We start from the raw sequence: 115,343 nt of genomic DNA on the forward strand, positions 1-115,343 counted from the left end.
CCATTTTTGCCGCGGTAGTAGGTGCCAACTCCAGTCGCACTACGCGCTCCTTACGCAGGCACCTACTACCGCAAAACCATACAACCAACTACAAGAACAGACAATCTATAAGACAGCATACAAGGGTTGGGGATGAGGGAGACTCAGATTCGGACAATGTCATTGAATACGTTTGTAGGAATTCATTGGCGTTCGTTGATGTATTCGTTGGACTCATCTTGCAAATAATTTTTTTGCTAATGTCATCGTTCGCAGGTCGGGTGTGGCCCGACAGCCACTTACCTTTTTTGCTTCGCCAAAAAAGGTAAGCCAAAAAAGGCGACCGTAGACTCGCCCTGCGGGTGCTTACGCTACGTTTCAGCATAATTTGTGCATCACAAAAAATGGGAAAGTGTTGAAACTCGCTACGCTCAGACAACAACACTTTCTTATCCATTTTCTGTGAAGCACAAATTACATCGTCTCAAACGGGGATAGGTCAAAATCAACAACAAAGTCAAAAGCAACGGCCTTCAACTGTTATTAGAAAAACGTATGACCGTAGTGACTGATTGTTTGCTGTTGTCGTTGTTTTTGATCTTCAACTACTTCTGACACTGCCAATTGTCCAGGACAGAAAATGGATAAAGAAAGCTTTGTTGTGTGAGCGTAGCGAGTTTCGAAGCTTTTCCATTTTTTGTCCTGCATAATTGGGAACCCGAAGGGAGGTTGATGGGGTTTCGCAAAGCATACTTTGCGCCACCAATCTCTAAGCTGCTTGTAAGCAGCGCAGTGGGCGGGGCAGCGTGGTCGCCTTTCTTTGCTTACTTTCTTTGGCGAAGCAAAGAAAGTGATTCGTTGGACTATGGTCCAACCTGTCGTGCCACACCCGACCTGTGAACGACAAGCACGCAAAAAAGTAAATCAGAAATCTAAAAATTCAGTGATTTATTTGTCGAAACTGGCGACGCGAAATCCACTCAACAAAAATCCCGACTAACAGCAACAAAATCCCCCAGCAAGTGACTCATATCCACTAAACGTTTGGCAACCAAATGATGCACCTTGCCATCGGTTTGCCAGATACCATAGACACCTAATAATTTAGCATTCAACACTTCATGTCGAAACTGATCGACTAAGGCTGGCCAGACGATCACATTCACTGGGCCAGTTTCATCTTCTATCGTGATAAACAACACGCCTTTAGCGGTACCGGGTCTCTGTCTGACCGTGACTAGGCCACAGCCGCGTGCGAATTGTTTGTTCTGAAACGTATGCAATACCTCCGCAGGGAGAAAGCGCTGCTTTAAAAGTCGTGGTCTGAGTAAGGCAATTGGATGCCGTTGCAAAGTTAAACCCGTGCTGTGATAGTCGCGCAGAATTTCTTGTGCTTCGCTAGGTGTACTCAGTTGTGCTGGCGCCTCTACCAGCGTTGTGGGCTTGAGCAAATCTTTGTCCGGAACGGCTGCTACGGCTTGCCATAGCGCCTGATGGCGATGGCCACTGAGTGCTGCCAAGGCATTGCCATCGGCTAGCGCTTCGAGATCGGTGCGACTTAATTGTGCCCGGCGTGCCAAATCCTGAATGTCGTTAAAGATCGCTTGCTGCCTAGCCTGACTAATACGTTCTGCCGCAGCTTGTGACATGCCGCGCAATAAGGACATGCCTAAACGCACCGCGGGGTGTTGCCCTGTGTTGCTGTGCGAGGGTAGGTCTTCTAATTTTGCATCCCAATCGCTATGCATGACATCGATTGGTCGAATCACAATCTGATGCCGTTTAGCATCCTGTACTAACTGCGATGGGGTATAAAATCCCATAGGCTGAGAATTGAGCAGTGCACATAAAAACACGGCGGGTTGGTGGCATTTAATCCAGCAACTGGCGTACGTTAATAAAGCAAAACTGGCGGCATGGCTTTCTGGAAAACCATATTCGCCAAAGCCTAGCATTTGATCAAATACTGCTTGCGCAAATGCTTCTTCATAACCATTCTTGACCATGGTATCGACGATGCGGCTTTGATAGTGACTGAGCCCACCTTTCCGTTTCCAAGCTGCCATGGCACGTCGTAATTCATCTGCTTCGCCCGGTGTAAAGTCAGCGGCAACGATCGCGATTTGCATTACTTGTTCTTGAAAAATCGGTACGCCTAAAGTGCGCGATAAGACTTTTTCAATCGCGGGCTTGGGATAAACGACCGGTTCTAATCCCTGCCTGCGTTTGAGATAGGGATGTACCATGCCGCCTTGTATCGGTCCCGGTCGCACGATTGCCACTTGCACCACTAGATCGTAAAAACAACGGGGGCGTAAGCGTGGCAACATGCCCATTTGAGCGCGCGATTCGATCTGAAAAACACCGATGGTATCGGCCTTGCAAATCATGTCGTAAGTGATGCTATCTTCAGCAGGAATATCTTGCATACGCTGCGGACAGCCAGGGATCTGCCGCATCAATTTAAAGGCGCGTTGCAAGGCCGATAGCATACCTAATGCCAGTACATCGACCTTGAGTAAGCCCAGTGCTTCTAGGTCATCTTTGTCCCATTGAATAATACTGCGGCCTTCCATACTCGCTTTTTCGATGGGTACCAAACGCGTTAATTTGTCGCGTGCAATCACGAAGCCACCACTATGTTGGGATAAGTGACGTGGAAATTTGAGAAGTTGATTGACGAGATCTGCCCATTGTTGCGCGATCATGGATTGTGGATCTAAACCACTTTCACTAAAGCGTTCGAGTAAGGCTTCTTTACTGTCAAACCAGCGTTGTGACTTCGCCAGCTTATCGATTAAATGCGCATCGATGCCAAGCGCTTTCCCTACTTCGCGTAAAGCACCGCGTGGTCTGTAAGTATGAACGGCAGCTGCCAGTGCAGTACGATGCCGTCCATATTTTCTATACAAATATTGGATAACCTCTTCCCGTCTTTGATGCTCAAAATCGACATCGATGTCGGGCGGTTCACCACGTTCTTTGGATAAAAAACGTTCAAACAATAAGATGCCATTTTCCGGGCTGACTTCGGTAATGTGGAGACAATAACAGATCACGGAATTGGCGGCAGAGCCTCGTCCCTGACATAAAATATCTTGTGAACGGGCGTAGCGCACGATGTCGTATACGGTCAAAAAATAAGGCTCGTAAGCGAGATCGTTGATTAAATGTAGTTCATATTCAATTTTATTTTTGGTATCTGAACTGATGCCCTGCGGATAGCGTTGCAGAGCACCTGCGTATACTTCTTGTCGTAAAAATGAGGCAGGAGTTTGTCCTGCAGGTACTAGCTCATCTGGGTATTCATAACGTAATTCATTTAATGAAAAATGACATAGACTGGCAATCTGTAAAGTTTCTTGTATTGCTTCTGCGGAATAAATATTCCCTAGTCGTAGACGTGAGCGTAGATGTTGTTCTGCATTCGGGGCTAAATCGTAACCGCAGTCGGCAATTGCTTTGCCTAAGCGTATTGCAGTCAAAGTATCTTGCAAGGGTTTGCGTGAACGTACATGCATACAAACATTGCCGATGGCGACCACGGGTAAAGTTAATTCGGTAGCGATCTCTTGCAGGTGTTGTTGCTGCCAGTCGTCCATCGCTTGCGTTAATAGATGTAAGCCCAGCCAAGCACGTTGCGGAAAATGACTTGCCATCCAAGCTGCTTGTGCTCTGACGATGTCTGCTTGAAGCGGATAATCAGGAACCAAAATCAGCAAGCAGTCAGGTAGTTTGGTGATGTGTAGCAGGTCACTGGGCGGATGACTGAAATCTTCGGGGGTGATGGTGTAACTGCCTTTGACTGTATTTGTTCGCATCCTGGCTAAGCTGATCAATTCGCAAAGATTGCCGTAGCCATGCCGGTTTTGTGCGAGGGCGATGAGACGCATTTTGCCTAACTGTGGATAGCGCAAGCTGGCTTCTAGTTGAAATACGCTGCCGACAATCAAGGGGAATTGATGTTTTTGTGCTTCTTCATGCGCGCGTACTACACCTGCCAACGAACACTCATCGGTGATGGCCAATGCCTGATAATTGAGCTTGACTGCACGCGCAATCAGCTCCTCGGCATGGGAAGCACCATGTAAGAAGCTGAAATTGGTTTGACAGTAAAGCTCGGCGTAGTGCGGAAGCATGTTGTTGAGAGAAATAAATCTGTGAAAGTGATAAATCTGTGTGTGTGTGTGATAAATCTGTATGTGTTAGCCAAACACCCCATGTAAAAACCAGGCTTCATCTTCTTGCATCAATCTTTCTTGCCCTATGCGTTCGCGATAAATCCAATAGCGATAATGTTTGCTACATTCGGCGATGAAATAATCGCGGGTGACAAGTTGACCGTTCCACCAGCCAGCTTCTATCCGTTCTGCTGGTGATAATAGTTTCAGGCGTGAGCCGTAATAGGGACTGTGCTGCCTGACGCTAAGTGACAATGGAATGTTTAGTAACCAGCTCGGACGTGGATTGTTGAAAGCGAATGTCTGCGTTTTGCGAGATGATTTTTCTAGCACGGAAACCCAGCGATTCGCGACTTCAGGTCGATGATCGGCTCGCGGTGCGGCTTGTAGCACTTGTTCGGCACCTAAGCGGGCGATGAGAAGTTCGAGCAAGCGGCTTTCACTTTCGCTTTGACTAGCCTGATCTGGAAATAAAGAAGTACTGAGTGCTTGTCGTGCTTCCATTTCGTCCACTTCTAAACGTATCGCAATGGCCGGGCTGTTTAATTGCCATTGGGCGAGTTTTTCTTTTAATAAACGCGTGATGTGTTCTTCTTGCCAGCACGCTTTCGCAAAAGGAATCTGCAGCATGCTCGGTGCAACTGCCTGACGTCCACGTTCATGTTCGAGTAGCAGTGTGAGTTGTTTAATCGCTTTTTGTTGTTGGTTGAGCCAGCCACATAATTGCAATACCAGACCACGTGTGAAATGAAAAATTGTCTCAGTTTTATTGATGCGATCCGGCGGTTCACAATGCGCATGAAAACTGTCGGGTACGGTAATCCATTGATGTAAAGCGACTTGTTCTCCGTACGCAATATCTAATGCCTTGAGCAGCGCTTTACCACAGCGTCGTTGTAGGCCAGCACGCGGTAAATTGCGTATTGCACCTAAGTCGGTACAAGCGATTCCTTGTAGCCAATCAAGATAAGGATGTGCGGCTGGTAGTAAATAGCAAGGCAGAGGATCTAAATGTTGCGCTAAGCGTTTGTTACTTAGACATAGTTGTAGCTGGCGGGAGCACCGCTGATTGGCCAGCTGTTTTCCCTGTATTTTGTTGGCTATTTTTTGTGTAGGCTTTTGTGCGATTTTGTGTCTGGCTTTTTGTGCCAATAAGCTGGCCGCACTGGCGTTGCGAGCGATTCCAATTTGCACACTGACGCCCAAATGGCGTAAGTCTTGTCGTATACGATGATACAGTCGTCGTATGCCACCAAACAGGCGCAAGCTGGTAGCGACTTCGATCAAAATAATATCGGTATGATCCTCACAAAAACTGACTTGCGGCGAGTATTGCAAAAGACTGATAGCTACTTGCTGACGCAATGTTTGCTCTAATCCCGGATCACGTTGTCTAACTTCGGCTTGTTCACATAATAAGGCAATGCTGTTTTGACGCATGCCTGGTAACAGGCCATATGCATGGAGCGCTTCACTTAAAGCGTAAACAGTTTGCTGTTCGCATACCACCAGATGACGGTAGTCCGTTGGATGATTGATTGTTTCATTCGGGCTGTCACTCAACCATCGCGGACGAAATACCTCCAGCGCGAGTTGCGGCAGATAAATCGCGATCCATAATGGAGGAATCAAGCTTGGCATGATGTCGGCTAGGGGACTGAAGCTGGTATTGGTTAAGGGGTAATCGAAATTGAGGTACTAAATCTTTAAATGGTAAAACAATTGGCTGGATTTGCTGTGCCCCTCGTCGCTTGAAGACTTCGATTTGCAGGCCAGTGTCATGTAGCGCTAGTTTTAAGCGTAAAGGGGCGGGTGAGGGACCGAGCTGACTTTCCCATGGGCGTATCAGACAAAACAAACTGCGCCCGTTTTGTGCCGCCATATGTAGACGGCGTAAGGCATCGCTTGTGAAATGTTGGCGTGTTGACTGCCAGAGCAATAAGGCACTGCAAGCCTGATTTTTGACGATTTGTTCTGCCGCCCACAAAGCATCTTGTGGTTTGCTACACGGTAGCCATAGCACGCGTGATAGATCCAGATGCAAAGCAGAGAGCGCCAGAATTTGCGGCTGATAAGGTGTATTCAATAAAATAATCTGACCTTCCCGCAGTTGCGCGAGAGCAGGGCTGAGTAATTGCAATTCAGCACTGCCGGCTTGTTGTACCAATAATTCCGTCAAATTAGCTAAGGGCCAGCCAGCTCCCGGCAATTCATTCGCCAGAGACGCATGGCCACAATCGAGATATTCGCCAAAACCACGCCCCAACTGCGATGCGCGCCATAAAGACGGATGCAGATTCTCTAAATTTGTATTCGAATGAGGTGACGTGGTGGAAAGCATAACAAGGAATATACTGTATAGATGCACAGTATATTCCTTGTTTTAGGAAATTTCAAAACTTTATTGAGATCAGTTTGAAGTTTGATAAATTGCTATTTTCTTAGCATCGTGAACAATAAAGAAGTTCACTTCAGAAGGGGAAAGTTTTGATTACGATGCTAGCTAAGTAGGTGCGGAGGTAAATACAGGGTGAGATATCAGTAAACCTTGAAGTGATAGTGCGGATTAGCGTCTGTTGAGTTGTTAGTCGCCAATTCGTTTTTGAAGTTTAATGCCAAAATGACGATGTCTTCATATCGTCCATCAATTTGGATGAAATATCCATTGGTAGCACTTCATCGATTGATCCATAAGCTGCATTACTTACAAAACCTCTCCGAATTGCCAATGCTCGCTGACGTACCAGTCGTCAGGATCGTCATAACCTTGATAGGTTAAGGACACACCAAGCTCTTTAACCCCATCTGGTAAAACTAGGCCCCACTCGTTAGCAAGACTGCGCCCATGCAGCAAAACGGTTTTTCCGTCATTGTTCGTTCTTGGCTGTATTTTGATTTGAAAGTATTCCTCGTCGGTGTAGATGCATACCTCACTAGTGAACATGTCAGGAATGCAGATCGTCGCGACTACGCGAAATGATTTTGCGTTTTCCGGTTTCGACTGCATAAGCTTTGTGCAAGCATTGATGAGAAGTTGGGCACATTCAACTTGAACTGCTCTAGTTGCCTGCTTACCTTCTACAAAATTTCTTAGTACCGGAATTTTGTAGTTATAGTATCTATCCGCGATGGTCAGGTCTGCCGGGAATAAACCAGAAAAATCACTTGCCCACTTTCGTAGCGAACGCAGTCTGCGATGGATGCCACGGACTTTCTTGTTGTTGTTGAATGAGAGCTGACGCATTGATGTACTGTTAGCTATGCCGCTTCGACTTTTTTCCGGCACTAGCCAAAGTCTTGCTAGTGCGCTTAGATGCTTGTTTGCTGCTGACTTTACGATGATTTTTTGCAAGCTGTTGCTTGGTGTTGCTGCTCCGGCTGGCGGTTTGTAGATTTGAGCTTGCATGTGCTTTAGGAACGTGCAAGACCAATTTCTGACCAACTGCAACTTGATCTTTGCGTAAATTGTTCCAAGATTTAATATCCGCGACGCTGAGCTTGTAACGCTTTGCCAGGCTCGCCAGATTGTCTTTTTTGCCGACTTTAACTTGTATTTTGCGGGTGCCAGCGCTGGGATTTTCTATTGTTAATTGTGCTAGCTCGGCAATTTGTACCGGAATATTTTCTTCTGAGGATTTCGCCGATTTCGGCACCAGTATGGTTGATCCCGCTTTCACGATCATTTTGGCTGGAATCGCATTTACTTCGCGTAGCTGATCCGCTTTGTAGCCAAAGCGATTCGCGAGAGTTTCAACGCGTTCAGACTTATTCACGCTCAAGGTGGTCCAGGATGAATATGGGCCTTTCCAGCTCAGAAAATTATTTTCGAAGACTGGGGCTTTTTCTATTGGCAATAAGATATTGATGTTGTTCCCGCCAGTGATGACAGGGCGGTTAAATTGTGGATTTAAGGCTTTGAATTCATTCAAAGGTAATTCCGCTAACTTTGCCGCTAATTGAACGTCAATGTCTTTCTGACTTTTGACTGTGGTGAAGTAAGGCTCATTATCCAGTTTAGGCAAGACGATATTGAAATGTTCTGGATGCCCGATGATATTTTTGACGGCCTGTAGCTTGGGCACATAATTTTTGGTTTCATTCGGCATCAAGGCTGACAAGCTATCGAAATCAATCGGTAAGCCTAGTGCTTGTTGTTTCTTGATCGCTCGTTGCACTGAGCCTTCACCCCAGTTATAGGCTGCTAGTGCGAGTTGCCAGTCACCGAAGATATTGTAGAGGCGTTGCAAATAGTCGAGTGCCGCTTCAGTAGAATCTAATACCCCGCGTCGGTCATCTTTAAAAATGCTTTGTTTGAGATTAAAGTCGCGTCCAGTCGCAGGCATAAACTGCCACATGCCGGAAGCCTTCGCAGTTGAAATCGCTTGCGGATTAAAGGCAGATTCGATGAATGGCAGTAAGGCCAGATCCGTCGGCATACCGCGTTTATCTAGCGCATCTACGACGTGGTATAAATAACGTGAACCACGTTGAACGATGCGTAGCAGATAGTCCATCCGCGAGCTGTACCAACTGGTTTGATAGTTGACTAACTGATTGTCCAAATTAGGAATCGCATAACCATGGCGAATCCGGTTCCACAAATCTGACTCGGTAAAAATTAAAGGCTCTTCGCCATCAACAATATCTGTCGCAGCGGTAGTGGCTTCTGTTGGAGATTCAAAACGTGCGTTGCTGAGTTTTTTACTGAGTTTTAAGGTGTCGATTGTTTGTGCTTTGAGCGTGGTCGTCGTCAGACCCGATAACAATAAACCAGAACAAGCGAGACAGTAAATAAATCGTTTCATGATCGGAAAGAGAATCGATACAATCGACTGTGAGATGGACAACAGCGAAGTGTACGCAAAGCCTTCTTTCGAGGTCAAGTGAAATAGCCATCAATAAAGGAAAATTGCGCTAAAGTTTTCTGTGGGAAAGTAATTCCTATTTTGAAAACTTTTGTTGTCGAACTTGCTGTAGGACTTGTTATGGGACTCGTTGTACAAATTCCGCAAAGGGTGCTGGATAAGGCAAAATTGGGATAAGTTATTGCACCGCTTATATTGCACTTATATTGCACTTAATTGGATTGTTGTTGTCCTAGGGCTTGTTGACATTCAAATCGGGAGTGCGAATGTCAACAGGTTCTAGCCGCCTGAATATGGATTAACCACTGGAGAGAGATATGAAAAAAATAAAGCAAATGCGACTGGGGATATTGAATGTAGCATTCTTGAGCGCATTTGGCGTGTATAGCCAGAGCAGTCTTGCTGACACGCTGTTTGTGCATGCGAATGCCTATACGCTTAATGTAAAACAGCAATTGCAACAATTTGATGCGATGTTGATTAACGATGCGGGTAAGGTTCTCGCTACAGGCACACAGGTGCAATTGCAAAAGAAATTCCCTAAGGCGACGATCGTAGATCTGGGCGGTAAAACAGTGTTGCCAGGTTTGATTGATGCGCATGGACATGTGTTTGGCTTGGGAACTGCAGAGAGTCGACTCAGCTTGCGGGCGACGAATAATCTGGCAGAGGCTTTGGCGGCTATTTCTCAATATGCGCAGGCATCGACGCAACGTCAGTGGATCTTGGGCGGTGAATGGAATCAGGCGATCTGGAAGCTTGGACGTTTTCCAACAGCAGCCGAACTCGATAGCGCGATTAGTAATCGTCCCGCCTGGTTCCGCCGGGTGGATGGGCATGCAGGTTGGGCCAATTCCAAAGCCATGCAATTGGCGGGCATTACGAAAGCGACACCTGATCCAGCTGGTGGCAAGATAGAGCGCGATGCGAATGGCGAAGCGACCGGGATCTTGGTGGATGCCGCAATGGACATCATGGAAAAAGTGATCCCGCCGCAAAACGACGCGGAAATGCGTAGTGCTTTAGATGCTGCGCTTGCGCAATTGCGTAGCGTCGGTTTGACGTCGGTGCATGATGCAGGTGTTGGCATGCACGCGGATAAATTATTTCGCGAATACGCTAAAGACGGCAAACTCACGACGCGCGTGTACGGCATGATCAGTGGCGTAGATCAATTTTTTGATCAAGTTTCTGCGGCAGGGCCACTCAAAAGTTTTGCCGATGATCGCTATGCTTTGCGTGCAGTGAAGTTATATTCTGATGGCGCTTTAGGCAGCCGTGGTGCGGCTTTGTTAGCCCCGTATAGTGATGCGCCACATACCAAAGGTTTATTATTTTCGCCGGACAAAGATATGCGTAGCATGGTGCAAAAAGCGGCTGCTAAAGGCTATCAAGTCAATGTGCATGCGATTGGTGATGCAGGTAATCGTCAGGTGATTGACGCTTTAGCGACGATTCCTCAAGCACAGAATGCGCAGGTTTTGCGACACCGAATTGAACATGCACAAGTGCTAGAACTGAGCGATATTCCACGCGTCGCCAAATTGCATATCATTCCTTCAATGCAGCCTACGCATGCGACTTCCGATATGAATATGGCAGAAGACCGCGTGGGAAATGAGCGCATCAAAGGTGCGTATGCGTGGCGCAGTTTTTTAAAGCAGGGATCGAAAATTCCTTGTGGCTCCGATTTCCCGATTGAAAGTCCAAATCCATTCTGGGGAATTTATTCCGCCGTCACGCGTCAGGATCATCAGCAAATGCCGGTCAATGGCTGGCATCCAGAGCAAGCAATGACAGTGCAAGAAGCTTTCCGCTGCTTTACCTTAGATGCTGCATATGCCGGACATCAAGAAAAAATACTCGGTAGTTTAGAGAAGGGTAAGTGGGGTGACTTTATCGTGATTGATCAGGATATCTTCAAGATCCCCGCGAAGGATATTTACAAAACGTCTGTCTTGCAGACTTGGCAGGCTGGTAAGCAGGTGTACGTCAAATAAAGCTGGTTTTGATCATTTCTTGATTAAGCCTTGATCACTTATTGAAGTGCATAAAAAAACTGCTAGTGACGCATCAATCGTCACTAGCAGTTTTGATTTGTTGGAATCAATGCAGATGAAACTGCAAAGAAGCCAGATGCGCATACACACCGCCTTGCGCAATCAGCTCGGCGTGATTACCAGTTTCCACAATACGACCTTGTTCTAGGACGATGATCCTGTCGGCACGTTGTACGGTCGATAAGCGATGCGCAATGATTAATGTCGTGCGTCCCTGCATCGCTGTTTCCAAAGCCTGTTGTACTAAACGTTCGGATTCTGCATCGAGTGCGCTAGTCGCCTCATCAAGTAACATCAAACGGGGATTTTTTAAGATCGCACGGGCAATCGCTATCCTCTGTTTTTGACCACCAGATAAACGTACTCCACGCTCCCCCAAAAAGGAATGGTAGGCTTCGGGCAGGCGTTCAATGAATTCATGGGCGGCGGCTAATTTCGCAGCTTGGATCACCTCTTCATCAGTCGCATCGACCTTACCATAGCGAATATTTTCCATCGCACTCGCGGCAAAGATCACAGTGTCTTGCGGGACTATGCCTATGGTATCGCGCAGGGTATGCAAATCAAGCGCACGAATGTTCACGCCATCGATGCTTATTTGACCTTGCTGCGGATCATAAAATCGTAAGAGCAATTGGAACAGCGTGGTTTTGCCAGCGCCGGATGCTCCGACCAGTGCAATCGTCTCGCCCGCTTTGATCGTTAAATCGATTTCAGACAATGCAGCTGCGTCGGGTCGCGATGGATAATGAAAGAGCACATTGCTGAATTGAATGCTGGCACCATGCGCATCTAATTGCGGCAATAATAATGGCGATGCGGGAGAGGTGATAGTCGATTTAACTGACATCAGTTCAAGCAAGCGTTCGGTTGCACCTGCAGCGCGTTGCGCTTCTCCCATCACTTCTGATAAAGCACCAATGGCGCCAGCGACTATTGATGCATACAGGATAAACTGACCGAGTTTGCCGCCACTCATTTCACCTTGCATGACCGCTTGCGCACCTAACCATAAGACGAAAACGATCGCCCCAAAGATCAATAATATCGCGATCATGGTTAATAAAGAACGAGCACGGATGCGTCGCATGGCGGTGCTAAAAGCGTGTTCGACCGAGCTGGCGAAGCGTTGCGCCTCTATCTGCTCATGCGTGTAGGCTTGAACTATCGGCATGGCGTTCAGAATTTCCCCCGCCATGGCCGAGGCATCGGCAATTCTATCTTGCGAATCACGCGATAATTTACGCACGCGCCGACCAAACAAAATGATAGGCAGAATCACCAGCACCAACATCACGATAATGATAGAAGAGAGCATAGGACTGGTGACAAACAGCATCACCAAGCCACCAGCAAATAGCAGCAGATTGCGTAAAGCCAGACTGATACTCGTGCCGACCACTGCTTGAATTAAAGTGGTGTCGGTAGTCAGGCGAGATAAGACTTCGCCCGTTTGTGTGGTTTCAAAAAACTCTGGGCTTTGGGTGACGACATGGGCATATACCGCATTGCGGATATCTGCCGTGACGCGCTCACCTATCCACGACACCATGTAAAACCGCGCTGCGGTGGCGATACCTAAAATCACCGCGACACCGAATAACGCCAGAAAGGTCAGATTGACGTGTTCAATTCCATGCGTACCACCGTCGCCTATTTTGCTAAACCCCATATCAATCATTTGCCGGAAGGCATACGGTATGGTCAAGGTGGCACAGGCGGCAATCAGCAAGGCGATACCCGCTAATATGAATTGGCGACGATAAGGACGTAAGAAAGGGAGTAAGCCTATTAATGTCGTGATGCTGCTGCGATTTGCTGTATTGCTGTCGTTGCGCGTCGTAGTTTCTGCATGGGGGGAGTTGGGCTGGCTCATAGTAGCAATAGGGTGTAGGGGCGCTCAAGTGAAATGATGACTATTGTGGCAGCTTTTTGCTTTGTTCGCGCGGCACCGTGATGCAGTGCATATTTGTCCGATATGGATGGACTCTGTCGTCGACCGATTTTTGCAGCAGTGGCTCAATTGTCGCGTAAAAAAACGGTATGCAATTGACATTGGCATACCGTTTACGTTCGCAAAATGATCGAAAATTGCTGCGAGTTTTGCCGCAATTATCTGGCTTTACCCAAATGTTGTAAGAAAAAGCTTTCGTATTTTTTATGCCAAGCCTTTGGTTTGATGGCACCACCTAAGCCATGTTCTCCATCTGGATCAAGAAACAGATCAACCAGACTCTCTTTACCGTTTTCTAACAGCGCACGATAAACATTGACTGTGTCTTGATACAGCACGTTAGGATCTTGCATGCCGTGCACTAGCATTAGGGGTTTTTTTAAACCCACAGTGAGTGGCAATAAAGAATAGCGTCGTAAGTTTGGTTTGCTTCTATCGACTTTGCCGATAGTCCGTCCGCTATACCAGCTATTGTAGTTTTCCCATTCGGTCGGCCCCGCGCCAGCGATCCCAGCCGCAAACACATCAGGACTGGTGTACATCGTGTACTGGGTTTGAAATCCACCAAAACTCCAGCCCGTTAAGCCTATGCGCTTACCATCGACACCTAAGGATTTTTGCATGTATTTTGCGAGATCTTCTAAATCTTCGGTTTGCGGCTTGCCGACTTGTTCCCAGTTGGCATCACTGAATTTGCGACCATAGTTGGAATGCCCGCGCGGATCAACCGCGACTGTCACATAACCATGTTTGGCCGCCATATACATACCGAACAAATAAGCAGTCGCTTGAAAACTATCAGTCTCAATAATATGACGATCACCTAAAGGACCGCCATAGGTGTAGACGACTGCAGGGCGCTTATCGCTGCTACTCCACTGCTGCGGCTTAAACATATAGGCTTCAATTTTATCGCCGTGACGATTGGTAAAACTAAAGCGCTCTGGTTGGATCAGATGAACCGCATTCCATTGTGGATCATGGCTATCGGTCAGAGTACTTGATTGTACTTTGTCAGCCCCGAGTTGAATGAGTTTAAGCTCAGGACGACTAGACCATTGGCCGGCGACACTGGCTATTTTTTTCCCGTTTTCAGCAACGGTCGTAGTGCGGTGAAAATCACCAGCTTTACCAAGGGCTGTCATCTCACCGCTGGCCAATTGCACACTGAAAATATTCATCGCAGCAAAGTCGTCACGATTCGCTTGCACTAGCATCGTCTTACTGTCGGGTGTAAATCCCAGAATTTGATGTGCTTCAAAATTCCCCTTCAGCAGTGCAGTCGCCGTACCGTCGGCGGTGTTGATGCGATATGGTTGGCGATAGCCTTGTTCATCCAATACGGCGATCAATTGTTGACCATCAGGTGTGAATTGCGGCGCAACGACATCGACGACTTCATGACCAACATCGCCACGTTTTTCAAACACGATTTTGGGTTTTTGATTGTCGGCTGTTTTGCCAACATAGATACGCAATAATTCTTTTTCGCGCTCCCAAGTAGAAAACGTATATTGACTAGCATCTTTTGAAAATGACACCCGGCTCATTTCAAACCAGATATCGCCGCCATCCTGAGTAAACACTGGTACTGGCTGACGCATAGATTCATCGCTGACACGACGAATATACAGCGCGCTGGCAGGGACCGTGCGTTTGTCATCCGACACTTCGCGACCGACCTTTTTTGCCGTTGCAAACCGGTCGTTATAGTTCATGATTTCGACCTGACGGGAAGGGCCAGCTTTCGCCGGATCTGCTGGAACAGCGGCACTGATCGCCATCCATTGCTTATCCTCACTCAAGACAGTGGAGTTCAAACCGTATTTTTTGTCGACATCGTCAGCGTGAATTAACTCTGGATTTAATTGACGTATTTTGCCATCGTTAAAACTAGCAGCGTAGATGCGCTTGTCGTCCATATACAGGTAGCCGCTATCGTCGGCATTGTAAGAAACGATGCGTTCGACTTTATCAGTCTTGCTTAAACGTTCTATTTGTCCGGTGGCGGCTTGTAATCGGAATAAATCACCGCGGTATTGGAAAATAAGTTCCTGTGATTTTTTTGCCCACACCAGATTCTCTATGCCAGGATACAAATCAGTATTTTTTAATTTTTCTTTGGCGAGTTTTTTCTTTAATTCGTCACGCAATTCCCACAATTCTTTATCCACCTCGTTTTTCTTGGCGTCGTCAAGTTTGCTGGCTTGCTTATTGTCTGCTGTATTATTTGTCGTATTGTCGGTTGTATTTTCTGTTTTAGCTTCTGTCGTTTTTTCTTTATTACCGTCAGTGCTGATATTTTTCTTCGACTTCATCGCGGCGACCGCAGCTTTTTCTTTCGCTGCTTCGGCGTCTTTTTCGGCTTTGCTGGCTGCGTCACGAGCCTTTTTTGCGGCGAGTTCTTGCTTGAGTTCGGCAATCGCAGCGCGTTCCCATTGCAATAAATCGACTTTTTCGCCACGTAAGTAGGCAGCCTGTGCTTCCGCTTTGGCTTGGCGCTCGTTCAGTTCTTTTTCTTTTTGTTGGAGTTTTTTCTCGAAGCGATCCCAGTCTTCCGGCGCGTCATAAGCTTTCATCACTGCGGGCGAGGTGATCCGAGTTGTCTTGCCGGTTTCGCTGTCGTGCAGATAGAGATCATTGCCTTCTTCGCCGAACGGGTTCCAGGCATATGCCAGAAAACGCGCATCGTAGCTAAAACGGAGTTGTGTCGCCGCTTTACCCATATACGATTTGCTGCGATACAGTTGCTCTAAGCTGAGTTCGCTGGGTTTGAGTTTGGCAATCGCCGCCTCTGCCTTGGCATCTGCATGCGCTAATGGTGCGCTCAAACCTATCATTCCGCTACACATCAGGCTAATACTAAGTGCGATGATTTTCTTCTTCATACTTTCTCCGCTTCATTTTTGTCTTATAAATTTTTATATTTGCTCGTTGATTGCCTTTAGCGTAGTGCTGCTTCTGTTGAAACAGTGCACACGCAAGGTCACAATCCGACAGCGATAGACTCACTTTTGAAGTGAAAGTTCCAATGCCGTTCAATGAATATCGTCATGGTCATAATTGTAGAATTTCACCAGAGGTAAAATTTACAAGTAAGTGAGTTTGTACAGTAGAATTTTGTTTTCTAGTTTCCCATTACTTATTTCAGAAAGCCGCTATGCCTGGTGCCAGCCTTTTAACCCTATTCGATGATATTGCAACCGTATTAGATGATGTCGCTTTGATGACCAAAGTTGCAGCAAAGAAAACTGCAGGCGTACTCGGTGACGATCTGGCCTTGAATGCGGAACAAGTCGCCGGTGTGCGTGCTGAGCGCGAATTGCCTGTCGTCTGGGCGGTCGCGAAAGGTTCTTTGGTCAATAAGATGATCTTGGTGCCGATTGCGCTTTTGTTGAGCGCAGTAGCACCTTGGGCGATCATGCCTTTATTGATGGTCGGCGGAACTTATTTGTGTTTTGAGGGATTTGAAAAACTCGCGCACAAATTTTTGCATAGCGAGGCAGAAGATGAAGCGCATCATGTCGAGCTTGTGCACGCATTGGACGATGAAAGCCTGGACATAGTCCAGTTTGAGAAAGATAAAATTAAGGGCGCAATCACTACGGATTTTGTTTTGAGTGGCGAAATCATCATCATTACCTTGGGTACCGTAGCAGATGCTACTTTTTCTACGCGCTTGGCGGTATTAGCTGGCGTGAGTTTGATCATGACGATAGGTGTGTATGGTTTTGTTGCCTTGATCGTGAAGTTGGACGATATGGGTTTTTATTTGCAAAGAAATCAGGAGCAGTCTTGGTTACGTCGCATGCAACGTCGTGTAGGTGATGGTTTTGTTGCGTTTGCGCCGCGTTTGATGAAAGCTTTAACTGTGATTGGTACTGCAGCCATGTTTTTGGTTGGTGGCGGTATTCTTGCGCACGGCATTCCTGCCGTCAGCGAATGGTCACATCAGATGGCGCATCAAGCTGGTACTGTGATGTGGATAGGCACAGTATTAGAAGTAATTATTCCCGGTTTGATTGATGCGGTATTTGGTATTTTTGCCGGTGCACTGAGTTTGCTCGGCGTACTAGGCTTTCAGAAAGTGTTCAAACGTGCCTGAGCAAATTTGTGAGCTTGATCAGTATTGGTTTGGGTAACAGATAGACTCAATCAATGAGTCAATCAGTGAGGAGCGAAAGGCAAGTAAACCTTTCGCTTTTTTTGTGGTTGAAATACGTGTTTCGATGCAAAGTTTTCGTGTTTCATCTCACGTTTCACCTTTATTGAAATTGAGTGTGTATCTTCATGCTGACATTCCACACTGAGAAAATTTCAGAAGTTATTTTCATTTAGTTCTTATTTTGATTGAGGTAAGCCATGATAGGTATAGAAGTTGAACAGTTAGAAAAATCCTATAGCAATGTAAAGGCTGTGCAGTCTTTGAGTTTTAGCGTGGCACCTGGCAGTATTTTCGCTTTACTGGGGCCAAATGGTGCGGGCAAATCTTCTTTGATTCGTATGTTAGTCGGATTGACGATGGCTGATGCGGGCGAGATTCGTATTTTTCAAAACGGTCAAGGTATTCCGAGAATTCCGGAAACCAGTTTTGCTTATTTACCTGAAGATCGTGGTTTGTATCCGGATAAATCAGTCGTAGAAAATTTGACTTATATCGGCAAGTTACGCGGTTTGAATAAAATACAGATACAGGAGCAACTCGCGATCTGGTTGCCGCGTTTCGATTTGGAAGAAAAAGCCAAGGATAAGTTAAGTAAACTGTCAAAAGGTAATCAGCAAAAAGTGCAATTGATCAGCTGTCTGATTCATCGTCCTCAGTTATTGATTTTGGATGAGCCATTTTCTGGTCTCGATCCAGTCAATCAAGAACACGTATTAAGCATACTGAATGAACTAAAACAAAGCGGTACGACCATCATATTGAGTGCACATCAAATGGCCTTGGTCGAGCGACTGGCGGATGCGATGTTGTTGTTGAATAAGGGGCAGCAAGTTGCGCTCGGCAGTTTGGCTGAAGTGATAGAACAATTAAGCCCTGAGAAATCATATCAACTTACTTTTACACAAGCCATTTCCAGCGATGCCTTATCGACTTGCAGCACGGTGATGTCATTTGAACAGAAATCAGCGACGCAATTTGTGCTGCGCTTACGGGACGGCGCTAGCGTCAATCAGTTATTGCAGCAAGTGATGGCATTGGGAGAACTTAGTGATTTTGGGCGCATACAACCTGCCTTGCATGATCTGTATTTGACTGCGGTGCAGACTCACAATGCGAAGCAAAACGCGAAGCAAAACGCGCAGCAAAACTCGCAAGAAAACGCACAGCAAAACCCACAAAAAACTTCACCAGTGACTGCACAGGCAGAGACTATGCAAGGAGAAATCGCATGAACACTTGGACAATTGCAGCATTTGAATTCAAACGCTATTTTAAATGGAAGCAAGAAATTATCTCGATTGCCTTGATGCTTTGCGGTATGGGTTTTTCTATCGTATGGCCTTATGTAAAAGGCGCATTGAATAAGGATTATCAGGTCGCTGTGATCGGCGTTAGTCATTTACCTAAGCTAGAGGGATTTCAATTTAGCGAGGTAAGCCCTAACACCAAAGCGGAGGTGTTGAAGAGTCTAGGCGAAAGCTGGCACGCGATTATTCAGATTGAGAACGGACAGGTGCAATTAACACTAAAAGAAAAAGCGAGCTGGCAAGCTAAGCTCAAGTTGAGTTTGCAAAACTGGCAGCAAGAACAGCAAATTGCGCAACTACCTTTAACACCTCAGCAGCGTCAGCAAATTACAGAATTGCCAGAAATTAAAACCGTCCTGCTGAAACCCGAAAAAGATGACAAAGACGAGAAGGGGCGTAGCTTGTTCAGTGGTGCAATTTTGTTCTTGTTGATCATGGGGATTTTCTCTGGCTTTGGTTATTTGTTTACCGGTATCACCAGCGAAAAACAGAATCGCGTGACCGAACAATTATTGACCTTAATCTCTCCATCGCAATGGATACAGGGAAAGATTCTTGGCATCTCCTTGTTTTGCCTGAAAACGATGCTCACTTACGGTTTGATTTTTTTCGCCTTTATTCAAGGTGCAACGGTTATTTCGGATAAACCAGAAGTTGGTATTCCTGTGACTGGATTTCAGATTTTCAGCACTTTATTGTTTGTAATTTTGGGTTTGTTTTTAGTGAATAGTTTCATGGCGGCATTTGCCGCAACCATCGACGATCCCAATCATTCTAGCCGCAGCATCATGATGTTCTTGCCTGCCATTCCTGTCGGCCTTGCCTACAGTGGGATTGATAATGCGGAAGGTCTAATGATGCAAGTATTGAGTGTGTTTCCGTTGACGTCGTTCGCGGCGATGCCATTAAGGATGGCTTACGTTGACGTGCCGTGGTGGCAATGGTTGCTGTCACTCAGCCTTTTGTTGGCTTGCTTGTGGTGGTTTAAATCTGCTGCAACGCGCGTGTTTGCTATGGGTATTCGTATGTATGGCAAAGAGCCGAGCTGGAAGCAATTATTGGAGACATTTCTGTTCCCGGTAAAACATCAGTAGTGGTATACGCTGAACAATTGGCGATAAAAAAAGACGCTGAGATGAGTAATGCTGTTCAGTTAAGCCTTGTCGCACGTATTGTCATTCCCGCGAAGGCGGGAATCTAGCGTCGTAAAAGCCTAAAGACACTGGATCCCTGCCTACGCAGGGATGACACCTCGACTTGTTGAGCTTACTTGAATAGCATTACGCTAAGATGCGTCCTTTTTGCAATCGCAAATTGCCTAGTTTTTACGTACAAATTGTTGATCCACAAGTTGTACTGCTTTTTGTAGTATCGCTATGGCACCATCAAAAAACTGCGGATTCACTTTCTCGAATTTGTCGGTCGCTTTATGATAGTCAACATGATCTTCAACACCGAAGTAGAGATGCGGTATGCCCGCTTGGAAAAAAGCAAAGTGATCGGACTGCGGGGTCCAGTCGTCGTTACCCTGATCTGGTTTATCGTGATCAAATGTCACTTTAATACCATGTACGCCATTCAGGTCTTGCAACAGAGGCTTTAGTTCGGGGTTGTGGTAAGTGCCGCTGACAAATAGCTCGTTCTTGTCGCCGCGGGCAATCATGTCGAAATTCAGATTCGCAGTGATTTCTTTACGCGGAATCCAGGCTTGTTTGACAAACGCATGCGCGCCTTGCAGTCCTTGTTCTTCGCCATCAAAAAAAGCATAGACGATATGGTGTTTAGTCACTTTATCTTTGAGACTTTGTGCAACAGCCAGTACGCCAGCGACACCCGATGCATTGTCGTCAGCGCCGAAATAAATTTTGTTATAGTTAATTCCTAAGTGATCGTAATGCGCAGAAATGACTAAGTATTTTGCAGCTTTATCTTCTGAAAATTGGCAGGCGATAATATTTTTTCCTTCAGATGAAGGACTTGGTCGGCTTGCTTTGAAGTCCTGAACATACGCTGTCGCACAAGGTTTTAATCCAAGTTCTGCGATCCGTTTGAGAATGTAATTACGCGCTAATGCACTGCCCGGGCTGCCGATTTCCCGTCCTTGCATCTGTTCGCTGGAAAGCACCTGCAGATCCTGCATTGCCTGCGACATAGAATTTTGTGCAAGGCAAGTTGTCGTCATCCAGCTTAACGAGATACAGATCAGGATAGAAAATCGGCGAATTTGTGAATGCATGATAGTTCTTACTATTATTAAGTGTTGATCGGGTTGTAAGATTGATGGCTATTGGTGCTCATTAGTGCTCTTTGCGCTTATTGTGCTTATTAGGGCATGAGCAAATGGAATGAAGCAGAACGCATTATCCTACGCGGCGGTTTTAGTTGATACTTATTGACGAATAAAAAAGCCTGCGAATGCTTCGCAGGCTAATTTTTATGTCCTAAGCGTTCAGTTCGAAATTACGCCAGATTTGCAGCAGCAAATTCCCAGTTAACTAAAGCCCAGAATGCTTCCAAATATTTTGGACGTGCATTGCGGTAGTCGATGTAATATGCGTGTTCCCATAAATCACAAGTGATCAATGGCGTGTCTGTGCTTGTCAATGGTGTTGCCGCGTTGGATGTGTTCACGATATCCAAAGTGCCATCCGCTTTTTTCACTAACCAAGTCCAGCTAGAACCGAAGTTGCCTACGCAAGACTTCGTGAATGCATCTTTGAATGCATCAAAAGAACCCCATTTTGCATTGATCGCATCAGCCAAAGCGCCAGTTGGTGCGCCGCCGCCGTTTGGTTTCAAACCATTCCAGTAGAAAGTATGATTCCAAATTTGTGCTGCGTTATTGAAAATACCAGCAGAAGATTTCTTGACGATTTCTTCCAAAGACGCATTTTCAAATTCTGTGCCTTTGATCAGATTATTCAAATTAGTGACATAAGTCTGATGATGCTTGCCATAGTGGTATTCCAAAGTTTCTTGAGAAATATGTGGAGCCAAAGCGTCGATGGCGTATGGCAATGCTGGCAAAGTATGTTCCATGGCAGATCCTTTAGTGATTAATAATAAAAATGCGTAAAAAAGCGTAACAATGCGTAATAGTGTGCAATTAAGCGCAGAAATTACGTCAAAACAAGTACAAACTGATTGGTGAATTGAAATAAGCGACTGCTAAAACCAGCATTGTAAGCTTTTGTCGAAATGCTTGCAGCTAATGCATTCAATTCTGTTGGTTGATGCCCGCAATTTGTAATTCACTCGCATCCGACGCCGTACGTAGTTTCAGCACGTCACCCGGTTTGATTTGTGTTGCGCTACGAACTAATTTTCCATCTGCCTGCTGCAAAATCACGTAACCACGTTCTAGCGTACGTTGAGGATTCAGCATTTCCATTTTTTCTTGCAAGCTGGTGAGTAAGGCCTTTTGCTGGCGTAGCTGAAGTTGCTGACTGATTCGGAATTGCAGGCTTAACTGGTCAAGTTTTGCTTTTAGTTCGCTCGTATTAGGTTTTTTTTGTTCCAGCTTGGTTTGCAATTGCAAAAAGTGGGATTGCGAATTACGCCATGTTTGCGTCATGGCGAAGCGCAAACTTTGCGCAGAATGAATGATTTGTTGACGCTTCGCTTGCAGTGCGGCACTTGGACTTTGCAAACGATGGCTGAGCCAATCGAGTTTTTGCGCTTGACCATCTGCCTGACGACGAATTTGTCGCTGCATTAATTGCTGCCAATGATAGAGCGTGGCAAGCCATTCAGCCGTTGGTGTCGCTGCCATTTCGGCAGCTGCAGTTGGGGTTGGGGCACGCAAGTCAGCGACGAAATCCGTGATCGTAAAATCAGTTTCATGTCCTACGCCGCTGATCACAGGCAAGCTGCAATGGGCAATCGTACGCGCTAAAATTTCTTCATTGAATGCCCATAAATCTTCTATGCTGCCACCACCACGACAAACGATGAGTAGTTCACAGCTCGCTTCCGCTTCGGCCAGCGCCACCATTTGCGCGATTTTGGCAGCTGCGCCTTCGCCTTGCACAGGACAAGGGTAGATAATGACTTCAATATGCGGCGCGCGTCGTTGTAAGGCCGTGAGCACATCGCGCAATGCTGCTGCATTCGGACTGGTGATAACGCCTATGCGTCGTACAAATGTTGGAATCGGTTTTTTGCGCTGTGGGTCAAACAGTCCTTCATCCGCCAATTTGGATTTTAGTTGTAAAAAAGCCTCGTACAGGTTGCCCACGCCTGCTCGTCGAATGGCTTCGACATTGATTTGAAAATCGCCTCGCGGCTCATACAAACTCACCAGTGCCCGTACTTCAACCTTGTCACCTTCACGTGGCATAAAATTCGCATATTGTGCTCTGCCGCGAAACATCACCGCACGTACCTGAGCCGCACTGTCCTTAAGGGTGAAGTACCAATGACCTGAAGCGGCGCGGGTGAAATTAGAAATTTCGCCGGAAACCCACGTCAATGGGAAGTTTCGTTCTAGTAGTTGTGCAACAGCGTGGTTTAGCGCCGAAACTGGGATAACTCCCTCGGTTCTTTGCGGGTTTTGCGATGAATAATTTGATGCCATAAGACTTAGCGAAGAAAAGCTGTCCACAGTTATGCAGAGAAGGCGCAAGCATGTCATGCGCAAATTTTTCTGTCAAAAGTATTTGAGAAGCTTTGCGTAAGGTATTGATTTCAAAGTATTTAATTACTTTAACTTGGGGACATAAATGTTAATAACTGCAAACTACATAAGAAAATCAGATTTTTACGCGTAAATATTTTGTGCTTATGCACAAAGTTATCCACAGGAAATGATGGCAATTTGTGAAGAAATTCCTTGTGGGAATTAATCGCCTTACTGCCAGTTTTTGTAGCAGCACTACAAATCTTAATGAAATCATGCACTTAAGGGCATGTCACTAGCTTGTTCACAAAGATATCCACATTTTATGTGCAAAACTTTGGACTTATTCATTGCTAAAGCTAAATTTATTTAAATTATCTAGCTTAATTAAACATGAATTACGTTGAATTTTGACTTGTTGGAGACTTATCGGGGTTTTGCTTAAATTTCATGCAGGGATATTTTTTTCATTTAAATCAAATGCTTAGTTTGATGTGAAGAGCTTGTGCACAAAGTTCTCCACAGTTTGTGTGCAAAACTTGCGGACTTATCCCAGGTCTCTTTCTTGATTGTGGAAAATTTTGCGGTAGCGTGTTTTCACGGCAATTCTTGACGCTGCTCAATTTAAGTGCGGCTAAATCAATGTATTTAAAATCAAGGACTTAGAATTTAGCCCCAAGGATATCCACAATCTTGCACACAGTTTCTGTGCACAACTTTATGCGTGTATTTTTGATTAGTATTTGTTTCACCATGATTCTGTTAGATCGATTTCACAAAAAATAATCCTGTGCATGTACTTGCCCAGTACTGAACAACACGATACATTGCGGGCTGAGTGTTTATTCGTGGTTATGCTTAGTATGCTAAGTTATTTGTAGCTACGACGACTTATTTAGATTTTTTTGGCAAGGAGTGTCATTTGTTCGCAATTATTCAGGCGGCTGGTTGGCCGATTTATTTTTTGTTGGTGGCATCGATTGTCGCTTTGGCCTTAATTATTGAGCGGACTTTGTCATTAAGAAGACAAAGGATACTGCCTAAGACTTTGCTCGAAGAAGTCATTCGTGTCTATCAAAGTGGCAAGATCAAACAAGAAGTGATTGATCAATTGGCGATTAATTCTCCGCTTGGACGCGTATTGGCAGCAGGCTTGCGTAATGTGAATGCGCCGCGTGAAGTGATGAAAGAGTCGATCGAAGAAGCGGGCAGTGCGGTTGCCCACGAATTAGAAAAATTCCTGACGACTTTAGGCACGATTGCCTCTTTAGCGCCATTGATGGGTTTGTTTGGTACGGTCGTCGGCATGATAGAGATCTTCGGCTCGCAAAATGCATCAGGTGCGAATCCGGCGCAATTGGCGCATGGTATTTCCGTTGCCTTGTATAACACGGGTTTCGGGCTGTTAATCGCGATGCCTGCGATGATTTTCTATCGCCACTTCCGCGCTTTAGCGGATAGTTTCGTGGTCGAGATGGAACAGCAAGCGGTCAAGTTCGTCGATATCGTTCACAGTACGAGAAAGTAGTCGTATGAATTTTCGTAAAGGACGGGGCAAAGAAGATCCAGAAATCAATTTGATTCCCTTTATTGACGTCTTGCTGGTTATTCTGATTTTCTTGATGGTGACGACGACTTATAGCCGCTTCACCGAATTGCAAATTACGTTGCCAACGGCGGATGCAGAAAAAGCGCAAGAGAAGCCAAGTCAGATTGAAATCGGGATTGATGCACAAGGACGCTACAAAATTAATAGCGAGGCAGTTAGTTTTCTCGATGCAGCGACGCTAGCAAATGATTTGAAGAAAGCCGCAGAAAGCCTGAATGCGGGCAAAGCTGGCGCAGCTGATCCAGTGGTCATTATCAATGCAGATCGTGCGACTAGTCATCAGTCTGTAATAGATGTGTTGGAAGCCGCACGTATTGCCGGATTGGCGAAAGTCACATTTGCGGCACAGGCGACATCAACCGCAAAATAGCTATTTTCTAATTGCTAATTGAGTCGTGCAAAAAAAGAGAGTGGCAGCACTCTCTTTTTTCTTGTGGATGATCTATCGGCTGATCTGTAGATAGCTCTTTTAATTGTTCAGTTGGTCATCGTTCTAATCTTGTCAGGAGTATTTGTTGCGCGCTGGTCTCGAATCATTTTTTATTCAAGCATGGTCCAAGCGCGGCATCGTCGCCTTGTTATTGTGGCCCATCTCTAAATTATTTGGATTGCTGCTGAACTTTCGTTTCGGCTTGTTAGTGCTTGGTTATCGTCCACAAACGCAGGTCAAAGTACCAGTGATCATCGTGGGAAATATTTATATCGGTGGCACCGGAAAAACGCCTATGGTGATCTGGCTGGTTGAGACTTTGCGTCAGGCTGGCTGGAATCCCGGTGTGATTTCACGTGGTTATGGTGCGCATGTTGAACGCATACAAGAAGTCAGTAAAGATTCTCTGGCGAGTGAAGTAGGCGATGAACCTTTATTGATCGTGCAACGCACTGCTTGCCCCATGACAGTAGGACGTGATCGCGTCGCCAGTGCTCAGCATTTGTTAAGCTCGCATCCAACAGTTGATGTACTTATTTCTGATGACGGATTACAGCATTATGCTTTGGGACGTGATATTGAGATTCTGATGTTTGATCAACGCGGTATCGGAAATGGCTGGTTGTTACCCGCCGGTCCACTACGCGAACCAGCAGGTCGTCGGCGCGACTTTACGATTTTAAATTCTGCGAGTCCCGCACAGGTGAGCGGCTTAGGTAATGAAGTTTTTTCTATGCATTTGCAAATGGCTGAGTTGATTAATTTGAGTCAGCCAAATTTGCGACAGCCCTTATTGGCCATGCGCGGTAAGAAAATACTTGCTGCGGCTGGCATAGGAAATCCGCAACGTTTTTTTGATATGCTGAGTGCGCAAGAACTGAGCTTTAAAGCGATGCCTTTGCCCGATCATTTTGCTTTTTCCGCAGAATTATTTCAGCATGAAGATGCCGAAATCATCCTTATCACAGAGAAGGATGCAGTAAAATGTCGGCAAATTGCAGGATTGCGTGACGATCCGCGTATCTGGGTGGTGCCGGTTGCTGCTGAACTCGATGCAGAATTCAAGAACCAGCTACTCACGTTGCTCGAGTTAACTTCGGAGAAAAAACATGGATGCACGTCTGCTTGACGTTCTGGTCTGCCCATTATGTAAAGGGCCTTTGGTCTATGATAAAGCTGCACAAGAATTGATTTGTAAGGCAGATCGTTTGGCATTTCCGATTCGCGATGGCATTCCAATTATGTGGGAAGATCAGGCGCGTACTATCCCCGTTGATCATCCATAATTAATACACTATGAGTTTTATCGCGATTGTGCCAGCGCGTCTGGCTTCGACTCGTCTGCCAAATAAACCCTTGGCGGATATTGGTGGTAAGCCTATGGTGGTACGTACGGCAGAGCGCGCAATGTTATCTGGTGCAGCCCAAGTAGTCGTGGCCACCGATCATGCAGACATTTTTGCGGCTTGCCGCGAGCATGGTATTGACGTGCAAATGACACGTTCTGATCACCCATCGGGCACCGACAGAATTGCCGAAGTGGCCGCCGCAATGGGCTTATCTGCAGATGCCGTGGTGGTGAATGTGCAAGGCGACGAGCCTTTAATTGATCCTGCCTTAATTGCGGCGACCGCAGCTTTGGTCAATCCGCACACACCGATGGCGACCGCGGCGCATGCAATTCATACTGTACAAGATCTGTTTAATCCCAATGTCGTGAAAGTTGTGCTGGATAAAATGAGTCGGGCTTTGTATTTCTCGCGCGCGACTATGCCTTGGGCGCGTGATGCGTTTGCGCAAGACCAACAATCTATGCCGGACGGATATCAAGCTTTGCGCCACATTGGTTTGTATGCTTATCAAAATCAATTTTTGCAAGCTTATCCGGCTTTGCCAGTTTCTCCGCTCGAACAAATTGAGGCGCTTGAGCAGTTACGTGTGTTGTGGAATGGGATCTCCATTGCGGTGCATGTGACGGATCAAAGTCCTGCTGCTGGGGTTGATACACTGGAAGATTTGCAACGCGTCAGAACATTTTTTTGAACTTGTGATAAAAATCCATGGGCTGGCTCTTGGAAAGCGTTTCAAGCGGAAAAAACTGTGGTAAATTTCGTAAAGAACAAAATAAATGACGGTGACTTCGCGTCACCTTCACAAAAAAATAATCGAATCGACCTCAAGAATTACATAGCCTTGCAAATCTTTATTTACAAGGCTTACAGAATATTAAACTCGTCTAGGAAATAAAAATGCGTCTTATTTTGTTGGGAGCACCCGGAGCAGGCAAGGGCACGCAAGCCAATTACATTAAGGAAAAATTTGGTATTCCACAAATCTCTACTGGAGACATGTTGCGTGCAGCGGTAAAAGCAGGGACACCGTTAGGCGTGGAAGCAAAAAAAGTAATGGATGCTGGTGGTTTGGTATCCGATGACATCATCATTGGCCTGGTGAAAGAACGTTTGAAACAAGATGACTGTGCGAACGGTTATTTGTTTGATGGTTTTCCAAGAACTACGCCACAAGCTGACGCCATGAAAGATGCGGGTGTTACGATTGATTATGTTTTAGAAATTGACGTGCCAGATAGTGCGATCATCGAACGTATGAGTGGTCGTCGCGTACATCCAGGCTCTGGTCGTACTTATCATGTGAAATTTAATCCGCCAAAAGTCGAAGGCAAAGACGACGAAACCGGTGAAGATTTAGTACAGCGTGATGATGATAAAGAAGAGACCGTGCAAAAGCGTTTAGCGGTATATCACAATCAAACGGAAGTTTTGGTTGGTTACTATGGTGAATGGGCAAAATCTGGTAAGCCAGGCGCGCCTAAGTACCGCAAGATTGCAGGCGTCGGGGCGGTTGATGCCATACGCGACGCGGCATTCGCGGCGTTGTCAGAATAAAGGAAGCGGACTTTGTGTCCGCTTTTTTTTCGTCCACGCAGTTTGCTTTTAAATTCTATTCGGCTGTTGGATTTGTTTTTATTTATTTTTAATTCAAATGGAGGTTCTTGATTCGTTATTGTCAGTAAATTTCTGCGTAGTTTTATGTGTCCCAATACCAGATTCAGTTTTAAAAAACAAAAATGTCAGTTGTTCTATTTCGCTTATTTCTATAAACGGTGTGATGTGCATGAGGTCAAAAGCTGAGCGCAATCAACACCAACAAAAATTGGAGGCGTCAACATGGTATTAAGTCTGTGGATTGTTGTAGCGTGTGGAGTACTAGCGGTACTTTACGGTTTAATTACAAGAAGTTGGATTTTGAAACAGGATGCGGGAAATGCCCGTATGCAGGAAATTGCGACAGCGATTCAGGAAGGGGCAGCCGCTTATTTGGCACGCCAGTACAAAACAATTGCAATGGTCGGTGTGGTGTTATTTATCGCGATCGCGGTCTTACCTGGACTAGGTCCGGTGACGGCGGTTGGATTTCTGATCGGCGCAGTGTTATCCGGTGCTTGCGGTTTTATTGGGATGAATGTCTCAGTTCGCGCGAATGTGCGCACTGCACAAGCGGCAACCAAGGGTATGAATCAAGCACTCGATGTCGCATTTAAAGGCGGCGCGATCACCGGTATGTTAGTTGCTGGTTTGGGCTTACTGGGTGTGGCATTGTTCTACATGTATCTGACTAGCGGCGCTGCTGCCGGATTGTCTCAACATGATTTGATTAAGCCATTGATCGGTCTGGCTTTCGGCGCATCCTTAATTTCTATTTTCGCCCGTCTCGGTGGCGGTATTTTTACCAAAGGTGCCGACGTTGGTGCTGACTTGGTTGGTAAAGTGGAAGCCGGTATTCCTGAAGATGATCCACGTAACCCAGCGGTGATTGCCGATAACGTTGGCGATAATGTTGGCGACTGCGCTGGTATGGCGGCAGATTTGTTTGAAACCTATGTTGTGACCTTAATTGCGACGATGTTGCTTGGTGCCTTGATGGTGACGAATGCGGTGACTGAGGCAATTGTCTATCCATTGATGTTAGGCGCAGTTTCAATTCCAGCTTCCATCGTAGGTTGTTCACTGGTGAAACACACGCCAGGTCAAAAGATCATGTCAGCTTTGTATAAAGGCTTGTGGTGGGCGGCTGGTTTGTCCTTGATTGGTTTTGCTGTCGTCACTTTCATGTTATTCAAAGACGATGCGATGCGCCATCAAATGTTGATCTCATCAATAGTCGGTATTGTATTAACTGGCTTGATGGTCTACATCACTGAATACTACACAGGCACGGATTTCAAACCAGTGCGTCATATTGCTGAAGCGTCTACAACTGGTCATGGTACTAACATCATCGCAGGTCTTGGCGTGTCGATGAAGTCTACTGCGTATCCAGTACTGGCAGTTTGCGTGGCAATTTTGGTGTCCTATAAATTTGGTGGTGGCTTGTATGGTATCGCGGTTGCAGCGACTTCCATGTTGTCGATGGCCGGTATTATCGTCGCCTTAGATGCTTACGGTCCGATTACCGATAACGCAGGTGGTATTGCAGAAATGTCGGGTATGGATGAGTCTGTGCGCGCTATTACCGATCCATTGGATGCCGTGGGCAATACAACTAAAGCGGTCACAAAGGGCTATGCGATCGGCTCAGCTGGCTTGGCTGCGTTGGTATTGTTTGCGGATTACACACATGCACTAAGCTCTGTCGGTCTGGAAGTGAAATTTGATTTATCCGATCCACAAGTCATCGTTGGTTTGTTTATCGGTGGTTTGATCCCTTACTTGTTCGGTGCGATGGCGATGGAAGCCGTAGGGCGTGCAGCGGGTGCGGTGGTGGTCGAAGTGCGTCGCCAATTCCGTGACATCAAAGGCATTATGGATGGTAGCGGCAAGCCAGAATACGATAAAGCAGTCGATATGCTGACGGCCTCTGCGATCAAAGAAATGATTTTGCCTTCCTTGTTACCTGTCGCCGTGCCAATTCTGGTTGGTTTGACTTTAGGTCCCGCGGCCTTGGGCGGAATGTTGATGGGGACGATTATCACAGGCTTGTTTGTGGCGATTTCCATGACTACAGGCGGTGGTGCTTGGGATAATGCGAAGAAGTATATCGAAGACGGTCATTTCGGCGGCAAAGGCTCGGAGGCGCATAAGGCTGCTGTAACTGGTGACACGGTTGGTGATCCTTACAAAGATACAGCGGGCCCTGCGGTTAATCCTTTGATCAAAATTATCAATATCGTGGCTTTGTTGTTGGTGCCTTTGTTCCCTCTGGTACCGTGGTTGAAAGCACCTGTGCAAGCGGTACCGGTCATTTCACACAAAGCGGATGTGTTGCCACAGATAGAAGCGCCAGTTGGTCTCGATGTGGTCAAAGTGAAAGCGGCTTCAGCGAGTGATGCCGCATCTAAATAAGTGGTTTTGATGCTTTAGCTTGTAGTTAATAATTTGTAGTTGCGTTTTATGCAAGAAGTGATTGTTAAGAAAGGCAGTGATTGTGATGCAATCACTGCCTTTTTTCTTGTCCTTGTATTTTTCTCTTTCTACAAAGTGCGAAAAGCTGGATAATTGACGTTTACGTTAACGTCATGGTGCCTTAATTGGTATCCAGCGTTGGACGAATCTCTTATTCAACTTATTTATTCTATTTTAGAGCAGAGGGAAGCATGCAAATTCAAGACAATGTATTCATTATCACTGGCGGCGCATCTGGTTTGGGCGAAGCAACTGCCCGTATGATTACTGCCAATGGCGGTAAAGTGGTGATTGCCGACGTGCAGGTAGAAGCTGGTCAAAAATTGGCAGCGGAATTGAATGCTACTTTCGTTAAATGTGATGTGACACAAGAAGCTGATGGTCAGGCAGTCGTTGCTGCTGCAACTGCAGCGGGCACGTTGCGCGGCTTGATCAATTGCGCAGGTGTTGCGCCAGCAGTGAAAACAGTTGGTAAAGAGGGTGCCCATCCATTGGAATTATTCCAACGCGTAGTGAATATCAATTTGGTTGGCACATTCAACATGGCACGCCTGGCAGCAGAAGCAATGAGTAAGACTGATGCGATCCAAGATGAACGCGGCATCATTATCAATACCGCTTCGGTCGCTGCCTTTGATGGTCAAATGGGTCAGGCGGCTTATGCTTCTTCTAAAGCAGCCGTGGTTGGTTTGACGTTGCCTATGGCACGCGACTTGTCACGTAATGGCATTCGTGTGATGACCATTGCACCAGGTATTTTTGAAACGCCAATGCTGTTAGGCATGCCACAAGAAGTGCAAGACGCTTTGGGCAAAATGGTACCGTTCCCTTCTCGTTTGGGTAAGCCAAACGAATACGCGCAATTGGCGAAATCAATTATCGAAAACATGATGTTGAACGGTGAAACTATCCGTTTGGATGGTGCGATTCGTATGCAGCCAAAATAAGTTCTCATTTTTCGTTCCAAAAATCACACTTTCTTGCTTTCTTGCAGACATTTATCTTGTACGCGAATACACTAGATATATAAGAAAAGTTTGCTTTTTGGAGTCGAATAGGAATGAACAGTAATGCCACAACCGGCTTAATTCTGACCGGAGGCGGTGCACGTGCCGCCTACCAGGTTGGAGTTCTCAAAGCGATCTCCGATATCTTGTTAGAACAAGGTTGGGATCCTAAAAAAAATCCATTTGGGATTATTTGCGGAACCTCTGCAGGGGCGATTAACGCCACTGCACTCGCTTCACGTGTCGATCACTTTCAAGAGTCGGTCAATAGCATTTTGCATGTCTGGAGCCATTTCGAGGCAGCCCAAGTGTATCGTGCCGATTCCTTAGGCGTTATCCGTTCCGGTGCACGCTGGTTATCAATCATGTCGTTTGGCTGGCTGCTCAATAAATGGCGCAAGTCGCCACCGACTTCTTTGCTAGACAACTCCCCATTGGCTGGTTTATTGCATCGCATGCTAGATATGGAACGCCTCGATCAGGCTTTCGCTACAGGTGATCTGCAAGCTTTGGCGGTGACAGCATCTTCTTATACTACAGGTCACCATTTAACTTTTTATCAGACCTTAAATGATATTGAACCCTGGGTGCGCAGCCAGCGATTGGCACAGCGCGATTTTATTGGTGTTCAACATTTATTAGCATCGTCTGCCATTCCCTTTATTTTTCCTTCCATACCCTTAAATTGGGGCGGGCATCTCGAATATTGCGGTGACGGTTCTATGCGTCAATTAGCGCCGATTTCTCCTGCAATTCATTTAGGCGCGAATAAGGTCTTGATCGTCGGTGCGGGACGTTTATCTGAGCCGCCACGGCAGAATTTTGAGTTGGCGACTTACCCAAGTTTGGCGCAGATAGCAGGTCATGCGATGTCGAGTATCTTCTTGGATAGCTTGGCAGTGGATATTGAACGCTTAACGCGTATCAACAAAACGCTTTCAATGTTGCCACCTGATTTATTGGAGAAAACACCGTTGAAACCAGTTGATCTGCTGGTGATCGCTCCGTCGGAGCGTCTAGATGAAATTGCCAGTCGTCACACCCAAAGCTTGCCTTTGCCAGTCCGAACCATGTTAGGCGGTATTGGCGCAACGGACGTGCGTGGCGCAGCTTTGGCATCGTATTTGTTATTTGAAGCAAGCTATACGAAAGAGTTGATCGCTTTGGGAATCAAGGATACTTTGGCGATGAAAGAAGAAGTCATTCATTTTTTTCAGCACCAATCCGTCGTTAAACATCCTGCCTCAATCATGGAAGCGGTTCCTGCATAAGTCACAATGGATTGCTAAAGATGATGTAGGCGATTATGCTAGCTGATCTTAAATTTAACTTTTATTTAACTTTTCTGCAATGAGCGTAATGTAAGCATAATGAGAATTTATCTACGACAGTTTTTAGCGATTTTATTGCTGAGCTTAGGCTTAGCCGTCAATGTTTTTGCACAAGATGTTGGCAGCGTCAAAATTCAGGATTTGCCGCGGGAAGCGCAGCAAACTTTGCAGTTGATCCAGCAAGGTGGCCCGTTTCCCTATGATAAGGATGGTTCGGTCTTTGGAAACTATGAACGTCAATTGCCTAAACGTGCGCGTGGCTATTACCATGAATATACGGTGAAAACACCGTATGCGAGAAACCGTGGTGCCAGACGAATTATTACTGGTGGTGAGCGTCAGCCTTACCGCGAGTTGTATTACACCGCCGATCATTACGCCAGTTTTAAGCGAATTCAACAGTAAATTGCAATAAAGTCGGTCAAGAATGTCATCATTGATCAATGAAAAATGAGGATGAAATGAGTTTGTTAAGTACAGTCAGTCCCAATGCCGTGCAATCGATTCGCGCTTTTAGAAGCCTGGATTTGCAAGTGGAAGCCACAGCGACAGGACAGCATTTTCTCTATGTGCACTGTGGTAAAGCACGGGATAAGTCAGAAGTGCTCAGCATGATCGCCGATTCTTTTGGATTTCCCAGTCATTTTGGACATAATTTTGATGCTTTATATGATTGCCTGACGGATTCAGTGCACAAGGCTGGGCAACAAAATGGCTTCGTCGTCGTTATCGAACATTTGCCAAATACTGAACTTTTTGATAAAGAATTACGAGAAACTTTGTTGGATGTATTTCGTGATGCTGCAGATTATTGGGCTAAAAAGAAAATCCCGTTCAGGGTGTTTTATTCCTTTGAATAATTAATTTAATTGCATTGAAAAAGCCTGAATTTGGTCAAGTTTTGGTCGAATTCGGGCTTTTTACTTGGGCTTAGACCGCTACAGAGGTACAATGCCGCAATGAAAAAAATCGTCATCCTTATTTCTGGACGCGGTAGCAATATGCAAGCCATCGTCCAAGCCTCACAATCCCAGCAATGGCCAGCACAAATCGCAGCAGTGATCAGTAACAAGCCTGATGCAGCTGGCTTGGCTTATGCCGCTAGTCAAGGCATTCCTACCGTGGTGGTGGAAAGCAAAGCCTTCCCGAACCGAGAAAGTTTTGATGCTGCGTTACAGCAAGCGATTGATAGTTTTCAAGCCGATTTAGTGGTGCTTGCTGGCTTTATGCGCATCTTGACGCCGCAATTTGTTCAGTATTATGAAAACCGCATTATGAATATTCATCCATCCTTGCTACCTAGCTTTGTTGGATTGCATACGCATCAGCAAGCTTTGGATGCCGGCGTGAAATTTCATGGCGCGACGGTGCATTTTGTCACAGCTGAATTGGATCACGGACCTATCATTGACCAAGCTTGTGTACGCATCGAACATGGCGACACCGAAGACACCTTGGCGCAGAAATTACTCGTCAAAGAACATCAAATTTATCCACGCGCCGTGCGTTTATTCGTTGAAGGCAAATTAGTGGTTGAAGGCAATCGCGTGATTGTTAATGGATCAGAAGCAGATAGCTGCGCGATCTAATCGTATTTACAGAGGAAGAACATGAGATTACCACCAGCCATGATAGGCCATACCGAAGCCGTTTTGCGTGAAGTTTTGCGCTTTACTGGTCCTGCTGACGGCACTTTATCGCGCTACTTTAGAGAGAATCCGCGTCTTGGCGGACGCGAGCGCGGTGTGATTGCCGAAGCGATTTATGGCTTGTTGCGCAATAAGAGCGTGTACACCAGTTTTTCTGAATCTGGTACAGGCTCCGCTATGCGCCGCATCACTTTGTTAGGTTTGGCTGATGCCGTTGGTATCGATGCATTAGGTGGCCTGAGCGAAGAAGAAGATGTCTGGTTGCGTCGTGTGATGGAAGTTGACCGTAGTCACTTACCGTTAGCATTGAAATCGAATATGCCAGAATGGTTGTGGCAAAAACTCTCGGCCAAATTTGGCGATGAAGAAGCCATGAAATTGGCGACTGCATTGAATACGCCAGCCTCCTTGGATCTGCGTGTGAATGCCTTGAAATCCAACCGGGAAGACGTGATCGTTTCCTTAGCACAAGCACCGATTTTGGCTGAAGCGACTCCGTACTCTGCACTGGGTTTGCGCATCATCAAAAAACCATCTATACAAAATCTACCTTTGTTTAAAGATGGCACCATCGAGGTGCAGGATGAAGGTAGCCAAGTGTTGGCGCAATTGCTAGGTGCGAAACGCGGTGAAATGGTCGCCGATTTCTGTGCTGGTGCAGGTGGCAAAACTTTGGCACTAGGCGCGGCGATGCGTAACACGGGTCGTTTATATGCCTTCGATATTTCTGAAAAACGTTTGGCGAAATTGAAACCGCGCTTAGCACGCAGTGGTTTATCGAACGTGCATCCAGTGGTGATTGCACATGAGCGTGATGCCAAGATCAAGCGTTTAGCCGGTAAGTTAGATCGCGTGTTAGTCGATGCTCCCTGCAGCGGCTTGGGTACTTTGCGTCGGAATCCTGATGTGAAATGGCGTCAGACTCAGGCTGGGGTTGCAGAATTAAACGTCAAACAAGCATCGATTTTGGATAGCGCTGCACGCCTGGTAAAAGGCGGTGGCCGCTTGGTGTATGCAACTTGCAGTATTCTCGATGAAGAAAATGAAGGCATCGTCGAGCAATTCTTAGCGACACATCCAGATTTTAGTTTGCTGCCAGCTTCCCAAGTATTGGAAGAACAAAAAATCCAACTAGAAATGGGTGATTATCTGAAGCTCTATCCGCATGTACACAATACCGATGGCTTCTTTGCCGCCGTATTTCAGCGTAATAAAGTTGCGCCGAAATCAGAAGCTGTGGCTCAGGCTGAAGTTGAAGCTGAATAATTTTTAAACTCCGTATTGACAATCAGTTTTCAAAAATAGTTTTATCTTAGGTTGGCAGTTTTGTTTAAAACAATCGCGCAAGTCTCGTCCATGGGAATTATGGAAACACAATCTTTGACACGATTAATCGCTGAAATATCGACTGACTTGGGTACGATCGGTCTTTTATTTCAGCTGCTCGCTTTGTCGACCTGTTTTGTGCTCGCCTGGTTTTTATCACGGAGTATCCAGCGTTTTTTCGCCAAGGTGGATCACACCTCCGGCGTGATTAAAATTGGCGTTGAGAGCTTTTCACGTGTCTTGTGGCCGCTGCTTGCCTTGGTCTTTTTGTTTCTGGCTAAACTGATTATTGGCAGGTATCAACATACAGGCTTGTTGAAATTATTTTTCCCCATCTTGGGCTCTTTTGCCTTGATACGTTTTAGTTTTTATGTCTTTCGCCGTGCCTTTGTGCGCGATGGTACGGTCGGCAACACTTTACAAATCTTTGAAAAAATCTTTGCTGCGCTGGTTTGGCTGGGTTTGGTTTTGCATTTCACTGGCATGTGGGAAGAAATTTCCCTGGCTTTAGAAGAAGTTGTTTTGCCACTTGGTAAGAGCAAAGTATCCTTGCTGGCAATTTTGCAGGGCATCGCATCGGTCGCCTTAACGGTGATCTTGGCATTGTGGGTCAGCGCAATGCTGGAAGCGCGCCTGATGCTGATACCGAGTATGCATTCTTCGCTCAAAGTCGTCTTGTCGCGTTTAGGACGTGCCATTTTTATTCTGATGGCGATATTGGTTAGTTTGTCCCTGGTCGGAATTGATTTGACTGTGCTATCCGTTTTTGGCGGGGCTCTTGGGGTTGGTTTGGGTCTTGGTTTGCAAAGAATTACCAGTAGTTATGTGTCAGGTTTCATTATTTTGTTTGATCGTAGTTTATCTATCGGCGACATGATTACAGTTGATAAATTTAGTGGTTGTGTGACGCAGATTAATACCCGTTATACCGTGCTAAAAGGTTTGGATGGCGTTGAGTCAATTATTCCGAATGAAATGCTGGTCTCTAATCCTGTACAAAATCTTTCCTTGACGGATCGCGCTGTAGTGCTTACAACGGACTTTACAGTTGCTTACGACACTGATCTGGATAGTTTGCTGCTCGCCCTGATGGAGGTTGCTGCCAGCGTGCCGCGAGTTTCGAAAAATATTGAGACATCGGCATATCTGTTGCGCTTTGGCGCTGATGGATTTGAAGTGCGCGTTGGTTTTTGGATAGAAGATCCGGAAAATGGTCGTACCAATGTGATTTCTGGGGTGAACCGGGCAATTTGGACTTTGCTTAAAGAGCGTGGAGTAGAATTGCCTTATCCACAACGCGAAATTACTGTATTTCAGGCGCAAACGAAAACTCAGACTTGAATCAGCGTAAAATAAGAATGTTTTTGAGAAATTTTGCATGCCGATTTCTGCCTGCATAAAATAGTGTTTTAGGAGTAGTTATATTTTGAGTAATTTTATTGATCTTGTTGTTGACTTCTTGAGCAATGGCTTTACCCGTGCTTCTAGTTGGCAGGTATTTATTTTTACTATGGTGGTCACGCATATCACCATCGCCAGCGTCACGATTTTTTTGCATCGTTGCCAAGCGCATCGCGCCTTAGAACTGCATGCGATTCCTAGTCATTTTTTCCGTTTTTGGCTGTGGTTAACGACCGGTCAAGTAACGAAAGAATGGGCAGCTGTACACCGTAAGCATCACGCAAAATGCGAAACTGAAGAAGATCCGCACAGTCCTGTGACACGCGGCATCAAGAAGGTATTGTTAGAAGGTGCAGAGTTATATCGTACCGAATCTAAGAATTTAGAAACTATTAGTAAGTATGGTCACGGCACGCCAGATGACTGGATGGAGCGTAACTTGTACACGCGTTTTAGCTGGCAAGGTGTAGCGCTGATGTTGATTATTGATTTTATGTTGTTTGGCGTGATCGGCGTAACGGTATGGGCAGTGCAAATGTTGTGGATCCCAATTACTGCGGCTGGCATTATTAATGGCATCGGTCACTACTGGGGCTATCGCAATTATGAATGCGCCGATGCAGCGACGAATATTGTGCCTTGGGGTATTTTGATTGGTGGTGAAGAGCTGCATAATAATCATCATACATTTGGAACTTCAGCTAAGTTATCCTCGAAATGGTATGAGTTTGATATAGGTTGGGGATATATCCGCACCTTGGAAATCATCGGTTTGGCAAAGGTCAAAAAAGTCGCACCACAACCTAAGTTTGATGCATCCAAGATGGTGGTTGATGTTGAAACTCTGCAGGCGGTGATTACCAATCGTTATGATGTGATGGCAAAGTATGCAAAGTCTTTGAAAAAAACTTGGCGCGCTGAGTTGCAACAGTTGCGTGACAATGCGCACTTTGAAAAAGGATTCTTGAAGGCGGTAAAGAAGAGTCTGCAACGTGAACCAGCAAAGTTGGAAGCACCACAACAGCAACAACTGGTCGAACTCTTTGCTCATAGTGCCGCTTTGAAAACCATGCATGATATGCGCGTGGAATTGAATGCGATTTGGGAGCGTTCAAGTGCGACTCGTGAGCAATTGGTCGCGCAGTTACAAGATTGGTGTCAGCGTGCCGAAGCTTCTGGCATTAATACGCTGCAGGAATTTTCTTTGCGTTTGCGTAGTTACGCGTAAGGCTAATTCTTAAACATTCAGAAAATGGCGCCGATGGTGCCATTTTTTTTGTCCCAATAATTCGATAGTAGGTCGCAAGAATATAGGTGGATTTGTTTGTAGCTCAATTATCGGCTCAATTGTCAGCTCAATTTTCGGCTCAATTGTCAGCTCAAATATAAGTCATGCGGATGCTGAGCGATCAATCCAATCAATTAAAAAGAATGTTTGTATCTGGCTAGTTGAATATCTAAAGCGCAAATCAACAGACGAAAAAAAACCTGCGAAATTTCGCAGGTTTTTTTGACATTCTACTAAAACTAGAATCAAGCAAAGCTTACTTGATTTTTGTTTCTTTGTAGATAACGTGCTTACGTGCCTTTGGATCAAATTTCATGATCTCCATTTTTTCAGGCATCGTACGTTTGTTTTTTGATGTCGTGTAGAAGTGACCTGTACCAGCAGTCGATTCTAATTTGATTTTGTCGCGACCAGATTTAGCCATGATATTTTCCTAAAAATAGTTTCTGCTTAAACTTTTTCGCCGCGAGCACGCATGTCGACTAAAACGGCATCGATACCGATTTTGTCAACTACACGCAAACCTGCGTTAGACAAACGCAGGGAAACCCAGCGATTTTCTGATTCTACGAAAAAGCGACGATTTTGCAGGTTAGGCAAAAAGCGACGTTTAGTTTTGTTGTTCGCATGGGAAACGTTGTTGCCAACCATTGGCCCCTTCCCAGTAACTTGGCATACACGCGCCATGTTTAGCTCCTTAATGATTTCCGAAATTGGAAAAAACGAAAGTATAACGAAAAAACTTTGAAATATCAACGACTTGTGAAAAACAATTGTGTCTTTTTGTCGTTCGTAAATTTAACAATTTAAATTTCTCCTGTGTAAACCGCTACTTAGACTCATATTTGCCCATTTTCTGCAAAAGAGTAAACCTTGTTGCTAGCGACTATAAAGTGGTCAAGTACGCGTATATCGACCAGAGCGAGTGCAGATTTCAAGGTTTGAGTCAGGGTTAAGTCTGCGGAGCTAGGGCCAGGAGAGCCGGACGGATGATTGTGAGCGAGAATCACGCTGGCAGCGTTGTGGCTAAGTGCGCTTTTGACGACTTCGCGTGGGTAGACGCTGGCATGGCTCAAGCTGCCGCGAAATAATTCTTGTCCTATGATCAGGCGATTTTTCACGTCTAAAAATAAAACCGTGAAAGATTCATAATGCTTATTGCCGATTTCCAGTTGCAAGTATTGGCGTACCGCTTGTGGCGAGGAGAGCGATGAACTAGTTTGCAATTCTTCTGAAATCGAACGTTTGGCTAATTCTAATACTGCCTGCAATTGCGCGTATTTTGCACTACCCAAACCATGTACTTTGGCAAAATCAGTCAAATTGGCACCGAATAATGCGCGTAAAGAACCAAATTGCATCAACATATCGCGCCCCAGATCAACGGCACTTTTCCCTTTGACGCCCACACGTAGAAAAACCGACAGTAATTCCGCATCCGATAATGCGGTTGCTCCATGCCGGATTAGTCGTTCACGCGGACGTTGTTCTTCTGGCCAATGATTGATTCCCATCGTCTTTCTATACCTTTCGTTTTGCAGAGCGAAGCTTTTCCGCCTCGTCTGACTTACAATAGCGGTTTGCTAGTTCTCAAATAAGTTGAAATTAAATTATGTCTGAAAAGTCTATACTTGTCGTTAACAATGGTGCGTATTTAACCTTGCATTACCGTCTTGCAACACTAGATGGCGAGGATATTATTTCGACTTTTCACGAAAGTCCTGCGACTTTGCTATTGGGGCAAGGTCAACTTGCACCTAACCTAGAGCAGGCATTGCTCGGTTTGGAAGAGGGTTCTCATACCACGCAAGAATTAACGCCTGAACAGGCTTTTGGTGTGCGCAATCCAGATCTGATTCAACGAGTGTCTTTGAAAACCTTGCGTGAAAATTCTGCCTTTGGTGAACAGTTCAAGGTTGGCGATTTGATAGATTTTTCTGCGCCATCCGGCGGCAAATTTGCAGGTGTAATTCAGGAGCTGGATGAAGATTCGGCCTTGTTTGACTTCAATCATCCCTTGGCAGGGCAGCGTATGCTATTTGAAGTTAAAATTATCGGTATTTTGTAATTAGTCTATTTAGTCAATTTAGCCAATTTAGCCAATTTAGCCAATTTAGCACCCATGAGCACAACAGTTAATTCATCAACAAGTCCAATAATGCAAACAATCGCGCAAGACACCCAGCAAGAAACTAAGCAGGAAACCAAGCAGGAAATTCTGTTAGCTCAACCACGCGGTTTTTGCGCTGGTGTGGATCGTGCCATTGATATAGTGGAGTTGGCCTTAGCCCAATTCGGTGCGCCGATTTATGTGCGTCACGAAATCGTGCATAACGCTTATGTGGTCAATGATCTACGCGAAAAAGGTGCGATTTTTATCGAAGAGTTAGATGATGTGCCCGCGGGGAATACACTGATTTTTTCCGCACACGGGGTATCTCAAGCGATACGTGAAGATGCAGAAAAACGTGGCTTGAAAATTTTTGATGCGACTTGCCCTTTGGTGACCAAAGTCCATATTGAAGTTTCAAAGATGCGTAAAGAAGGCCGCGAGATCATCATGATTGGGCACCAGGGGCATCCTGAGGTTGAAGGTACGATGGGCCAGAGCGAAGGGGGGATGTATTTGGTCGAGACGGTGGAAGATGTGGTCAACTTGCAAGTGGATGATCCATCTTTGCTAGCCTATGTGTCACAAACCACTTTGTCCGTTGATGATACTGCTGACATTATCGCAGCCCTTAAAAATAAATTCCCACTGATCGCCGAGCCTAAAAAAGGTGATATTTGTTACGCCACCACGAATCGTCAGGCGGCGGTTAAATTTATGGCACCGCAAGTTGATTTAGTCATTGTGGTGGGAAGTAAAAATAGCTCAAACTCAAATCGTTTGCGAGAAGTCGCTGAGAAAATGGGGACGACGGCCTATATGGTAGATAAAGCCGAGGACATCAATCCCGCGTGGCTGGAGAACTGTGTGCGAGTAGGTGTGACGGCGGGCGCTTCCGCACCAGAAATTTTAGTGAATCAAGTAATTGATCAACTCAAAGAATTTGGTGTGAAAAGTGTTCGCGCTTTGGATGGAGAAGAGGAAAATGTGACTTTTCCTCTGCCTAAGGGTTTGAGCAATTCGGCAAAAACCTAGGTTGGATTAGGGATGCGGGAGTGCTTGAGTGTGCTTCTGATTTTCATCAAGATCTGTCTAGTCGAATCTTGCTAGCTTAATCGAAAAAAGAATGAAGTGCGGCTTTCAGCTCCTGATTGTCGCAACGACTGACGCGCACTATTGGTGTTTTATGCCAGTCGGCGAAAGCCTGTAAAGTTTTTGCCAAATCTTTGCTCAATGCTTCACTGAACTTGACGTTGCCTTCTAGATGCAAAGCCTTAATTTCCATTATTTTTTCTTTTCTATGGGCTTTGGCATCCACGCGTCCAATGAGTTTTCCTCGGCGTAAAATTGGTAAAGTAAAGTAGCCGTATTGCCGCTTCGCTTCGGGCGTATAGCATTCGAGACGATAATCGAAATCGAAAAATTCTAAAGCACGTTTTCTATCCCACACCACAGGATCAAAAGGCGACAATAAACAGGTATGGGTGGCGCGCAATTGTCCGGCTTTCGCTTGTTCAACTAGTGATGCTCGTTGCGGATGATAATAGGCGGGTTCAGTCCATCCATCTACTGCAATTTTTTGTAGTAATCCTTGCTGATATAGGCTTTCAGCTTGTATCGCGGGGGATAGTTTTTTCATGCGAAAATAATCAGCAATCCAGCTTGCTTTACAAATGCCTAAAGCATAGACGGCATCTAATACCTGATTGCGTTGATCATCTACGAGCTTACCTAAATCACGTTTGTCATTCCAGTTGGGATGAACACGTTCAGTTAAATCGTACACGCGTTGAAATTTCTGGCGTCGTGCGACCATCACTTTGCCGGTTGTGAACAGTACTTCGAGTGAGCGTTTTTCTGGTTTCCATTCCCACCAACCACCAGCCTTGCCATCGGTGCGCTCGAAATCCGCAGAGCGGCACGCACCGAATTCTTTGATGTGTTTCAGAACTTGCTTGACGTGATTGGCGTTTTCTTGCAGCCAAGTTTGATTGTATTTCCAACCCATGCCTTCTGGCTTGAGCATTTGATGACGATAGCGACCAAAGCTTTCTATAGGCAGAAAGCAAGCTTCGTGTGACCAGTATTCAAATAGTCTGCCTTCATCAAGATGCTGTTCCAGCCATTCTTGTTGATAGTCACCCAGGCGGCTCCACAACACCAGATAGGGACTGCGAGCGACGACATGGATGGTGTCAATCTGTAGCACACCCATGTTTTGTATGGTCGCTAAGACTGCTTGTTTGTCAGCGGTTTGTTTGGGTGCAGTCAATAAGCCTTGTGCGGCTAGATGGATGTTTCTGGCGGCGGTCAGGCTTATTGTCATCGTATTTTAGGTGTCAGCTTAGAAGTGCTTTAAACCGATCGCAGCTTTGACTTCATCATTGGTTTTTGCAGCGATTTCACGTGCGCGGTAGGTACCTTCTTTCAGTAATTGCAGCACATGCCCACGATCTTTTTCGTATTCCTGACGGCGTTCACGGATTGGGCGCAGCATATCTTGCAAAATCCCTTCTAGGCGTGCTTTGACTTTACTGTCGCCAAGGCCGCCACGAACGTAGTGATCTTTCATAGCTTGCAATGCCTCTTTGTCGGTATCGAAAGCGTCGAGGTAGGTGAAAGCGACGTTGCCTTCCAAATGGCCGGGATCTTCCACTTTGATATGCAGAGGATCGGTATAGACATTGCGAACTGCTTGTTTGATTTCTGCTTCGGTAGCGCCGAGGTTAATAGCATTGCCTAAAGACTTACTCATCTTCGCTTTACCATCGATGCCAGGCAAACGACCGATTTCTGGTACTAAAGCTTCGCACTCGACCAGAATGTCTTTTTTTGCCAGACGATTAAAGCGACGTACGATTTCATTGGTTTGTTCAATCATAGGTATCTGATCGTCGCCAACTGGTACCAGAGTCGCTTTAAATGCAGTAATGTCCGCGGCTTGACTCACAGGGTAAGTGAAAAATCCGGCTGGAATGTCGCGTTCAAAATTGCGTAAGATGATTTCCTGCTTAATGGTCGGATTGCGCTCCAGACGTGAAATTGTTACCAAATTCATGTAGTAGAAGGTGAGTTCTGTCAGTTCTGGAATTTGCGATTGAATGAAGATCGTCGATTTGCTAGGGTCAATTCCCACTGCCAGATAATCAAGGGCGACTTCGATCACATTGTTATGTACTTTCGCAGGGTCATCCATATTGTCGGTCAGCGCTTGCGCATCGGCGATCATGATGTACTGTTTGTATTGATCTTGATAAGCGACACGATTACGCAAGCTGCCAACAAAATGCCCCAGATGTAATGGTCCAGTAGGACGATCACCAGTCAAAATTAAGTGTTGCTTGTTGGTGGATGGTTGGGCGGATGCCTTTGATGTTGTGCCGCCTTCTGATGTGTTTGCTGCTTGCTCGCTCATGAGTGATCCGAAAATAATAGAAGTAATTGTGTATCTGGAAAATAAAATGCCGCACTTAACTTATAAAGAAGGGCGGCATCAGGAATTTTGTGTTTGTCGTATTGAAACTGGGTGCCACCCTTAGTCTAAGGTGCTCCGCCAATGGCCATTAGTGATGTTGAATGTGCGTTTCATGCAGGCATAATGCCGTTTTTCACTGTTTTTTGTCAAGAAATGTCGACATCAGCATGGTAAAATCACGCGTTATGCTGAGGTTCAGCTGACGTTAAGCTGACGTTAAGCTGAACCTCAAGAAACTCAAGCGCGCTATCAAATTTAGATTCCATCTTAGAAAGCTTTTGAAGTGAATTCTGTGCCATCCAAACTTATCATCGCCTCGCGCGAAAGCCGCCTTGCTATGTGGCAGGCAGAACATGTTCGTGCCCGTCTGCAAGCTCTATATCCAGCATGTGATGTGCAAATTTTGGGCATGACTACGCGTGGCGATCAAATTTTGGATAGAGCTTTGTCAAAAGTGGGTGGCAAAGGGTTGTTCGTAAAAGAGTTAGAAGTCGCGATGGAAGAGGGGCGTGCTGATTTAGCTGTGCACTCTTTGAAAGATGTTCCTATGGAGTTACCAGAAGGTTTTTCTTTAGCGGCGATTCTAGAGCGGGAAGATCCACGCGATGCCTTCGTTTCCAATCATTATGCTTCTCTAGCTGAACTCCCAACTGGTGCCGTGGTTGGCACCAGTAGCTTGCGCCGGCAAGCCTTGATTTCTGCACGTTTTCCGCATTTAGTTATTAAACCTTTGCGCGGCAATCTTGATACGCGTTTGCGTAAGCTCGATGAAGGTGAATATGCTGCCATTATTCTGGCCGTAGCCGGTTTGAAACGTTTGGGGCTGCCGGAGCGTATTAAGGCATTCTTAGAACCTACGGAAAGTTTGCCTGCTGCTGGACAAGGCGCAATGGCGATAGAAATTTTGTCGTCGCGTCAGGATTTGGTACAAGCATTGGCTCCCTTAAACCATCTGGCGACATCGCAAGCCGTATTGGCAGAGCGTACAGTCTCGAAAGCTTTTGGTGGCAGTTGTCAAATTCCATTGGCGGCTTTTGCTGAGATTGAAAATGGCACCATGCATTTACGTGCGATGGTTGCAACACCTGATGGATCGCAATCGACTAAGGCAGAAGTGAGTGGGAATGCGGATAATTTTGTAGATTTGGGTATGCAGGTCGTCGCTGCTTTGAGAGCGCAAAATGCAGATGCCATTCTGGCGGTGTGCCGCGAAATCGAACATTCTTAGTCTGTGGTGGGCATTGCCGAAAAATTAGGATACGCTTTATGCAAGCGCTAGCCAATATTGATTTAGTGAACGGGAATTCAAAGCTGGCTGTAAAATCGACCGAGAGCTTAGGCATGAATTCAACTGTAATTTCAACGGCGATTCCGACTGTAATCATTACGCGCCCACAGCATCAGGCGCAGCATTTGGTGGATTTGCTTGAGCAAGTTGGGCGACAGTCAGTTGTGTTTCCGATGTTTGAGATTGAGGAAATGCTTGAGAACCCTGAGTTGGATCAGGCCATCTGTGACTTAGAAGATTATGCTTTAGTGATGTTTGTGAGTCCAAACGCAGTTGATGCCATGTTAAATCGCATTGCTGAAAAGGACTGGCAATGGCCGTCAAGTGTGGCGATTGCGGTAGTTGGGGCTGCAAGTCGACAAGCTTTGTTAAAACATGGAATTGACGAAGCTGCAGTGCGTATTATTAGCCCGACGAATACGGAAAGAACCGATTCAGAAACCTTGCTGGAAGAACTGGATTTGACGGCTTTACGTGGTCAAAAAGTATTGATTGTGCGAGCCGATTCGGGACGTGATTTTTTTGCCGATGCCTTACTTGGCGCACAGATTAACGTGCAGGCGATCACCGCTTACCGACGCATTACTCCCATTTTTGATGAGTCAAAAAAACAAGAGTTGCAGACTTATCTGAATGCAGCGTGTGCTTGGGTCGTCACTAGTTCTGCCGTTTTAAGGACGTTGTTGGCGTGGTGTTCTCAGTTGGATCAAGCTGGTGCAGTCGCCAAAATGCAACAACAAAACTTGTACGTCCCTCATTTTCGTATCGCTGAGGTGGCAAGAGAATTAGGATTTAAACATATAAGCTTGAGTGCTTCTGGCGACGAAAAGCTCTTACTCGCGTTACAATCATCATTATGAACGAACAAACACCCTCTACCGAAACCATGTCGACGACGAATAATCCGACCGATACCAGTACAGTAGCCGCTACGGTTGTTACGCCTCAAGATAATGCGCAGGCCGCTGCAGTTGCTTCCGCGCCTTCAACCGTCAATTCGCAGTCTTTAACCAATTCCGCTAACACACCGTATATTTTGTCTGGTGTCTTGGCTGTGTTATTGGCTGTGCATTGGTATTCATCGCAAAATCAAATGACCGTTTTGCGTGAAGAAGTAGCCCGTCGATTGCAGACCGCAGATATCAATAATAGTGAAATTAAAGGTATCGCGAAAAGCGTGCAAGAAACGTCCAAAGACATGCAATCCAAGGTCAGCGTTTTGGAAGCGAAGCAAACGGAAGCGCAAGGTCAGCAAGTCGCCTTAGAACAACTGTATCAAGACTTATCCAAGAGTCGCGATGAGTGGGCGTTAACGGAAATTGAGCAAGTGTTAGCCACTGCTAGTCAGCAATTACAATTAGCAGGCAATGTGCAAGGCGCTTTGATTGCTTTGCAAAATTCAGATGCGCGTCTGGCAAAATCTGAAAAAGCACAATTCATCGCTGTACGTCGTGCAATCGCCAAAGACATAGAAATGCTCAAGGCTTTGCCGCAGTTAGATTTGACGGGACTCGTATTGCGACTGGATAGTGTTATTGCACAGGTCGATAATATTCCTTTGTGGTCAGATGAAAAAACACCAGTGGTTGCGACGCCACCAAAAGCACCATTGCGTGTATTGCCGCGAGCTGCAAAAGCGAAGAGCGATAAGGCGGAAATTGCTGCAGAAAGCACTTTTAGTGCTCAGTTACAAGATCGTTGGCAGAGTTTTTCCAGCGAGATGTGGACAGAATTAAAGCAGTTGATTCGGGTGCGAAATGTAGAGTCGCCAGATGCTTTGTTACTGTCACCAGCACAAGCTTATTTTGCCAAAGAAAATCTGAAATTACGTTTGCTCAATGCTCGCTTGGCTTTGCTGTCACGAAACGAAGGTGCATTTCGCAGCGATATGATTTCGGCGCAAGACTTGATTTCGAAATATTTCGATGTGCGCACCAAGCAAGCACAAACTGCACAGGCATTGTTAAAGCAAATTCAAAGTAATAATTTATCGATAGAAATGCCAGCGTTGAATGAGAGTCTCAATTCCGTTCGCAATTTCAAGGTGAAACCTTAATTTCAACCCAAACACATGCGCATCTTTATTCGTATTCTTATTCTGTTTGCACTCGCCGTTGGCATTGCAATCGGTGGTCGCTTTAATGCTGGTAATGTGGTGTTGTTCTATCCACCAACCAGGATTGATTTATCTTTAAATTTCTTCTTGCTGATTTTGGCAGCCTTATTTTTCGTCATGTATTTCGTGGTGCGTACGATTATTGCAACCACTGAGATGCCGAAAAAAGTAGCAGAGTATCGACAAAGCAAACGTGAGCGTGAAAGTAATCGCGCCTTACGTGATGCTCTGAAAGCCTTGTTCGAGGGACGTTTTGGCCACGCCGAAAAATCTGCGGCGAAAGCTTTAGATTTGTCTGAAAACAAAGCACTTGCTAGCTTGATCGGTGCTAGAGCTGCGCATCACATGAGTCAGTTTGAACGTCGTAATGTTTGGTTTGCTGGAATCGAAGACGACAATGCTTATAAGACAGCACGCCTGGTCACGATGACCGAGTTATATGTTGACCAGCATAAAGCGGAGCAAGCATTAGAGGCAGTTAAAGAATTAAATGCACGTGGTAAGCGCCATATTCAGGTTTTGCGCTGGGCTTTAAAGGCCAATCAACAGGCAAAGAATTGGACTGAAGTGGTGAAACTGGTTCGTACTTTAGAAAAAAATCATGCGATTCATCCGGCTTTGGCAGGGCGTTTGCGTGAAATGTCTTACGATGCTTTGTTAAAAGAACATGGACATGATGCTGAGTCCTTGCGACGTGTTTGGAGTGAAGTACCTTCCGCTGAACGCAAAAATCGTTATATTGCTGTGAGTGCCGCGGCTGCATTTACTAAGTGCCAGGTACTTGACGAAGCGCGCGCGATAGTCGAAAAATCCTTGGCTGAAGAATGGGATAACCGTTTGCTGCGTAGTTATCGCGAAGCGGCTGGCTCTGAAGGTTCTGCTGCTTTACGATCACAAATTGAGCACTGTGAAGATTGGTTGAAAAATCAAGCTAAGAACGCTGAATTAGAGCTCACATTAGGCGTCTTGTGTTTCCATCAAAAACTATGGGGCAAAGCACAGGTTCATATGGAAGATGCCTTAAACCATACGCAGGAAGCTCGCATAGTTCGTGAAGCGAATTTGAGTTTGGCACAATTGCACGAAAAGCTAGGTCAAACGGCAGAAGCGACAAAACACTATCGTCAATGTGCTTTGGCGACGAATCAGTAAGCGGTCGGAAAAGCGCGCTTTCCTAGCCAAGGCGAGCGAGGAATTGCTAGAATTACTGCTGCATTGCACCAAATACACCTAAAAATCGCTATAATCTGGCGATTGTGTTTGATTTACTTTGAAAGCGTCTTATGAGTTTAAATAAAGTGTCAGCTGGCCGTGATTTGCCTAACGATTTTAACGTGATTATCGAAATCCCTATGAATGCGGATCCGATCAAGTACGAAGTAGACAAAGAGAGCGGTGCGATTTTTGTGGATCGTTTTATGGGTACGGCTATGCATTACCCATGTAACTACGGCTATGTGCCAAATACGATCTCTGGTGATGGTGATCCAGTCGATGTTTTGGTGATTACGCCATTTCCATTGATCCCAGGTGTGGTTGTGCGTTGCCGTCCTATTGGCATTTTGAATATGCACGACGAAGCTGGTGCAGATGGGAAAGTGTTAGCGGTACCGATCGACAAAATTTTGCCTATCTATCAACATTGGCAAAAACCAGAAGATTTGAATGTTTTGCGTTTAAATCAAATCCAGCATTTCTTTGAACATTACAAAGATTTAGAGCCTGGAAAATGGGTCAAGATCGATGGTTGGGGCGGCACAGATGATGCTCGTGCAGAGATTTTGAATGGTGTAGAGAACTACAAAAAATCTTTGGCATAATTTGCTCTGATAGGTTTATAAAGAAAAAGGCAGCTTGGGCTGCCTTTTTCTTTGCCTAAAATTCTCTATCTAACATTCTCTATCTGGACTTGAATGCTAAGACGGCAAGAATTGCCGCGATAATAAAGCTACCCCAGCCCAACCAAAATAAATTGCTTTTTCCAGCAAAAACATTTGAAGAGCTACTAGGTTTTGATGTTGCACCAGAAGAAGATTGACGTCTCGCCCGTTTTTCTCTGGCTAAGAATTTGTTTAATGCGAGCGCCATTTCTGCCGCGCTTTTGTAGCGACGATGCGGTTTTTTCTGCATCGCTTTCATCACGATGTGTGCCAATTTCTCAGGTACTTCAGGATTGACCAGATCTGGTGATTTTGGTGTTTTGTGTGTAATGTTGTAGAGCAGCTTGTCAAAATCAGAGGCTGAGAACGGCTTCTGTCCAGTTAGCATTTCATACAGCACTGCGCCGAGAGAATATACATCAGTTAGTGCAGTGACAGGCTGACTAGATGCCTGCTCGGGCGACATGTAGTTGGGTGTGCCCATTATGTTGCCCTTGAAGAGGGTCTGAGGTTGCCCACTTTCGTCGAGAACACGGTTAGGCACGCGAGCAATGCCAAAATCGACGACCTTAGGCTGATTATTTTCGACGATGAAAATATTGGCGGGCTTGATGTCGCGATGAATCACCCCTTGGTTATGTGCGAAAGACAAGGCATTCGCGATTTTATAGGCAATTCCAGCGCACTCGATTACATCAAAGCGCTTACCTGCAGCCATTAGTTCGCGTAAATCCTTACCTTGCAGGAATTCCATTGCAATGAAAGTCGTTGCACCTTCTGTTGATGCATCATAAATCGTGACGATATTCGGATGAGAAAGTCTGCCTGCTGCTCGCGCCTCGTTGATAAATTGCTGTTCTCTTTGTTTTTTGTCGGTCGCGCCAACTGGGTTATTCAGTATTTTGATGGCGACCGCACGATCGATAATGGGATCGTGACCAAGCATCACACTCCCATTTGAACCGCTGCCTAGCTTATCGGTCACAGTAAAGCGACCGATTCTACGCATCGGTGTTTTGCTCGCTCCAGCTGGATTATTGATATTGGCATTTTGTATCATACGGAAGAAAACCTTGAATTAAATATATCTAACCATCTGATTATGATGGGTTTTTTGCATCTGCACATTCTAATGGATTTGCCTGCTTTACATGTAAAACTGTGTGGGTTTCTGTCAATTATGTTGTGTATTTAGTCTAAGTATTCTCATATTGATAAGACCAGTTGGCTTTGTCAACTACACCTTAGCTTATGGATAGCTAATTGATAGCTTATGGATAGCTAATTGATAGCTTAAATGGATTACGTTCTTTCAATTCATCCAAATAGTCGTCAATTCCTCCATGCTCACGTTGCAGAAAGTGCGCGACTGCATCGGCAAATGCCGGTTCTTGCAGATAATGAGCTGAGAAGGTTTTTTGTGGCAAAAATCCCCTAGCCATTTTATGCTCGCCTTGTGCACCGCCCTCAAAGACTTGGATTTTTTCTCGGATGCAAAATTCTAAGGCTTGATAATACGCTGTTTCGAAATGTAGGCAGGGTAAATGTTTTAAACAGCCCCAATAGCGGCCATAGAGTGTGTGTTGGTCATGGATGAAGAGCGCTGCCGCAATCCTTTCGCCCTCTAGGCTGGCGATAATCAGATAAATATTCTCCGGCATATCTCTCCCTATACGCAGAAAAAAATCCAAATTGAGGTAAGGGCTAGAATGATGTTCAGCATAGGTGCGGTCATAGCATTGTTTAAAAAAACGCCAATCAGTTTCGGTAATTTCAGTACCGCGTAGATGTTGAAACTGTACGCCAGCATCTCGCACCTTGCGCCGTTCTGCTCGAATATTTTTGCGCTTCTTGTGTTCCAGGCTGGCCAGGAAATCTTCAAAATCAAGAAAGTGATGATTGATCCAATGAAATTGCACACCTTGCCTTAGCATGAAATTGGCGTTCTGTAAGGTGCTCGCTTCTTCCAAAGTGGGAAATAAGATATGACAAGAAGAGTAGTGCTGCGACTCCATTAAACTATGAAGATAATTTAGTAAAGCGAGCCGTGCTTCTGAGTTGATGCTGAGCAGACGATTACCTTGCACAGGCGTGAAAGGAATTGCAGATAGTAATTTAGGGTAGTACGCTAAGCCATGCTGCTGATAGGCATTTGCCCATGCCCAGTCAAATACATATTCGCCATAGGAGTGCATTTTTTCATATAGGGGCATGGCGGCAACTAGCGTCTCTTGAGTCCCAGTATGTTCTTGTTGCCAGAGGCAGATAAATCGCGGAATCCAGCCGGTTTGTGCCGAAGCAGAGCCAGATTCATGTAGTGCGTGTAAGAAAGCAAATGACAAAAAAGGATTGGGCTGAGTCTGCAACTGCAGTAAGCCATCCCAATTTTCCTGTCCAATCTCCGATAGAGAATCGACCACGCCCATGCGATAATGTGAGACTTCAGAATTCATAACCCGGCATTCCATCTTTATCGTTAATTCTTTATCGCTAAATCTTATGACAGTCAAAGTTGCTATCGCTCAAATGAACAGCATCGTCGGTGATCTCACAGGCAATGCTCAGCAAATTCATGATTACGTGGAACGTGCTGCTGCTCAGGGTGCAGACATCGTAGTGACACCCGAATTGTCGCTGGTAGGTTATCCGCCAGAAGATTTGCTATTGCGCAGCGCGTTTTATCAGCAGACAGCGCTTGCATTGCGAAAATTGGCGCTCGATTTACAGCCATTTTCTGATGTGCACGTGTTGGTTGGTTATCCGCTGGAGCAACATGGACATCACTATAACGCGATTTCAGTTTTGTTGAATGGCAACATCACGCATACCTATTTAAAACACGCTTTACCGAATGACGCTGTGTTTGATGAAAAGCGTTACTTCGCTACGGGTGATGATGCGGTTGTGTTCGAAGTAAAGGGCACAAAATTTGGCATTAATATTTGTGAAGATGTCTGGAATGGTGACGCGCCACAATTGGCACGCGCTGCGGGTGCGCAAGTTTTGTTGGCACCGAATGCTTCGCCATTTCACATGAATAAAAGCGATTTCCGGATTGAGGTGATGCGCCAAAATATCAGCAAACTAGGGATGAGTCTGGTGTATGCGAATTTATTGGGCGGTCAGGATGAATTGATTTTTGACGGTAATTCATTTGTGCTAGATCACGAAGGACAAGTTTGCGCACAGCTTAAACATTGTGAAGCCGATTTGCAGATTGTGGATTTTATTGATGGCGTACCGCAATCGAATATTGTTGCAGAGACCTTGTCTGTGGAAGCCCAGATTTATCGCGCTCTGGTCTTAGGTGTGCGTGATTATGTGACGAAGAATGGCTTCCCCAGTGTCTTGATTGGTTTTTCGGGTGGTGTCGATTCTGCTTTGACTTTGGCGATTGCAGTCGATGCTTTGGGAGCTGACAAGGTGCGTGCAGTGATGATGCCTTCACCTTACACTGCCGATATTTCTTGGTTAGATTCGCGTGAGATGGTCAAGCGTATCGGCGTGCGTTACGATGAGATTTCTATCAATGAATGTTTTAGCGCATTCAAAAATACCTTGAGTCAGGAATTTGCGGGTTTAAAGGAAGATACGACGGAAGAGAATATTCAGGCACGCATACGTGGCACGATCTTGATGGCGATGTCGAATAAGTATGGCTCTATCGTACTGACAACTGGCAATAAGAGTGAAATGGCGGTTGGTTATTGCACTTTGTATGGTGATATGGCGGGTGGTTTTGCGGTGATTAAAGACGTTGCTAAAACGATGGTGTATCGTCTTTGTGAATATAGAAATTCGATAGGGGATGTGATCCCTGAGCGCATTATTACTCGTCCACCTTCTGCGGAATTGCGCCCAGATCAAAAGGATCAAGACTCCTTGCCGCCATATGATATTCTCGATGGCATTATGCAGCGCTACATGGAAGAAAATCAGTCACGAGCTGAAATTATTGCGGCGGGTTACAGCGAAGCCGATGTAGAACGTATTACGCGCTTGATCAAAATTAATGAATACAAACGACGTCAGGCGCCGGTTGGAATCCGCATTACGCACCGCGCTTTCGGGCGCGACTGGCGTTATCCGATTACGTCGAAATTTCGTGACTAAAATAGCAGATCAATAGCAGACCGATAGCAGACTAATAGCAGATTATCAGTGAGGAAAACATGAAACAAATTACCGCAATCATCAAGCCATTTAAATTGGACGAAGTCCGTGAAGGTTTGGCCGAAGTTGGTGTTACTGGTTTGACGGTGACTGAAGTTAAAGGCTTTGGTCGTCAAAAAGGACATACAGAGTTGTATCGCGGTGCTGAGTACGTGGTGGATTTTTTACCGAAGATTAAAGTCGAAGTGGTGGTCGATGATAAGGTGTGTGATCACGTGGTCGATGCCATCATCAAAGCCGCGCATACGGGCAAGATCGGCGATGGCAAAATCTTTGTACAGAATGTCGAACAGGTGATACGTATTCGCACTGGTGAGACTGGATCAGAAGCCGTCTAAATTTCTGGAGACTAATTGAAAATAGGCGCGAATCACACTGATGATTCGCGCCTGTATTTTTTGATGCTAGATTTTTATTTAGGAAGCTCGCAGTAAAACGATCAAAGCACCCGAACCGCCATCCGCCGCAGTCGCCTGACTAAAAGCAATTACTTCATCCTTTTGTATCAACCAATTACGCACCTTGTTTTTCAACACGGGTTCTTTGTTGATCGAGCCTAAACCTTTACCGTGAATAATCCGTACACAGCGATATCCACTGCGTATACATTTGCGTAAAAATTCGCCGAGATTGTCACGAGCCTGATCGCGGCGCATGCCGTGTAAATCTAGTTGGGCTTGTATGACCCATGCACCTTGACGCAATTTTTTTGCGACATCGATGCCCACTCCCACGCGCGTATAGCTCAGATTTTCATCTGACTCTAATAAAGTTCCTGCATCGAATTCATCCGATAGCGATTCTTGTAAAGCCTTTTGTTCATCTTCAATATGCTTGTAGGCGATTGGCTTTGGTTTTTTGGGGATAGCTTGGAATTTTTCTGGTTGCTTCATGACCTGAACGTCACCGACACTGCTGCGAAAAATATTTGCTTCAATCGCCGCTTGCTTTTCGCGCGCAATGCGTTCGGCCTCAGCTTTCTCACGTTGTGCTTGTTGTTCTTTGAGTTGCTTGCCAACTTGTTGAAGGTCAGCAAAAGATTTCATTGATGAGGCCATGATGATGTTTGCTGATGAAATAGGAATTTAAAAACTTTTGCCGCAGAGTCGCAGAGGGCGCAGATGGTTTTGGAAAAAAACTCTGCGATCTCTGCGCCTCTGCGGTTCAAAATTATTCTTCTAGGAAGCGCTGCGCATCGAGTGCCGCCATACAGCCCGTACCTGCGCTCGTGATCGCTTGACGGTAGATATGATCTTGCACATCACCTGCAGCAAATACGCCAGGAATATTGGTGGACGTTGCCATGCCTTCGTTACCCATTTTGGTAATGATGTAACCGTTTTTCATCTCCAATTGGCCTTCAAAAATGCTGGTATTTGGCTTGTGGCCAATCGCGATAAACACACCGTGCAATGGCACGGCTGTTACTACGCCGTCGGCGGATTTAATATTGATACCAGTCACGCCCGATGCATCGCCTGTGACTTCATCTAAGGTGTGATTCCATTTCACTTCGATTTTGCCTTCTGCGACTTTTGCCATTAAACGGTCGATCAAGATCGCTTCTGCACGGAATTTGTCGCGACGATGGATGACGGTCACTTTGCTGGCGATATTTGACAAATACAAGGCCTCTTCGACTGCAGTATTGCCACCGCCGACAACCGCTACCTCTTTGCCGCGATAGAAAAAGCCATCGCAAGTGGCGCAAGCGGAGACGCCTTTGCCCATAAATTCTTCTTCAGATGGCAAGCCCAAATATTGTGCTGAAGCGCCAGTGGAAATGATTAAGGAGTCGCAAGTGTATTCAGCTTGATCGCCGATTAAGCGGATAGGTTTTTCTGTCAGTTTGGCTGTATGAATATAGTCAAAAATAATTTCTGTATTGAAGCGTTCTGCGTGTTCCAAGAAACGCTGCATTAATTCTGGACCTTGTACGCCATTCGGATCGGCAGGCCAGTTTTCGACATCGGTTGTCGTCATTAACTGACCGCCTTGTTCTACACCTGTGATCAAAACTGGGTTCAGATTAGCACGTGCCGCGTACACGGCAGCGGAATAACCAGCTGGGCCAGAGCCGAGAATCAAAACATGTGCGTGTTTGGTTGATTTAGGTGTAGACATAGTGGTTCCGATGAAAAAGGTCGTGAAAAAATGTTATCGAATGGCGAAAATCGCTGCTTTGATTTGCGAAATGTTGGATTATCCCAGATTTGGGGCAACTTGACTTTATTCAAGTCAAGGATTGGTGGATTAGCTAAAGTGCTATGGCGAAGCAGGGGATGGCGTTGTAGTCTTAATTTTGCAGTCTTACCTCGTTTATTACTTGATAAGACTGCTGGATGATTATTGATTCAATTAGTTTGACATCTGTTTGCGAACTTATTTGTAAGCTTATTTGTAACCTCAATTATTCGTCAAAACCCAAATAGAAAAAGCTGGAACATTCAATGCCGCAATTCCGCCACTATCTGCCGTGAGCTGTAATTGATTACTTGGATAGATGCTAGCGAGCTTCGTATTTGCTACTAAGTTTTTGATACTGAGAGTCGTATTCTCGCTGCCATAATTGATGATAACCCATGAAATTTCATTGCCTGACTGCCGTTGATAACTGAGTACCTTGCCAGTCACGGTGGCGTTACTGTAATTGCCTTGACTGAGCGATGGGCGGTGTTTGCGCAATTGAATCAAACTCTTGTAAAACTGTAAGAGAGAATGCGGGTCTTGGCCTTGTGATGTGACATTTTGGGTGCTGACATTCGCAGACAAAGCACGGAATGGCGTGGCGTTAGTAAATCCTGCATTGACAGTATTGCTGCTCCAGCTCATTGGCGTGCGTAATTTTGCGTCGCCACTTAAACTACCTGCACTTGCCATGCCGATTTCTTCGCCATAGTAGATAAAAGGCGTACCGGGTTGTAGCAGATAGCTTGCGGCGGCGAGTTGATATTGCGTGAGATTGCCGCCAACCTGATCCCAGAGGCGCGCGCCGGCAAATTCATCGTGGTTGGAAATCATGGTGGCGATGGTGAGTGGTGCGGTATTGAAATAATCTGCCACTGCTTGAATCGCACTAGTCTGTCCTTTGGCGGCATTCACAATGTCGTAGTTGTGTTTAAACGCAAAGGCATTGCCGCAAGAATTACTAGCTGCAAATGCAAGCGGATTGCCAGGCGCTTCGCACACCATAAAGCGCTTACTGTATTGCGCAATATTTTCTTGCACCTTGCCCATTAAGGCGATGCTTTCAGGTTGACTTTCCCAATTACCTGCGTCATTTTCGATCAGATTGCCGACAGCATCAAAACGGAAGCCATCAACCCCGCGATTGAGCCAAAAGCGCAAATTATTTTGATGAAACTCGACTGCAGCGGGATTGCGTAAATTGAAGTCCGGCATGCCTGAGTAAAAGGCGGCGAAATAAGCACCGTTTTTGGTGTTGTACCACGGGTTATTCCCAAAAATATTCCAGCCTGCGGGCGCGCTGTCTTTCCACACATACCAATTGCGATACGCATTTGTACTAGTGTCACTAGCATTGATAAAGGCAGGGTGTGTATTCGCGCTGTGGTTCATGACATAGTCGAGTATGACGCCGATACCACGAGCATGTGCTTGCTTCAGCAGTTCATCAAAATCGGTGAGATTGCCATATTGTGTTTCTATGTCGCGATAATCTTTGACTGCGTAGCCGTGGTCTTTGTCTTCACTTTTGCTGATCGGCATCAGCCAAATTCCTTGCACACCTAGTTCTTGCAAATAATCGAGACGTTGGATGACGCCACGTAGATCACCGACTCCATCGCCGTTGCTGTCTTGATAGCCGCGCACATAGATTTCCATAAACGGTCCTTGACGCCACTGGTCGCCCAGATTGCTGCCAGGATCGTTTTTGCTGATGACGCTGGCATCAAAAGTGGGCAGGTTGGCGCTGGGCGTTTCGGTAGTGGGTGTGTTGGTATTGCTAAAGTTAACAGGAGTAGAGCTACCTCCGCCGCCACAGCCACTCAGTGCTGCCATTAATGTAGTGATGCAAAATGCGTAGGGGGCAATGGAGCTCAATTTGGCGGAAAAATTTGTCATGGAATGTATTAATACTAGTTATCTATAGTTGATCAATGAATTACAAATCTATTCTAATTTTAAGTGTATTTTCTAAATATTGTTCACCATTTGTAGTAAAACTACATATTTTGTTCAATTTGAATTGAAGTGGCATCATGGGGGGAATGTGCTCGCTTTAATCGGATCGCGTGATTGTCATGTTGGGTGAGGTGGATGTGCTTTGTAGATTCATGCTGAGCCTGTCGATGATGCACGCATGCAAGCTGGCATTACGACGGATGATGTGAAGATGTCTCTGTCTGGATGGATAAGTGTTGAATAAACTGTGCGAAGTAGCTATATCGAAAGCTTTTGCCCTACAATCATGTTTGCTTGTTTTCCTTGATATCTATGCCTAATACCAACGAAGTTTATCAACGTAGCCGCAATGTTGCGCCACCACCTCCTTTGCCAAATCGCCTAGTGATCCTATTAGGCGAAGTGCGCTGGATGGTATTTGCCGCATTAAGTATTTGTTTTGTGCTTGCTCTTGCGACTTATTCCCCTTTAGATCCAGGCTGGTCGCGCTCTGTGGGGGTGGATCGTTTTCATAATATCGGTGGATATGTTGGTGCGCGCGTTGCCGATCTGGTCTTATTTATTTTTGGTTTTTCGGCATGGTGGTTTTGCTTTGCTTTGTTCAGATTGGTTTGGCGTAGTTATCGCCAATTAAATGATTCTGCAAAAAGCACGGATGAAGAACCGCATTTTTTCGACAAAATCATTCAGATATCTGGCTTTGTATTTATCTTGATCGGTAGTATGGGAATTGAATCCCTGCGTTTGTACTCACTCAAAGTTGCTTTACCAAGTGTGCATGGTGGGGTGCTGGGTGAATTGATTGGCAATTTGAGCGCAGCGGCATTTGGATTTACTGGCGCAACCTTATTATTGTTATTGGTGATCGCGATTGGTTTGAGTTTGTATTTTCATTTGTCATGGTGGCAGATCGCTGAAAACACGGGTGCTGTCATAGAAACGAGTTTTGAATTTATTCGTAAAAAATACACGGATCATGAAGACCGTAAACTTGGCGAAACGGCGGCTGTCAAACGTGAAACCACGGTAGTACAAGAGCGTGCCAAAATCGTTGAAGCACCGCCTATACGAATTGAACCGCAAGTCGTCGCAGTGCAAAAATCTGAGCGCATCGAAAAAGAACGCCAAGTTTCTTTGTTTAACGATATGCCGGACACCAATTTGCCGCCGTTATCATTGCTCGATGAAGCACCACTCACGCAAGAAACCGTCAGCATAGAAACCTTGGAATTCACCAGTCGTCTGATTGAGAAAAAACTCTCAGATTTTGGTGTCGATGCTAAGGTGATCGCTGCTTATCCCGGTCCGGTAATTACCCGTTATGAAATCGAACCAGCCACCGGCGTTAAGGGTAGCCAAATCGTTGGTCTGGCGCGTGATTTGGCACGTTCATTTGCTTTGACTTCGATCCGCGTGGTGGAAACTATCCCCGGTAAGAATTACATGGGTTTAGAGTTGCCTAATCCTAAGCGTCAGATTGTGCGTTTGACTGAAATCTTAAGCTCCAAAGTGTACAACGATAGCTCGTCCAATCTGACGGTCGCATTGGGTAAAGATATTGCGGGTCATCCAGTGGTCGCCGATTTGGCAAAGATGCCGCATTTACTCGTTGCCGGTACGACTGGTTCGGGTAAATCCGTCGGCATTAATGCGACCATCTTGTCTTTGTTGTACAAGTCTGACCCTAACGACGTGAGGATGATTTTGATTGATCCTAAGATGTTGGAGATGTCGGTGTATGAGGGCATTCCGCATTTGTTAGCGCCGGTAGTCACTGACATGCGACAAGCAGGACATGCGCTCAATTGGGCGGTGAATGAGATGGAACGTCGCTATAAATTGATGTCGAAATTAGGCGTACGTAATCTGGCTGGCTACAACGCCAAAATCGCCGAAGCAGCGAAGCGCGAAGAACATATTCCGAATCCATTTAGTTTGACTCCCGATGCACCAGAGCCTTTAGAAAAACTCCCTACTATCGTCATTATCATTGATGAATTGGCAGATTTGATGATGGTAGTTGGTAAGAAGGTCGAAGAATTGATCGCCCGTATTGCACAGAAAGCGCGGGCAGCGGGTTTGCACTTAATTCTGGCGACGCAACGCCCGTCAGTCGACGTGATTACTGGTTTGATCAAAGCGAATATTCCTACACGAATTGCGTTTCAAGTCAGTAGCAAAATTGACTCGCGCACGATTTTAGACCAGATGGGTGCCGAATCTTTGCTAGGTATGGGTGACATGCTGTATATGCCGCCGGGCACGGGTTTGCCAGTGCGTGTGCATGGCGCTTTTGTTTCAGATGAAGAAGTCCATCGCGTTGTTAAACATCTGAAAGAGCAGGGCGAGCCTAATTACATCGAAGGTATTTTAGAAGGCGGCGTGTTAGAAGAGGGTGGCGATGCCCTAGCTCCAGGTGAAGGTGGTGGTGAAGCTGATGCCTTGTACGACCAGGCCGTTGCGATCGTCTTGAAAAACCGTCGCGCTTCGATTTCACTGGTGCAGCGTCATTTGCGAATCGGCTATAACCGCGCAGCGCGTTTGTTAGAGCAAATGGAAGCCAGCGGTGTGGTCTCGACTATGCAATCGAACGGTAATCGCGAGATTTTGGTTCCTGCCGGGAATGCAGAGTAGATGCGCCGAGCAGATGCGTAGACGTTTTTTCTGCTGCCGCGTTATAGCTTAAGTCATGCATGTCAGCTTATGAAATTTACTGCGAATTGAGTCAAGGGCGTACAAGTCGCCGAACTTCATTTTGCATCATTGAATTGGAATTATTTTGAAAACTTTACAAAAACAAGCTAGCTTTAGTGCTTTAGTTCTTAGTGCAATGCTGGCATTTTCCAGTGCAGCACAGGCTTCTGCCATCGAACAATTTAAGAGCTTTGTGGTGAATACCAAAACCGCCAAAGGCGAGTTCTTACAAGTGCAAATGAAGATGGTCAATGGCGCTGCGAAAACTGGCAAGACGTCCTCAGGCACATTCAAGTTTGCGCGCCCGGGAAAATTCATCTGGACTTATATCAAACCTTATGACCAAGTCTTGCAAGCTGATGGCGATAAGCTGTACTTGTATGATAAAGACTTGAATCAAGTTACGATCAAAACTTTAGGCAATGCGATTGCTTCTAGTCCCGCGGCGATTTTATTTGGTAGCGTTGATCTGGATAAAAATTTCATCATGAAGGATGTCGGTATCAAGCAGGGTGTTGAGTGGTTGGAAGCGATTCCGAAAACTAAGGACAGTCAGTTTGACACGATAGGCATAGGCATGAAAGATGGTGTGCCAGTCGGGATGGAATTACGCGATAGCTTCGGACAATTGTCCTTAGTCACACTGAAAAATTTCGAAAAAAATCCCACATTCGCTGCAGACCAATTTAAGTTTGTAGTTCCTCAAGGTGCGGATGTGTTGCGCCCATGATGTCGATTCAAACTGCATTGCATCAACCACTGGCTGAACGTCTGCGGCCACAAAGTTTGGCTGAAGTCATCGGTCAACAACATTTGTTAGGTGAAGGCAAACCATTGCGTGTTGCCTTTGAATCTGGTGAGCCACACTCTATGTTGTTATGGGGCCCGCCCGGTGTCGGCAAGACTACTTTGGCGCGATTGATGGCGCTTGCGTTTAAGGCTGAATTTATCGCCTTGTCTGCAGTACTCTCGGGCGTCAAAGATATACGTGATGCAGTCGAGCGTGCCGAATATGTTCGTGCTACTTCACAACGTCGCACGATATTGTTTGTCGATGAAGTCCATCGCTTCAATAAGAGTCAACAAGACGCTTTCTTGCCGCATGTCGAAAGTGGTCTGTTTACTTTCATCGGCGCTACTACCGAAAATCCTTCCTTTGAAGTCAATAGCGCTTTACTGTCGCGTGCTGCTGTCTACGTGCTGAAGTCATTGACCGATGATGACTTGGCTTTGATGTTAGATAAAGCCTGCACACAGGAATTAGATGGTCTGCAATTAACTGCAGACGCAAAATCAAGTCTGGTCGCGAGTGCGGATGGCGACGGTAGAAAGCTCTTGAATAATCTGGACATTACGGCACGTGCGGCGCAAGTTAAAGGCTTGAAAGAAGTCGATAGCACACTGCTGGCAGAATGTTTAGGAGATGCCTTACGTCGCTTTGATAAAGGTGGCGATGCATTCTATGACCAAATTTCTGCCCTGCATAAATCGGTGCGTGGTTCAAATCCTGATGCTTCTTTGTATTGGCTAGTGCGTATGCTCGATGGTGGTACCGATCCACGTTATCTAGCGCGCCGCATTATCCGTATGGCGAGTGAAGACATCGGTCTGGCAGATCCGCGCGCTTTACGAATTTGTCTGGATGCTGCAGAAACCTATGAACGCCTCGGTTCACCAGAAGGTGAATTAGCTTTGGCCGAAGCCGTTGTTTATCTGGCCTGCGCTGCCAAATCGAATGCGATTTATATGGCTTACAAACAAGCCCGTGCATTTGTCGCCAAAGACAAATCCCGCGTTGTGCCTGAGCATTTGCGCAATGCGCCAACTAAGTTGATGAAAGAGCTTGGTTACGGCAAATTGTATCGTTACGCCCATGATGAGCCAAACGCGTATGCTGCTGGTGAAACCTATATGCCAGAAGGCTTGGAAGATGTGCGTTGGTATGAGCCAGTGCCGCGCGGTATGGAAATCAAGATAGCGGAAAAACTCACTTATCTGCGTCAACTAGATGAAGACAGCGGACACGATTAAGTACAAATTTTGGCTCGCTCGTATCAGGGGTGAAACCATAATTCGGTACGATTCAATGCCATCGAGGCAGGATTTAACAGTGGATTTTTTAGATTGATTACGACTCTTTGTTTGAACTTAGCACGTTCGATGGAAGCCTTATGATATTTTTGAAATAAGTGTTCAAAAATGCCATTTGCAATGATTTTTTCAAAGCCCAGTCGCAAATCCTCCGCTAACTGAGGGCGGCGCGGCGTCACGAAAAAATAGCAAGCGGTTTGATAATGTAAGATGAAACTCTCTTCAACGATGAATTTGTGCTCGCTGTGATGCTTGACGTCGCCCCAAATTTCAAAAACTGAACGTGGAAAGTAATCAAAACGCCCAGCGGCTAGCATGGCGAACAAAGGATCGTAAGCATTCGACGTGAGCACCGACAGTTGATTGGCTTTGAGTATTCCTACATCGGGCCAGTCTTTTCCTTGTCCCGCCGTAAATTGTTGTAAATCTTCAGTTCTTTTAACTGTCGAAAACGCTGCTTTATTTTTTTCGGTAATCAGACTAATACGCCAGCCGAGCAAGCCTTTTTCTATAGGGAGTCGAATGGGGATGAGTTTTTTCTCTCTATCGTCCGTCGTCATGGTCCAGAGAATATCTATGTTGCCGTTTTCTCTGGTCATTTCGTAAATTGAACGAGCTTGCAACATACGGCCTGGGCTTTTTATCAATTGATAAGGGCGCGCGGAATGTTGAACGATGGCTTGCAATAGCTCGCGCACGTAGTCCTCGGTTGGATCGTTTTTTACATCCAATTTTGGCAATCTGATTTCTAGCGGTTCTTGTGCTTGCGCTGGGATAAAGCTCAATAAGCAAAGCACGCAGAATACGCCAAACATCTGTTGCAGATGAAATCGGCGATACATTTTTCCTCCCTCAATATACGTCTGGACGCAATTTTGAGTATTGCTTGTGAGCTTAAGTATAGACGCTATTTATGTCAGAGTATGTGAGAGGAGGAAAAGCTGTTGTAACGAGGCGATTGTTTGAAAAACTATCTCAATTGTATTGTGCTCGTTAGGTTATTACGCATAGGTAAAAAACACGAGCATAGATTCGTTTGTCATCGAGTGAAGCAGAGAATTTGGCATTATTCTCTGCTTCTTTGAGCTTTCTTGAAAATCGAACTGAGCACGTTGAATTAAATTAACTCGCGTAATAGCGGCCAAAACGGTTAGCAATGAAATCAGCTAAGGACGCTTGTTCTTGGCGAACTAAGCCTTGTTGCGGCAATTTTCCTGCAACTAGCATGTCAACCATTGCGCAGATACCTGACGCAGTGGTTAATTGAATCGCCGAAAGCAACTGGCCATTTACTTCTTGCGCATAAATTTTCTTCGCATAGGATTCTTGCTCCAAACGTCCTGCACGCATGCCAATCACGCTGACAAAGACTAAGACCACGTCTTGTTTTGTCATAGGAATGGATGTTTCCAGCACGTCTTTTAGGATAGGGCGGCGTTCCAGTTTGCCCAATTCCAAGTCACGTATCAACATTTTGACGATATCGCGATGACCTGGGTAGCGCACTGTTTTGTAGTTCAAATTTTGTACTTTGCCGAGCAAAGATTCACAGAGTGTACCAAGACCACCAGAGGTATTAAAAGCTTCGTAATCTATGCCGTCTAATGAAAAATGTTCAATCTCTTCCAACGCCGATGTTTCGCGTAAATGACCATCGACAATCGCTTCGCAGGGATTGCAATATTCATTGATCAGACCGTCGGTGCTCCAGGTCAGATTGTATTTCAAGGCATTGTTGGGGAAGGTGGGTAGTGCGCCAACTCGCATGCTGACATCGCGTAAAGAATCAAATTTTTTCGCGACATCATTGGCGACGATGGAAATAAAGCCCGGTGCCAACCCGCATTGTGGGACGAACGCAGTTTGTGCGTTTTCCGCTAATTGTTTAACGATTTTGGTGCTTTCCACGTCTTCGGTAAGATCGAAGTAGTGAGAGTTCGCAGCTTTCGCCGCACTGGCGATGACTGGCGTCAGAAAGTAAGGGCAAGCGGATAAAGTGACTTGGTGACCTTGTATCAATGCGCTGACCTCTGCCAAATTGCTGAGATCTGCAAGTGCGGTTTTGACATTGGGAAAGTTCTCTTGCGCGACATATTGCAGGCGCTCAGCATCACGATCTGCGACTGTAATTTCATAGTCTCCAGTATGGGAAAGTAAATTTAAAATCGCATCGCCAATTTTTCCAGCGCCTAGCAATATGAGTTTCGTCGTCATGATCAGTCTCCATAAAAAATAGTAAGAAATGAATAGATATTTCAAATCTTGTGTTTCAATAACGACAGTGTAAATGTAAAAAATGTCAGATAATAGAGGCTAATCTATCGTCATATTGATCGCAATCAAGACATATTGACGAACATTGTGAGCAAAGTGAGTGTATGAAACCAATTCTTGATGAAATCGACAATAAAATTTTAGCTTTGCTGATGGATAACGCAAGGATGCCGGTCACCGCCATTGCGAAGTCGGTTGGGATTGCACGTACGACCGTGATTGCCAGAATTAATGCCCTAGAAAAACGTAAAGTGATAGCTGGATACGGTTTGAAATTGAATCAAACTATGTATCAGCCTGCGGTCAGAGCATACGTGGGTTTGTCAATCGAGGCGCGTTCAGTCAGTCACTTGATTAAGGTCTTGCAGCAACTGCCGGAAGTAGAAAGTCTGTGTGCTGTGAGCGGAGCGATCGACTATATGCTGACCTTACGTTGCGCCAGCACCGAAGTCTTAGATAAATTATTGGATCAAATTGGTAGTCTGGAGGGCGTTAGGCAAACTTCGACTTCTATCATCTTGAGTAAGCGAATTGACCGCTCGTCGATTTAATTAGTAAATTAATGGATTGATAGACTAATAGGTGGAATATGCGAAAAAAAAACCTGCTGAAAGCAGGTTTTTTTAAGAATAGCGTAATTCAGCATATATCCCAGCCGCGGGGAATATCCGACATTAAGCGTTTTCTTGCGCTTTATTCGGTGTCTTCTTATCGTCGTTATTGTTCTTCTTGGACGTAGAAGGTTCAGTGAATTTCTGTGAAGTCTGCTGCAAAATTTGCAAATGAACTGAAGCTTTATCCATACCGCTGCGATCAATTTGCAAAGCATTTTGGCCACCTGGACTCTCCGGCGGGCAATTTTCCTGGCAAGTTGGCGGCGTATTCGTTTGTGTCGGTACTACGACAAATTCTTGGCTATAGGCGAAGCCAGCGAAAGCGAGCAATCCAATACCGAGTGAAAATTGTTTCGTATTCATGATAGTCAAACTCCAAATGAATGGCGGCGAAGCGAGAAGTGTAAATCAAATTGTGGCTGATGCGTCAAACTATTTGTAATAGATTTGTATCAAGCGCACTCGATATTTTATGCAAATAATCTCAATGAATTAATTGGCAATTATTTGCAATAGCGTGACTGTAAAGTGAATTCATTCTGACTACCAGCGAGATGCGACGAAACGCCAGATTTGATGCTTCAATGATCAAAAAATTAAGCTAAAAGGTATTTTGTCCACTTTAAGTGTGCTTCGTGGCCATTTTCTCGCTTTTTTACCGTAGGCATATGGCGCCAGACGCTTGATAATCCATTCATGCCAGACACCTAGCTATTCACACCGCCAAAATGCAATTTGGTCGGAAACCAGAGGCAATGTGAAATCGCCTGATATAAAGTGCAACTCAGTGAAGTGTAGTGAACGTATTTCTACCGTAATAATTTGAGGAACCAAAATGAAAGATTCGACCAAACAATACTTCTATTCAGTTTTGCGTCAGACTTGGCAAGAGTTTCGCGCTATAGGCGATAAGCTTGGAAAACAATTGATGCGTACGCCTTTGCCGCGTGTCTTGATGCTGTGTATAGGCTTGGCTTTGGTGATTACCCTAATTCCTTTAGCGCTCAGTTTGTTCGTGATCTTTATGCTGGTGAAATTATTTTTGCTGGTGGTCATGATGGGCGGGCGAGCCCAGCGGAATCAGGCCGCAGAGCAATCGTTTAAACAACATCAGTGGTCACATAAAGAAGCCGAAGATGCGCAATTTGTCCGCGTAGAACAAATCACCTATCGTCGGGATGAGCGCTAATTTTCAGTGCCATTCTTGACGATACTACACACAAAAAAACGCCGCAAAGGAATTTGCGGCGTTTTTGCATGTTTAACGAAGTTGCGCTTGCTCGTTATTGATTGTAGTTAGATGGTCGAGGAATCGGATAAATAACTTTTTGCCGCCCATCGATGTAACGTACAGTTTCACCGTCAAAAAACGCATCTTCTTCCAGCATGATGCGTATGCTTTTCTTCCACTCTGGGATCATGCTGCTGGCATTGAGTTCTATCGAATAAGCAGTATTTTTTCTCAATGCCTGATCACCTGTTCCCGGCACCGAAGCTTGATTATCCCACATGCCGATTGCAGGCCCCGCCGCATGCCCGTGATAGCCAATCGGGTGTGAATAAATGCTAGCCTGTATATTTTCGGTCTTCGCTTGCGCTAGCGCTCCTGCTAAGACTTGATTCCCAGTTTTACCTTCTTTGAACTGCATGGTTAAAATATCTTGCAGGCGATTTGCTTTGACAAATGCTTGCTGGATAGCAGCGGGAACACTGGTCTCGCCAGGTTTTAGAATATAGGCGTGTTGTTGAATATCGGTATTTAAGCGCAGGTAAGTGGTCCCTATGTCGACGTGAATCAAATCGCCCGGCTGTATTACGTCAGCTTTGGGTTTGATCGCAAAACTGCGTTCGCTTCCTTCTGTTTTAGGATCGACCCTTTGTATGTCGACGGTAGGGTGGAACCAGGTATCGTAGCCAAGGTCACGGATTTTTTGTCTGAACCACCACACTACATCTTCGCTGGTTGTGATACCCGGTGTGATCACCTGTTCAGAGAAACCCTCTTCAATAATCTTATGGGTGGCATTGATTAGTTGCGGATAAAACTGCATTTCACGTGCAGTGCGAGTTTCAAGCCAACGAATAGCGAGAGGTTCTGCAGAAACAACACGCGAACTAAAGTTCGCTGGTAATTTTTGTATTAACTCTTGATATTCAGTGTGATCCAAACCATCTGCGTGGGCGAAATGCTGGGAAGTATTGACACCGATTTTTTGCGGATTTCTTTGTTTGACGATATCGACTAATGCATCCCATTGGTCCGGAAATTTCTGCGTATCCCAGGCAGCTTTGATATTGCTGCCGAAGTCATAGCGAGCGACTGCCAGACGTTCGATCGTTTTAGTTTGTGGATTACGGTAAAACACTAAGATCGTGCGACGGCGTGCATTGAGCCATTCGGCTGGCAACATGGTTTTTAAAACTGGATCTTCATTGTATTCGCGAGAAATGACGATCCACATGTCGATCCCGGTTTGTTCCATCATGCCGGGTAATAAATTGCTAAATCGATCAGCCAGATTTTCATCGATGACACGCGCTTGATCACGTACCGATAGAATCTGTGCTTGCGCCGGAATGGACTGCATACAAGCAAAAAAACTTGCCATACTCAGCGCTATTAGTGTTTTTTTCATACTGTCTCCGCGGTCATTGTTGAGGGACTTGGACAAGTATTACTAGCCGAAGTTCGTTCGCTTATGAGTTTGAGCTTAAGTTTGAGCTTAAGCTTAAGCTAGCAAGCGATCAATCATCACTGAGCGCCACTTTGGCGGCTTCTTCCGGCGTCAAGCCATCATAAAATTGATCGGTCAAGAATTCAATTTCCTCTTCGATAAACTCTTGTGCCTGCGCTTGCGTTGCGCCACCTTTGACTAAATATCCTTCAACTTCTATGCACCAGTTGATGACTGCCATTGTTTCTTCATCGAGTTCTTCGTTCTTCTTGGCCATGATTTTTCCTTGATTGCGAGTGGGATTGATAGTAGATGTAGAGGAAACGGTTATTATTCTGATTATTCCCTATTTATTGTCTGGAGTGTTTAAATCCATGAATTTTTCTTACCGGCTCTTGAATGTATTTGCTGAATCCACTTTTGGTGGCAATCCTCTGTGTGTATTTGAAGACGCACGTGGTATTAGTGATGAACAGATGCAGGCAATTGCATTGCAATTTAATTTATCCGAAACGGTATTTATTTTGCCGTCAGAAAAAGCCACGGCGAGAATGCGTATTTTCACCACAGGCTATGAAATGCCGTTTGCAGGTCATCCGACTTTGGGTACTGCGTATGTGGTTCGCAGCTTGTTGAAGACTGGCGATGCGCTGACCTTGGAATGTAAAGCTGGTATCGTCAACGTTGAAGCGCGAGAGAATATCTGGACTCTGACTGCACCTACGCAAGGTGCTCCAGTCGTTATGCCGTGCGCACTCGCATCGTCTGAGTTGGCAGCAATGCTGGGTTTGCATCCAGATGATTTGTTGTCTGAACCACTGTGGGTGAATGCCGGTACTGACCAACTCTTGGTGCCTTTGCGCACCGCAGAAGCAGTACAGCGAGCACAGCCCGAGAGTTCACGTTTGGCCGAATGGCCGCAAAGTAGTTTGGGCAGAAAAACGGCGTATTTATTTGCATGGAATCAAGAAGATGATGCAGGTCAAACTCCGGCGCAGCGCTTAAAAGTGACTGCCCGTTATTTCTTTACGAAGCAAGGTGGCGGTGTCGCTGAAGATCCGGGTACGGGTTCGGCTTGCGCCAATCTGGGCGGTTGGTGGATCGCGCAACAGCGACAATTGCCAGTCAGTATTGAAGTGGCGCAGGGTGAGCAAGTACAAAGAGCGAGCCGACTATTGTTAGATGTGAATCAAGCTGGGCGCATACAAGTTGGCGGTCGAGTGTTGGAACTTGGACATGGGGTGTTAAACTTGGGATGATTTTGTGCTCTGCATTCTAGTTATTTCAGACCATCTGATATTGTCGTTAGCCCTTTGTATAAAAAAGTCACAAGATTTCAAACTAAGCTTCAAACTAAGCTTCAAACTATGACAGAAAAAAAACCGATGCTGACAGTCGAACAGGCACTGCAAACTTTGTTGCAGGCCGTGCGACCATTGCAAGAAATTGAACAACTCCCGACCATTGCAGCCAATGGTCGCGTACTGGCGCAAGCACAGATTTCAACATTGCATGTACCACCAATGGATAACACGCAAATGGATGGATATGCGGTGCGCGTTTCTGATATCGCTGATATTGCTGATTGCATGAGTGGCACCGCACGTTTGCCAGTGTCTCAGCGGATACCGGCGGGTGTGGTTGGCACGACATTGGCAGCGGGTAGTGCAGCGCGGATTTTTACTGGCGCATTCATCCCTGATGGTGCTGATGCAGTGGTGATGCAAGAGCAGTGCGTGGCTGAAACCATAGATGGCCAGACTTTCGTCACAATTCAACATACACCAAAGAGTGGCGAGTGGATACGTCGTCAGGGCGAGGATATACGAGCAGGTGCGCAGATACTAACGGCAGGCACTCGATTGCGAGCACAGGAATTGGGTTTGGCAGCTTCGGTCGGATTGGCGAGCTTACCTGTGCTGCGAGCATTGCGCGTCGCGGTGTTTTTTACTGGCGATGAATTAACTATGCCCGGTGACGCATTAAAACCGGGCGCAATTTATAACTCGAATCGATTTTTGCTCACAGGATTGCTGCAAAACCTCGGATGTCAGGTCAGTGATTACGGCATCGTTCCCGATAGTCTGGCAGCTACTCGCGCCACCTTACGTGAAGCATCGCAGCAGCATGATTTGATAATTACTTCGGGCGGTGTTTCGGTTGGCGAAGAAGATCATATCCGTCCAGCGGTGGAAGCCGAAGGTCATATTAATATGTGGCAAATCGCGGTTAAGCCCGGCAAACCTTTGGCGTTTGGCGAGGTGCGGCGGGCTGCAAATTCTAATGTGCACAACAGTGCTGTCAACGACAGTGCTGCAAATGATAGTGCTGCAAACGATAGTGCATTCTTCCTAGGCTTGCCCGGCAATCCCGTGTCGAGTTTTGTGACTTTCTTATTGTTTGTACGGCCTTTTATTTTGCGTATGCAAGGCGTGCAAAATGTCACTCCAGCCAGTTATTCTATGCGTGCAGATTTTTCCTTGAATAAGGCAGATAGGCGCAATGAATTTTTGCGTGCGAAGATCAATGCGCAAGGCGGTTTGGATTTATTTCCGAATCAAAGTTCGGGCGTACTGACTTCAACAGTATGGGGAGATGGCTTAATTGATTTACCCGCGGGGCAAACTATTTCTGCGGGAGATGTCGTTAAATTTATTCCCTTTAGTGAATTGCTTTATTAAGCCATGCCAGTCGATTGGCCGATTAGTCAATCAGGCGATCAGTTGAAAAGTTCTAAGAACGAAAATGAAAATACAGTTAAAATTTTTTGCCAGTGTACGTGAAAAACTCGGCAGTTCAGGCGAGCTCTTGGAGCTTGACGGCAGCGTTAAGACTGCACAGCAGGTACGTCAATTATTGATGACACGCGGCGACATGTGGGCTGAAGTACTCGCACCAAGCCGTGCCTTGCGTATGGCCTATAACCAACAAATGGTGAATGGCGAAGTGCAATTGCAAGATGGTGGTGAACTCGCGTTTTTTCCGCCAGTGACCGGTGGTTAGGGGGTCTTATGAAAATTTCTGTACAGACCCAAGACTTTGATGTCAGTGCTGAATTAGCGCAAATGCGGGCAACAAATCCGGCGATAGGTGCGGTGGTGAATTTCGTCGGTTTAGTGCGCGACCGTAACGATGGACAGGATATTCGTACGATGGAGTTGGAGCACTACCCAGGTATGACGGAAAAGTCTTTGCAGATGATCGCGCAGCAAGCACAACTACGCTGGAATCTGATTGATACTTTGATTATTCACCGTGTAGGTTTGTTGCAACCGCTGGATCAGATCGTGATGGTGGCAGCCGCCAGCGCACATCGTGGGGAAGCATTTGCGGCGTGTGAATTTATGATGGATTATCTTAAAACTGAAGCGCCATTCTGGAAGAAAGAAAGTACAGCAGAAGGTGAGCGCTGGGTAGACGCGCGTGAGTCAGATAGCCAGGCAGTAAACAAATGGGGCTCCTTACATACCGATAATGCTGATGCCAGCATAGATCAGGAATAATCGAAGATGAATGGCTATTCAGCATTGGCAGTTGGAGTAGGTGCGGCATGCGGTGCATGGTTGCGGTGGCTGCTGGGAATTTGGTTGAATGCAGTTTTTCTCAGCCTGCCGCTAGGTACTTTATTGGCCAATTTGGGTGGCGCTTACGTGATCGGAATTTGTGTAGGATTCTTCTCTGCTCATCCGCAATTGTCACCAGAGTGGCGCTTATTTGTCGTAACAGGTTTTTTGGGCGGCTTGACCACTTTTTCCACGTTTTCGGCCGAAGCGATGGATTTGCTGCAAAAAGGTGAATGGGCCTGGGCTGCAGGTCATAGCGTACTGCACTTATTCGGCTCTATACTCTGTTGCTTCGCCGGATATGCTAGCTGGCGCTTCTTGCACTCGCTTTGATTTTTGTTTTTTCATTTCTGAATTTTTTCATCAATTTTAATTAACTTGCACCATAAAAATAATATGTCAGAAAATACTTTGATGTTTCCCCCGATTGAACCGTATCGCCAAGGTATGTTAGAAGTTGATGCTTTGCACACTGTGTATTGGGAAGAAAGCGGCAATCCAGATGGTCAGCCAGTGTTGTTTTTACACGGTGGACCTGGTGGTGGCACTTCACCTGCGCATCGACGCTTTTTTGATCCTGCGCATTATCGTATTGTTTTGTTTGATCAACGCGGTGCGGGCAAGTCTACACCTTTAGGTGAATACAGAAATAACACGACGGCATTGCTGATTCAAGATATCGAGAAAATTCGCGAGATGTTGAACATCGAGCAGTGGTTAGTGTTTGGTGGCTCTTGGGGTTCAACCTTAGCACTGGCTTATGGTGAAGAGCACCCTGTACGTTGTCTGGGTTTTGTATTGCGTGGGATTTTCTTATGCACCAAAGCGGAAGTTGATTGGTTCGTGAATGGGATGAATCATTTTTATCCTGAAGTACATCAACGTTTCGCTGAAGCAGTTCCTCATTCTGACCGCGGGAATTTATTACAAGCCTACGTTAAACGTTTATTTTGTGATGAGCCAGCAATCTATAAAGAAGCTGCGCGCAATTGGAGTCGCTACGAAGGTTCTTGTTTGTTTTTAGAGCCGCAGGCGCAGGCGATAGAAGATTTTGAATCGGATGAAGTGAGTTTGGGAATAGGTCGTTTGGAAGCGCACTATATGTTGAACGGTGCCTTTATGGACGAGGATCAATTGATTAAAAACGTGCACAAAATTCGTCATTTACCTGCTGTCATCGTGCAAGGTCGTTACGATGTGATTTGTCCGCCAGTTTCTGCATATCGCTTGCATCAAGCTTGGCCAAGTACCAAATTACATATTATTGGTGACGCAGGACATGCGGCAATGGAGCCAGGAATCGCTAAAGAATTAGTACGTGCGACGGAGCAATTCAAATTGCATGGCAAATTCTTATAATAGGACTTACACAAAACAGACGCTGGCGTTGTTGTGTTCCCTTGCAGGGCGCGATAGCACAAGCATGTGCTATCTGCTCCGTGGGCAAGCAGCATGCTGCTTGAATTCCCCACTGTACCCTTGCCGTACCATCGCACTATCTTCGGCTCCACGCCCCCGACTCAAACATTCGAGGGCAGGCTCTAGCCAGCGCAATTTTGCGTAAGTCCTATGTGAGTATTGATATTGCTGTATTTGAACTGAATTTGCGTCGAATTTGTACTTCCGGCACATACTCATTACAATGCGCAGCTGTTGATTCTTTTTATACCGAAAAGAATGCTAATTAAACAAAGAAAATTATGACTCCATCAAATAAATCCCGTAACGCGCGCCAACGTAAAAAATTGCATGTAGGCGAATTCCAAGAATTTGGTTTTGAATACAAAGCAGAATTGACTAAAGAATTAAATTCCGACGAAGAAGCGAATTTGATTCATGCATTATTGGAAGAAGTGATCGAAGTTCGCGACCTGGCTTTGAGCGGTTGGTTGACGTCAGGCTTTATTTGCAAATTCGGTCCGGGTTCGACTACAGATGCAGATCGTGAAGCCTTGCAAGCATGGTTGACTGCACGCCCTGAATTTAAAGATGTGCAAGTTGGCGCTTTGAAAGATGCCTGGTATTCACCTATGGATACTGAGTTTGCAGAGTAATCTTACTGGCTATGCTAGCTGATCTAGTTGATCTAGTTGATAAAAAAAGCGGATTTAAGATCCGCTTTTTTTATGTGCAAATTCTATTTCTTACTTTCTGTATTTTCAGCAATTTTTTCAGCACTTTCCGCACTGATGGTCTCTATCCATTCGACAAATTCACTATCCAAGCTAGTTCCCCAAGAACGCACTAAAGCTTGATAGCGCGGATAATCACCAGTTCGCGTAAATACCAGCATCTGTTCAATCTGTTCGCGATGACGTTCTAACATAAAGCGTACTGCCAGATAGCCCCAACTGTAGATACGCGTACTATTATTGTTTTTCTCATAGCCCGTATCGAACAGTTCGCTTAAGCGATAAGTCTTTTTCTTTGCCTGTGCAATGGCGTTAGGGTTGCTCTTTCCATGTGCCAGGTATTCTGCAATGCCTTCACCCCACCAGACCAGATAGGGCGTTTGTGGTGCAGGTTTCGGGCAGTTTTCTGGCGCGGCATGCGAGTCGTGCAAATTCGCACAAAAATCGCCATACAAATTAAAGCGACCATCCAGATAATGAATGTATTCATGCCCTAAGTTGTGGACTTTGCCTTGTTCGCGTTGGTAGGCAACAAACTCCGCGTGGTTCTCCGTTTGCGCAGGCAGGCCTTCCAGATACATACCGCCATTATTCACTGGCATATTGAAATGCTTGCCTGCATATAGTGCAAAACTGGCTTGATCGCGATAGATATTTGCACGTAGTGAACTATTATTATCGTGCTTCACTGGTGTCAGCTTTGTGCCTGTACCACGCGAAAATAATTGATGAAATTCTTTTTCTAATTGTCCAAGTTGCTGACAAGCGGCTTGTTCTTGCTCGGATGTGAGGGCTTCAGAACGTAGACTGAGAGTAGCGCTGCAGGTATGTTGACGGTTCAGAATCAGATCGACACCTTTCAGCGAAATCGGCGCCGTTACCACATTCTGTGTAGCTTGCGCAGCATTTGCAAGGGTGGGGGTAAATCCACTATAGAGACAGGCAATGCTAAGAATGAAGCCTGATGGAAAGTAGCGGGTTGATAAATGCTTATACACAATGAGAATCCTCAAAAATAGCCTAGCTCAAATTCGGCAGCCGACAAACACGCCAACATTATAAATATATTTAACATATATTGTGTATATATTTTGTGAGTTTTATTGTATATTGTTAATTGACTGATACTTCAAAAATGAGCTGCTAAATGGCGGCTGTAGTACGGCTGTAGTGTGGCTGTTGCTTGGCGGTGCATTTTGCATGAATAAATTGAGGAGCACAAATAAGATGACGAATAGCTTAGCAAATAGGTTTGCTCAATGGCGAGTACCTACAGATTGGCAAGCCATTACTAGCTTGGATTGTCACACTGGTGGCGAACCATTGCGGATTATTACCTCAGGATTTCCTGTACTGGCAGGCCATAGTATTCTGGAAAAACGGCGAGATTGCTTGAAAAATTTTGATCATTTAAGAACCGCACTGATGTTCGAACCTCGTGGGCATGCAGACATGTACGGCGCCTTGATTACCGAACCCGAACGTGCCGACAGCGATTTTGGTGCTTTGTTTTTGCACAATGAAGGTTATAGCAGCATGTGTGGACACGCGATCATCGCGCTGACTAAGACTGCAATAGAGGCGGGCGTGGTGGCGAAAACTCTGCCACAAACTAGGCTTCGAATTGACGTACCGTGCGGGCAAATTCTGGCCTATGCCGATGTTGATGAAACGGGAATACAGAAAATTTATTTTGATAATGTTCCGTCATTCGTTGCGCAGCTTGACCAGAGAATTGAAGTAGAGGGTATAGGCATGGTCACCTATACCTTGGCTTACGGTGGTGCATTTTATGCCTATGTGGATGCCCCGTCGATCGGCTTATCTCTGGCTTTTGATAATCATCGCCAGATCATTGATTATGGTCGCCGTATCAAACAAGCGGTGATGGCAAGTAGGGCTGTGGTGCATCCTTATGAAGATGATTTGAGCTTTTTGTACGGGACAATTTTTTCCGCACCAGCGGAAGAGTCGGGCGTGCGTAGTCGGAATGTCTGCATCTTTGCTGAAGGCGAATTAGACCGTAGTCCTACTGGTAGTGGCGTTTCAGGGCAGGTTGCGATTTTGCATGCACGTGGCTTGCTTGGGGTAGGGCAAGAAATCACGATAGAGAGTATTTTGGGATCACAATTTCAAGTCTCGGTTCAACAGACTTTGCAATATGGACCTTATGCAGCGGTGATTCCACGAGTACAAGGTACGGCTCATGTGATCGGAAAAAATACATTTTATATTGACCCGACAGATCCTCTGCAACAAGGCTTTATTTTGCGATGAATATTGAGATGATGAAATAAAAATTGAGATGATGAGATGAATATTGAAACGACGATAGATACAAAGCAGTTAGTAACGCCTCAAGCGAACTTTCCTCAACGACTGCATGCACTGCGCATGAGTATGGCGCAGGCGGGGCAAGATGCCGCCTTGCTTTTTTCTTTGGATAATCTGCGTTATCTGATGAACTACAGTGGTGAAGCGGCGTATGGATTGGTGACGCAAAACGCGATGTATTTGATCACGGATTATCGGTTCTTGGAGCAGGCGCAAGAAGAGTGTATTAGTGAAAGAATTCCCACTACGGTGATTTGCCGTGATCGTGATCGTCAAAATTTAGGACAGGCGATCGCTGAAATCCTACAAATTGAAAAGGCGATCAAGGTATGGTTTGAAGCAGAACATATCTCCGTGGCGATGTGGAATGCGATTGCTGTTGAGAATCCATATTGCCTGTTTACCGCAAGTGTAGCGAGTTTAGAGCAACAGAGAAAAACTAAAGACGCATGGGAAATCGCCCAGATCAAAGCCGCAGCACAGATCGCCGACGAAGCACTAGCGGCCATCATGCCACAACTACAAGTGGGTGTGAGTGAAGCAGAATTGGCATTAGAACTTGATTATCAGATGCAAAAGCGTGGTTCTGCGGGAGTTTCATTTGCGACGATTTTAGGTTTCGGCGCACGTTCCGCTTTACCGCATTGCATCCCTTCACGCAAGAGATTACAGGCGGGTGATTTGGTCGTGTTGGATTTTGGTGCTGTGGTCAATGGCTATCGTTCGGACATGACCAGAAGTTTTATCGCCGGCAAATCTAGTCCTTTGCAAAAAGCTTTGTTTGATACCGTCACGGCCGCGCAGCAAGCCGCGTTTGAACGTCTGCGTGCCGGAGTGGCTGCGGTTAGTGCCAATGCAGCAGCAGCGGCAGTCTTAAACGCCTCGCCGTATGCGCAATATGCTGGTCCGGGCTTGGGACATGGACTAGGTATCAAATTACATGAACAACCGTTTATCAGTGCGGTTTGCCAAGAATATCTGCAAGAAAATTATGTGGTGACGATAGAGCCGGGAATTTATATTCCCAATTATGGTGGCGTAAGGATTGAAGACGATGTTCTGATTACTGAGCACGGTTTTGAATTCATTACCCATGCACCCAAGAATTTTGAATTAGAAATATAGAGTTATTATGAAAATTATCGACGCCAAGCAAGTCAATCAGGTACTGGATTTCCCGGCATTGATTAATGCCTTAGATGCGGGTTTTAGACAAGACTTCGGCATGCCGCAACGGCAAGTTTTTTCGCTCTCGGAAGATCCTGCGAATCACGATGGTTTTGCGGTACTCCCAGCTTGGAATGAGGACGTGGTTGGTGTTAAAGCTTTCACCTATTTTCCTGATAATGGAAAACAGGCTTTGCCGACCTTATTTTCAAAAATTCTGCTCTTCAGTCGTCAAGATGGCACACCCTTAGCGATGATAGATGGCACTAGTGTTACCTATTGGCGTACCGCAGCAGTGTCGGCGTTGGCAAGTCGTTATCTGGCACGTCCTGAGTCTATGCGTATGCTGTTACTAGGAACTGGCAATCTCGCACTACCCATCGTCAAAGCGCATTTATCAGAACATGCGATCTCTGATGTTGTTGTATGGGGACGGCATGCAGATAAAGTGCAGTCCTTATTGCAAACACTGCGTAATATCTACCCTCATGTCAATTTCAGTGCGACCAGTGATCTTGGTGTGACCGCAGCTCAAGTCGATATCATCGTCAGCGCTACTGGTGCCGCGGAACCTTTATTGTTTGGGAAAGACGTGGCCGCTGGATGTCATGTGGATTTGCTTGGTAATCATAGTCAAGATAGACGTGAGTGCGATACGGAATTAATTTGTCGTTCTTCGGTCTATGTGGATTATCGTCAGAACGTTTTGAAGGAAGCAGGGGAGTTGTTGGTTCCTATCAATGAAGGTAGATTTGCGGCGGCTGATGTGAAAGCTGATTTGGCGGAATTGTGTCGGATGGAAAGATCTTCTCGTCGTGATGCTGAGGAGATTACTTTGTTTAAGTCTGTGGGGACGGCTTTGAGTGATTTGATTTGTGCTAAGTTGGTGTTGGATAGTATTGTCTCGCTTTCTTAATTGAGTGTTCGCGCGATTTGTGGTCTGTAGGTCGGGTGTGGCCCGACAGCCACTTACCTTTTTTGCTTCGCCAAAAAAGGTAAGCCAAAAAAGGCGACCGTAGACTCGCCCTGCGGGTGCTTACGCTACGCTCCAGCATAATTTGTGCATCACAAAAAATGGGAAAGTGTCGAAACTCGCCTTCGGCTCAAACAACGCCACTTTCTTATCCATTTTCTGTGAAGCACAAATTACATCGTCTCAAACGGGGGTAAATCAAAGTCAAAAACAGAGTCAAAAGCAAGTCAAAAACAACGACCTACAACCGCTATTAGAAAAGTGGATGTCTGTTGATACTGTTTGTTTTGATGTTGCCGTTGCTTTTGATCTTGTTGTTGATTTTGACCTTCATCCACTTCTGACACTGCCAATTGTGCTGGACAGAAAATGGATAAAGAAAGTGGCGTTGTTTGAGCCGTAGGCGAGTTTCGACACTTTCCCATTTTTTGTCCTGCACAATTGGGAACCCGAAGGGCAGTGGCAGCGTGGTCGCCTTTTTTGGGTTACCTTTTTTGGCGAAGCAAAAAAGGTAACTAGCTGTCGGGCTACCCCCGACCAGAGAACTTAAAATTTTCCGTACCCAAAAATAAACACCCAAAAATAAACACAAAAATAAACACAAAAATAAACACAAAAATAAGCACCAAAAAAACACTAAAAACCAAGAGACACAAATGAACAAAATCAAACGCAACCCCTTCCACCGAGCCTTCTACATCGCCAACACCATGGAGATCTTCGAACGCCTCGCCTGGTACGGCTTCTTCACACTATCCTCACTCTACATCACCAGCCCAACCGCCCAAGGTGGATTAGGTTTCACCGACAAAGAACGTGGATTCCTACAAGGAATGATCCCGTTTTTACTTTATCTGCTGCCCGTGATCACAGGTGCACTCGCTGACAGGTTTGGTTATCGCCGTATGTTTCTGATCGCTTTTGCCATTATGTGCCCGTCATATTATTTGCTTGGACAAGTACATCAGTTCTGGACTTTTTTCCTCGTATTTTTTGCGGTCGCTGTTGGTGCTGCCTGCTTTAAACCTGTGGTCGTCGGCACGATAGGGCGTTCGACTGATGATACTAATCGTGGTTTAGGATTCGGCGTGTTTTATACCATGGTGAATGTCGGCGGATTTATCGGCCCTTTTGTCGCTGGTTATGTGCGCGCGATCAGTTGGGATTTGGTGTTTGTGATGTCGGCATTTTGGATTGCTTTGAACTTTATTCCAGCACTGTTTTTCTACAAGGAACCGGCACACGATGCGAGTAAGGATCAACGTAGTCTGAAGTTGGTGTTGTTAGAGGCGCAGGAAGTATTGGGGAATGGGCGTCTGGCATTGATCGTGGTGCCAGCGATTATCGCCTTGATGGTGACGACGCGCATGGGTATCGCGTTCTCAAGCTATTTGCTCGGTGTTGCCGCTTGGTTGGTGCTGAATTGGGGTTGGAGCGCGTTGATCAGAAAATCTTCGGTGCCGAATACGAGTTGGTATTATCAAACGGTGCAGGTCGGCAATGTTCCCTTCGTTCTGTACCTACTGATACTGACTGGTTTTTGGGTTGTGTACTTCCAATTATTTACTACCTTACCCGTCTTTATTCGCGATTTTGTTGATACCAAAGATGTGGTACATGCGATGCAGGCGTATGCACCATCTTTTGTCGAATTTTTAGCTGGTGTGAATCTCGAACAACTAGGCGGCGCATTGCCAACGCTGACGCAAAAATACCATGCTGGAATGGACGCGACTGCACTCAAACAAATATCGTTTGAGCTGGTGAATTACAAAGTGATGGTGCCAGATGATGTTCTCGCTCAGGGTTTGCTAGCACTGCAACAGGGCAAAGTCATGCCACAGGTGATAGCAGAACAATGGGCGACACAATATCGTCAGGTGAATCCTGAATACATCGTGAATGTCGGCTTTGGTTTGATCGTTGTCTGCCAGATTGCGATCAGTGCGTATATTCAACGTTGGCGCGCTTTGCCGATATTGGTATTTGGGACGCTGGTGCTTAGTACTGGAATTGCCTTGTGCGGTTGGGGAGCGGGTATTGCACTTGGTGGAACGACAGTGGTGATTGGAGTTGTGGTGTTTTCTTTAGGGGAAATGATTGCTTCACCAAAGAGTCAGGAATATGTCGCCGCGATCGCGCCTAAAAGTAAGACTGCGATGTATATGGGCTACTATTTTGTTTCTATGGCTTTGGGTAATTTGTTCGCCGGACTCTTATCGGGTTGGGCGTATACGGCGATTGCCAAAGAAATGAATCGTCCGGTGTGGATGTGGTATTTATTTGCTTTGATAGGAATCACAACGGCCGTCGCTTTGTTGGTATTTGATCGTTGGCTAAAGCGCCAACATGCGAATGAAAATATTTAAAATCCAGATCCGAGTCAACAGACCCTAATTAAAAACAAAAAAACCGACAAGCTGTCGGTTTTTTTGTTTTTGCTAAAGCACTACATCGCGGGCTTTAGCAAACGTAATACCAATGTCGCTTACAAATTTTCCTGCAAGAATTTCCATTTAGCTTTTTGCATAGACCAGTTCTGCCATGCATCTGCAACGCCATGACCTTGACCTGGATACAGTTGCAAGCTGTATTCTTTATTGCCTTTTGCCAGAGCGTCGATGAACATTACGGTGTTTTGTGGATGTACATTGTCATCCATCGTGCCGTGCATGATCATGATCTTGCCGCTTAAGTCTTTTGCTGCTTTCAGGCTGGAACCTTTGTCGTAACCTTCTGCATTTTCTTGTGGCAAGCCCATGTAACGTTCGGTGTAGATACTGTCATAGAAGCGCCAATCGGTCACTGGCGCACCGACGAAGCCTATCTTCCACGCCTTGCTATGTGTCATTGCATACGAAGTGAAATAACCGCCGTAGCTCCAGCCGTTCAAAGAAATTCTATCCATGTCGGCATAGCCTTGTTGACGCAACCAATCTAATCCATCCAATTGATCTTGCAATTCTAATTGACCGAGTTTTTTATGGATAGGCCAAGCGCTGGAAACACCTTTGTTACTCGCGCTTTGGTTATCCATCACCCACACGATGTAACCTTGCTGCGCGAGGAAGTGGTAGTACAGATTTGCCGCCCACGCATCACGTACTTGTGGTGCCATAGGACCCGCATACAGATGTTGATAGACCGGATATTTTTTCGTCGCGTCAAAATTTGGTGGCAAGAACATCACGCTTTCCATCATGAAGCCATTGCGTGATTTGATCTGTTGATGCTTTATGGTGGCCAATTGCAGCTCTTGCACCTTGGCAGGTACACCTGCATCATCCACCAATTTGACTAATACACCTGCATCAGTAAACAGTGCTTGTTTCGGCGTCTGTGTCATGCTGCTCCAGCTGTCGACGTAGTGTGTGAACGTCTTATTCCAGCGCACCATGTGGCTACCTTTGTCTTCGGTCAGGCGTTTGAAGTTACTGCCGTCGAGGTTCACACTATATTCATCGTTACCGATAGGATTGCGTTCATTGGCTGCAAATAAGACGCGACCTTTGGCTTCATCGACACCATGTACAGTGCGCACATCCCAATCGCCTTGTGTGACTGCTTTGACTAACTGGAAGTTTTTATCGTAATGATATAAATGATGATGACCAGTGCGGCTTGATTCCCAAATGAAGCTGCCATCTTTCAAGAAATGTGGAAGAGGTAAGCGCTCGGTCCAGGCTGGGCTGGTTTCTTTAACGACCGCTTGGCTATTCAGTTTGGCGTCGTAAATACGCAGATCTAACCAAGTTTGTACACGATCCTGCCATGCTGCCATCAGCTTGCCATCAGGTGTCCAGTCTACTTGTACGATCAGTGTTTCTTTACCAGCGTAAGGATCTTGCGTCCAACTGATCTTGCCGTTTAAGTCGACTACACCGAGTTTAGTAATAGGGTTTGAATCACCTGCTTTTGGATAACGTGTGCGATCCGTTTTGACTGGCTGTGCATGTTCACCGCTTAAGGTATAGACCGGTACTTTGGTTTCATCGAAACTTAAGAAGGCCAATTTTTTAGAATCTGGTGCCCAGCGGAATGCGCGGAAATCGCCACGTCCATAGACTTCTTCTTGATACACCCAGTCCAAGCGGCCGTTGAAAATGGTTTCGCTGCCACCGGTCGTCAAGCGTTTTTCTTTGGCGGTAGCGACGTCGGTCGCGTACATATCATTGCCTTTTAAGTAGGCAACGGTTTTCGCATCAGGTGACAACAGTGCTTCATCTTCTTTTTCATTCGGTGTATTGGTTAAGGCGCGAGCTTTACCTGCGTTTAAATCCAATAACCAGATATCGTTCTTGTAAGTAAAGATGTAGCTTTTAGTTTCTGGCTTAATTCGGGCACTCAATTGGTCGGCAAGTTTACCGACTTCTTTGTCATCGATTTTTGCAGCCTTCAAGATACTCAAAACATTGCCGTCTGCTGGTAAGGCTGTTTTCTCCCAAGAAGCTGGATTGACAACGAATAGTTCTGCCGCGCCTTTGTTGACTTTGGATTCGATCAGGCGGTTTTGGTTGTCCCAAGACAAGCGCGTCATCGGTGCTGCGCTAAAATTCACGCGTTGTTCCGGGTGATAGAGCATTTCTAAAGTCAATTTACCATCGCCAGCATAGGCTGCACTGCTGGTAGCGAAACCCGCTACCAAAGCAAGTGTGATGGCGTTCAAGGGAATAGTGCGTTTCATGGATGTTCCTCCAAATGATTTTTCTTGATAGTTGGATAATGCAAAATAAAATTTTTATCGGTCAAAATACTGACGATTTAAGACGCTATTGTCCCTAATTAGTTCAATTTTTTCAAAGACTTAATCACGTGTGGTAAGAGTTTTTCCTTGGCCGCAGTGACTTGAGTTTCTTGTAAATTGACATAGAGCGCGTATAAAAATGCGGTGAGATTGTGTTTGCGTGCCAAGCTCGCTTGGGTCGTTAATTTGGGATCGAGTGAAGTTGTGAAGAGACTATTAAACCAACGCTCCCATTCTTCTGCCGATAAGCCAGAGCGCAGGCCGAGATAAAAGACCGGCGCCATCAAACGTTCACTTTCGCCATAATGATAGAAGTGCTGGTCATTGCGTATTTGTGGCGCTAAGGCATTAAGAATTTGCAAGTGCTGCTGTTGATTTAAGGCTGGGTTGATTGAGAGTTGCAACATCCAGTCAGCACCATGGGCGACCCCGTGGCGCCAACCGCTTTGCTCGTCAAAGCCACGAAAATCACGCACCGCAGGCAAATATTCAGCGGCGGCATTCAGCATATCTTGACGTTGTTCGTCGTTCATAAAAGCCTTGCGACGATCAACCCGGGCAATTTCGGCGAGCACTAAGGCCGCGAATGGGTGCGCAAAACCTTGATCTTTGCTGGTAACTGGTGTGCGGATTTGTTGGAGTAACTGCAGACGTATCGTTTGTATCGTGGCGGTAGTCAGTAATTCGCTACGCATCCAAAACGACAAGGCTTCAAATGCGATTTCATCGCGCAGTACAGGGTTCGTATCTGCCAGACATTCGACCAGAGCCAATGCAGTTTGTTGACGTTGTTGCGGATCGGCGATTTGCCATTGATTTGTTTTGAGTGCTTGCAATTCAACTTGAGTACGTCCAACCGGTGGGCAAGCAGCTATGCTGTTTGAGCTGTAAGTGAATGCGCCGCAAGCAAGCAACAAGCTGGCAATACTTAATTGGAAAGAGGGTTTCATTATTGCTCCAATAATTCAAACTGTTGATTTGCGTAGTTGCCTGACTAAGCCAGGTTCTAAATTTATTGCGCTGTGCTTACGAAAGGCGCAATTGCCTGCATAGTTCTATCGGTCGCACCCTGGTGTTGCAAGAAAAAAGCATGCGCCTGTGCGCCCATTTGGTTTCTGGTCACGTCATCGTCGAGTAAAATTTGAGCACGTTGCATGACATCGCGGGCATCGTTGGCACGTTGTGCACAGTGTGCGGTGATCGCTTGTTCGGTGATTTCAGAGAAGTTAAAAGTGTGCGGGCCAGTTAATACCGGACGGCTCATGGCGAAGGCTTCAATCAGATTGTGACCGCCCAAGCTGACCAGACTGCCACCTACAAAAGCCAGGTCGCTGGCGGCATAATACATATACATTTCACCCATGCTGTCACCTAAAAACACTTGGGTGTCAGCTGGAATTGGTAACTCTTCCTGATCCAGATCGAGTGTAGAGCGACGTACAAAACGTAACTGTAATTGCTCTAACATGGTGGCGACTTGATCAAAACGCTGAGGGTGGCGCGGTGTAATAATCAATAGTGCGCGAGGTAAGTTGAGCTGAGTAAATGCTTCCAGAATTAAGGGTTCTTCACCTTCGCGGGTGCTGGCACAAATAAAGACAGGGCGCTCGCCAAAATATGCCCGCAATTTTGCACCGCGTTCGGCCATCAAGGGTGGCGGTGTTACGTCAAATTTCATATTTCCCGTGATGCACAGATTGCGTACGCCAAGTGCACGCAGGCGCTCAGCATCCGGTCCTGATTGCGCTGCGACATAATCGATAGCCTGCGCTGCAGGTAACATCAAAGAAGATAAGCGTTGTGCTTTGCGTAAAGAGCGCTCTGACAAACGGGCATTGACCAAGGTCACCGGAATCTCCGCCGACTTACATTGCGCGATTAAATTTGGCCAGACTTCGGTCTCAATTAAGATACAAATTGTGGGTGAAAAATGGCGCAAAAAGCGCCTTATCATCCAATTGATGTCATATGGCAGAAATGTTTGTGTGACGCGATCGGCGACGTTGGCGAACAGACTTTGACCAGTGCTGCGGCCAATCGGCGTCATGTGTGTCAACAAGATGCGGTGCTCAGGATAAGCCCTGAGGAGTGCGCGTACGATAGGTTCCGCTGCGCGGGTTTCACCGGCGGATACTGCATGAACCCAGATCGTTGCTCTTTGTTGAGATTGCGTTTGCGTTTCTGAATACCAGCCTAAACGTTCCGCAATATGCTGGCGATAGCCGGGTTCTTGTTTGCCGCGTAGCCATAGACGTAAGATAACAAAAGGCAGAGCGAGGGACCAGGCCAGAGAGTAAAGGAGACGCATTAATGACTTTATGCAGAAGTGACAGGCTTCCGCTGAGTTATGAAACAGGTGCTGAATATACCTTAAAAGCTCGACATTTATGGTCGTTTTCGGGGTTTTTTCGATGACAATTTTAGATGCTTGGGGTGAACTATCGAGTAAATGAGGAGGCGTTTTATATGGTGATGAGTTCACGCATGTGTCAAAATGCTACCAGCGCTTGATAGTCGATACGATGAGTACAGCACTTTTCGCGCTAGTTTTCGCTAGGCTGGCGCACAAATCTTGCGCACTAGTCGCTTAATATTCTTGATGCTTGTGGCTTGCGTTAATCTTTGTTTCGTCGATTTCATTACTTAATTTGGATGTCTAAAATTAATCGACGTGAAAATCAATTTCCCAATTCCAGAATCAAGACTTTTCAATAAATTCAAGATGAAAAATTCTCAGGTAGTACAGCAGACAAGTGGCAATCAAATCAAGATGAACCCCCGGTTTTTATTTGATGCTGCCTGGCGTGGCGGCAAGTCTTTAATGTGGCTGACTATTTTTAATACGGTGGTCGCTTTATTTGTCACCATTGTGATGCAAACTAGGCAAAGTTTCTTGGTCAACTGGGTATTTTCCATGTTGATTGGTTGTAGCATTGATTTGGTGATTGCCGCGATGCGTTGGATTATCTGGCGTCAGCAGAAACCGCATAGGATTGCTTTCTTTGTCGTGTGCATGGCGGCAGCACCGATAGGTTATCTGATTGGTGGCAATATTGGTTTGCTGATTTATGGTGTAAAAGCACCGAGTTTTCTCAGCGTGCTCAAAAATGGTGAAGGCATTCTCGTCATTATGAGTATGTTTATCAGTTTATTTGGCGGCGTGTTTTTCTGGAATCAATCTAAGTTAGCTGAGCTGGAAGCGGAGCAAGAAAAAGAAAAGGCGCGCAGCGAGGCAATCGAACGTCAAGCCATGCAAGCCCAGTTACAGCTTTTGCAAGCGCAGATAGAGCCGCATATGCTATTTAATACGCTAGCAAATTTGCAGGGACTCATTGCGATTGATCCTGCCCGTGCGCAAAATATGTTGGAACAATTGATACGTTATTTGCGTGCAAGTTTAAATTCTTCACGCACGGAAAAGACGACATTACGACATGAATTTGAATTGTTAGGAGCCTATCTTGAGTTGCTCTCGATACGGATGGGAAAACGCCTTAGTTATCAGGTGGAACTTCCGACAGATTTAGAAGAATTCTTGCTGCCACCGATGCTACTGCAGCCATTGGTAGAAAATGCGATTAAGCACGGGCTTGAGCCGAAAGTGGATGGCGGCCATATACAAGTTTCAGCGCAAGTTCAGGCTGAGAATTTGCATCTGAAAGTCATCGACACCGGTTTGGGTTTGCCGCACGATTACGATGAAAATCGTCGCACTGAACATCATCAAAGTCATGTTGGTAATGCGAATGTGCGCGAGCGTTTGTTGGCTTTATATGGTGAACAGGCGTTATTCACGTTGAGCGCCAATTCACCCCAAGGTGTAATTGCACACCTGTGTATTCCAGTAAACATTTAAAGAATTAGAAGGAAAATTATGCAAGCAATTCGCGCATTGATCGCTGAGGACGAAAATATTCTGGCCATCACTTTACAAAAAACATTGGAAAAATTGTGGCCAGAATTACAGATCTTAGAAATTGCAGAAAATGGCGTAGTCGCTGTTAATCAAGCGCTAAAGTTGATGCCAGAAGTGATTTTCTTAGACATCAAAATGCCGGGAAAAACTGGTTTAGAAGTTGCCGAAGAGTTGGCTGAAGAGTGGCCCGCAGACAAAGCGTTTCCCTTGATCGTGTTTGTTACAGCTTATGACGAATATGCGATACAGGCGTTTGAACACGAAGCTTGTGATTATGTATTGAAACCTATTAGTGACGTGCGTTTAGCGAAGACGGTGCAACGTCTGCAGAGTAAGCTGAAGGAGCAAAATTCTTCGTCTTCAACTTCAACTTCAACTTCAGGTTCTGGCGAATTAGATACCATGATCGCGCAATTACGCAATATCGCGCCAAGTATGTTTGCAAACCTCTACCCAGCAAGCGAACGCTTGACGATGATCCGTGCCGCGGTCGGTAATCAAATTCGTATGATACCGGTCGAAGACGTTTTGTATTTCGAGGCCACCGACAAATACATTAACGTCGTTTGTGCCGACCAGGCAAGCTTGATTCGTATGAGCTTGCGCGAATTGTTACCGCAACTTGATCCACAGATATTTTGGCAAATACATCGTAGCTACATTATCAATTCACGTTATCTGCAATTCGCCACCCGCGACGAAACCGGCAAGCTCACTGTGCAAATAAAAGGAAGCAATCAAAAATTGCAAGTAAGTCGTGTGTATGCGCATTTGTTCAAGCAAATGTAAAATTGCTGTTTCCTCTTTAATGTCTATCTAATGTCTCTCTAACGACTCCCTAACTTGGTATCTGCGATGCAAAATATTACTTGGCAATGCTGTTCTTTCTCAGATCTGACGACGATCCAACTGTATACCATCCTACAAGCAAGAGCTGAAGTCTTCGTGCTTGAACAAAATTGTCCGTATCTCGATCCTGACGGTGCAGATATGGAATGCCAGCATTTGATGGCTTGGACCGAGGATCAACAACTTGCAGCGTATTTACGCGTCGTACCGCCAGGGTTGAAATTCGAAGAAGCATCAGTCGGTCGTGTCATTACCAGTAAGTTTGCCCGTGGCAGTGGCATAGGCAAGCAATTGCTGATCAAGGGAATAGCCGCGTGCCAGGCTGCCTATCCGGGGTCAGCGATTCGTATCGGAGCGCAACATTATCTGGAAAAGTTTTATCAGTCTTTTGGTTTTGTGACCGATTCAGATATGTATTTGGAGGATGATATTCCGCATATAGAAATGATCTTGCGCTAATGCTATTTTTTTTGCGTTGAATATGTCAACAGGCCCTAGTTCTTTAACTCTAAGTGGCGATAAATTTGTATTCGGCGATGTGGTTTTCATAGTGAATTTGTGACGAGTTTAATCAACTTTAGATCTCGAACCGAGTGAAAAGCTGTTAACATGGGGCGTAGAAAATGAGCGTAACCGCACATGAAAGAACTACAAGTGAAAACTCTTAAAATTTTGCCTGGATTATGCGCGATTTGCCTGCTGTCAGGCTGTGCTTCCCTCAATCAAGTACAGGCTTGGGAAAAAGGGAAATTGGCGCGACAAGAAATGAAGTTTGATCGTGATCCTTTAGAAGCTAAATTTGTCGATCATATTTATTTTAGTAAAGAAGCCGCGACTGGTGGCAATGGCGTAGGCGGTGGTGGATGTGGCTGTAATTGAGCAAAACTGATCACCGCTGAGAGCACGTTTTGTTATTGAAATCGCCTTCCAAAATCATGATGCCACACACTTCCAGCACCCCTCCGCACGATACTGTGGCGACCGCTTTGTTGACTGCGGCATTATCCCTATTTGCTTGCGATGTCGCGCTAGCTGATGAACCGCCAGAACGTGGCGTGATTGCCTTGAAATATCTCGATTATTTTGACTATCAAACTAGCGCAGATAGGATACGCGTGAAGGCAACTGCCTTGAAATTGATCTCGCCGATCGCTGGTGAATGGGCATTGGGTTCTTCAGTCGTTACCGATGGCATTTCAGGTGCATCACCTGTGTATCACAGCGCAGGGTTGAAGAAAATGCGCGACAGACGTAATGCAGCTGATGTTGATCTCACCCGCTATTTTGAGAATAGCAGCGTCAGTGTGGCAGCGAATTATTCACACGAAGCCGATTACGAATCGAGAGGTTTGTCCTTACAGACTACGTATTCGAGCGCTGATAGAAACACGGTGTTTAGCGCAGCATTGGGTGCCAGCAATGATGAAATCAATCCTGTGAATCATATCGTGCGGCAGGAAAAGAAAATGCTGCGTGATGTGTTGTTCAGCGTGTCGCAAGTGCTTAGTACGGATGATATTGTTCAATTCAATGTGGGCTTCTCCCATGGAACAGGTTATTTTTCTGATCCTTACAAAGTATTTGATCAACGACCACGTGAACGCAATAATCACACCCTGACAGTACGCTGGAATCACCATCTGGAATCTCTGTCTGGTTCTATGCGTTTGAGCTATCGTTATTATGCGGATAACTGGAACATCAAAGCGCATACCTTGAGCGCAGAATATGGACAGCCATTAACACAGGGATGGACGATCACACCGATGCTCAGGCTGTATAGCCAGACTGCCGCAGAGTTTTATGTTGATGCCGGGCCAGAAGATTATCCGTTTCCGCCAAATCCTCCTGCTAAGGCGCGTTACTTTTCTGAGGATCACCGGGTGTCGGCGTTTGGTGCTTTCACCTATGGTGTGAAAGTCAGTAAGCAGATCAATCAGGATTGGGCTGTTGATGTTAAGTTGGAACAATACAAGCAAGCAGCTTCGTTAAAGTGGTTTGGTGCCGGAAGTGCTGGCTTACAATCATTTTATGCACGCAGCCTGCAAGTTGGCGTTTCTCGCCAGTTTTGAAACGGCTGAGAGTTTGATGCAGATATTTAAATTTTCCTTCAATGCGATGGCGTGTAGTTGTGAAATTGTGATTGGATATGATGAGTCAACGCAGTTGCAGGACAATGCAAAGTGCAACGCAAAGTACAACGCACAGAACAGTGCACAGCTGGCTATTGCCGAAGTCAAAAGAATTGAAGCGAAGTATTCCCGCTATCGTGCAGAAAGTGTGATTGGGGTCATTAATCAAGCTGCTGGAAAAACGCCGATTCACTGCGATGCAGAAACCTGGACTTTGTTAGAGTATGCAGACACTTTGTATCGATCTAGTGGCGGTTTGTTTGATATTACAGCGGGAGTTTTGCGTCGCGCATGGAATTTTTCACAAGCGACATTACCAACTGAACAAAGGCTGGCTGAGTTGTGTCGCTTGATAGATTGGTCCGTGCTTGAACGTCACGATCAGCAAATTTATTTACCTAGAGAAGGTATGGAACTGGATTTTGGTGGCTTTGGTAAAGAGTATGCAGCAGATAGAGCTGCTGTGATCCTGCAAGCGCAGCATGTGCGTTTTGGCTATGTTAATTTGGGCGGCGATATTCGCGTCCTCGGACCAAAGCCAGATCAGCAAGCTTGGCAAATTGGGATACAAGATCCGCGTAATGCCAATAACATCATCGCAACTATTCCGATTGAACGAGGCGGCTTGGCTACTAGCGGTGACTATCAGCGATATTTTGAGTTAGACGGACGTCGCTATTGCCATATAGTACATCCGCGTACAGGATGGCCTGTTGACCATTGGCGCTCTATCACCGTCATCGCCGCTTTGACTACAATGGCTGGTAGCTGTACTACAATTGCTATGTTGAAGCAGGAAAAGTGCTTGGAGTTTTTACAACAGGCCGGAGTGAATTATCTTGCGATTGATCGCGACGGACAGCTATACAAAAATCACTAACAAGCAGATCATTAATAAGCAAACCATATCGAGTAAGCCATAACAAGTAAATTGACGCACTGAGTGGACTTACGGTGCGCCAGCAACGACAGCAACGACAGCAATGACAGCAAAGACAGCAAAGACAGCAAAGACAGCAAAGACAGCAAAGACAGCAACGATAGCAACGATAGCTGCGGAAAGACCTCATGCCAATAATTAAAGGAACCGAACAAGACGATTTATGGAGGGTAGTCAATCCAGGTACCTTTGTGATCGACGGTCTTGGTGGGATTGATACCTTAGACCTGGGCACGTCTTTGCGTTCAAGTTATACGATCAAGCAAGCGGCTGATGGCGCCGTCTATGTGGATACGATATCGGGCGCGAGTGGTGAGTTTCATGCCACACTTTATAACTTTGAAAAACTGATCTTTGCAAACAGTACGGAGACCCTAGATCTTGCAACGTATTTTGTTGATACGAGTCCACCAACACTGTTGAGTTTTAGTCCCGTAGATCAGTCGAATAATGTCGCTATTCACAAAGACATCGTCTTTAATTTTAGTGAAAACATCCTTGCTGGGGCGGGTAGTATTTTACTGAAGACAGCAGATGGAAAATTAGTTGAAAGCTTCGATGTCGCCAGCAGCACGCAGCTAACTATCAACGCAAAGTCACTGACGATTAATCCGACTAAGGACTTTCAATATGGTCAGAATTATGTAGTCGAGATCTCTTCTGGTAGTGTTAAAGACCTCAAAGGAAATCTGTTTGCTACATCCCAAACGATCAACTTTAAGACGGTGCTTGGCGAGACCTTCACGGGCACTACTGCCGATGATGTGATTATCAGCAGCGCAGGCAGCGACATTATTGATGGTAGTGCAGGCCGAGATACAGTTGTGTACTCTGGAAAATTATCGGCTTACGCCCTGAGTCATCAACTCAATACGTACAATGTGACGTCTAAAAATGGGGGAGTCAGTGGCGTTATGACTGTCGATAGTTTACGCAATGTTGAATCGCTCAAATTTGATGACATGACCGTCAATCTGCAAATCCAAGCTGCAGCATCAGGCGCACCACCGCAGCATGTACAAAGACTGATAGAACTCTATGTCGCGTTCTTTAATCGTGTACCGGACGCTGATGGATTAGCGTATTGGTTAAGCGAGATGAAAGCAGGGCAAACTATCAATGCAATTGCCGAAACTTTCTATAACGCGGGTGTGCAATTTTCAAACTTGACGGGATTTTCAGCAAGCATGAGCAATGCTGATTTCATCAACGTGATTTATAAAAATGTGCTCGGACGTGTTGATGGTGCTGACCCAGACGGGTTAGCTTATTGGAATGCTGAGTTGGTCGCCGGTAGAGCTAACCGCGGATCGTTAGTGTCGATCATGCTTGACTCTGCTCATCAATTTAAGGGTGATTCGACTTGGGGTTGGGTTGCCAATTTGCTCGACAATAAAATTATCGTCGCAAAGACTTTTGCAATTGACTGGGGCTTGGGTTATGCCAGTTCAAATGACGCCATCTTGCAAGGGATGGCGATTGCAGCGGCGGTCACACCGACCGATACACAGGTAGCTTTGACCTTGATTGGCCTGTCTGCGGCAGACATGCATTTGCTCTAAGGCTGCATTGTGACCACACTTCCACCGCGTTATCCTTGCGACGCGCTCTTCCTTTCGATTACGATGTTAGATTGATCTGGCTTTTTTTTGCCTCCTACCTGTTGTTCGACGGAGTTCAGGAAGAGCTGATGCGGTAGCCTGCAAGCGTAGTCAATAAGCATCGATAAGAACCAATAAGAATCAATAACAAGCAATAATATTCAAATATAACAAGTCAGCACAGGCATAGGCTTTGATGTTCTGATGCGCGAGGGAGACGATATGAGTGAATCGAGCAACGGGCGTGATGGCGATAGTGCCGCGCCCGATATTCGTATGGTGATTGATCAAAAAAGCGCCTTTCCGCCAGTTGCGCGTATCGGTGCCTTTCGGGCTTTTCATTGGTTGTATTTAGGCTGGCAAGATTTTCGTGCAGAACCCTTGGCAGGTTTGTTTTATGGCGTCTGTTTTGCAGTCATGGGTGGCATCTTAAAATTGACGCTGGCGAATGCGCCCGAGTATTTGTCTGCTTTGACTTGTGGATTTCTCTTAGTTGGACCTTTGCTGGCACTGGGCTTATATGATGTTAGTCGCCGTATTGAAAATGTACGCTCTGGCATGTTAGGCAGCGCGTTTTCTATGAGTGGACGCTGGAGTAATATCGGCACTTTTGCAGTGGTGTTAGCGGTGATCATGATGGTGTGGGCTCGGGCATCATTAATTATTTTTGCCTTGTTCTATAACAAGGGCATGCCGACAATGACTGGTTTTTTGGCGAAATTATTTTCTTTGGAAAACGTTGAATTTTTGATTGTGTATGCTTGCGTGGGATTTATCTTTGCCAGCTTGGTATTTGCGATTAGCTGGGTATCGATTCCTCTCATGCTAGATCGCGATACCGATGCGATTACTGCGATGATCATCAGTATCGTTGCCCTGTTCGTGAATGTGCCGTTGACGATGATCTGGGGCTTAAGTATTGTCGCTTTGGTGGTCTTCGGATTTATGACTTGGAATCTAGGGTTTATCGTTGCGATGCCTATCGTCGGACATGCAACTTGGCATGCGTATAAAGAAGTCGTTGGTCCGGCGAATGATCAACGGAATTGAATTAGGGTCTGTTGACATAAATTTTAGGCAAGCGAATGTGCGCAAATGGGCACAGGGCTAGGCGCAAGCTGCGCGGTAGTGCGAGCACTATTAGCAGATTGCAACAACGCCATGTGCCCATTTGAGCCATTCCCGGAGGGTTTCAATCAAAACGCACGATGGACAGCGTTGCATCTCTTGCTGGGGCGGCCAGCCGCAGCGGCGAGATGCGCCTTGCCATCCTGCGTTTTGAGTGAAACGCTTGACTAAAATATATGTCAACAGACCCTAGTAAATCAGATTTTAAATTTGATAAAAAAATGGCGCAGATTTCGATTCTGCGCCATTTTTTATTCGGAGTTCAGCAGATTATTTTAGTGCTGGAATCGCTTGTGGTACCAAAGGTTTGATTGGTTGTTCTTTGAGTTTTTTCTGCAAATAATTCAACGCAGTTTCCAATTGCTTATCCTCACCTTTGAATGTCGCGTTCGGCAAATTATCTACTTCAATGTCCGGTGATACGCCGACACCTTCTACCAACCAACGCCCGTCTTTGACATCAAACTGCGCATTCTCTGCAGCACGTACCATACCGTTATCACTGAGCGTATTCCGGTCAGACAGCCATACGCCTGCACCCGCAGTGCGTTTGCCGACCAGTGGACCGAGATTTAAGGCTTTGACGCCAGCGGCAAAAGTTTCTCCGTCTGAATACGTTAACTCATCAATCAATACGACTAAATGACCACGGAAAGTCTGTTGCATATTTGCGTAAGGCTGTTGTCCGGCAGAGGCCCAGAAAGCCCAAGCTTTGCGCAAGAGTTTTTCGATAATCCAGCTATCAATATTGCCGCCATTGTTCCGGCGCACGTCAATGATCAAGCCATCGCGGTGATAGTTGGCATAGAAATCGCGCGCAAAGCTGGCGACATCCGCTGGTCCCATTGCACGTAGATGCAGGTAGCCTATTTTGCCATTTGATGTGCGATCCACTTTGGTCGCCAGACTTTGCTCCCAATCGCTATAGCGTAGGTTTGCCTGCTTCGCCATATTGATAGGGGACACCAACACCGTTTTGCTAGTCGCACCGCGCTTCACCTGCATCAATATTTGCTTGTCAGCCTGATTGATCAATAGATCAGAAATATCGCGCGCAGCTAATACGTCCTTACCATTGATCATCGTAATGACATCGCCAGTCTTGACATCCAGATCAGGGCTGTCGAGTGGCGCACGTTGTGAAGGCAGATCTGGCTCGCTGCTATAAATATGTTCGATGCGATAACCTTCGCTAGTTTTTGCCAGCACTGCGCCTAAACCCGCAGCCTGGCCATCTGGTGCGGCACGGCGTACTTCACCCGGACGTACTTGAGAATGCAAGGCGCTGACTTCGCTCACCATTAATCCCAACACATCATTGAGTTCGGCGCGATCAGTGACGCGGTCAACCAAAGGTGCATATTTCTCACGCACTTTGACCCAATCGACACCGCGCATTTTGGTGTCATATAAGAAATCTCTATGCATGCGCCAGGCATCCATAAACATTTGTTTCCATTCTTGGCGAGGCTGCGAACTAAAGCTCCAGTCGTCTACTTTGATTTTTGCCTTACTCAAATCACCAGGGGCTTTCGCGGCCGCTTCGACTACGTAGAAATCGCCATTGCCAGCACCTGTATGTAATAGCACGCGTTTTTTATCCAACGACAAATCATAATTACGCACGCCTGCAGCAAAGACTTCGGCTTGTGGTGCGGTTTTGCTGATGGCTAAAGTTTTGACATTGCTGCGGCTGCGGTCACTAGCGTCGCGCTCGAGGAAATACAGACGTTTGTCATCAGCAATTAGACGACGATAGTTACCAGCCGGAACTGGCACTTCATACAGACGTTCTGCCAGACCTTGATAAACGATAGCAGTCGTGGCTTTCTTCGGTGTCGCTCCTACTGCCTTTTTCGTATCGCTCGCATCTTTATTATCTTTGGCGTCCTTTACTTCTTTCGTGTCTTTGCCAGCGTCAGCAAGTTCTGCCTTATCTGCAGATTTCTCTGCAGCTTTGTCATTGTTTTTGCTTAATTCATCATCTGGTTTGAATGGGAAGCGATTACCGGGCTGTAAAGCGAGCGCAAAAATACCTGTGCGTTTATCAAAGTTGGTACCCATATTCCGGTCACCCCAAGGCGCGCCCACACCTGGTTGGAAATTGCGATTGGACAGGAAGTACAGCCATTTACCATCGCTGGAAAAGCTAGGCGACTCTGACTCATAACGGTCAGTCGTGACGAAATGTGTCTGCTTGCTGTCGATATCGTACAGGCCGATTTGATTGCGACCTTGGGTCGTGTTACTGCGCACCATAGCGAGTGTTTTGCTATCAGGTGACCAGACGATTTCATCGTGCGTACCATTACCATCTTTGGCCGCATCATCAATGATGACATTTGATTTGGTCGCTAAATCCAGTAGCCATAAGCGACCACGTTTATCGATGTGTGCCAAGTATTTGCCGTCGGGTGATGGTCCCATCGCCAAACGATGTGTTTCGCCGTCTTTGGTTAATTGTTCAGCTTTGCCATTACCATTTGCGGGAAAACGCCAGATTTCGTTTTCGCCCGTGCTATCGACAAATGCATACACATAACGATCATCATGTGAAAATACAGCTTCGCGGGCACGCGCACCTTCAGGCAAATTGATATCTACTCGGCGTTGCGTTCCCGTACCAGCGATGGTCATTTGACCGCGTGCTGTGAAGACTAATTTCTCATCTTTACTAGCTGCTTGTACATTACTCAAAAATTCTAAAGGGTTTTTGATATAACGTGGGCGTGATTGATCAAAGTCAGACAGCAAGTCCACTTCAACCAACTTATTGCTGAGATTGTTGAGATCAAGCACATGCAAATTGGCGCCGAGTTGATAGACAATTTTGCCGTCACCAGCTTGCGGATTTCTCACTTCCCAATCGCGATGTTTGGTGAGTGCCTGTGCATCGCTGCCATCGACATTCCCTACGTAGATGTTGTATGCGCCATCACGATCACTGAGAAAGTACAGGCGATTTTTCCACAACATAGGACGACGGTTATTTGATTTCTCTTTGGCGAACAACTGAACAGCTTCTGATTTGCCGCTCAAATCATATTTCCATAATTGCGCCAGACCGCCACCGCGATACATTTTGGCATTATCAGCGCGTGTATGCAGGCCGAGTCGGGTGAAGTAGAGTGTTTTGCCGCTACTGTCGATGGCGGCTTCATTGGCATCCGTCAAAGGAAAAATTTGCTTCTGCAAGCTTTGTGGATTAATTGCGGCGATGACTGTTTGCGATGTTGGCCCTTGCGGATTTTGGCTACTGATCAGGACTTCACCTTGCGCGCTCCAGCCGAGTACGTTGACGGCATTATTTTCAAAGCTGATGCGTTTAGGAACGCCACCCGCAGCAGGCATTACATAGGCCTCCTGCGCACCCTCATAAGTGGCAGAAAAAGCGATCCATTGACCATCTTGTGAAATCGCCGAATGCGTTTCTGCACCGAGATGCGTGGTCAACCTTTGGGCTGTGCCGCCATTAATGCCCGCTTTCCATAAATCGCCTTCAGCCGTGAACACAACAGAATCTGCACGTACCGAAGGGAAGCGAATGTAAGCCTTGTTATCGGCGCTGGCATAAGCCGAAGCAATCATTCCTGCCAGAGAGAGTGTGAGAGCGAGTCTTGGAAGTAGGGGACGAATTTTCATGGTTTTTTATTGATATATAGAATTCAAAAAACGGGAATTTCAATTTCCCATCGTTTTATTAATCTGAAATTGAAGATGCTAAGTAGGTTTTGAGACAAGTTGCGGGCATTTTAGTTCTGGGGTTCAGGCCGCTAAATCAATTTAATCCACTATTTTTGGACAAAACTGTTCTTATTTTTTTGTACAAATAAAATTTTATGTTTAAATAGGCAAGAACCTTTTCATTCTTTCCAATATGCAACTTCACTATTATTTTGTTGGCTGTAAGAAACTGACGGTCTTTTGTTGCATTCTGCTTTTATGCGCAGGAATGTCCTTGCCAGTATCTGCGGGCGTGTTGGATGAAGATACCTATGTGAACGAGCGCACAATTGCGCCAACGATTGATTCTCTCAATGAGAACGTGCTTAGTGAGAACGTGCTTAGTGAGAACGTGATCAATGAGAACGCGAATAGCATTACCTTGGTCGGCGAAGATGAGTGGTATCCCTACGCGGCACTGAAGGATGGCAAATTGCAAGGGCTGGCGGTGGATATTATTGAAGCAGCTTTTGCTGCTGTGAAAGTTAAGGTGCAATTCAAATCTGCACCGTATGCGCGCTGTTTGATGTTGGCGGAGTCGGGTCAGGAACTAGCTTGTTTTGATAGTTTGAAAGATGGCAAACTCAATAAAAAATTCCTATTTCATACTGAGCCTATTTTTAGTGCCGAAATTGGCATTTACGCATTAAGTAATTCGGGTGAAAAAAATGTGCAGCTCAGTACTTTACGTGGAAAGCAAGTGGGCGTTACGCATGGCTATACTTATACCGATAAAGTGGATACAGACAATTGGATCATTCGTGAAGTAGCACCTACCGACTTATCTAATTTACGTAAGCTACTTCGTCAGCGTTCGGCCTATTCCTTGGTTTATACACGCGTAGTTGACCACTTGCTGACTCGCTATCCAGATGAGTTTCGAGGAAAGATCAAGCAGGTTGGCAGCCTTAGTCAGAGTGCGTTATTTGTTAGTTTTTCTAAGCAAAGGGCGGAATCTGTGAAATTTGCTGAATTACTGGATGAAGGCTTACGTAAGATCAAGAAGAATGGTGAATATGCCAAAATTGAGCAAAAGTGGCAACATCCGCTTCCTTAACTTTTGCCCGAATTAAGGAAGTCGACGCAAACTGCGTAGATAAAAATTAGTAACCAATAGTTTGCGCAGCTTCATGAACTAATTGCTTAAACAAATCGTGACGCATACTCGCAATTTCTCCACGTTTGACCGCATCCAATACGGTGCAACCAGGCTCGGTATGATGATGGCAATTGTAGAATTTACAGTGTCCCAGATGCGGTAAGAATTCAGGGAATGCGCGCTCCAACATGCCTTCGCTCAAATGATGCAAACCGAATTCCTGAAAGCCAGGCGAATCGATCACATACGTTCGCTCGCCCTGATATTTTTCCATTTGAAACAAACGGGTAAATGTCGTTGTATGTTTGCCGGTGTCTAAGGCAGCAGAGATCTCACGGGTCGCGATGTCTGCATCGGGAATTAAGAGATTGATTAAAGAAGATTTCCCCATACCTGATTGGCCGATCAGAATCGTACTTTGCCCTTGTATCAGCGACAGCATTTTTTCGCGGGTGGCTTCGGCTTGGGCTGTCACAGATACTTCGTGTACTGGATAACCAAGGGAAGCATACAGCCCGACCCGTTCTCTGGCCTTGGGCAGGCTGGCGCTCACGTCAATTTTATTTAAGACGATGTGTGCTTTGATGCCAGAGGATTCTGATGCGACTAAAGCACGGGAAATTAAATCATCCGAAAAGCTAGGTTCAGTCGCGACCACCACAATTAATTGCGTGAGATTAGCCGCCAACATTTTTGATTTATATTGATCGGATCGATACAGTAAAGTGCTGCGCGGCACGATCGCTTCGATCACGCCTTGATTCGCTGAAGTCAGTTGGTATTCGACCACATCACCGACCGCTACATCACTTTTTTTGCCGCGCGTGACGCAGTGTAATTTGATATCTTGAGCTTGAATCAGATAGTGCCGACCATGTGCCGCGATAACGGTGCCTTGCTCAGTCGGCGCAGGTTTTTTTTGCGAGGAAAATTTCTTAGACATGCAGTGTGATTAACCGAAAGTCTGCGTGAAAATGACATCGATCTTTGCGGCACAAATAAAGTCATTTTCTGAGATGCCACCCTTGCCAGCGTTAACAGTGTGCGTATCAAATTTAACGACGCAACGATTGTAAGTGACGATCAATTCTGGATGATGGTCTTCTTCGTGAATGGTGTATGCTATGGCGTTCACAAAGGCGAGCGTCTCGTAATAATTCTTAAAGTTGTAAGTTTTGACGATACGGGGGCCGTCTTGTGCCCAGCCTGGTGTGGCTGCGAAATAGCTTGCCAGTTCGCCGTCTTGCAGACCGATTTCTGTATGTGCCGATTTTTTTGCTAAGAGATCAGAAGTTTTCATGGTATTGAAGTTAGTTTCTTAAATTGTTGTTCAAATTTTTGGTCTATGAAATTACGCCGACAATTAAGTCAAATTAAGTCAAATTAAGCTAAATTAAGTTAATGTCGCCTGTTGATGCAGGTGCGCAATCCGTATGGATGCCGGTGGATGCGAATCATAAAACGCCGAGTGTATTGGGTCTGGCGTTAGCGTGGACGCATTATCTTCATACAATTTAACCAGTGCCGAAACGAGGTCATTAGCATTCGTATGTTTCACTGCAAAAGCATCGGCTTCAAATTCATGTTTGCGTGAGCTGATAGAAGTTAATGGTGATAACACGAAAGTAAACACTGGCAAGGTCAGCATAAATAAAATTAAGGCCATTGCATTATTGGATGAGGCAAACAAAATCGGATCGACACCCAAGCCCGTAAAAAACCAGACTTGCTGTTTCAAATAGCCAAGCAAGGCCAGAAATCCTAGTGATACTGCAAACATGACTATCATACGTTTGACGATATGTTTGAGCTTGAAGTGACCGAGTTCATGCGCTAGTACCGCTTCGACTTCTTGTGGTGCCAGGCGTGTGATTAAGGTGTCAAAGAACACGATACGTTTGGTTTTGCCAAAACCTGAAAAGTAGGCATTGCCATGCGCACTGCGTTTTGAGCCATCCATGACAAACAAACCGCTGGACGCGAAACCCACACGGCTCATCAGGCCTTCAATGCGAGTACGTAAACTGTCGTCTGCCAAGGGGGTAAATTTATTAAACAGGGGCGCGATCCAGGTTGGAAAAATCAACATCATCAAGAGTTGGAAACCACTCCAGACTATCCATGCATACAGCCACCACAAGTCTCCTGATTTGTCCATCAAACTGATGACCACCCATACTAGAGGCAGTCCTATTGCGGCACCGATCAGGCCGCCTTTGATCATGTCGCTGAAAAATAATTTGAGCGTCATTTTGTTAAAACCAAATTTTTCTTCTAAAACAAATTGACGATATAAATCGAAAGGCAGATCCAGTGCGCCACTGATCAGCGCGAAGGCAGCGATCAAGCTCAGTTGATACGTCATGCCATCACCCAGCCATTTATACAGGCTCACAGCCAGCAATTGTAAACCACCAAACAAAGTAAAAGCGAGTAAGACCAATACGCTGATAAATAAGGAAAGCAAGCCAAACTTGGTTTTTGCAATGGTGTAGTCAGCCGCTTTTTGATGCGCGTCTAATCCAATTTTTTCACTAAACTCAGTGGGGACCGCTGCACGATGCTGGCTGACGTGGCGTAATTGGCGTGACGATAGCCAAAATTGCAAACTGACAGTGATACCAAGAAAAACAATGAATAAAACCGAAAACGTGTATGAATTCATGGGAAAATGCTGCTTTATCAGAAAAAGTGTTCAAGGCAATTATCTAAAATTAAACTTTACATTTATAGGACTTACGCAAAACAGACGCTGGCGTCGTTGTGTTCGCCTTGTCGTACAATTTGTACTGTCTGCGGCTCCACGCCTAGCCAGCGCAATTTTGCGTAAGTCCTATTGTTTTAAATGTAAATTAGTTGAAACTGAGTTAAAACTTAGTTGTAATTTTAGAATTGATGCCAAATTAGCGTCCTAGGAAGAATTATGTCACAAGAGAGCAATGTTCAAGTAACTGAAACCACAACCGCAGTTCCAGCCAAGCCAGCTAAACCCAATGAAATGAATTTGATCTGGGTGGATATGGAGATGACAGGACTTGATCCTGACAATGACAAGATCATCGAAATTGCTGTGGTGGTTACGGATATGCAATTAAACATACTGGCAGAAGGCCCGGTTTTTGCGATCCACCAATCCGATGAAGTCTTGAATAAGATGGATGCCTGGAACAAAGGAACCCACGGTCGTTCGGGCTTGATTGATCGGGTAAAGGCTTCCACGGTAACGGAAGCGGATGCAGAAAAAGCCTTAATCGCTTTCCTGAAATCCTTTGTGCCAGCAGGTAAATCGCCGATGTGCGGCAACACGATCTGCCAGGATAGGCGCTTTATGTTCCGTGGTATGCCTAAGTTGGAAGAATTTTTCCACTACCGCAATCTTGATGTGTCGACGCTCAAGGAATTGTGCCGCCGTTGGAAACCAGCTTTAAGCAGTGGTTTTAAAAAGCATCAAAAACATACGGCCTTGGCCGATATCATTGAGTCTATCGAAGAGTTGAAATACTATCGCGAGCACTTTATCAAGGAGTAAATTCTGGAGTAAATTCTGGAACAAATTCCGAATAGACGAAAAAATGGCTGACCGCAAACAGGTCAGCCATTTTTTTTGCAGAAATTGAAGTGAATTGGGGGATTACACGCCCAATAATTCCACTTCAAAAATCAAAGTTGCATTCGGTGGAATGACGCCGCCTGCGCCACGTGGACCGTAGCCAAGTGCGGCAGGGATCGTTAAAACACGGGTGCCGCCCACTTTCATTCCTTGCACGCCTTCATCCCACCCCTTGATTACTTGACCAGCGCCGAGTGCAAACTCAAATGGTGTGCCACGGTCTTTGCTGGAATCAAATTTTTTGCCAGCGCTGCCGTCTGGATTTTGTAACCAGCCTGTGTAATGAACTTCAACATTTTGCCCAGTAGTCGCTTCTGCGCCCGTACCTTCGATTTTGTCTTCGTACTGTAAGCCGCTGACGGTGGTGATTGATGACATAAAATTTCCTTGAGATAAATAGGTAAAACAAATTAGGGTAAGTCCGGATAGTCTGATATTGAGTAGGTCGAGTAGCTCAGTTGCAACTTAGTTTCAGCTCAATTTCGGCTCAATTTCGGCTCAATTTCAACTCAATTTCGGCTTAAGGGTGCCATTTTAGTGGAAAACCTCATCGCCTTGTCAGCTTCATCTAGCGCGCTTAGCTTGCTTGCCGCAATTGCAAGGTAAAATAGGCCTTTGCACTAACTGTTGGTAAAGGTAGTTACAATGAATTTCACTGCAGTATTACGTTCTTGGGCACGCGCGTTGTCGACGCAGTTTCGCTTCAAAATATTATTATTGAGCGTGATTCCTTTACTGATTTCTTTGGCAGTATGGGGTGGATTGATGGCTTGGCGCTTGCAGGCTGTGTTTGATTTCATACAATCCTATTTTTCCAATCACGATGGTTTTACTAATGCTAGTGCGATTCTGAACTCACTCGGCTTGTTAGCTTTAAAAACCGTGATCGTTCCATTATTAGCGATGTGGTTGTTATTGCCTTTGGTGATCATTACCAGCCTCTTATTTATCGGCGTACTGGTGATGCCGACGATCGCTAAACACGTAGGGCAACGCGATTTTCCGCAACTCGAACTGCGCCGGGGAAGTTCATTTTTGGCTAGTCTGGGGTTTTCTCTCGGGTCTTTTTTTCTTTTTGTGTTTGCCTGGGTCGTGACTTTGCCGCTGTTTTTTGTGCCGCCAATCTATGTTTTGGTACAGCCATTATTGTGGGGTTGGCTAACCTATCGTGTAATGAGTTATGACGCGCTTGCCCCCTTTGCCGATAAGCAGGAGCGCCAATTACTGGTCGCCAGACATCGCGGTTCTTTGCTTTTAATTGGCCTTATCGCTGGATGGTTTAGTGGCCTGCCTTCGATGTTGTGGATGGGCGGAGCGATGTCGATGGCCTACGTCGCATTTTTCCCTATTTTTGTTAGCTTGGCGATCTGGGCTTATTTACTAATCTTTATTTTTACCGGCTTGTGGTACCAACATTTTTGCCTTGATGCTTTGCAAGTATTGCGTCAGGAACGACATGCAGAAGTAATTTGAATAATTTAACGCTTAAGTGAGTACGCTTGAGTGCATACTCATAAACGCTTAAATCACGATGGAGTAAACGATGGCAATTGGTTTGATTATTGTGGGTGATGAAATTTTGTCTGGCAAACGGGTTGATCAGCATTTGCCGAAAGTCATTGCGCTCTTGAAAGAGCGCGGTTTAAGCCTAGATTGGGCAGAGTATGTGGGTGACGACAGAGCCAGAATTACAGCGACTTTGCAGCGTAGTTTCGCGAGTGGCGACATTGTATTTAGCACGGGGGGAATCGGTGCGACACCCGATGATCACACTCGCCAGTGTGCAGCGGCGGCATTAGGTTTGTCTGTGGTTTTGCATCCTGAAGCGCAAGAGTTGATTCATCAACGTATTGTCGAAATGAATTTAACCCTTGATATTCCTACTGAATTGTATGGTCCTGATTACTGGCGTCGTTTGCAAATGGGAGAATTCCCTGAAGGTGCAGCCATCATTCCAAATTCCTTCAATAAAATTCCCGGATTTGCGATCAATAATCACTATTTTGTACCAGGCTTTCCAGTGATGGCGTGGCCTATGATTGCTTGGGTGTTAGATACGCATTATTCCCATCTATTTCATCAACAGCCGCATGATGAAAAAGCCTTGTTAGTCTACGAGATTGCAGAGTCCACGCTAACGCCCATGATGGAAACATTGGAAGCAGCATATCCCTTGATCAAAGTGTTCAGTCTGCCCAGTGTAGGCAGTGAAACAATACGCCGTCATATCGAATTGGGTGTCAAAGGTGAGCCAACTCAAGTTGCAGCAGCCTTTGTTGAAATGTGTTCAGGTTTAGATGCACTAAGAGCTGAGTACGAGCTTATCTGATATCGCTAAGATGTCCGGATGAATCGCTGAATCAACGTGGACCATCTACTGATTTGACATGGAATACTTATGCCTAAGATTAAATTTACGCTGATTTCGACCAAAGATGCCTTATTCGCGTTTGGTCCTATCGTCTTGATGGTGATCGCGGTCTTGTTTGCGGCGTATTACTTTGTTGACCCCGCTCCGGGTAAAACTTTGGATTTCAGTGCAGGTCAGGAAAACAGCGCATACGAAGGTTTTGCCAAACAGTATGCAGAAGAGTTGGCAAAGAATCAGATCACGGTTCGTGTACATAAGTCGCAAGGTTCGCAAGAAAATTTACGTCAAATTAGTGACTCGGAATCGAATATTGACATCGGCTTTGTGCAGAGCGGATCGACCAATCAGGCAGACGCTGAAGCGAATGGATTGACTTCTCTTGGCAGCTTGTTTTATGAGCCAATCTGGATTTTTTATCGCGGTAAAAAAGAACTTGCTAACTTGCGCGAATTAAAAGGGCAAAGAATTAATCTTGGCCCTGATGGCTACGGTGTACGACGTTTGTTTCAACAGATTTTAGAAGTGAATAATCTGGAAGAAAACGATGTGCATATCCAGCAATTAGAAAGCACACCCGCCACGGTCGCTTTTATAGAAGGGAAGGTGGACGTATTGGTGATGAGCTCTGCATCAGATTCTTTACTCGTGCAAATGTTATTGCAAACGCCGGGCGTTAAGTTATTTGATTTTGTGCAGGCTGAAGCTTACACGCGTCGCTTTCCATTCTTGTCGCATGTGTTGCTGCCGCGCGGCATAGTGAATATGGGCAAGGATATTCCATCGCGCGATTATCATTTGATTTCTCCGACTGCTACCCTAGTTGCGCATGAAAGCTTGCATCCGGCCTTGATCAGTTTGTTTTTACAAGCTGCCAAAAAAATACACGGTGGTGCGAACTGGTTTAGCCGACAAGGAGAGTTTCCTTCTGATCGATTTACCGAAATTGCGGTTGAACCGCAGGCAGAAAAATTTTATAAAAATGGCCCCCCATTTTTGCAGCGATATTTGAGTTTTTGGATGTCGAATTTTTTAGAGCGTATGTGGGTCTTGCTCATTGCTTTCGGGGCTTTGGCTTTGCCATTGTCAAAGATTATTCCACCGCTGTACGTGTGGCGAGTTAGATCAAGAATTTATCGTTGGTATGGCCAATTACGTTCGGTTGAACACACCTTAGACGATGCAACGCCGAAACAACGTAAGCAAATTGCGCAGGAGCAATTGCAGCGTTTAAACGAGATAGAAATGAAAGTAAATCATATTTCCATCCCTTTATCGTATGCAGAAGAATTGTATGGGCTGCGTAGTCACATTCAATTTGTCCGTAAGCGTATCGTTGACGGCGAGTAGAAAGCAGTAGAGAGGGAGGGCGCTTACTAAAGAAGTTGTGGCGAGAATCTAAAACTCAGGTACCACCTCAGCACAGAGACACACGAAATCACAAGATGGAGGGGAGTATCTTGCTCTTTCACAGGTAGGTGTGTGCCTCTGTACGTCAGTGGTTCTTTTTGCATAGCTTTCAATCAGCCTTGTTGTCCTGCTGTCATTCCCTAAAAATTTACCAGGAAAATTCAGCAGCTTGGACTATCGGGCTAAGTGAAAGTTCTTTCAAATTGTCTAAAATTTGTAAGCGACACCAACTGAAAACACATTGTTGATCGTCTTTGCGCTATTCGTGCCGCTAAATTTACTTGGAAGGCGATCCCAATCTGCAGTCAATGCAACTTCTTTCGTCAAGTTGTAGCGCATACCTAAGCCAATTGCAGGCATAAACCAAGCTTTCTCAGAATCCTTGCCTCCAGCCGTGAAGTCGACGTTACTGCGAGCGTAGCTAGTACCAATCTTGCCGGTCACGCCAAAAGTTTCGTTGCCCAAGTCAACTTTATAAAAAATGCCAGCGCCAGTCGATTTGCCTGTGCCATTTTTCAATGTTGATGCGGTATGGAAAGTGCCTTTGGTATCACCGATTTGATACAGCATGCCTTCTATGCCCTGGGTTAAGGTGAATCCATTGTAGGGAGTGCTGGCGAAGTTGTAGCCGCCAAAAATTTTGCCCGTGCTTTTGCTGGCGCGTTCGCAGACAGCACCGACTGCACAGTTCAAATCAGAAGTAGTACGTACACCCCAGGCAGCGCCTAAGTAGGAATCCGCCGCTTGAGCATTGGCGGCAAATGCCATTGCGCCGATGGAGGCAGCGATCGCCAAGGTAGTGGAAACAGCACGTTTGAATGTCAACATAAAATCCTCTTGGTAAATTCAAATTGAAGCAAATTGAAACTAATGAAAGCTCTGTGATTGGAAGCTTTGAGCCTAGTGTCGAAACTCGTTGTTTCTGCACTTCAGCTTGGGAGGCAGTGTCGGTAGTTACACAAAGGAATGCCAAAATTACTTCGCGAGGCTAATCAGAAGAGATCTGTGGTACTGTTTTCCAGTACTTTTTTTGATTTTTGAACTTTTGAAGAGATTTTGAAGCGTGTGTGACTGACTGGAATTGAGATAAATATCAAATATTTTTGAATGATTTGAGTGGCTTAAGCAGATCGCGCAAATTATTGTGATCGATTTCGTACATGAGTTCTAATAAACGGCCGATTTCACCACGTGGAAAACCGCTGCGCGCAAACCAGCCCAGATAATCTCCGGGCAGATCTGCTAATAGGCGCCCTTCGTATTTGCCATAAGGCATGGTCTTGGTTACGAGCGAAATCAAATCTTCTGTTTGCATACGTAGTCTAGTAGTTTGCAGCTCTTCGTTTGGTGGGATAGATAGTATTACGTCAAAAATTTTGAAGTGACGATGCTACAATTCTTCGCATCAGTCTCCATTTTATAGAAACCTGCCTGCTATGAACATGCCAATATCTTCGCTGTATCCAACTCCTTACGAATCAGGGAATCAAAATCAAACAACTACGTGGGAAAACTGCATTCCTTTTTACGAAAAATTGGCACGGGATTTTCCACAAATTTTACGTTTTGAACAAATTGGCGTGTCGGATAGCGGCCTTCCTATGCATGCTGGTGTGATCACTGCAGATGCCGTGTTTGATCGAGCTAGCTTGAAAGCAGCAGGTCGTCCGGTGTTTTTTAATAATAATGGCATTCATCCTGGCGAGCCAGAAGGCATCGATGCTTGCATGGCCTTAGTGCGTGATTTTTGCCTGCAACCTGAACGTCTGGCTGCTTTGGGTAAAACCGTATTTTTATTTATTCCGGTGTATAACGTCGATGGATGCTTGAATCGTCAAGACACGTCACGGGTGAACCAAGATGGACCGGAAATGTTTGGTTTCCGCGCGAACGGACGCAATCTGGATTTGAATCGTGATTTCATTAAATGCGATAGCTTAGCAGCGCAGGTTTTTAATCGTTTCTTTACGATGTGGGATCCAGATGTCATGGTCGATACTCACACGTCGAATGGTGCAGATTATAGTTATACGATGACCTTGATTCAGACTCAGGCGGATAAGCTGGGTGACGGCTTGGGGCCATTTTTGCGTAACACCATGCTGCCGACGATTTATGCCAATATGGAACAGCGCGGTTGGCCAACTTGTCCGTATGTGAATCCAGTCAAAGTGACACCCGATGATGGCATTGAAGATTTCTTGGAAGTCCCGCGCTTTTCGACTGGATTCGCCGCCTTGCATCACACGATAGGCTTCATGCCAGAAACGCATATGTTAAAACCCTATGCAGATCGCTACGACTCTATGCGTAGCTTGGTCGAAGTAGTGTTAGATTTTACGATTGCACATGCGACCGAAATTCAAGCATTGCGTGCTCAGGCGCGTCAAGCAGCGACACAAAAAACGCAATGGCCAGTGAGTTGGAAAGTCGATCATTCGCGGCCTTCCAGTTTCCGTTTTAAAGGCTATCAAGCCGTGTATAGCCCAAGTAAGATTGGAAACTATATGCGCTTATCATATGATCGCAATCAACCATGGGAAAAAGACATACTCTACTATGACAATTTTGTAGAAGACCTTGTAGTTAAAACCCCGAAAGCGTATTTGATTCCACAAGCCTGGCGCGAAGCGATAGAACGCCTGGAGTGGAATGGCGTCATTCTACGCCGACTAGAAGCGGATCAGCAACTGCAAGTACAGAGTTATCACATCAAGCAAGTGACATCCAGAGCAAATGCTTATGAAGGTCACATGTTTCATGATGAAGTTGAATTGCAAGCAGTGCGAGAAATGTTCTTAGCGAGAGCAGGTGATTATGTGGTGGACTTGAATCAGCCTAATGCCCGCTATGCAATTGAGACTTTGGAACCACAGGCGCACGATAGTTTTTTCCGTTGGGGATTTTTTAATAGCGTCTTAGAGAAAAAAGAAGCTTTCTCTGACTACGTGTTCGAAGATAGCGCGTACGAGATGCTGCAAGCCGAGCCAGAATTGGCGGATAAATTCGCATCGTGGAAAGCAGCTAACCCAACTTTGCTCAATAATCAGGAAGCAGTATTGGCGTTTATTTTTGCACATGGCAAACGATTTAATGAGCCTGAATGGTGTCGTTATCCGGTTTATTCTATCGTCTGAAAATAACGTCGAATGGATATTGTCTTCTACGAATATATGCAACAGCCACGGTATTGGATAGCTCGTGATAAAGATGGCTACTGGTTAGTGCCGGCAAGAGAGCAGGGCTGGCACGAACGTTCTCCTTTTGTCGGGCATGCGATTAATTTGATTCCCTTGTTGGATTTCGATGGGATAGATTTGGGTTTGCCTGAGTCGCATGTTTGAATTGCGTGCTTGAATTGACTCTTAGTTTTGCTCTCGAATCTACTCTTACCCTGAGTGTTACTCTTGATTTTGGGGTGCAGTGAGTGGTAGATCTAAGGTGAAACAGCTTTCTTTTCCGTCTTCGCTTTGCACGGAAATACTGCCACCCAGTATAGAGTTGACGATGTTGTAGCTGATGTGTAGACCCAATCCACTGCCCCCTTGACCGAGTTTAGTAGTAAAAAACGGTTCAAAGATACGACTGATATTTTTTTCTGGAATCCCTTTGCCGTCGTCTTTGCAAGAGATGATGACGCGATTACGATTATTGATTGTTGCGCTAATCAGTATGTGTCCCGCTTTCACACTATCGAAACCATGTACGACGGCATTGAGAATTAAGTTGCTAAGTACTTGACCCAGCGCTCCAGGAAAACTATCCATCGTGATGTCATCTGGAATATCAATACTGATTTCATGCCCTTCACGTTTTACTCGTGCGGTCATTGTTAAGGCCAATTCTTTACAAATTTTTGCCAAGTTAAATTCACGTCGTTGATTCGAGGTTTGGTCCGTAGAGATTTGTTTGAAGCTTGACACCAATTGTGCGGAGGCGTCGAGATTTCGCAAAATGAGATCAACAGCTTCTGAAGAGCTCACACAGAATCGCTCAATTTCTGAGCGTCTGATACTGCCGCTCTGGATCACCGCAACGAATTCGTCGTTTCTTTCTTTCAAGGTGCTGGCAACTAACAAACTATTTCCTATGGGCGTATTTAATTCATGCGCGACGCCTGCGACAATCGCACCTAAGGCTGCGAGTTTTTCTTGCTCTACTAATTTAGTTTGCGTCAGCTTTAGACGCGCATAAGCACGCGCTTTATCTAATGCCACAGCGGCGTAAGCACCAAGCGTACGCAACATATCCAGATGCGTTGAATTGTAGGCACCAGGACGTGCACTAAGAACTGTGATGACGCCGATTACTTGTTCGTCGATCAGCATAGGCACATAGATGCCAGAATTGGTGCGGGTCACATCGCTGCCGTCTTGACGCATTCCACGCGTCGTACCTTGATGATTCATTTGAACCATGGTGTTGTCGTAATCAAACTGATCAATGATTAACTCTTCCGCATTCAAGATACATCGGGCGGCGGGTTGATTGCTAGCATCAAGACTGCGGAAGTAACGCTGCGTGGGCGTGCCTCTGTCCATCACATTGTCGAAGTTCACAATGCGTTCGTTCCAATCTACCATCCCGATGCCGTAGACGTCGGCGTCCATCAATTTGGCAACTTGCGCATAAAAGACCTGTTGAATTGCTTCGATATCTAGGGATGCGCTAATTTCGCGCCCGATTTCGCTTAGCACAATGATGTCGCGTCGGGCTTTTTCTGCAATTTCACGCTCTTGTTCTGCGATCTCTTTTTCTTTGCGTAATTGATTTTTTTGTTCACGTACTTCTACCGTGCGCAAGCTCACTTGCAATTCGAGTTGGTCGCGTGTCCGTTGTAAGAAACCTACCCGCAGACGATAAAATAAAACCAGTAAACTGAGTGCGCCTAGCAACATCAATACTAGAAACCATCTGCTTTTCCAGAACGGTGGTGAGACCTTGACGTCCAAAGTGAGCATCTCGCTACTCCAATCACCAGTGGAGCTCGCTGCTTTCACTTTTAAGACATAGTCGCCTTGATCGAGGTTGGTGTACGTTGCGACCGCTTCTCCCGGTTTGCCGTAGATCCAATCTTGGTCAAATCCTTCGAGCTTCCACGCATAGCGATTTTGCTTGTAGTCATAAAATTGCAGTGCCGAGAATTCAAAACTGATCATGCTCTGTTTGGGTGTCAGATGTATCGCTTTCGCCTCGTATAAAGGACCAGTGACTCCCAGCTCTTGCAGGGTGCTTGAACGCTGATTTGATGTCGATGAATTGGCATTGTTTTTGTTTATGTCGCGCTCCAGATGATCGCTTGCTGTGTTTCTGTCTGCACTGAGAGAACGATTGAATTCGAGTAGATCAGATAAGACAATTTTGACAGGAGTATTGTTGTCGCGCAGTTGTTTTGGGTTAAACGCGATTAAGCCCCAGGCACCAAAAAAAAGACTCCCATCAGCTGCCTTTGTGGTGGCTCCAAAACTGAAACTGCCGTTCAGTGGGCCATTTAAATTGTGGTAAGTCCGCGCACTTTCCGTGGCAATATTTAATTGCACTAAGCCTTGCTCAGCGCCCAGCCATAAATTGCCTTCATTATCATCTTGTATGGTAATGACCCATCCCGCTGGCATTTGACGCGCTTTTTTCCATGACTCCAATTCCCATTGCGCCTGATGTTTAACAAGCTGATACAGACCTGTTGCCGTTCCTACCCAAATCCTGCCTTGCTGATCTTGGTGCAGGCCGTAAATCGCCAGGCTAGCGGGATTTTTTAAATGTTGATTTGCGGATATTGGTTGTGAAAATTGTGCGCTTGTATGATCCCACATCTGAAGGCCGCCTTTGCTACCTATCCAGATTCGTCCCTCTGTGTCTTCGAGTAGGCAATCGATAGTGTCATGGCTAAGTGATCCAGGTTTTTGTGGCGCGGCTTTGTGCGTAGTCACTTTTAAGTCAGGCGAAATTTGATACAAACCATTCCCACTACTTGCCCATACATCACCGCGCCTATCGACAATAATCGCACTGATGGAATTGGCGCCGGGAGTGTCTTGCGCTAGTGCGATTTTTTGCGTTTTTTTATTGACGGGATTAAACAGAAACAAGCCGTCATCGCCACCCAGCCAAAGCTTGTCTTCACTTTGTAAACGTAGCGCTTTGGTGTGTAAGGCGCCCGTGATCTCTTGGGGGAAGTGCTGCGCTATTCCCGTGTTCAGGTCCAGATAGTTGAGCGCGCCACCATAGCTGGCGACCCAGGCGTGATTGGTTTGGTCGAGATGAATGCCCACGACATTGTTGGTGCTGAGGCTATTTTTCTCTTCTGCGATATGAAAATAATTTGTAAAACTTTGACTGCGCAAGTCTACTAAACTAATCCCATAGCCCCAGGTCCCTATCCATAAAGTTCCGGTCCGATCTTGAAATAAAGACGCGACGGAGCTGCTGACAATGCTGGAAGAGAGGGCTGGATAATTACGATAGGTTTCTACTTTTTCGTTTTGTTTTAAGCGAATACGATATAGCGATTCGCCGCCACCAAAGCCTATCCAAATTGACTTTTCCTCATCCAAAAAAGTTGCATAAACGCGTGCTTGCGGCAATCGCAGGCGTCCCATAATGGCATCGGGTTTGGCGGGGGTTGTGCTGATGTTCCAAATTTGCACACCAGTTTGCATACCTAACCATAAGCGATTATCTGCATCCAGACTCATGGAGCGTATCGAGAAATCTAAGCGTTGCTGCTCTGGATGAAGGCTGGCTGCGTCGAATTGTTGCAGAGTTTTTCCGTTGGCATTGAGATGATACACTCGTGAGCCAACTGCGACCCAGACACCACCTTCAGTATCGCTGATCATAGCGCGTATCAATGCTCCAGTATCGCCTTCTAATGGAAAGGCGACGAAGCGCTGAGCCGTCTCGGCAAGCGGATTAAATAAGTACAATTGGCTTTGTGTCGCGACCCAGATTTTGTCTCCTAATTGAGGTGCTAGCGCCCAAATTCTTTTTTGTTGCAAAGACAAATTGTCAGGCATTTGCACGCGTTCAATTTGTTCCGTCTTCATATTTAGGCGATTAAGTCCGCCAGAAGTGGCAATCCACAAGCTGTCTTGTTGACCAGCCAATATGGCGGATACTAGCGGGCTACTTAAACTATTGGGATCTTCAGTATCTGAACTCCATTGACGAACGTGGCGGCCGTCGTAACGCACCAGTCCCGTTGAGGTGCCTAGCCACATGAGCCCATACTTATCTTGAAAAATCGCCGGTATTGATCCATCGTTCAGACCTTGTTCCTGCGAAATATGCGTGAAGCGTAAGGTTTGTTTTGAACTTGCGTAGATGTTTGCTGAAGAAAAAAAGCTAATTAAAAGTGCTGCACAAAGTAAGCGATAAATAGCAAAAATAGGTAAAAAACAGCTCTTTGTGTGCATGATGAGCCTGTGTGGAGGTAATTGGGTCATGCCGTCTTTGTACTGAAACACGATTTTAGACTTGCCTCTAGATTCGTACCTCATTTGTTTCTTCAATGTATGCTTGTGCTTTGAGCACGTCAATCAAATCTTGCGTGCAAGGTGATGAGAAAAGCAACATCAAAGAAAGTTTTCTTACGAGACTTAACTTGCTAAAAAGTTCTGTAATTTGAGACATTTGTCGCGAAACTCAAACAGAGTATTTGTCTGAAGTTTAACTTCAAAATATTTTTTAGGTGTTTTCGCATTTAATTCTTTGCAGTGACCTAAAAACTCACTAAAATCAATCTGTTAGGCAAAATCGTTTGTCGAATTAAGGAGACTACTATGAAGAAAATGTTTGTTGGTGCATGCTTAGGTTTGGCCTTGGTTGGAAGTGCTTCTGCAATTGAAGCTGCAAAGCCAGTTGATACATCGGTAGATGGTATTTTTACTGCGCTGTCCAATAGCCGTAATTTGCAAAAAACTGTCGATCAATTGATTGCGAATGGTGCGAATCAACATTCCGTAGTTTCTATTGCGGCAGCGGCTGGTATTCCACAAAGCAAAATCATGAAATTGCAGGTTTGTGTGAATTCTGTGTCTGCAGACTCCACAACTTTGGGGGCAACTTGCTTGCGTCCAAAAACAGTGATGACTGCTTATGAAAGTGGTTTGAATGATCCATTGGCATATTTGCCTGCAACGGCAGCTGGTAAAAAAGCGAAAAAATAATCGCGAACTTTACTTCGGCCTAGTTATATAAAAAAGCAGCTTCGGCTGCTTTTTTTATTTCCGTCCACCTCTGCTTATTTCCATTGCCCCGCCTCGAAATAGATTGATATTTTTCTTCTTTGCTAGAAGGAAAGCCTGTGGTGTTAATGAGTCTTGAATTCAAGAAGTGAACATTAGTTGTGTTGTTAATTTGAGCGTGCTCTCGTCTATAATCAGTTGTCTGAACTGATTAATCTACGTCAGATTGGATGCGGGCGATCTAGAATGATGCAGATTAACTATGTGCTGAAATATTTTATGATTTATATCTCAAAGCCCTGCGTTGCGAATACCGCTTAATGATTTTTATATGAAGTTGGCTTATGTCACCAAATCGTTTTTCAAATATCAAATCGCGCAGACGGTTGTTTTTGTCAGTGACGGTGCTTTTTCTACTCGCTTTAACAGCGTGTTCAACTGCGGCAGTCAACACCCGCATGCAATATTGGCGCGACGAAGTTAAGTTACAACTACCAATCGGAACAAGTAAGCGTCACGCTGAAGAATTCTTTGCGACACGTGGCGTGAAATTGATATGCTGTGTGTCTATGTCGCATGATAAAAAATTTCACTATATCAATGAACGTAAAGTTGCCTCTAGTTTGCTAATGGATTACGACGTGGTCGTGCTGCTTGAAATTTCGCCAGAAGAGACTGTCACTTCGGTCAGCGTTCAAAGTTGGGGCATCGGTCTTTGAGTTAGCATTAAAAATCATAAAAAGTATTGACCGTTAAACGTCCAGTCATTGCGTCCGCATTGATACTGATCGCCGGATTAATACAAGCTGTATGCAATAAACTGCCCTGATACACAACCAGACGATTGTATTTTGCCGGGATCATGCCGAGAAATTCAAAATGCTCGCTTGAGTCATCGAAGTAGCGTTGTGCCGGACGTTGTGCATTGATCTCTTCGTAGTAAACGTCCAGATAGCGTTCGCGATTGCTTTCGGTGATTTGTTGTATGCCAGTTGATTTATGGCGATAAAAGCCGGTGCCGCCGTGTCTCTCATTGCATAGATATAGAAGCACTGCCATGTGATATGGCGTGCTGGCATCAAAGTGCGGTGTTCTTTGTAGTGGCCCCAATTCTTCTGCGGTCATACTAGTCAATGAAAATGCGCACACACTTTTGCGCAAATCGAGTTGTTCAGGTACACCGAAATGCGACTTGATTAGAGGTTCCAAAAATTCTGTAATCGCGTAAGAATAATCTACCGGTGCTTGTGCGCGGATACCGGGATAACCCTTGCGCTCTGTATAGCCAGGATAGGTTTCAAACTTACTCTCTGCTGCCAGCTGGCGCAATGCATCTGGG

General features: G+C 45.7%; 99 protein-coding genes and 1 pseudogene (1 of these 100 running past the window's edge). 62 read left to right on the top strand and 38 right to left on the bottom strand.

The window, feature by feature from the left end:
* Positions 1 to 959 precede the first annotated feature (959 nt).
* From H8K55_RS14205 to H8K55_RS14225, 5 genes are all read right to left on the bottom strand, one after another.
* Positions 960 to 4,118: an error-prone DNA polymerase gene (locus H8K55_RS14205; protein WP_186942731.1), complete on the bottom strand. Its 3,159-nt coding sequence runs from the start codon at positions 4,116 to 4,118 to the stop codon at positions 960 to 962.
* 66 nt (positions 4,119 to 4,184) lie between these two features.
* Positions 4,185 to 5,801 (bottom strand): Y-family DNA polymerase, encoded by a 1,617-nt coding sequence (locus H8K55_RS14210; RefSeq protein WP_186942732.1) that lies wholly within the window; start codon positions 5,799 to 5,801, stop codon positions 4,185 to 4,187.
* The gene (gene imuA / locus H8K55_RS14215) at positions 5,716 to 6,501 is read right to left on the bottom strand and encodes a translesion DNA synthesis-associated protein ImuA (protein ID WP_186942733.1); all 786 of its coding nucleotides are present in this window, start codon (positions 6,499 to 6,501) and stop codon (positions 5,716 to 5,718) included. The genes H8K55_RS14210 and imuA overlap by 86 nt, the downstream gene beginning before the upstream one ends.
* A 363-nt stretch (positions 6,502 to 6,864) precedes the next feature.
* Positions 6,865 to 7,404: a DUF3916 domain-containing protein gene (locus H8K55_RS14220; RefSeq protein ID WP_186942734.1), complete on the bottom strand. Its 540-nt coding sequence runs from the start codon at positions 7,402 to 7,404 to the stop codon at positions 6,865 to 6,867.
* A 10-nt stretch (positions 7,405 to 7,414) separates the two neighbouring features.
* Positions 7,415 to 8,965: a transglycosylase SLT domain-containing protein gene (locus H8K55_RS14225; protein ID WP_186942735.1), complete on the bottom strand. Its 1,551-nt coding sequence runs from the start codon at positions 8,963 to 8,965 to the stop codon at positions 7,415 to 7,417.
* A gap of 377 nt (positions 8,966 to 9,342) precedes the next feature.
* Here H8K55_RS14225 and H8K55_RS14230 point away from each other — a divergent pair, with 377 nt between their 5' ends.
* The gene (locus tag H8K55_RS14230; RefSeq protein ID WP_186942736.1) at positions 9,343 to 11,025 is read left to right on the top strand and encodes an amidohydrolase; all 1,683 of its coding nucleotides are present in this window, start codon (positions 9,343 to 9,345) and stop codon (positions 11,023 to 11,025) included.
* A gap of 106 nt (positions 11,026 to 11,131) precedes the next feature.
* Here H8K55_RS14230 and H8K55_RS14235 read toward each other — a convergent pair whose 3' ends face one another.
* Both H8K55_RS14235 and H8K55_RS14240 read right to left on the bottom strand, forming a co-directional pair.
* Entirely contained in the window at positions 11,132 to 12,961 is a 1,830-nt protein-coding gene (locus H8K55_RS14235; protein ID WP_186942737.1) for an ABC transporter transmembrane domain-containing protein, read from the bottom strand.
* A gap of 236 nt (positions 12,962 to 13,197) precedes the next feature.
* Complete coding sequence (locus H8K55_RS14240) at positions 13,198 to 15,927, bottom strand: S9 family peptidase (RefSeq protein ID WP_186942738.1); 2,730 nt, start codon at positions 15,925 to 15,927, stop codon at positions 13,198 to 13,200.
* A gap of 272 nt (positions 15,928 to 16,199) precedes the next feature.
* Between H8K55_RS14240 and H8K55_RS14245 the strand changes: the two genes are divergently transcribed.
* The 3 genes from H8K55_RS14245 (at position 16,200) to H8K55_RS14255 (ending at position 19,605) form a co-directional block, all read left to right on the top strand.
* A complete protein-coding gene (locus H8K55_RS14245) occupies positions 16,200 to 17,144 on the top strand; it encodes a DUF808 domain-containing protein (protein WP_186942739.1) in 945 nt (314 codons plus the stop codon).
* Between the two features lie 257 nt (positions 17,145 to 17,401).
* Entirely contained in the window at positions 17,402 to 18,436 is a 1,035-nt protein-coding gene (locus tag H8K55_RS14250) for an ABC transporter ATP-binding protein (RefSeq protein ID WP_186942740.1), read from the top strand.
* Positions 18,433 to 19,605 (top strand): ABC transporter permease, encoded by a 1,173-nt coding sequence (locus H8K55_RS14255; RefSeq protein WP_186942741.1) that lies wholly within the window; start codon positions 18,433 to 18,435, stop codon positions 19,603 to 19,605. The genes H8K55_RS14250 and H8K55_RS14255 overlap by 4 nt, the downstream gene beginning before the upstream one ends.
* A 224-nt stretch (positions 19,606 to 19,829) precedes the next feature.
* Here the strand turns inward: H8K55_RS14255 and H8K55_RS14260 are convergent, their stop codons facing one another.
* The 3 genes from H8K55_RS14260 to xseA all read right to left on the bottom strand — a co-directional run bounded on the left by H8K55_RS14260 (position 19,830) and on the right by xseA (position 23,087).
* Complete coding sequence (locus H8K55_RS14260) at positions 19,830 to 20,747, bottom strand: M20/M25/M40 family metallo-hydrolase (protein WP_186942742.1); 918 nt, start codon at positions 20,745 to 20,747, stop codon at positions 19,830 to 19,832.
* A 224-nt stretch (positions 20,748 to 20,971) separates the two neighbouring features.
* Positions 20,972 to 21,550: a superoxide dismutase [Fe] gene (gene sodB / locus H8K55_RS14265; RefSeq protein ID WP_186942743.1), complete on the bottom strand. Its 579-nt coding sequence runs from the start codon at positions 21,548 to 21,550 to the stop codon at positions 20,972 to 20,974.
* A 178-nt stretch (positions 21,551 to 21,728) separates the two neighbouring features.
* Complete coding sequence (gene xseA / locus H8K55_RS14270; protein WP_186942744.1) at positions 21,729 to 23,087, bottom strand: exodeoxyribonuclease VII large subunit; 1,359 nt, start codon at positions 23,085 to 23,087, stop codon at positions 21,729 to 21,731.
* Positions 23,088 to 24,051: 964 nt separating this feature from the next.
* On the opposite strand from xseA, the gene H8K55_RS14275 reads away from it, so the two are divergent.
* The 15 genes and pseudogenes from H8K55_RS14275 (at position 24,052) to H8K55_RS14345 (ending at position 38,533) form a co-directional block, all read left to right on the top strand.
* Positions 24,052 to 24,657 (top strand): MotA/TolQ/ExbB proton channel family protein, encoded by a 606-nt coding sequence (locus H8K55_RS14275; protein ID WP_186942745.1) that lies wholly within the window; start codon positions 24,052 to 24,054, stop codon positions 24,655 to 24,657.
* Positions 24,658 to 24,661: 4 nt separating this feature from the next.
* Positions 24,662 to 25,108, top strand: a complete 447-nt coding sequence (locus H8K55_RS14280; protein ID WP_186942746.1) for an ExbD/TolR family protein — start codon at positions 24,662 to 24,664, stop codon at positions 25,106 to 25,108.
* Positions 25,109 to 25,253: 145 nt separating this feature from the next.
* The gene (gene lpxK, locus H8K55_RS14285; RefSeq protein WP_329605045.1) at positions 25,254 to 26,297 is read left to right on the top strand and encodes a tetraacyldisaccharide 4'-kinase; all 1,044 of its coding nucleotides are present in this window, start codon (positions 25,254 to 25,256) and stop codon (positions 26,295 to 26,297) included.
* Complete coding sequence (locus H8K55_RS14290; RefSeq protein ID WP_186942748.1) at positions 26,278 to 26,454, top strand: Trm112 family protein; 177 nt, start codon at positions 26,278 to 26,280, stop codon at positions 26,452 to 26,454. Before lpxK ends, H8K55_RS14290 begins: the two co-directional genes overlap by 20 nt.
* A gap of 10 nt (positions 26,455 to 26,464) precedes the next feature.
* Positions 26,465 to 27,211, top strand: a complete 747-nt coding sequence (gene kdsB / locus H8K55_RS14295; RefSeq protein WP_186942749.1) for a 3-deoxy-manno-octulosonate cytidylyltransferase — start codon at positions 26,465 to 26,467, stop codon at positions 27,209 to 27,211.
* Positions 27,212 to 27,417: 206 nt separating this feature from the next.
* Positions 27,418 to 28,074, top strand: a complete 657-nt coding sequence (adk, locus tag H8K55_RS14300; protein WP_186942750.1) for an adenylate kinase — start codon at positions 27,418 to 27,420, stop codon at positions 28,072 to 28,074.
* A 282-nt stretch (positions 28,075 to 28,356) separates the two neighbouring features.
* Positions 28,357 to 30,531, top strand: a complete 2,175-nt coding sequence (locus H8K55_RS14305; RefSeq protein ID WP_186942751.1) for a sodium-translocating pyrophosphatase — start codon at positions 28,357 to 28,359, stop codon at positions 30,529 to 30,531.
* Positions 30,532 to 30,782: 251 nt separating this feature from the next.
* On the top strand, positions 30,783 to 31,538 hold the full coding sequence (locus H8K55_RS14310; protein WP_186942752.1) for a 3-hydroxyacyl-CoA dehydrogenase: 756 nt from the start codon (positions 30,783 to 30,785) through the stop codon (positions 31,536 to 31,538).
* Positions 31,539 to 31,651: 113 nt separating this feature from the next.
* The gene (locus H8K55_RS14315; protein ID WP_186942753.1) at positions 31,652 to 32,869 is read left to right on the top strand and encodes a patatin-like phospholipase family protein; all 1,218 of its coding nucleotides are present in this window, start codon (positions 31,652 to 31,654) and stop codon (positions 32,867 to 32,869) included.
* 99 nt (positions 32,870 to 32,968) lie between these two features.
* Positions 32,969 to 33,334 carry a guanyl-specific ribonuclease gene (locus H8K55_RS14320; RefSeq protein WP_186942754.1) on the top strand — a complete coding sequence of 122 codons (366 nt, stop codon included), beginning with the start codon at positions 32,969 to 32,971 and terminating at the stop codon, positions 33,332 to 33,334.
* A 47-nt stretch (positions 33,335 to 33,381) separates the two neighbouring features.
* A pseudogene (locus H8K55_RS14325) lies at positions 33,382 to 33,789 on the top strand (barstar family protein); the annotation flags it as partial.
* 99 nt (positions 33,790 to 33,888) lie between these two features.
* Positions 33,889 to 34,518: a phosphoribosylglycinamide formyltransferase gene (purN, locus tag H8K55_RS14330; protein WP_186942756.1), complete on the top strand. Its 630-nt coding sequence runs from the start codon at positions 33,889 to 33,891 to the stop codon at positions 34,516 to 34,518.
* Positions 34,519 to 34,539: 21 nt separating this feature from the next.
* Positions 34,540 to 35,844 (top strand): RsmB/NOP family class I SAM-dependent RNA methyltransferase, encoded by a 1,305-nt coding sequence (locus tag H8K55_RS14335; RefSeq protein WP_186942757.1) that lies wholly within the window; start codon positions 34,540 to 34,542, stop codon positions 35,842 to 35,844.
* Between the two features lie 99 nt (positions 35,845 to 35,943).
* Positions 35,944 to 37,245, top strand: coding sequence for a mechanosensitive ion channel family protein (locus tag H8K55_RS14340; RefSeq protein ID WP_230408630.1), 1,302 nt, complete (start codon positions 35,944 to 35,946; stop codon positions 37,243 to 37,245).
* A gap of 85 nt (positions 37,246 to 37,330) precedes the next feature.
* Positions 37,331 to 38,533, top strand: a complete 1,203-nt coding sequence (locus tag H8K55_RS14345) for a DesA family fatty acid desaturase (protein WP_222612481.1) — start codon at positions 37,331 to 37,333, stop codon at positions 38,531 to 38,533.
* A 316-nt stretch (positions 38,534 to 38,849) separates the two neighbouring features.
* Here the strand turns inward: H8K55_RS14345 and rpmG are convergent, their stop codons facing one another.
* The 3 genes from rpmG to radC form a co-directional block, all read right to left on the bottom strand.
* Positions 38,850 to 39,017 carry a 50S ribosomal protein L33 gene (gene rpmG, locus H8K55_RS14350; protein ID WP_110257750.1) on the bottom strand — a complete coding sequence of 56 codons (168 nt, stop codon included), beginning with the start codon at positions 39,015 to 39,017 and terminating at the stop codon, positions 38,850 to 38,852.
* A gap of 26 nt (positions 39,018 to 39,043) precedes the next feature.
* Positions 39,044 to 39,280: a 50S ribosomal protein L28 gene (gene rpmB / locus H8K55_RS14355; RefSeq protein WP_186890252.1), complete on the bottom strand. Its 237-nt coding sequence runs from the start codon at positions 39,278 to 39,280 to the stop codon at positions 39,044 to 39,046.
* Between the two features lie 152 nt (positions 39,281 to 39,432).
* Entirely contained in the window at positions 39,433 to 40,107 is a 675-nt protein-coding gene (radC, locus tag H8K55_RS14360; RefSeq protein WP_186942758.1) for a RadC family protein, read from the bottom strand.
* Positions 40,108 to 40,205: 98 nt separating this feature from the next.
* On the opposite strand from radC, the gene H8K55_RS14365 reads away from it, so the two are divergent.
* Together H8K55_RS14365 and ispH are read left to right on the top strand one after the other, a co-directional pair.
* On the top strand, positions 40,206 to 40,661 hold the full coding sequence (locus tag H8K55_RS14365; protein WP_186942759.1) for an FKBP-type peptidyl-prolyl cis-trans isomerase: 456 nt from the start codon (positions 40,206 to 40,208) through the stop codon (positions 40,659 to 40,661).
* 54 nt (positions 40,662 to 40,715) lie between these two features.
* Positions 40,716 to 41,738: a 4-hydroxy-3-methylbut-2-enyl diphosphate reductase gene (gene ispH, locus H8K55_RS14370; protein ID WP_186942760.1), complete on the top strand. Its 1,023-nt coding sequence runs from the start codon at positions 40,716 to 40,718 to the stop codon at positions 41,736 to 41,738.
* Positions 41,739 to 41,814: 76 nt separating this feature from the next.
* Here the strand turns inward: ispH and H8K55_RS14375 are convergent, their stop codons facing one another.
* Entirely contained in the window at positions 41,815 to 43,029 is a 1,215-nt protein-coding gene (locus H8K55_RS14375; RefSeq protein WP_186942761.1) for a winged helix-turn-helix domain-containing protein, read from the bottom strand.
* 18 nt (positions 43,030 to 43,047) lie between these two features.
* A complete protein-coding gene (trpS, locus tag H8K55_RS14380; protein WP_186942762.1) occupies positions 43,048 to 44,118 on the bottom strand; it encodes a tryptophan--tRNA ligase in 1,071 nt (356 codons plus the stop codon).
* 397 nt (positions 44,119 to 44,515) lie between these two features.
* Here trpS and hemC point away from each other — a divergent pair, with 397 nt between their 5' ends.
* From hemC to ppa, 5 genes are all read left to right on the top strand, one after another.
* Positions 44,516 to 45,406, top strand: a complete 891-nt coding sequence (hemC, locus tag H8K55_RS14385) for a hydroxymethylbilane synthase (RefSeq protein ID WP_186942843.1) — start codon at positions 44,516 to 44,518, stop codon at positions 45,404 to 45,406.
* A 38-nt stretch (positions 45,407 to 45,444) separates the two neighbouring features.
* Positions 45,445 to 46,326 (top strand): uroporphyrinogen-III synthase, encoded by an 882-nt coding sequence (locus tag H8K55_RS14390; protein WP_230408632.1) that lies wholly within the window; start codon positions 45,445 to 45,447, stop codon positions 46,324 to 46,326.
* Entirely contained in the window at positions 46,323 to 47,522 is a 1,200-nt protein-coding gene (locus tag H8K55_RS14395; protein WP_230408633.1) for a uroporphyrinogen-III C-methyltransferase, read from the top strand. Before H8K55_RS14390 ends, H8K55_RS14395 begins: the two co-directional genes overlap by 4 nt.
* A 15-nt stretch (positions 47,523 to 47,537) precedes the next feature.
* Positions 47,538 to 48,734 carry a heme biosynthesis protein HemY gene (locus H8K55_RS14400; RefSeq protein ID WP_186942763.1) on the top strand — a complete coding sequence of 399 codons (1,197 nt, stop codon included), beginning with the start codon at positions 47,538 to 47,540 and terminating at the stop codon, positions 48,732 to 48,734.
* Positions 48,735 to 48,865: 131 nt separating this feature from the next.
* A complete protein-coding gene (gene ppa, locus H8K55_RS14405) occupies positions 48,866 to 49,402 on the top strand; it encodes an inorganic diphosphatase (protein ID WP_186942764.1) in 537 nt (178 codons plus the stop codon).
* Between the two features lie 79 nt (positions 49,403 to 49,481).
* On the opposite strand, the gene H8K55_RS14410 is transcribed toward ppa, so the two are convergent.
* Together H8K55_RS14410 and H8K55_RS14415 are read right to left on the bottom strand one after the other, a co-directional pair.
* Complete coding sequence (locus H8K55_RS14410) at positions 49,482 to 50,522, bottom strand: serine/threonine protein kinase (RefSeq protein WP_186942765.1); 1,041 nt, start codon at positions 50,520 to 50,522, stop codon at positions 49,482 to 49,484.
* Between the two features lie 211 nt (positions 50,523 to 50,733).
* Positions 50,734 to 51,915: a GNAT family N-acetyltransferase gene (locus H8K55_RS14415; protein WP_186942766.1), complete on the bottom strand. Its 1,182-nt coding sequence runs from the start codon at positions 51,913 to 51,915 to the stop codon at positions 50,734 to 50,736.
* 46 nt (positions 51,916 to 51,961) lie between these two features.
* On the opposite strand from H8K55_RS14415, the gene H8K55_RS14420 reads away from it, so the two are divergent.
* Positions 51,962 to 53,575 (top strand): NAD+ synthase, encoded by a 1,614-nt coding sequence (locus H8K55_RS14420; protein ID WP_186942767.1) that lies wholly within the window; start codon positions 51,962 to 51,964, stop codon positions 53,573 to 53,575.
* A 59-nt stretch (positions 53,576 to 53,634) separates the two neighbouring features.
* Positions 53,635 to 53,973 carry a P-II family nitrogen regulator gene (locus H8K55_RS14425; protein WP_186942768.1) on the top strand — a complete coding sequence of 113 codons (339 nt, stop codon included), beginning with the start codon at positions 53,635 to 53,637 and terminating at the stop codon, positions 53,971 to 53,973.
* A gap of 78 nt (positions 53,974 to 54,051) precedes the next feature.
* Here H8K55_RS14425 and H8K55_RS14430 read toward each other — a convergent pair whose 3' ends face one another.
* From H8K55_RS14430 to H8K55_RS14440, 3 genes are all read right to left on the bottom strand, one after another.
* Positions 54,052 to 54,693, bottom strand: coding sequence for a Smr/MutS family protein (locus H8K55_RS14430; protein ID WP_186942769.1), 642 nt, complete (start codon positions 54,691 to 54,693; stop codon positions 54,052 to 54,054).
* Positions 54,694 to 54,805: 112 nt separating this feature from the next.
* Positions 54,806 to 55,759: a thioredoxin-disulfide reductase gene (gene trxB / locus H8K55_RS14435; RefSeq protein WP_186942770.1), complete on the bottom strand. Its 954-nt coding sequence runs from the start codon at positions 55,757 to 55,759 to the stop codon at positions 54,806 to 54,808.
* 282 nt (positions 55,760 to 56,041) lie between these two features.
* Complete coding sequence (locus H8K55_RS14440; RefSeq protein ID WP_222612482.1) at positions 56,042 to 57,721, bottom strand: alpha-amylase family glycosyl hydrolase; 1,680 nt, start codon at positions 57,719 to 57,721, stop codon at positions 56,042 to 56,044.
* Between the two features lie 372 nt (positions 57,722 to 58,093).
* On the opposite strand from H8K55_RS14440, the gene H8K55_RS22195 reads away from it, so the two are divergent.
* From H8K55_RS22195 to H8K55_RS14455, 3 genes are all read left to right on the top strand, one after another.
* Complete coding sequence (locus tag H8K55_RS22195) at positions 58,094 to 60,415, top strand: DNA translocase FtsK (RefSeq protein ID WP_186942771.1); 2,322 nt, start codon at positions 58,094 to 58,096, stop codon at positions 60,413 to 60,415.
* A gap of 145 nt (positions 60,416 to 60,560) precedes the next feature.
* The gene (gene lolA / locus H8K55_RS14450; RefSeq protein ID WP_186942772.1) at positions 60,561 to 61,205 is read left to right on the top strand and encodes an outer membrane lipoprotein chaperone LolA; all 645 of its coding nucleotides are present in this window, start codon (positions 60,561 to 60,563) and stop codon (positions 61,203 to 61,205) included.
* A complete protein-coding gene (locus H8K55_RS14455) occupies positions 61,205 to 62,506 on the top strand; it encodes a replication-associated recombination protein A (RefSeq protein WP_230408634.1) in 1,302 nt (433 codons plus the stop codon). Before lolA ends, H8K55_RS14455 begins: the two co-directional genes overlap by 1 nt.
* 23 nt (positions 62,507 to 62,529) lie before the next feature.
* Here H8K55_RS14455 and H8K55_RS14460 read toward each other — a convergent pair whose 3' ends face one another.
* The gene (locus tag H8K55_RS14460) at positions 62,530 to 63,408 is read right to left on the bottom strand and encodes a type 2 periplasmic-binding domain-containing protein (RefSeq protein WP_186942774.1); all 879 of its coding nucleotides are present in this window, start codon (positions 63,406 to 63,408) and stop codon (positions 62,530 to 62,532) included.
* Positions 63,409 to 63,688: 280 nt separating this feature from the next.
* Positions 63,689 to 64,780 (bottom strand): saccharopine dehydrogenase family protein, encoded by a 1,092-nt coding sequence (locus H8K55_RS14465; RefSeq protein WP_186942775.1) that lies wholly within the window; start codon positions 64,778 to 64,780, stop codon positions 63,689 to 63,691.
* Between the two features lie 164 nt (positions 64,781 to 64,944).
* Here H8K55_RS14465 and H8K55_RS14470 point away from each other — a divergent pair, with 164 nt between their 5' ends.
* Positions 64,945 to 65,391, top strand: coding sequence for an Lrp/AsnC family transcriptional regulator (locus tag H8K55_RS14470; protein WP_186942776.1), 447 nt, complete (start codon positions 64,945 to 64,947; stop codon positions 65,389 to 65,391).
* A gap of 123 nt (positions 65,392 to 65,514) precedes the next feature.
* Here the strand turns inward: H8K55_RS14470 and H8K55_RS14475 are convergent, their stop codons facing one another.
* Entirely contained in the window at positions 65,515 to 65,817 is a 303-nt protein-coding gene (locus H8K55_RS14475; RefSeq protein ID WP_186942777.1) for a hypothetical protein, read from the bottom strand.
* Positions 65,818 to 66,289: 472 nt separating this feature from the next.
* Here H8K55_RS14475 and H8K55_RS14480 point away from each other — a divergent pair, with 472 nt between their 5' ends.
* The gene (locus tag H8K55_RS14480; protein ID WP_186942778.1) at positions 66,290 to 66,643 is read left to right on the top strand and encodes a hypothetical protein; all 354 of its coding nucleotides are present in this window, start codon (positions 66,290 to 66,292) and stop codon (positions 66,641 to 66,643) included.
* Between the two features lie 94 nt (positions 66,644 to 66,737).
* Here H8K55_RS14480 and H8K55_RS14485 read toward each other — a convergent pair whose 3' ends face one another.
* On the bottom strand, positions 66,738 to 68,090 hold the full coding sequence (locus tag H8K55_RS14485; protein ID WP_186942779.1) for a M24 family metallopeptidase: 1,353 nt from the start codon (positions 68,088 to 68,090) through the stop codon (positions 66,738 to 66,740).
* A 109-nt stretch (positions 68,091 to 68,199) separates the two neighbouring features.
* Positions 68,200 to 68,406 carry a hypothetical protein gene (locus tag H8K55_RS14490; protein ID WP_186942780.1) on the bottom strand — a complete coding sequence of 69 codons (207 nt, stop codon included), beginning with the start codon at positions 68,404 to 68,406 and terminating at the stop codon, positions 68,200 to 68,202.
* A gap of 97 nt (positions 68,407 to 68,503) precedes the next feature.
* On the opposite strand from H8K55_RS14490, the gene H8K55_RS14495 reads away from it, so the two are divergent.
* The 7 genes from H8K55_RS14495 to H8K55_RS14525 all read left to right on the top strand — a co-directional run bounded on the left by H8K55_RS14495 (position 68,504) and on the right by H8K55_RS14525 (position 73,746).
* Positions 68,504 to 69,388, top strand: coding sequence for a PhzF family phenazine biosynthesis protein (locus tag H8K55_RS14495; RefSeq protein ID WP_186942781.1), 885 nt, complete (start codon positions 68,504 to 68,506; stop codon positions 69,386 to 69,388).
* A gap of 108 nt (positions 69,389 to 69,496) precedes the next feature.
* Complete coding sequence (locus H8K55_RS14500; protein WP_186942782.1) at positions 69,497 to 70,810, top strand: molybdopterin molybdotransferase MoeA; 1,314 nt, start codon at positions 69,497 to 69,499, stop codon at positions 70,808 to 70,810.
* A 64-nt stretch (positions 70,811 to 70,874) separates the two neighbouring features.
* Positions 70,875 to 71,132, top strand: coding sequence for a molybdopterin converting factor subunit 1 (moaD, locus tag H8K55_RS14505; RefSeq protein WP_186942783.1), 258 nt, complete (start codon positions 70,875 to 70,877; stop codon positions 71,130 to 71,132).
* Between the two features lie 8 nt (positions 71,133 to 71,140).
* Positions 71,141 to 71,632: a molybdopterin synthase catalytic subunit MoaE gene (gene moaE / locus H8K55_RS14510; protein WP_186942784.1), complete on the top strand. Its 492-nt coding sequence runs from the start codon at positions 71,141 to 71,143 to the stop codon at positions 71,630 to 71,632.
* A 6-nt stretch (positions 71,633 to 71,638) separates the two neighbouring features.
* Positions 71,639 to 72,025 carry a fluoride efflux transporter CrcB gene (crcB, locus tag H8K55_RS14515; protein ID WP_186942785.1) on the top strand — a complete coding sequence of 129 codons (387 nt, stop codon included), beginning with the start codon at positions 71,639 to 71,641 and terminating at the stop codon, positions 72,023 to 72,025.
* A gap of 63 nt (positions 72,026 to 72,088) precedes the next feature.
* The gene (pip, locus tag H8K55_RS14520) at positions 72,089 to 73,051 is read left to right on the top strand and encodes a prolyl aminopeptidase (protein WP_186942786.1); all 963 of its coding nucleotides are present in this window, start codon (positions 72,089 to 72,091) and stop codon (positions 73,049 to 73,051) included.
* 341 nt (positions 73,052 to 73,392) lie between these two features.
* Positions 73,393 to 73,746, top strand: coding sequence for a YggL 50S ribosome-binding family protein (locus H8K55_RS14525; protein WP_222612483.1), 354 nt, complete (start codon positions 73,393 to 73,395; stop codon positions 73,744 to 73,746).
* Positions 73,747 to 73,829: 83 nt separating this feature from the next.
* Here H8K55_RS14525 and H8K55_RS14530 read toward each other — a convergent pair whose 3' ends face one another.
* Positions 73,830 to 74,822 (bottom strand): collagenase, encoded by a 993-nt coding sequence (locus tag H8K55_RS14530; RefSeq protein ID WP_222612484.1) that lies wholly within the window; start codon positions 74,820 to 74,822, stop codon positions 73,830 to 73,832.
* A gap of 229 nt (positions 74,823 to 75,051) precedes the next feature.
* On the opposite strand from H8K55_RS14530, the gene H8K55_RS14535 reads away from it, so the two are divergent.
* From H8K55_RS14535 to H8K55_RS14555, 5 genes are all read left to right on the top strand, one after another.
* Positions 75,052 to 76,101: a proline racemase family protein gene (locus H8K55_RS14535; protein WP_186942787.1), complete on the top strand. Its 1,050-nt coding sequence runs from the start codon at positions 75,052 to 75,054 to the stop codon at positions 76,099 to 76,101.
* 36 nt (positions 76,102 to 76,137) lie between these two features.
* Entirely contained in the window at positions 76,138 to 77,283 is a 1,146-nt protein-coding gene (locus H8K55_RS14540; RefSeq protein ID WP_186942788.1) for a M24 family metallopeptidase, read from the top strand.
* Positions 77,284 to 77,290: 7 nt separating this feature from the next.
* Positions 77,291 to 78,241 carry a bifunctional Delta(1)-pyrroline-2-carboxylate/Delta(1)-piperideine-2-carboxylate reductase gene (gene lhpI / locus H8K55_RS14545; protein WP_186942789.1) on the top strand — a complete coding sequence of 317 codons (951 nt, stop codon included), beginning with the start codon at positions 77,291 to 77,293 and terminating at the stop codon, positions 78,239 to 78,241.
* Between the two features lie 166 nt (positions 78,242 to 78,407).
* A complete protein-coding gene (locus H8K55_RS14550) occupies positions 78,408 to 78,701 on the top strand; it encodes a hypothetical protein (RefSeq protein ID WP_186942790.1) in 294 nt (97 codons plus the stop codon).
* Between the two features lie 253 nt (positions 78,702 to 78,954).
* Positions 78,955 to 80,667 carry an MFS transporter gene (locus H8K55_RS14555; RefSeq protein ID WP_186942791.1) on the top strand — a complete coding sequence of 571 codons (1,713 nt, stop codon included), beginning with the start codon at positions 78,955 to 78,957 and terminating at the stop codon, positions 80,665 to 80,667.
* A 119-nt stretch (positions 80,668 to 80,786) separates the two neighbouring features.
* Here the strand turns inward: H8K55_RS14555 and H8K55_RS14560 are convergent, their stop codons facing one another.
* The 3 genes from H8K55_RS14560 to waaA all read right to left on the bottom strand — a co-directional run bounded on the left by H8K55_RS14560 (position 80,787) and on the right by waaA (position 85,350).
* The gene (locus tag H8K55_RS14560; RefSeq protein WP_186942792.1) at positions 80,787 to 82,982 is read right to left on the bottom strand and encodes a S9 family peptidase; all 2,196 of its coding nucleotides are present in this window, start codon (positions 82,980 to 82,982) and stop codon (positions 80,787 to 80,789) included.
* A 98-nt stretch (positions 82,983 to 83,080) separates the two neighbouring features.
* Complete coding sequence (locus H8K55_RS14565) at positions 83,081 to 83,992, bottom strand: DUF2785 domain-containing protein (protein WP_186942793.1); 912 nt, start codon at positions 83,990 to 83,992, stop codon at positions 83,081 to 83,083.
* 62 nt (positions 83,993 to 84,054) lie between these two features.
* Complete coding sequence (waaA, locus tag H8K55_RS14570) at positions 84,055 to 85,350, bottom strand: lipid IV(A) 3-deoxy-D-manno-octulosonic acid transferase (RefSeq protein WP_186942794.1); 1,296 nt, start codon at positions 85,348 to 85,350, stop codon at positions 84,055 to 84,057.
* 414 nt (positions 85,351 to 85,764) lie between these two features.
* Between waaA and H8K55_RS14575 the strand changes: the two genes are divergently transcribed.
* The 8 genes from H8K55_RS14575 (at position 85,765) to H8K55_RS14610 (ending at position 93,530) form a co-directional block, all read left to right on the top strand.
* Positions 85,765 to 86,898 carry a sensor histidine kinase gene (locus tag H8K55_RS14575; protein WP_230408636.1) on the top strand — a complete coding sequence of 378 codons (1,134 nt, stop codon included), beginning with the start codon at positions 85,765 to 85,767 and terminating at the stop codon, positions 86,896 to 86,898.
* 18 nt (positions 86,899 to 86,916) lie between these two features.
* On the top strand, positions 86,917 to 87,747 hold the full coding sequence (locus tag H8K55_RS14580; protein WP_186942795.1) for a LytR/AlgR family response regulator transcription factor: 831 nt from the start codon (positions 86,917 to 86,919) through the stop codon (positions 87,745 to 87,747).
* Positions 87,748 to 87,813: 66 nt separating this feature from the next.
* A complete protein-coding gene (locus tag H8K55_RS14585; protein ID WP_186942796.1) occupies positions 87,814 to 88,266 on the top strand; it encodes a GNAT family N-acetyltransferase in 453 nt (150 codons plus the stop codon).
* 180 nt (positions 88,267 to 88,446) lie between these two features.
* The gene (locus H8K55_RS14590; protein ID WP_186942797.1) at positions 88,447 to 88,686 is read left to right on the top strand and encodes a DUF4266 domain-containing protein; all 240 of its coding nucleotides are present in this window, start codon (positions 88,447 to 88,449) and stop codon (positions 88,684 to 88,686) included.
* A gap of 56 nt (positions 88,687 to 88,742) precedes the next feature.
* Positions 88,743 to 89,879 carry a DUF3570 domain-containing protein gene (locus H8K55_RS14595; protein ID WP_230408637.1) on the top strand — a complete coding sequence of 379 codons (1,137 nt, stop codon included), beginning with the start codon at positions 88,743 to 88,745 and terminating at the stop codon, positions 89,877 to 89,879.
* A gap of 16 nt (positions 89,880 to 89,895) precedes the next feature.
* Positions 89,896 to 90,819 carry an FAD:protein FMN transferase gene (locus H8K55_RS14600; protein ID WP_186942799.1) on the top strand — a complete coding sequence of 308 codons (924 nt, stop codon included), beginning with the start codon at positions 89,896 to 89,898 and terminating at the stop codon, positions 90,817 to 90,819.
* A gap of 188 nt (positions 90,820 to 91,007) precedes the next feature.
* A complete protein-coding gene (locus tag H8K55_RS14605) occupies positions 91,008 to 92,441 on the top strand; it encodes an Ig-like domain-containing protein (RefSeq protein ID WP_186942800.1) in 1,434 nt (477 codons plus the stop codon).
* A gap of 261 nt (positions 92,442 to 92,702) precedes the next feature.
* The gene (locus H8K55_RS14610; protein ID WP_222612485.1) at positions 92,703 to 93,530 is read left to right on the top strand and encodes a DUF2189 domain-containing protein; all 828 of its coding nucleotides are present in this window, start codon (positions 92,703 to 92,705) and stop codon (positions 93,528 to 93,530) included.
* 348 nt (positions 93,531 to 93,878) lie between these two features.
* Here H8K55_RS14610 and H8K55_RS14615 read toward each other — a convergent pair whose 3' ends face one another.
* Positions 93,879 to 97,250 carry a S41 family peptidase gene (locus tag H8K55_RS14615; protein ID WP_186942801.1) on the bottom strand — a complete coding sequence of 1,124 codons (3,372 nt, stop codon included), beginning with the start codon at positions 97,248 to 97,250 and terminating at the stop codon, positions 93,879 to 93,881.
* Positions 97,251 to 97,560: 310 nt separating this feature from the next.
* On the opposite strand from H8K55_RS14615, the gene H8K55_RS14620 reads away from it, so the two are divergent.
* Positions 97,561 to 98,388, top strand: coding sequence for a substrate-binding periplasmic protein (locus tag H8K55_RS14620; protein ID WP_186942802.1), 828 nt, complete (start codon positions 97,561 to 97,563; stop codon positions 98,386 to 98,388).
* A 46-nt stretch (positions 98,389 to 98,434) separates the two neighbouring features.
* On the opposite strand, the gene rsgA is transcribed toward H8K55_RS14620, so the two are convergent.
* The 3 genes from rsgA to H8K55_RS14635 form a co-directional block, all read right to left on the bottom strand.
* Complete coding sequence (gene rsgA / locus H8K55_RS14625; RefSeq protein ID WP_186942803.1) at positions 98,435 to 99,373, bottom strand: ribosome small subunit-dependent GTPase A; 939 nt, start codon at positions 99,371 to 99,373, stop codon at positions 98,435 to 98,437.
* A gap of 9 nt (positions 99,374 to 99,382) precedes the next feature.
* A complete protein-coding gene (locus H8K55_RS14630) occupies positions 99,383 to 99,730 on the bottom strand; it encodes a 4a-hydroxytetrahydrobiopterin dehydratase (protein WP_186942804.1) in 348 nt (115 codons plus the stop codon).
* Positions 99,731 to 99,823: 93 nt separating this feature from the next.
* Positions 99,824 to 101,095 (bottom strand): M48 family metallopeptidase, encoded by a 1,272-nt coding sequence (locus H8K55_RS14635; RefSeq protein WP_186942805.1) that lies wholly within the window; start codon positions 101,093 to 101,095, stop codon positions 99,824 to 99,826.
* 258 nt (positions 101,096 to 101,353) lie between these two features.
* Between H8K55_RS14635 and orn the strand changes: the two genes are divergently transcribed.
* Positions 101,354 to 101,959: an oligoribonuclease gene (gene orn / locus H8K55_RS14640; protein WP_186942806.1), complete on the top strand. Its 606-nt coding sequence runs from the start codon at positions 101,354 to 101,356 to the stop codon at positions 101,957 to 101,959.
* A gap of 102 nt (positions 101,960 to 102,061) precedes the next feature.
* Here the strand turns inward: orn and H8K55_RS14645 are convergent, their stop codons facing one another.
* Positions 102,062 to 102,418: an FKBP-type peptidyl-prolyl cis-trans isomerase gene (locus tag H8K55_RS14645; protein ID WP_186942807.1), complete on the bottom strand. Its 357-nt coding sequence runs from the start codon at positions 102,416 to 102,418 to the stop codon at positions 102,062 to 102,064.
* A gap of 267 nt (positions 102,419 to 102,685) precedes the next feature.
* On the opposite strand from H8K55_RS14645, the gene H8K55_RS14650 reads away from it, so the two are divergent.
* The 3 genes from H8K55_RS14650 to H8K55_RS14660 all read left to right on the top strand — a co-directional run bounded on the left by H8K55_RS14650 (position 102,686) and on the right by H8K55_RS14660 (position 105,758).
* Complete coding sequence (locus H8K55_RS14650) at positions 102,686 to 103,513, top strand: EI24 domain-containing protein (RefSeq protein WP_186942808.1); 828 nt, start codon at positions 102,686 to 102,688, stop codon at positions 103,511 to 103,513.
* A 70-nt stretch (positions 103,514 to 103,583) separates the two neighbouring features.
* A complete protein-coding gene (locus H8K55_RS14655; RefSeq protein WP_186942809.1) occupies positions 103,584 to 104,369 on the top strand; it encodes a competence/damage-inducible protein A in 786 nt (261 codons plus the stop codon).
* A gap of 69 nt (positions 104,370 to 104,438) precedes the next feature.
* Positions 104,439 to 105,758 (top strand): TAXI family TRAP transporter solute-binding subunit, encoded by a 1,320-nt coding sequence (locus H8K55_RS14660; RefSeq protein ID WP_186942810.1) that lies wholly within the window; start codon positions 104,439 to 104,441, stop codon positions 105,756 to 105,758.
* A gap of 267 nt (positions 105,759 to 106,025) precedes the next feature.
* Here the strand turns inward: H8K55_RS14660 and H8K55_RS14665 are convergent, their stop codons facing one another.
* On the bottom strand, positions 106,026 to 106,646 hold the full coding sequence (locus tag H8K55_RS14665; RefSeq protein ID WP_186942811.1) for an outer membrane beta-barrel protein: 621 nt from the start codon (positions 106,644 to 106,646) through the stop codon (positions 106,026 to 106,028).
* Positions 106,647 to 106,911: 265 nt separating this feature from the next.
* Positions 106,912 to 107,133: a DUF3820 family protein gene (locus H8K55_RS14670; protein WP_186942812.1), complete on the bottom strand. Its 222-nt coding sequence runs from the start codon at positions 107,131 to 107,133 to the stop codon at positions 106,912 to 106,914.
* 127 nt (positions 107,134 to 107,260) lie between these two features.
* On the opposite strand from H8K55_RS14670, the gene H8K55_RS14675 reads away from it, so the two are divergent.
* Positions 107,261 to 108,955, top strand: coding sequence for a M14 family zinc carboxypeptidase (locus H8K55_RS14675; RefSeq protein ID WP_186942813.1), 1,695 nt, complete (start codon positions 107,261 to 107,263; stop codon positions 108,953 to 108,955).
* Positions 108,956 to 108,967: 12 nt separating this feature from the next.
* Entirely contained in the window at positions 108,968 to 109,162 is a 195-nt protein-coding gene (locus H8K55_RS14680; protein ID WP_186942814.1) for a hypothetical protein, read from the top strand.
* 57 nt (positions 109,163 to 109,219) lie between these two features.
* Here the strand turns inward: H8K55_RS14680 and H8K55_RS14685 are convergent, their stop codons facing one another.
* Entirely contained in the window at positions 109,220 to 113,233 is a 4,014-nt protein-coding gene (locus tag H8K55_RS14685; RefSeq protein WP_186942815.1) for a two-component regulator propeller domain-containing protein, read from the bottom strand.
* A gap of 366 nt (positions 113,234 to 113,599) precedes the next feature.
* Here H8K55_RS14685 and H8K55_RS14690 point away from each other — a divergent pair, with 366 nt between their 5' ends.
* Entirely contained in the window at positions 113,600 to 113,986 is a 387-nt protein-coding gene (locus tag H8K55_RS14690; RefSeq protein WP_186942816.1) for a hypothetical protein, read from the top strand.
* 362 nt (positions 113,987 to 114,348) lie between these two features.
* The gene (locus H8K55_RS14695; RefSeq protein ID WP_186942817.1) at positions 114,349 to 114,723 is read left to right on the top strand and encodes a hypothetical protein; all 375 of its coding nucleotides are present in this window, start codon (positions 114,349 to 114,351) and stop codon (positions 114,721 to 114,723) included.
* Between the two features lie 7 nt (positions 114,724 to 114,730).
* On the opposite strand, the gene H8K55_RS14700 is transcribed toward H8K55_RS14695, so the two are convergent.
* On the bottom strand, positions 114,731 to 115,343 hold the 3' portion of the coding sequence (locus H8K55_RS14700; RefSeq protein WP_186942818.1) for a DUF6445 family protein. The gene runs 95 nt beyond the window's last position; 613 of the gene's 708 nt are visible here — the last part of the coding sequence; its start codon lies off the right edge, out of view — the gene reads right to left on this strand; its stop codon occupies positions 114,731 to 114,733.

Origin of the sequence: Affinundibacterium flavidum (assembly GCF_014284175.1) — a bacterium.
Taxonomy (GTDB): Bacteria; Pseudomonadota; Gammaproteobacteria; order Burkholderiales; family Burkholderiaceae_D; genus Undibacterium; species Undibacterium flavidum.

Excerpts from the sequence above, each read along its gene's own strand:
- H8K55_RS14205 (WP_186942731.1), bottom strand. The coding sequence starts at position 4,118 with ATGCTTCCGCACTACGCCGAGCTTTACTGTCAAACCAATTTCAGCTTC.
- H8K55_RS14210 (WP_186942732.1), bottom strand. The coding sequence starts at position 5,801 with ATGCCAAGCTTGATTCCTCCATTATGGATCGCGATTTATCTGCCGCAA.
- imuA (WP_186942733.1), bottom strand. The coding sequence starts at position 6,501 with ATGCTTTCCACCACGTCACCTCATTCGAATACAAATTTAGAGAATCTG.
- H8K55_RS14220 (WP_186942734.1), bottom strand. The coding sequence starts at position 7,404 with ATGCGTCAGCTCTCATTCAACAACAACAAGAAAGTCCGTGGCATCCAT.
- H8K55_RS14225 (WP_186942735.1), bottom strand. The coding sequence starts at position 8,965 with ATGAAACGATTTATTTACTGTCTCGCTTGTTCTGGTTTATTGTTATCG.
- H8K55_RS14230 (WP_186942736.1), top strand. The coding sequence starts at position 9,343 with ATGAAAAAAATAAAGCAAATGCGACTGGGGATATTGAATGTAGCATTC.
- H8K55_RS14235 (WP_186942737.1), bottom strand. The coding sequence starts at position 12,961 with ATGAGCCAGCCCAACTCCCCCCATGCAGAAACTACGACGCGCAACGAC.
- H8K55_RS14240 (WP_186942738.1), bottom strand. The coding sequence starts at position 15,927 with ATGAAGAAGAAAATCATCGCACTTAGTATTAGCCTGATGTGTAGCGGA.
- H8K55_RS14245 (WP_186942739.1), top strand. The coding sequence starts at position 16,200 with ATGCCTGGTGCCAGCCTTTTAACCCTATTCGATGATATTGCAACCGTA.
- H8K55_RS14250 (WP_186942740.1), top strand. The coding sequence starts at position 17,402 with ATGATAGGTATAGAAGTTGAACAGTTAGAAAAATCCTATAGCAATGTA.
- H8K55_RS14255 (WP_186942741.1), top strand. The coding sequence starts at position 18,433 with ATGAACACTTGGACAATTGCAGCATTTGAATTCAAACGCTATTTTAAA.
- H8K55_RS14260 (WP_186942742.1), bottom strand. The coding sequence starts at position 20,747 with ATGCATTCACAAATTCGCCGATTTTCTATCCTGATCTGTATCTCGTTA.
- sodB (WP_186942743.1), bottom strand. The coding sequence starts at position 21,550 with ATGGAACATACTTTGCCAGCATTGCCATACGCCATCGACGCTTTGGCT.
- xseA (WP_186942744.1), bottom strand. The coding sequence starts at position 23,087 with ATGGCATCAAATTATTCATCGCAAAACCCGCAAAGAACCGAGGGAGTT.
- H8K55_RS14280 (WP_186942746.1), top strand. The coding sequence starts at position 24,662 with ATGAATTTTCGTAAAGGACGGGGCAAAGAAGATCCAGAAATCAATTTG.
- H8K55_RS14290 (WP_186942748.1), top strand. The coding sequence starts at position 26,278 with ATGGATGCACGTCTGCTTGACGTTCTGGTCTGCCCATTATGTAAAGGG.
- kdsB (WP_186942749.1), top strand. The coding sequence starts at position 26,465 with ATGAGTTTTATCGCGATTGTGCCAGCGCGTCTGGCTTCGACTCGTCTG.
- adk (WP_186942750.1), top strand. The coding sequence starts at position 27,418 with ATGCGTCTTATTTTGTTGGGAGCACCCGGAGCAGGCAAGGGCACGCAA.
- H8K55_RS14305 (WP_186942751.1), top strand. The coding sequence starts at position 28,357 with ATGGTATTAAGTCTGTGGATTGTTGTAGCGTGTGGAGTACTAGCGGTA.
- H8K55_RS14310 (WP_186942752.1), top strand. The coding sequence starts at position 30,783 with ATGCAAATTCAAGACAATGTATTCATTATCACTGGCGGCGCATCTGGT.
- H8K55_RS14315 (WP_186942753.1), top strand. The coding sequence starts at position 31,652 with ATGAACAGTAATGCCACAACCGGCTTAATTCTGACCGGAGGCGGTGCA.
- H8K55_RS14320 (WP_186942754.1), top strand. The coding sequence starts at position 32,969 with ATGAGAATTTATCTACGACAGTTTTTAGCGATTTTATTGCTGAGCTTA.
- purN (WP_186942756.1), top strand. The coding sequence starts at position 33,889 with ATGAAAAAAATCGTCATCCTTATTTCTGGACGCGGTAGCAATATGCAA.
- H8K55_RS14335 (WP_186942757.1), top strand. The coding sequence starts at position 34,540 with ATGAGATTACCACCAGCCATGATAGGCCATACCGAAGCCGTTTTGCGT.
- H8K55_RS14340 (WP_230408630.1), top strand. The coding sequence starts at position 35,944 with ATGGAAACACAATCTTTGACACGATTAATCGCTGAAATATCGACTGAC.
- rpmG (WP_110257750.1), bottom strand. The coding sequence starts at position 39,017 with ATGGCTAAATCTGGTCGCGACAAAATCAAATTAGAATCGACTGCTGGT.
- rpmB (WP_186890252.1), bottom strand. The coding sequence starts at position 39,280 with ATGGCGCGTGTATGCCAAGTTACTGGGAAGGGGCCAATGGTTGGCAAC.
- radC (WP_186942758.1), bottom strand. The coding sequence starts at position 40,107 with ATGGGAATCAATCATTGGCCAGAAGAACAACGTCCGCGTGAACGACTA.
- H8K55_RS14365 (WP_186942759.1), top strand. The coding sequence starts at position 40,206 with ATGTCTGAAAAGTCTATACTTGTCGTTAACAATGGTGCGTATTTAACC.
- ispH (WP_186942760.1), top strand. The coding sequence starts at position 40,716 with ATGAGCACAACAGTTAATTCATCAACAAGTCCAATAATGCAAACAATC.
- H8K55_RS14375 (WP_186942761.1), bottom strand. The coding sequence starts at position 43,029 with ATGACAATAAGCCTGACCGCCGCCAGAAACATCCATCTAGCCGCACAA.
- trpS (WP_186942762.1), bottom strand. The coding sequence starts at position 44,118 with ATGAGCGAGCAAGCAGCAAACACATCAGAAGGCGGCACAACATCAAAG.
- hemC (WP_186942843.1), top strand. The coding sequence starts at position 44,516 with ATGTGGCAGGCAGAACATGTTCGTGCCCGTCTGCAAGCTCTATATCCA.
- H8K55_RS14390 (WP_230408632.1), top strand. The coding sequence starts at position 45,445 with ATGCAAGCGCTAGCCAATATTGATTTAGTGAACGGGAATTCAAAGCTG.
- H8K55_RS14395 (WP_230408633.1), top strand. The coding sequence starts at position 46,323 with ATGAACGAACAAACACCCTCTACCGAAACCATGTCGACGACGAATAAT.
- H8K55_RS14400 (WP_186942763.1), top strand. The coding sequence starts at position 47,538 with ATGCGCATCTTTATTCGTATTCTTATTCTGTTTGCACTCGCCGTTGGC.
- ppa (WP_186942764.1), top strand. The coding sequence starts at position 48,866 with ATGAGTTTAAATAAAGTGTCAGCTGGCCGTGATTTGCCTAACGATTTT.
- H8K55_RS14410 (WP_186942765.1), bottom strand. The coding sequence starts at position 50,522 with ATGATACAAAATGCCAATATCAATAATCCAGCTGGAGCGAGCAAAACA.
- H8K55_RS14415 (WP_186942766.1), bottom strand. The coding sequence starts at position 51,915 with ATGAATTCTGAAGTCTCACATTATCGCATGGGCGTGGTCGATTCTCTA.
- H8K55_RS14420 (WP_186942767.1), top strand. The coding sequence starts at position 51,962 with ATGACAGTCAAAGTTGCTATCGCTCAAATGAACAGCATCGTCGGTGAT.
- H8K55_RS14425 (WP_186942768.1), top strand. The coding sequence starts at position 53,635 with ATGAAACAAATTACCGCAATCATCAAGCCATTTAAATTGGACGAAGTC.
- H8K55_RS14430 (WP_186942769.1), bottom strand. The coding sequence starts at position 54,693 with ATGGCCTCATCAATGAAATCTTTTGCTGACCTTCAACAAGTTGGCAAG.
- trxB (WP_186942770.1), bottom strand. The coding sequence starts at position 55,759 with ATGTCTACACCTAAATCAACCAAACACGCACATGTTTTGATTCTCGGC.
- H8K55_RS14440 (WP_222612482.1), bottom strand. The coding sequence starts at position 57,721 with ATGACAAATTTTTCCGCCAAATTGAGCTCCATTGCCCCCTACGCATTT.
- H8K55_RS22195 (WP_186942771.1), top strand. The coding sequence starts at position 58,094 with ATGCCTAATACCAACGAAGTTTATCAACGTAGCCGCAATGTTGCGCCA.
- H8K55_RS14455 (WP_230408634.1), top strand. The coding sequence starts at position 61,205 with ATGTCGATTCAAACTGCATTGCATCAACCACTGGCTGAACGTCTGCGG.
- H8K55_RS14460 (WP_186942774.1), bottom strand. The coding sequence starts at position 63,408 with ATGTATCGCCGATTTCATCTGCAACAGATGTTTGGCGTATTCTGCGTG.
- H8K55_RS14465 (WP_186942775.1), bottom strand. The coding sequence starts at position 64,780 with ATGACGACGAAACTCATATTGCTAGGCGCTGGAAAAATTGGCGATGCG.
- H8K55_RS14470 (WP_186942776.1), top strand. The coding sequence starts at position 64,945 with ATGAAACCAATTCTTGATGAAATCGACAATAAAATTTTAGCTTTGCTG.
- H8K55_RS14475 (WP_186942777.1), bottom strand. The coding sequence starts at position 65,817 with ATGAATACGAAACAATTTTCACTCGGTATTGGATTGCTCGCTTTCGCT.
- H8K55_RS14480 (WP_186942778.1), top strand. The coding sequence starts at position 66,290 with ATGAAAGATTCGACCAAACAATACTTCTATTCAGTTTTGCGTCAGACT.
- H8K55_RS14485 (WP_186942779.1), bottom strand. The coding sequence starts at position 68,090 with ATGAAAAAAACACTAATAGCGCTGAGTATGGCAAGTTTTTTTGCTTGT.
- H8K55_RS14490 (WP_186942780.1), bottom strand. The coding sequence starts at position 68,406 with ATGGCCAAGAAGAACGAAGAACTCGATGAAGAAACAATGGCAGTCATC.
- H8K55_RS14495 (WP_186942781.1), top strand. The coding sequence starts at position 68,504 with ATGAATTTTTCTTACCGGCTCTTGAATGTATTTGCTGAATCCACTTTT.
- H8K55_RS14500 (WP_186942782.1), top strand. The coding sequence starts at position 69,497 with ATGACAGAAAAAAAACCGATGCTGACAGTCGAACAGGCACTGCAAACT.
- moaD (WP_186942783.1), top strand. The coding sequence starts at position 70,875 with ATGAAAATACAGTTAAAATTTTTTGCCAGTGTACGTGAAAAACTCGGC.
- moaE (WP_186942784.1), top strand. The coding sequence starts at position 71,141 with ATGAAAATTTCTGTACAGACCCAAGACTTTGATGTCAGTGCTGAATTA.
- crcB (WP_186942785.1), top strand. The coding sequence starts at position 71,639 with ATGAATGGCTATTCAGCATTGGCAGTTGGAGTAGGTGCGGCATGCGGT.
- pip (WP_186942786.1), top strand. The coding sequence starts at position 72,089 with ATGTCAGAAAATACTTTGATGTTTCCCCCGATTGAACCGTATCGCCAA.
- H8K55_RS14525 (WP_222612483.1), top strand. The coding sequence starts at position 73,393 with ATGACTCCATCAAATAAATCCCGTAACGCGCGCCAACGTAAAAAATTG.
- H8K55_RS14535 (WP_186942787.1), top strand. The coding sequence starts at position 75,052 with ATGACGAATAGCTTAGCAAATAGGTTTGCTCAATGGCGAGTACCTACA.
- H8K55_RS14540 (WP_186942788.1), top strand. The coding sequence starts at position 76,138 with ATGAATATTGAAACGACGATAGATACAAAGCAGTTAGTAACGCCTCAA.
- lhpI (WP_186942789.1), top strand. The coding sequence starts at position 77,291 with ATGAAAATTATCGACGCCAAGCAAGTCAATCAGGTACTGGATTTCCCG.
- H8K55_RS14555 (WP_186942791.1), top strand. The coding sequence starts at position 78,955 with ATGAACAAAATCAAACGCAACCCCTTCCACCGAGCCTTCTACATCGCC.
- H8K55_RS14560 (WP_186942792.1), bottom strand. The coding sequence starts at position 82,982 with ATGAAACGCACTATTCCCTTGAACGCCATCACACTTGCTTTGGTAGCG.
- H8K55_RS14565 (WP_186942793.1), bottom strand. The coding sequence starts at position 83,992 with ATGAAACCCTCTTTCCAATTAAGTATTGCCAGCTTGTTGCTTGCTTGC.
- waaA (WP_186942794.1), bottom strand. The coding sequence starts at position 85,350 with ATGCGTCTCCTTTACTCTCTGGCCTGGTCCCTCGCTCTGCCTTTTGTT.
- H8K55_RS14575 (WP_230408636.1), top strand. The coding sequence starts at position 85,765 with ATGAAAAATTCTCAGGTAGTACAGCAGACAAGTGGCAATCAAATCAAG.
- H8K55_RS14580 (WP_186942795.1), top strand. The coding sequence starts at position 86,917 with ATGCAAGCAATTCGCGCATTGATCGCTGAGGACGAAAATATTCTGGCC.
- H8K55_RS14585 (WP_186942796.1), top strand. The coding sequence starts at position 87,814 with ATGCAAAATATTACTTGGCAATGCTGTTCTTTCTCAGATCTGACGACG.
- H8K55_RS14590 (WP_186942797.1), top strand. The coding sequence starts at position 88,447 with ATGAAAGAACTACAAGTGAAAACTCTTAAAATTTTGCCTGGATTATGC.
- H8K55_RS14595 (WP_230408637.1), top strand. The coding sequence starts at position 88,743 with ATGATGCCACACACTTCCAGCACCCCTCCGCACGATACTGTGGCGACC.
- H8K55_RS14600 (WP_186942799.1), top strand. The coding sequence starts at position 89,896 with ATGCAGATATTTAAATTTTCCTTCAATGCGATGGCGTGTAGTTGTGAA.
- H8K55_RS14605 (WP_186942800.1), top strand. The coding sequence starts at position 91,008 with ATGCCAATAATTAAAGGAACCGAACAAGACGATTTATGGAGGGTAGTC.
- H8K55_RS14610 (WP_222612485.1), top strand. The coding sequence starts at position 92,703 with ATGAGTGAATCGAGCAACGGGCGTGATGGCGATAGTGCCGCGCCCGAT.
- H8K55_RS14615 (WP_186942801.1), bottom strand. The coding sequence starts at position 97,250 with ATGAAAATTCGTCCCCTACTTCCAAGACTCGCTCTCACACTCTCTCTG.
- H8K55_RS14620 (WP_186942802.1), top strand. The coding sequence starts at position 97,561 with ATGTCCTTGCCAGTATCTGCGGGCGTGTTGGATGAAGATACCTATGTG.
- rsgA (WP_186942803.1), bottom strand. The coding sequence starts at position 99,373 with ATGTCTAAGAAATTTTCCTCGCAAAAAAAACCTGCGCCGACTGAGCAA.
- H8K55_RS14630 (WP_186942804.1), bottom strand. The coding sequence starts at position 99,730 with ATGAAAACTTCTGATCTCTTAGCAAAAAAATCGGCACATACAGAAATC.
- H8K55_RS14635 (WP_186942805.1), bottom strand. The coding sequence starts at position 101,095 with ATGAATTCATACACGTTTTCGGTTTTATTCATTGTTTTTCTTGGTATC.
- orn (WP_186942806.1), top strand. The coding sequence starts at position 101,354 with ATGTCACAAGAGAGCAATGTTCAAGTAACTGAAACCACAACCGCAGTT.
- H8K55_RS14645 (WP_186942807.1), bottom strand. The coding sequence starts at position 102,418 with ATGTCATCAATCACCACCGTCAGCGGCTTACAGTACGAAGACAAAATC.
- H8K55_RS14650 (WP_186942808.1), top strand. The coding sequence starts at position 102,686 with ATGAATTTCACTGCAGTATTACGTTCTTGGGCACGCGCGTTGTCGACG.
- H8K55_RS14655 (WP_186942809.1), top strand. The coding sequence starts at position 103,584 with ATGGCAATTGGTTTGATTATTGTGGGTGATGAAATTTTGTCTGGCAAA.
- H8K55_RS14660 (WP_186942810.1), top strand. The coding sequence starts at position 104,439 with ATGCCTAAGATTAAATTTACGCTGATTTCGACCAAAGATGCCTTATTC.
- H8K55_RS14665 (WP_186942811.1), bottom strand. The coding sequence starts at position 106,646 with ATGTTGACATTCAAACGTGCTGTTTCCACTACCTTGGCGATCGCTGCC.
- H8K55_RS14670 (WP_186942812.1), bottom strand. The coding sequence starts at position 107,133 with ATGCAAACAGAAGATTTGATTTCGCTCGTAACCAAGACCATGCCTTAT.
- H8K55_RS14675 (WP_186942813.1), top strand. The coding sequence starts at position 107,261 with ATGCCAATATCTTCGCTGTATCCAACTCCTTACGAATCAGGGAATCAA.
- H8K55_RS14680 (WP_186942814.1), top strand. The coding sequence starts at position 108,968 with ATGGATATTGTCTTCTACGAATATATGCAACAGCCACGGTATTGGATA.
- H8K55_RS14685 (WP_186942815.1), bottom strand. The coding sequence starts at position 113,233 with ATGCACACAAAGAGCTGTTTTTTACCTATTTTTGCTATTTATCGCTTA.
- H8K55_RS14690 (WP_186942816.1), top strand. The coding sequence starts at position 113,600 with ATGAAGAAAATGTTTGTTGGTGCATGCTTAGGTTTGGCCTTGGTTGGA.
- H8K55_RS14695 (WP_186942817.1), top strand. The coding sequence starts at position 114,349 with ATGTCACCAAATCGTTTTTCAAATATCAAATCGCGCAGACGGTTGTTT.